The 110,792-nt window shown below is 66.4% G+C and carries 111 protein-coding genes and 1 pseudogene (1 of these 112 running past the window's edge); 44 read left to right on the top strand and 68 right to left on the bottom strand.

Annotated elements, in window-relative coordinates; all coding sequences use genetic code 11:
* Together ACNA0R_RS01075 and panB are read left to right on the top strand one after the other, a co-directional pair.
* On the top strand, positions 1–893 hold the 3' portion of the coding sequence (locus ACNA0R_RS01075) for a beta-propeller fold lactonase family protein (RefSeq protein ID WP_415824028.1). 469 nt of this gene lie to the left of the window's left edge; the window shows 893 of its 1,362 coding nt (coding positions 470–1,362); its start codon lies beyond the left edge, outside the window; its stop codon occupies positions 891–893.
* 201 nt (positions 894–1,094) lie between these two features.
* Positions 1,095–1,937 (top strand): 3-methyl-2-oxobutanoate hydroxymethyltransferase, encoded by an 843-nt coding sequence (gene panB, locus ACNA0R_RS01070; protein ID WP_415824027.1) that lies wholly within the window; start codon positions 1,095–1,097, stop codon positions 1,935–1,937.
* A 3-nt stretch (positions 1,938–1,940) separates the two neighbouring features.
* Here panB and ACNA0R_RS01065 read toward each other — a convergent pair whose 3' ends face one another.
* From ACNA0R_RS01065 to ACNA0R_RS01030, 8 genes are read right to left on the bottom strand one after another with little or no spacing between them, the layout of a single operon-like run.
* Entirely contained in the window at positions 1,941–2,765 is an 825-nt protein-coding gene (locus ACNA0R_RS01065) for an SDR family NAD(P)-dependent oxidoreductase (protein ID WP_415824026.1), read from the bottom strand.
* Entirely contained in the window at positions 2,734–3,819 is a 1,086-nt protein-coding gene (locus ACNA0R_RS01060) for an ABC transporter substrate-binding protein (RefSeq protein WP_415824025.1), read from the bottom strand. The genes ACNA0R_RS01065 and ACNA0R_RS01060 overlap by 32 nt, the downstream gene beginning before the upstream one ends.
* Positions 3,816–5,039, bottom strand: a complete 1,224-nt coding sequence (locus tag ACNA0R_RS01055; protein ID WP_415824449.1) for an NAD(P)/FAD-dependent oxidoreductase — start codon at positions 5,037–5,039, stop codon at positions 3,816–3,818. The genes ACNA0R_RS01060 and ACNA0R_RS01055 overlap by 4 nt, the downstream gene beginning before the upstream one ends.
* Positions 5,036–6,520 carry an FAD/NAD(P)-dependent oxidoreductase gene (locus ACNA0R_RS01050; RefSeq protein ID WP_415824024.1) on the bottom strand — a complete coding sequence of 495 codons (1,485 nt, stop codon included), beginning with the start codon at positions 6,518–6,520 and terminating at the stop codon, positions 5,036–5,038. The genes ACNA0R_RS01055 and ACNA0R_RS01050 overlap by 4 nt, the downstream gene beginning before the upstream one ends.
* Complete coding sequence (locus tag ACNA0R_RS01045; protein WP_415824023.1) at positions 6,517–6,828, bottom strand: (2Fe-2S)-binding protein; 312 nt, start codon at positions 6,826–6,828, stop codon at positions 6,517–6,519. The genes ACNA0R_RS01050 and ACNA0R_RS01045 overlap by 4 nt, the downstream gene beginning before the upstream one ends.
* Positions 6,825–7,619, bottom strand: coding sequence for an ABC transporter permease (locus ACNA0R_RS01040; protein WP_415824022.1), 795 nt, complete (start codon positions 7,617–7,619; stop codon positions 6,825–6,827). Before ACNA0R_RS01040 ends, ACNA0R_RS01045 begins: the two co-directional genes overlap by 4 nt.
* Before the next feature lie 4 nt (positions 7,620–7,623).
* A complete protein-coding gene (locus ACNA0R_RS01035) occupies positions 7,624–8,496 on the bottom strand; it encodes an ABC transporter permease (RefSeq protein ID WP_415824021.1) in 873 nt (290 codons plus the stop codon).
* Positions 8,493–9,575, bottom strand: coding sequence for an ABC transporter ATP-binding protein (locus ACNA0R_RS01030; RefSeq protein WP_415824020.1), 1,083 nt, complete (start codon positions 9,573–9,575; stop codon positions 8,493–8,495). Before ACNA0R_RS01030 ends, ACNA0R_RS01035 begins: the two co-directional genes overlap by 4 nt.
* Before the next feature lie 197 nt (positions 9,576–9,772).
* Between ACNA0R_RS01030 and ACNA0R_RS01025 the strand changes: the two genes are divergently transcribed.
* From ACNA0R_RS01025 to ACNA0R_RS01015, 3 genes are all read left to right on the top strand, one after another.
* Entirely contained in the window at positions 9,773–10,672 is a 900-nt protein-coding gene (locus ACNA0R_RS01025) for an IclR family transcriptional regulator (protein ID WP_415824019.1), read from the top strand.
* Positions 10,673–10,816: 144 nt separating this feature from the next.
* Positions 10,817–11,068, top strand: a complete 252-nt coding sequence (locus tag ACNA0R_RS01020) for a helix-turn-helix domain-containing protein (RefSeq protein WP_415824018.1) — start codon at positions 10,817–10,819, stop codon at positions 11,066–11,068.
* A 1-nt stretch (position 11,069) separates the two neighbouring features.
* Positions 11,070–12,410, top strand: coding sequence for a type II toxin-antitoxin system HipA family toxin (locus ACNA0R_RS01015; RefSeq protein ID WP_415824017.1), 1,341 nt, complete (start codon positions 11,070–11,072; stop codon positions 12,408–12,410).
* A gap of 80 nt (positions 12,411–12,490) precedes the next feature.
* Here ACNA0R_RS01015 and ACNA0R_RS01010 read toward each other — a convergent pair whose 3' ends face one another.
* Complete coding sequence (locus ACNA0R_RS01010; RefSeq protein WP_415824016.1) at positions 12,491–13,360, bottom strand: LysR substrate-binding domain-containing protein; 870 nt, start codon at positions 13,358–13,360, stop codon at positions 12,491–12,493.
* Between the two features lie 155 nt (positions 13,361–13,515).
* Here ACNA0R_RS01010 and ACNA0R_RS01005 point away from each other — a divergent pair, with 155 nt between their 5' ends.
* The 4 genes from ACNA0R_RS01005 (at position 13,516) to ACNA0R_RS00990 (ending at position 18,240) form a co-directional block, all read left to right on the top strand.
* Positions 13,516–14,511 (top strand): Bug family tripartite tricarboxylate transporter substrate binding protein, encoded by a 996-nt coding sequence (locus ACNA0R_RS01005; protein WP_415824015.1) that lies wholly within the window; start codon positions 13,516–13,518, stop codon positions 14,509–14,511.
* On the top strand, positions 14,508–15,905 hold the full coding sequence (locus tag ACNA0R_RS01000) for an MmgE/PrpD family protein (RefSeq protein WP_415824014.1): 1,398 nt from the start codon (positions 14,508–14,510) through the stop codon (positions 15,903–15,905). Before ACNA0R_RS01005 ends, ACNA0R_RS01000 begins: the two co-directional genes overlap by 4 nt.
* Before the next feature lie 361 nt (positions 15,906–16,266).
* Complete coding sequence (locus ACNA0R_RS00995; protein WP_415824013.1) at positions 16,267–17,241, top strand: Bug family tripartite tricarboxylate transporter substrate binding protein; 975 nt, start codon at positions 16,267–16,269, stop codon at positions 17,239–17,241.
* 87 nt (positions 17,242–17,328) lie between these two features.
* On the top strand, positions 17,329–18,240 hold the full coding sequence (locus ACNA0R_RS00990; RefSeq protein ID WP_415824012.1) for an NAD(P)-dependent oxidoreductase: 912 nt from the start codon (positions 17,329–17,331) through the stop codon (positions 18,238–18,240).
* Positions 18,241–18,253: 13 nt separating this feature from the next.
* Here ACNA0R_RS00990 and ACNA0R_RS00985 read toward each other — a convergent pair whose 3' ends face one another.
* The 3 genes from ACNA0R_RS00985 to ACNA0R_RS00975 are packed head-to-tail and all read right to left on the bottom strand — an operon-like array spanning position 18,254 to position 20,076.
* The gene (locus ACNA0R_RS00985; RefSeq protein ID WP_415824011.1) at positions 18,254–19,195 is read right to left on the bottom strand and encodes a LysR family transcriptional regulator; all 942 of its coding nucleotides are present in this window, start codon (positions 19,193–19,195) and stop codon (positions 18,254–18,256) included.
* Between the two features lie 43 nt (positions 19,196–19,238).
* On the bottom strand, positions 19,239–19,634 hold the full coding sequence (locus ACNA0R_RS00980; RefSeq protein ID WP_415824010.1) for a cupin domain-containing protein: 396 nt from the start codon (positions 19,632–19,634) through the stop codon (positions 19,239–19,241).
* Between the two features lie 46 nt (positions 19,635–19,680).
* Positions 19,681–20,076 (bottom strand): carboxymuconolactone decarboxylase family protein, encoded by a 396-nt coding sequence (locus tag ACNA0R_RS00975; protein WP_415824009.1) that lies wholly within the window; start codon positions 20,074–20,076, stop codon positions 19,681–19,683.
* A 353-nt stretch (positions 20,077–20,429) separates the two neighbouring features.
* Between ACNA0R_RS00975 and ACNA0R_RS00970 the strand changes: the two genes are divergently transcribed.
* The 4 genes from ACNA0R_RS00970 (at position 20,430) to ACNA0R_RS00955 (ending at position 25,414) form a co-directional block, all read left to right on the top strand.
* Positions 20,430–21,392, top strand: coding sequence for a Bug family tripartite tricarboxylate transporter substrate binding protein (locus ACNA0R_RS00970; RefSeq protein ID WP_415824008.1), 963 nt, complete (start codon positions 20,430–20,432; stop codon positions 21,390–21,392).
* A gap of 13 nt (positions 21,393–21,405) precedes the next feature.
* The gene (locus ACNA0R_RS00965) at positions 21,406–22,884 is read left to right on the top strand and encodes an aldehyde dehydrogenase (RefSeq protein WP_415824007.1); all 1,479 of its coding nucleotides are present in this window, start codon (positions 21,406–21,408) and stop codon (positions 22,882–22,884) included.
* 127 nt (positions 22,885–23,011) lie between these two features.
* A complete protein-coding gene (locus tag ACNA0R_RS00960; RefSeq protein WP_415824006.1) occupies positions 23,012–23,737 on the top strand; it encodes a GntR family transcriptional regulator in 726 nt (241 codons plus the stop codon).
* 342 nt (positions 23,738–24,079) lie between these two features.
* On the top strand, positions 24,080–25,414 hold the full coding sequence (locus ACNA0R_RS00955) for an MmgE/PrpD family protein (RefSeq protein WP_415824005.1): 1,335 nt from the start codon (positions 24,080–24,082) through the stop codon (positions 25,412–25,414).
* Between the two features lie 76 nt (positions 25,415–25,490).
* Here ACNA0R_RS00955 and ACNA0R_RS00950 read toward each other — a convergent pair whose 3' ends face one another.
* From ACNA0R_RS00950 to ACNA0R_RS00930, 5 genes are all read right to left on the bottom strand, one after another.
* The gene (locus tag ACNA0R_RS00950) at positions 25,491–26,723 is read right to left on the bottom strand and encodes an ABC transporter substrate-binding protein (RefSeq protein ID WP_415824004.1); all 1,233 of its coding nucleotides are present in this window, start codon (positions 26,721–26,723) and stop codon (positions 25,491–25,493) included.
* An 85-nt stretch (positions 26,724–26,808) separates the two neighbouring features.
* Positions 26,809–27,516, bottom strand: coding sequence for an ABC transporter ATP-binding protein (locus ACNA0R_RS00945; protein WP_415824003.1), 708 nt, complete (start codon positions 27,514–27,516; stop codon positions 26,809–26,811).
* Positions 27,509–29,566 carry a branched-chain amino acid ABC transporter ATP-binding protein/permease gene (locus tag ACNA0R_RS00940; protein ID WP_415824002.1) on the bottom strand — a complete coding sequence of 686 codons (2,058 nt, stop codon included), beginning with the start codon at positions 29,564–29,566 and terminating at the stop codon, positions 27,509–27,511. The genes ACNA0R_RS00945 and ACNA0R_RS00940 overlap by 8 nt, the downstream gene beginning before the upstream one ends.
* A complete protein-coding gene (locus tag ACNA0R_RS00935) occupies positions 29,563–30,525 on the bottom strand; it encodes a branched-chain amino acid ABC transporter permease (protein WP_415824001.1) in 963 nt (320 codons plus the stop codon). The genes ACNA0R_RS00940 and ACNA0R_RS00935 overlap by 4 nt, the downstream gene beginning before the upstream one ends.
* 163 nt (positions 30,526–30,688) lie before the next feature.
* Complete coding sequence (locus ACNA0R_RS00930) at positions 30,689–31,432, bottom strand: SDR family NAD(P)-dependent oxidoreductase (protein WP_415824000.1); 744 nt, start codon at positions 31,430–31,432, stop codon at positions 30,689–30,691.
* A gap of 261 nt (positions 31,433–31,693) precedes the next feature.
* Between ACNA0R_RS00930 and ACNA0R_RS00925 the strand changes: the two genes are divergently transcribed.
* The 3 genes from ACNA0R_RS00925 (at position 31,694) to ACNA0R_RS00915 (ending at position 36,146) form a co-directional block, all read left to right on the top strand.
* A complete protein-coding gene (locus ACNA0R_RS00925) occupies positions 31,694–33,187 on the top strand; it encodes a glucosyltransferase domain-containing protein (RefSeq protein ID WP_415823999.1) in 1,494 nt (497 codons plus the stop codon).
* A 218-nt stretch (positions 33,188–33,405) separates the two neighbouring features.
* Positions 33,406–34,833 carry a sensor histidine kinase gene (locus tag ACNA0R_RS00920; RefSeq protein WP_415823998.1) on the top strand — a complete coding sequence of 476 codons (1,428 nt, stop codon included), beginning with the start codon at positions 33,406–33,408 and terminating at the stop codon, positions 34,831–34,833.
* Positions 34,830–36,146: a sigma-54-dependent transcriptional regulator gene (locus ACNA0R_RS00915; RefSeq protein WP_415823997.1), complete on the top strand. Its 1,317-nt coding sequence runs from the start codon at positions 34,830–34,832 to the stop codon at positions 36,144–36,146. The genes ACNA0R_RS00920 and ACNA0R_RS00915 overlap by 4 nt, the downstream gene beginning before the upstream one ends.
* Before the next feature lie 52 nt (positions 36,147–36,198).
* Here ACNA0R_RS00915 and ACNA0R_RS00910 read toward each other — a convergent pair whose 3' ends face one another.
* Positions 36,199–36,627, bottom strand: a complete 429-nt coding sequence (locus tag ACNA0R_RS00910; RefSeq protein ID WP_415823996.1) for a hypothetical protein — start codon at positions 36,625–36,627, stop codon at positions 36,199–36,201.
* Positions 36,628–36,841: 214 nt separating this feature from the next.
* Between ACNA0R_RS00910 and gspG the strand changes: the two genes are divergently transcribed.
* Genes gspG through gspF form a run of 11 tightly spaced genes read left to right on the top strand, consistent with a single transcriptional unit; the run spans position 36,842 to position 48,011 of the window.
* Positions 36,842–37,270 carry a type II secretion system major pseudopilin GspG gene (gene gspG / locus ACNA0R_RS00905; RefSeq protein ID WP_415824448.1) on the top strand — a complete coding sequence of 143 codons (429 nt, stop codon included), beginning with the start codon at positions 36,842–36,844 and terminating at the stop codon, positions 37,268–37,270.
* Entirely contained in the window at positions 37,242–37,853 is a 612-nt protein-coding gene (locus ACNA0R_RS00900) for a prepilin-type N-terminal cleavage/methylation domain-containing protein (RefSeq protein WP_415823995.1), read from the top strand. The genes gspG and ACNA0R_RS00900 overlap by 29 nt, the downstream gene beginning before the upstream one ends.
* The gene (gene gspI, locus ACNA0R_RS00895) at positions 37,850–38,221 is read left to right on the top strand and encodes a type II secretion system minor pseudopilin GspI (RefSeq protein WP_415823994.1); all 372 of its coding nucleotides are present in this window, start codon (positions 37,850–37,852) and stop codon (positions 38,219–38,221) included. Before ACNA0R_RS00900 ends, gspI begins: the two co-directional genes overlap by 4 nt.
* Positions 38,218–38,937, top strand: a complete 720-nt coding sequence (locus ACNA0R_RS00890) for a PulJ/GspJ family protein (RefSeq protein WP_415823993.1) — start codon at positions 38,218–38,220, stop codon at positions 38,935–38,937. Before gspI ends, ACNA0R_RS00890 begins: the two co-directional genes overlap by 4 nt.
* The gene (gene gspK, locus ACNA0R_RS00885) at positions 38,934–39,929 is read left to right on the top strand and encodes a type II secretion system minor pseudopilin GspK (RefSeq protein WP_415823992.1); all 996 of its coding nucleotides are present in this window, start codon (positions 38,934–38,936) and stop codon (positions 39,927–39,929) included. Before ACNA0R_RS00890 ends, gspK begins: the two co-directional genes overlap by 4 nt.
* Positions 39,926–41,101, top strand: a complete 1,176-nt coding sequence (gene gspL / locus ACNA0R_RS00880; protein ID WP_415823991.1) for a type II secretion system protein GspL — start codon at positions 39,926–39,928, stop codon at positions 41,099–41,101. Before gspK ends, gspL begins: the two co-directional genes overlap by 4 nt.
* Positions 41,098–41,700 carry a type II secretion system protein GspM gene (gspM, locus tag ACNA0R_RS00875; protein ID WP_415823990.1) on the top strand — a complete coding sequence of 201 codons (603 nt, stop codon included), beginning with the start codon at positions 41,098–41,100 and terminating at the stop codon, positions 41,698–41,700. Before gspL ends, gspM begins: the two co-directional genes overlap by 4 nt.
* A gap of 43 nt (positions 41,701–41,743) precedes the next feature.
* Positions 41,744–42,493 (top strand): type II secretion system protein N, encoded by a 750-nt coding sequence (gene gspN / locus ACNA0R_RS00870; RefSeq protein ID WP_415823989.1) that lies wholly within the window; start codon positions 41,744–41,746, stop codon positions 42,491–42,493.
* 15 nt (positions 42,494–42,508) lie between these two features.
* Positions 42,509–45,319 (top strand): type II secretion system secretin GspD, encoded by a 2,811-nt coding sequence (gspD, locus tag ACNA0R_RS00865; protein ID WP_415823988.1) that lies wholly within the window; start codon positions 42,509–42,511, stop codon positions 45,317–45,319.
* 19 nt (positions 45,320–45,338) lie between these two features.
* The gene (gene gspE / locus ACNA0R_RS00860; protein WP_415823987.1) at positions 45,339–46,757 is read left to right on the top strand and encodes a type II secretion system ATPase GspE; all 1,419 of its coding nucleotides are present in this window, start codon (positions 45,339–45,341) and stop codon (positions 46,755–46,757) included.
* Positions 46,758–46,799: 42 nt separating this feature from the next.
* Positions 46,800–48,011 carry a type II secretion system inner membrane protein GspF gene (gene gspF, locus ACNA0R_RS00855; RefSeq protein WP_415823986.1) on the top strand — a complete coding sequence of 404 codons (1,212 nt, stop codon included), beginning with the start codon at positions 46,800–46,802 and terminating at the stop codon, positions 48,009–48,011.
* 21 nt (positions 48,012–48,032) lie between these two features.
* On the opposite strand, the gene ACNA0R_RS00850 is transcribed toward gspF, so the two are convergent.
* The 4 genes from ACNA0R_RS00850 to ACNA0R_RS00835 form a co-directional block, all read right to left on the bottom strand.
* The gene (locus ACNA0R_RS00850; protein WP_415823985.1) at positions 48,033–48,635 is read right to left on the bottom strand and encodes a hypothetical protein; all 603 of its coding nucleotides are present in this window, start codon (positions 48,633–48,635) and stop codon (positions 48,033–48,035) included.
* Positions 48,636–48,687: 52 nt separating this feature from the next.
* The gene (locus ACNA0R_RS00845) at positions 48,688–49,194 is read right to left on the bottom strand and encodes a hypothetical protein (RefSeq protein WP_415823984.1); all 507 of its coding nucleotides are present in this window, start codon (positions 49,192–49,194) and stop codon (positions 48,688–48,690) included.
* An 83-nt stretch (positions 49,195–49,277) separates the two neighbouring features.
* On the bottom strand, positions 49,278–49,706 hold the full coding sequence (locus ACNA0R_RS00840) for a hypothetical protein (protein WP_415823983.1): 429 nt from the start codon (positions 49,704–49,706) through the stop codon (positions 49,278–49,280).
* A gap of 174 nt (positions 49,707–49,880) precedes the next feature.
* Entirely contained in the window at positions 49,881–50,672 is a 792-nt protein-coding gene (locus ACNA0R_RS00835; protein WP_415823982.1) for an AraC family transcriptional regulator, read from the bottom strand.
* 99 nt (positions 50,673–50,771) lie between these two features.
* Here ACNA0R_RS00835 and ACNA0R_RS00830 point away from each other — a divergent pair, with 99 nt between their 5' ends.
* Both ACNA0R_RS00830 and ACNA0R_RS00825 read left to right on the top strand, forming a co-directional pair.
* A complete protein-coding gene (locus tag ACNA0R_RS00830; RefSeq protein ID WP_415823980.1) occupies positions 50,772–52,007 on the top strand; it encodes an MFS transporter in 1,236 nt (411 codons plus the stop codon).
* Positions 52,008–52,109: 102 nt separating this feature from the next.
* Positions 52,110–53,375, top strand: coding sequence for a hypothetical protein (locus ACNA0R_RS00825; RefSeq protein ID WP_415823979.1), 1,266 nt, complete (start codon positions 52,110–52,112; stop codon positions 53,373–53,375).
* On the opposite strand, the gene ACNA0R_RS00820 is transcribed toward ACNA0R_RS00825, so the two are convergent.
* The 3 genes from ACNA0R_RS00820 to ACNA0R_RS00810 form a co-directional block, all read right to left on the bottom strand.
* The gene (locus ACNA0R_RS00820) at positions 53,328–53,999 is read right to left on the bottom strand and encodes a YrbL family protein (protein ID WP_415823978.1); all 672 of its coding nucleotides are present in this window, start codon (positions 53,997–53,999) and stop codon (positions 53,328–53,330) included. The two genes, ACNA0R_RS00825 and ACNA0R_RS00820, sit on opposite strands and share 48 nt — an antisense overlap.
* Before the next feature lie 366 nt (positions 54,000–54,365).
* Positions 54,366–54,881: a single-stranded DNA-binding protein gene (gene ssb, locus ACNA0R_RS00815; protein ID WP_415823977.1), complete on the bottom strand. Its 516-nt coding sequence runs from the start codon at positions 54,879–54,881 to the stop codon at positions 54,366–54,368.
* A gap of 321 nt (positions 54,882–55,202) precedes the next feature.
* Positions 55,203–56,387, bottom strand: coding sequence for an MFS transporter (locus ACNA0R_RS00810; RefSeq protein WP_415823976.1), 1,185 nt, complete (start codon positions 56,385–56,387; stop codon positions 55,203–55,205).
* 167 nt (positions 56,388–56,554) lie between these two features.
* Between ACNA0R_RS00810 and uvrA the strand changes: the two genes are divergently transcribed.
* The 3 genes from uvrA to ACNA0R_RS00795 all read left to right on the top strand — a co-directional run bounded on the left by uvrA (position 56,555) and on the right by ACNA0R_RS00795 (position 61,816).
* Positions 56,555–59,467, top strand: a complete 2,913-nt coding sequence (uvrA, locus tag ACNA0R_RS00805) for an excinuclease ABC subunit UvrA (RefSeq protein ID WP_415823975.1) — start codon at positions 56,555–56,557, stop codon at positions 59,465–59,467.
* A 75-nt stretch (positions 59,468–59,542) separates the two neighbouring features.
* Complete coding sequence (locus ACNA0R_RS00800; protein ID WP_415823974.1) at positions 59,543–60,208, top strand: glutathione S-transferase family protein; 666 nt, start codon at positions 59,543–59,545, stop codon at positions 60,206–60,208.
* A 114-nt stretch (positions 60,209–60,322) separates the two neighbouring features.
* Positions 60,323–61,816, top strand: coding sequence for a DHA2 family efflux MFS transporter permease subunit (locus ACNA0R_RS00795; protein WP_415823973.1), 1,494 nt, complete (start codon positions 60,323–60,325; stop codon positions 61,814–61,816).
* A gap of 60 nt (positions 61,817–61,876) precedes the next feature.
* On the opposite strand, the gene ACNA0R_RS00790 is transcribed toward ACNA0R_RS00795, so the two are convergent.
* From ACNA0R_RS00790 to ACNA0R_RS00780, 3 genes are read right to left on the bottom strand one after another with little or no spacing between them, the layout of a single operon-like run.
* Positions 61,877–63,013, bottom strand: a complete 1,137-nt coding sequence (locus tag ACNA0R_RS00790; protein ID WP_415823972.1) for a deoxyguanosinetriphosphate triphosphohydrolase — start codon at positions 63,011–63,013, stop codon at positions 61,877–61,879.
* Between the two features lie 48 nt (positions 63,014–63,061).
* Positions 63,062–64,138, bottom strand: a complete 1,077-nt coding sequence (gene aroB / locus ACNA0R_RS00785; RefSeq protein ID WP_415823970.1) for a 3-dehydroquinate synthase — start codon at positions 64,136–64,138, stop codon at positions 63,062–63,064.
* The gene (locus ACNA0R_RS00780) at positions 64,135–64,632 is read right to left on the bottom strand and encodes a shikimate kinase (protein ID WP_415824447.1); all 498 of its coding nucleotides are present in this window, start codon (positions 64,630–64,632) and stop codon (positions 64,135–64,137) included. Before ACNA0R_RS00780 ends, aroB begins: the two co-directional genes overlap by 4 nt.
* A gap of 243 nt (positions 64,633–64,875) precedes the next feature.
* Between ACNA0R_RS00780 and ACNA0R_RS00775 the strand changes: the two genes are divergently transcribed.
* Complete coding sequence (locus ACNA0R_RS00775) at positions 64,876–67,311, top strand: penicillin-binding protein 1A (protein ID WP_415823969.1); 2,436 nt, start codon at positions 64,876–64,878, stop codon at positions 67,309–67,311.
* A 162-nt stretch (positions 67,312–67,473) separates the two neighbouring features.
* Here the strand turns inward: ACNA0R_RS00775 and cyaY are convergent, their stop codons facing one another.
* Complete coding sequence (gene cyaY, locus ACNA0R_RS00770; protein ID WP_094849570.1) at positions 67,474–67,803, bottom strand: iron donor protein CyaY; 330 nt, start codon at positions 67,801–67,803, stop codon at positions 67,474–67,476.
* 31 nt (positions 67,804–67,834) lie between these two features.
* Here cyaY and lptM point away from each other — a divergent pair, with 31 nt between their 5' ends.
* Together lptM and lysA are read left to right on the top strand one after the other, a co-directional pair.
* On the top strand, positions 67,835–68,062 hold the full coding sequence (lptM, locus tag ACNA0R_RS00765; protein WP_415823968.1) for an LPS translocon maturation chaperone LptM: 228 nt from the start codon (positions 67,835–67,837) through the stop codon (positions 68,060–68,062).
* Positions 68,059–69,351: a diaminopimelate decarboxylase gene (gene lysA / locus ACNA0R_RS00760; protein WP_415823967.1), complete on the top strand. Its 1,293-nt coding sequence runs from the start codon at positions 68,059–68,061 to the stop codon at positions 69,349–69,351. Before lptM ends, lysA begins: the two co-directional genes overlap by 4 nt.
* Positions 69,352–69,406: 55 nt before the next feature.
* On the opposite strand, the gene ccsB is transcribed toward lysA, so the two are convergent.
* The 3 genes from ccsB to ACNA0R_RS00745 all read right to left on the bottom strand — a co-directional run bounded on the left by ccsB (position 69,407) and on the right by ACNA0R_RS00745 (position 73,743).
* Positions 69,407–70,696 carry a c-type cytochrome biogenesis protein CcsB gene (gene ccsB, locus ACNA0R_RS00755; protein ID WP_415824446.1) on the bottom strand — a complete coding sequence of 430 codons (1,290 nt, stop codon included), beginning with the start codon at positions 70,694–70,696 and terminating at the stop codon, positions 69,407–69,409.
* Positions 70,697–70,757: 61 nt separating this feature from the next.
* Positions 70,758–72,761, bottom strand: coding sequence for a cytochrome c biogenesis protein ResB (locus ACNA0R_RS00750; RefSeq protein ID WP_415824445.1), 2,004 nt, complete (start codon positions 72,759–72,761; stop codon positions 70,758–70,760).
* Between the two features lie 280 nt (positions 72,762–73,041).
* Positions 73,042–73,743: a c-type cytochrome gene (locus tag ACNA0R_RS00745; protein WP_415823966.1), complete on the bottom strand. Its 702-nt coding sequence runs from the start codon at positions 73,741–73,743 to the stop codon at positions 73,042–73,044.
* Positions 73,744–73,955: 212 nt separating this feature from the next.
* On the opposite strand from ACNA0R_RS00745, the gene yihA reads away from it, so the two are divergent.
* Entirely contained in the window at positions 73,956–74,579 is a 624-nt protein-coding gene (yihA, locus tag ACNA0R_RS00740; RefSeq protein ID WP_415823965.1) for a ribosome biogenesis GTP-binding protein YihA/YsxC, read from the top strand.
* Positions 74,576–75,589: a porphobilinogen synthase gene (gene hemB / locus ACNA0R_RS00735; RefSeq protein ID WP_415823964.1), complete on the top strand. Its 1,014-nt coding sequence runs from the start codon at positions 74,576–74,578 to the stop codon at positions 75,587–75,589. Before yihA ends, hemB begins: the two co-directional genes overlap by 4 nt.
* Before the next feature lie 12 nt (positions 75,590–75,601).
* Here hemB and dsbD read toward each other — a convergent pair whose 3' ends face one another.
* The 21 genes from dsbD to ACNA0R_RS00630 form a co-directional block, all read right to left on the bottom strand.
* The gene (gene dsbD, locus ACNA0R_RS00730) at positions 75,602–77,932 is read right to left on the bottom strand and encodes a protein-disulfide reductase DsbD (protein ID WP_415823963.1); all 2,331 of its coding nucleotides are present in this window, start codon (positions 77,930–77,932) and stop codon (positions 75,602–75,604) included.
* 11 nt (positions 77,933–77,943) lie between these two features.
* Entirely contained in the window at positions 77,944–78,294 is a 351-nt protein-coding gene (gene cutA, locus ACNA0R_RS00725) for a divalent-cation tolerance protein CutA (protein WP_415823962.1), read from the bottom strand.
* 199 nt (positions 78,295–78,493) lie between these two features.
* On the bottom strand, positions 78,494–78,886 hold the full coding sequence (gene rplQ / locus ACNA0R_RS00720; protein ID WP_094844395.1) for a 50S ribosomal protein L17: 393 nt from the start codon (positions 78,884–78,886) through the stop codon (positions 78,494–78,496).
* A 311-nt stretch (positions 78,887–79,197) separates the two neighbouring features.
* Positions 79,198–80,184, bottom strand: coding sequence for a DNA-directed RNA polymerase subunit alpha (locus ACNA0R_RS00715; RefSeq protein ID WP_415823961.1), 987 nt, complete (start codon positions 80,182–80,184; stop codon positions 79,198–79,200).
* Between the two features lie 192 nt (positions 80,185–80,376).
* A complete protein-coding gene (rpsD, locus tag ACNA0R_RS00710; RefSeq protein ID WP_415823960.1) occupies positions 80,377–81,000 on the bottom strand; it encodes a 30S ribosomal protein S4 in 624 nt (207 codons plus the stop codon).
* A gap of 11 nt (positions 81,001–81,011) precedes the next feature.
* Positions 81,012–81,413, bottom strand: a complete 402-nt coding sequence (rpsK, locus tag ACNA0R_RS00705) for a 30S ribosomal protein S11 (RefSeq protein WP_006216516.1) — start codon at positions 81,411–81,413, stop codon at positions 81,012–81,014.
* Between the two features lie 15 nt (positions 81,414–81,428).
* Positions 81,429–81,794, bottom strand: a complete 366-nt coding sequence (gene rpsM / locus ACNA0R_RS00700; RefSeq protein WP_066357338.1) for a 30S ribosomal protein S13 — start codon at positions 81,792–81,794, stop codon at positions 81,429–81,431.
* A 39-nt stretch (positions 81,795–81,833) separates the two neighbouring features.
* Positions 81,834–81,947, bottom strand: coding sequence for a 50S ribosomal protein L36 (rpmJ, locus tag ACNA0R_RS00695; protein ID WP_066357345.1), 114 nt, complete (start codon positions 81,945–81,947; stop codon positions 81,834–81,836).
* Positions 81,948–81,981: 34 nt separating this feature from the next.
* Positions 81,982–82,200, bottom strand: a complete 219-nt coding sequence (infA, locus tag ACNA0R_RS00690) for a translation initiation factor IF-1 (protein ID WP_086067514.1) — start codon at positions 82,198–82,200, stop codon at positions 81,982–81,984.
* Between the two features lie 8 nt (positions 82,201–82,208).
* Positions 82,209–83,540 (bottom strand): preprotein translocase subunit SecY, encoded by a 1,332-nt coding sequence (gene secY, locus ACNA0R_RS00685; RefSeq protein ID WP_415823959.1) that lies wholly within the window; start codon positions 83,538–83,540, stop codon positions 82,209–82,211.
* A gap of 10 nt (positions 83,541–83,550) precedes the next feature.
* Positions 83,551–83,991 carry a 50S ribosomal protein L15 gene (gene rplO / locus ACNA0R_RS00680; RefSeq protein ID WP_086067516.1) on the bottom strand — a complete coding sequence of 147 codons (441 nt, stop codon included), beginning with the start codon at positions 83,989–83,991 and terminating at the stop codon, positions 83,551–83,553.
* 9 nt (positions 83,992–84,000) lie between these two features.
* Entirely contained in the window at positions 84,001–84,186 is a 186-nt protein-coding gene (rpmD, locus tag ACNA0R_RS00675; protein WP_066357352.1) for a 50S ribosomal protein L30, read from the bottom strand.
* Between the two features lie 3 nt (positions 84,187–84,189).
* Positions 84,190–84,711, bottom strand: a complete 522-nt coding sequence (rpsE, locus tag ACNA0R_RS00670) for a 30S ribosomal protein S5 (protein WP_066641764.1) — start codon at positions 84,709–84,711, stop codon at positions 84,190–84,192.
* 15 nt (positions 84,712–84,726) lie between these two features.
* The gene (gene rplR, locus ACNA0R_RS00665; protein ID WP_066641767.1) at positions 84,727–85,092 is read right to left on the bottom strand and encodes a 50S ribosomal protein L18; all 366 of its coding nucleotides are present in this window, start codon (positions 85,090–85,092) and stop codon (positions 84,727–84,729) included.
* 21 nt (positions 85,093–85,113) lie between these two features.
* Positions 85,114–85,647: a 50S ribosomal protein L6 gene (rplF, locus tag ACNA0R_RS00660; protein WP_415823958.1), complete on the bottom strand. Its 534-nt coding sequence runs from the start codon at positions 85,645–85,647 to the stop codon at positions 85,114–85,116.
* 10 nt (positions 85,648–85,657) lie between these two features.
* A complete protein-coding gene (gene rpsH, locus ACNA0R_RS00655; protein WP_094844402.1) occupies positions 85,658–86,053 on the bottom strand; it encodes a 30S ribosomal protein S8 in 396 nt (131 codons plus the stop codon).
* 10 nt (positions 86,054–86,063) lie between these two features.
* Positions 86,064–86,369: a 30S ribosomal protein S14 gene (rpsN, locus tag ACNA0R_RS00650; protein WP_094844403.1), complete on the bottom strand. Its 306-nt coding sequence runs from the start codon at positions 86,367–86,369 to the stop codon at positions 86,064–86,066.
* An 11-nt stretch (positions 86,370–86,380) separates the two neighbouring features.
* The gene (gene rplE / locus ACNA0R_RS00645; RefSeq protein ID WP_066357368.1) at positions 86,381–86,920 is read right to left on the bottom strand and encodes a 50S ribosomal protein L5; all 540 of its coding nucleotides are present in this window, start codon (positions 86,918–86,920) and stop codon (positions 86,381–86,383) included.
* A 12-nt stretch (positions 86,921–86,932) separates the two neighbouring features.
* Positions 86,933–87,253, bottom strand: a complete 321-nt coding sequence (gene rplX / locus ACNA0R_RS00640) for a 50S ribosomal protein L24 (RefSeq protein WP_066357369.1) — start codon at positions 87,251–87,253, stop codon at positions 86,933–86,935.
* 11 nt (positions 87,254–87,264) lie between these two features.
* Positions 87,265–87,642, bottom strand: coding sequence for a 50S ribosomal protein L14 (gene rplN, locus ACNA0R_RS00635; RefSeq protein ID WP_066357374.1), 378 nt, complete (start codon positions 87,640–87,642; stop codon positions 87,265–87,267).
* A 335-nt stretch (positions 87,643–87,977) separates the two neighbouring features.
* Complete coding sequence (locus ACNA0R_RS00630; protein ID WP_415823957.1) at positions 87,978–88,736, bottom strand: aspartyl/asparaginyl beta-hydroxylase domain-containing protein; 759 nt, start codon at positions 88,734–88,736, stop codon at positions 87,978–87,980.
* Positions 88,737–88,959: 223 nt separating this feature from the next.
* On the opposite strand from ACNA0R_RS00630, the gene ACNA0R_RS00625 reads away from it, so the two are divergent.
* The 4 genes from ACNA0R_RS00625 to ACNA0R_RS00610 all read left to right on the top strand — a co-directional run bounded on the left by ACNA0R_RS00625 (position 88,960) and on the right by ACNA0R_RS00610 (position 95,680).
* The gene (locus ACNA0R_RS00625) at positions 88,960–90,387 is read left to right on the top strand and encodes an NAD-dependent succinate-semialdehyde dehydrogenase (protein ID WP_415823956.1); all 1,428 of its coding nucleotides are present in this window, start codon (positions 88,960–88,962) and stop codon (positions 90,385–90,387) included.
* A 168-nt stretch (positions 90,388–90,555) separates the two neighbouring features.
* On the top strand, positions 90,556–90,858 hold the full coding sequence (locus ACNA0R_RS00620) for a hypothetical protein (RefSeq protein ID WP_415823955.1): 303 nt from the start codon (positions 90,556–90,558) through the stop codon (positions 90,856–90,858).
* A gap of 180 nt (positions 90,859–91,038) precedes the next feature.
* Complete coding sequence (locus ACNA0R_RS00615) at positions 91,039–95,190, top strand: hypothetical protein (RefSeq protein ID WP_415823954.1); 4,152 nt, start codon at positions 91,039–91,041, stop codon at positions 95,188–95,190.
* A 184-nt stretch (positions 95,191–95,374) separates the two neighbouring features.
* On the top strand, positions 95,375–95,680 hold the full coding sequence (locus ACNA0R_RS00610) for a hypothetical protein (RefSeq protein ID WP_415823953.1): 306 nt from the start codon (positions 95,375–95,377) through the stop codon (positions 95,678–95,680).
* 165 nt (positions 95,681–95,845) lie between these two features.
* Here the strand turns inward: ACNA0R_RS00610 and rpsQ are convergent, their stop codons facing one another.
* The 10 genes and pseudogenes from rpsQ to rplC form a co-directional block, all read right to left on the bottom strand.
* Positions 95,846–96,127: a 30S ribosomal protein S17 gene (rpsQ, locus tag ACNA0R_RS00605; RefSeq protein WP_066357377.1), complete on the bottom strand. Its 282-nt coding sequence runs from the start codon at positions 96,125–96,127 to the stop codon at positions 95,846–95,848.
* Between the two features lie 2 nt (positions 96,128–96,129).
* A complete protein-coding gene (gene rpmC / locus ACNA0R_RS00600; RefSeq protein WP_415823952.1) occupies positions 96,130–96,321 on the bottom strand; it encodes a 50S ribosomal protein L29 in 192 nt (63 codons plus the stop codon).
* A 10-nt stretch (positions 96,322–96,331) separates the two neighbouring features.
* Positions 96,332–96,748 (bottom strand): 50S ribosomal protein L16, encoded by a 417-nt coding sequence (rplP, locus tag ACNA0R_RS00595; RefSeq protein WP_066357379.1) that lies wholly within the window; start codon positions 96,746–96,748, stop codon positions 96,332–96,334.
* Positions 96,717–97,545: pseudogene (gene rpsC, locus ACNA0R_RS00590) on the bottom strand (30S ribosomal protein S3). The gene rplP and the pseudogene rpsC overlap by 32 nt, the downstream one beginning before the upstream one ends.
* A gap of 9 nt (positions 97,546–97,554) precedes the next feature.
* Positions 97,555–97,884, bottom strand: coding sequence for a 50S ribosomal protein L22 (rplV, locus tag ACNA0R_RS00585; protein WP_066641792.1), 330 nt, complete (start codon positions 97,882–97,884; stop codon positions 97,555–97,557).
* Between the two features lie 3 nt (positions 97,885–97,887).
* Positions 97,888–98,163 carry a 30S ribosomal protein S19 gene (rpsS, locus tag ACNA0R_RS00580; RefSeq protein ID WP_066357390.1) on the bottom strand — a complete coding sequence of 92 codons (276 nt, stop codon included), beginning with the start codon at positions 98,161–98,163 and terminating at the stop codon, positions 97,888–97,890.
* A gap of 12 nt (positions 98,164–98,175) precedes the next feature.
* Positions 98,176–99,003 (bottom strand): 50S ribosomal protein L2, encoded by an 828-nt coding sequence (gene rplB / locus ACNA0R_RS00575; RefSeq protein WP_415823951.1) that lies wholly within the window; start codon positions 99,001–99,003, stop codon positions 98,176–98,178.
* On the bottom strand, positions 99,004–99,300 hold the full coding sequence (gene rplW, locus ACNA0R_RS00570) for a 50S ribosomal protein L23 (RefSeq protein ID WP_066357397.1): 297 nt from the start codon (positions 99,298–99,300) through the stop codon (positions 99,004–99,006).
* The gene (gene rplD, locus ACNA0R_RS00565) at positions 99,297–99,914 is read right to left on the bottom strand and encodes a 50S ribosomal protein L4 (RefSeq protein ID WP_066357403.1); all 618 of its coding nucleotides are present in this window, start codon (positions 99,912–99,914) and stop codon (positions 99,297–99,299) included. The genes rplW and rplD overlap by 4 nt, the downstream gene beginning before the upstream one ends.
* A 5-nt stretch (positions 99,915–99,919) precedes the next feature.
* Positions 99,920–100,609 (bottom strand): 50S ribosomal protein L3, encoded by a 690-nt coding sequence (gene rplC, locus ACNA0R_RS00560; RefSeq protein ID WP_415823950.1) that lies wholly within the window; start codon positions 100,607–100,609, stop codon positions 99,920–99,922.
* A gap of 325 nt (positions 100,610–100,934) precedes the next feature.
* On the opposite strand from rplC, the gene ACNA0R_RS00555 reads away from it, so the two are divergent.
* The 3 genes from ACNA0R_RS00555 (at position 100,935) to ACNA0R_RS00545 (ending at position 105,649) form a co-directional block, all read left to right on the top strand.
* Positions 100,935–102,116: an efflux RND transporter periplasmic adaptor subunit gene (locus ACNA0R_RS00555; RefSeq protein ID WP_415823949.1), complete on the top strand. Its 1,182-nt coding sequence runs from the start codon at positions 100,935–100,937 to the stop codon at positions 102,114–102,116.
* Positions 102,113–104,161, top strand: a complete 2,049-nt coding sequence (locus ACNA0R_RS00550) for a MacB family efflux pump subunit (RefSeq protein ID WP_415823948.1) — start codon at positions 102,113–102,115, stop codon at positions 104,159–104,161. The genes ACNA0R_RS00555 and ACNA0R_RS00550 overlap by 4 nt, the downstream gene beginning before the upstream one ends.
* A gap of 105 nt (positions 104,162–104,266) precedes the next feature.
* Positions 104,267–105,649 (top strand): TolC family protein, encoded by a 1,383-nt coding sequence (locus tag ACNA0R_RS00545; RefSeq protein ID WP_415823947.1) that lies wholly within the window; start codon positions 104,267–104,269, stop codon positions 105,647–105,649.
* Between the two features lie 116 nt (positions 105,650–105,765).
* On the opposite strand, the gene rpsJ is transcribed toward ACNA0R_RS00545, so the two are convergent.
* The 5 genes from rpsJ to rpsL form a co-directional block, all read right to left on the bottom strand.
* Positions 105,766–106,077: a 30S ribosomal protein S10 gene (gene rpsJ / locus ACNA0R_RS00540; protein ID WP_066357409.1), complete on the bottom strand. Its 312-nt coding sequence runs from the start codon at positions 106,075–106,077 to the stop codon at positions 105,766–105,768.
* Between the two features lie 63 nt (positions 106,078–106,140).
* Positions 106,141–107,331, bottom strand: coding sequence for an elongation factor Tu (gene tuf / locus ACNA0R_RS00535; protein ID WP_066357411.1), 1,191 nt, complete (start codon positions 107,329–107,331; stop codon positions 106,141–106,143).
* A 78-nt stretch (positions 107,332–107,409) separates the two neighbouring features.
* On the bottom strand, positions 107,410–109,515 hold the full coding sequence (fusA, locus tag ACNA0R_RS00530) for an elongation factor G (protein ID WP_415823946.1): 2,106 nt from the start codon (positions 109,513–109,515) through the stop codon (positions 107,410–107,412).
* An 18-nt stretch (positions 109,516–109,533) separates the two neighbouring features.
* Positions 109,534–110,004 (bottom strand): 30S ribosomal protein S7, encoded by a 471-nt coding sequence (gene rpsG, locus ACNA0R_RS00525; protein WP_066357414.1) that lies wholly within the window; start codon positions 110,002–110,004, stop codon positions 109,534–109,536.
* A 178-nt stretch (positions 110,005–110,182) separates the two neighbouring features.
* Positions 110,183–110,560: a 30S ribosomal protein S12 gene (rpsL, locus tag ACNA0R_RS00520; protein WP_086059085.1), complete on the bottom strand. Its 378-nt coding sequence runs from the start codon at positions 110,558–110,560 to the stop codon at positions 110,183–110,185.
* Positions 110,561–110,792 lie beyond the last annotated feature (232 nt).

Here is a 110,792-nt window from a genome sequence, read left to right as displayed (position 1 = left end):
CCCGGCACCTGGCCTACGTGACCAACAATGACGCCGCCGCGTCGGTGTCCGTCATCGACACGGCGGGCGACAAACAAACCGGCACCATCGCCGGCTATCCCGCCGACCAGGGCGTGCATGGGGTGGCATTCTCACCGGACGGCACCAAGGCGTACGCGGCGACCGCGCAATCCGTCGTCGTCATCGACGTCGCCCAAGGTAAAAAAACCCAGGACGTCCAGGGCTACAGCGGGACCACGCCGCTGAATCTCGCTTTCGTGTCGAACACCAAGCTATATGTCGTCAACCAGGGATCGGGCAGCGTGTCCATCATCGATGCGGCTGGCGCGAAGCAGACGGGAACGGTCCAGTCCTTCAAGGGCGCCTATCCGGCCGTCGTCGCCACCTCGCCCGGCGGTCCCGTGGCCTACGTCACGAACTACGGCTCGAACTCGGTCGCGGTGATCGACATTGCCCACGACGTACAGTCGGGCACGGTGGACATGGGCAACTTCGGCGGGCTGCGTCCGAACGGCCTGGCCTTCCGCCCGGACACGAACCCCGAAAAAGCGGGCGACCTGGCCTATGTGGTGAACAACGGCTCGAACAGCGTCACCATCGTCCAGGTGCGCGCGGCCGCGGCCGTCATAGACAAGATCCTGCCTTCTTCGGGCGCGACCCTGGGCGGGACCAGCGTCACCATCACCGGGTCGAACCTGATCGACAGCACCGGCGTCACCTTTGGCGGCGCGCGCGGAACCAACCTGGACGTCATATCGAACGGCGAACTGACCGTGGTCACTCCGCCGGAGTCGGACGGCATGCCGGGCGCGGTCGACGTGGTCGTGCAGAACGGTGGCGGGGCCGGCACGGCGCCGGGGGGATACACCTACACCACGGTTTTTTCGCGCTAGCGGCGCCGGGGCCGGGGGGCGCGCCCATGATCGTGGCGTCGCCTTGGAGGCGGCCGTGGAACGCGGGTGAAATGCGGGCGAGCGCGTAGACGCGGCGACCACGACGCAGCATTTCGCGGCCGCAGCCGATAGAATGCGCCTTATTGGTGCATGCCGCGGGGCAATGCGCCGCCACATATCCATTCACCCTCAGGCACGCCTATGTATCCCACCGTCGCCGGCGACGCGCAAGCGCCTCGCAAACCCATCACCCTGGCCACCCTGTCGGCCATGCACCAGCGCGGCGAGAAGATCGCGATGCTGACCTGCTACGACGCCAGCTTCGCCGCACTGCTGGACCAGAGCGGCGTGGATATCCTGTTGATCGGCGATTCGCTGGGCAATGTGATGCAGGGGCAGAGTTCAACGCTGCCCGTAACGCTGGAGCACATGATCTACCACACCGAATGCGTCGTGCGCGGCAACAAGACGGCGTGGGTGTTGGCGGACATGCCCTGGGGCAGTTATCACGAATCGCCCGCGCAGGCCTATGCCAGCGCGGCGCGTTTGATGGCGGCCGGCGCGCAGATGGTGAAAGTCGAAGGCATGGACGGCCGCACGCCGTGGATGTCGGATATTGTGGCCTTCCTGACCGAACGCGGCATACCCGTTTGCGCGCATATGGGCCTGACGCCGCAGTTCGTGCACGCGCTGGGCGGCTACCGGGTGCAAGGCAAGGACGAGGCCGGCGCGGCGCACCTGAAGCAGCAGGCGCGCGTCATGCGCGATGCGGGCGCCAGCATGCTGCTGTATGAAATGGTGCCGGCCGGGCTTGCCGCCGAAATCACCGCGGATGTGAACATCCCCACCATCGGCATCGGCGCCGGGCCGGGATGCACGGGACAAGTGCTGGTGCTGCACGACATGCTGAACGTCTTTCCGGGCCGCAAGGCGCGCTTCGTGCGCAACTTCATGGCGGGCGCGGGCAGCATCCAGGAAGCCGTGCAGGCTTATGTGCGCGCCGTCAAGGACGGCAGCTTCCCGGCGCAGGAACATTCGTATTGATCATCAAACGGTGTAGTTCAGCGCCAGGCGTCCCCCGTCGATGTACAGCGTCTCACCGGTGATATAGCTGGACGCATCGCTCAGCAGATAGGCCACCGCGTCGGCGACTTCGGCCGGTTCGCCCAGGCGGCGCATCGGCGTGCGGCTCATCAGCCGCGTCCGCGTGGTTTCATCGGCCAGCACGGCCTTGCGCGCCAGTTCCGTGGCGATGGTGCCGGGGCCGACGGCGTTGACGCGTATGCCTTGATCGACCAGCGCCAGCGCCATGACGCGCGTCAGCTGCGCCAGGCCGCCCTTGCTGACGTTGTAGGAGGCGATCGTCGGAATCGCCATGACGGCGTTCACCGAGCTCATGTGCACGATGGCGCCGCCGCCCTGCTCCACCATGACCCGCGCCACGGCCTGGCCAACCAGGAAAGCGCCCTTCAGGTTCACATCGATCACGGCGTCCCACTCTTCTTCCGTGATGTCCAGGAAGTTGCACGGACGCACGATGCCGGCGTTGCTGACCAGCTGGTCGATGCGGCCGTAAGCCTGGCGCGTGGCGGCGACGGCGGCCTCGACGGAAGCCTTGCTGGCCACGTCGCAGCGGATGTAGCCGACGCGCGCGCCGTCGCGGGCCAGTGCGTCGGCCAGAGCCTGTCCGGGCTCGTCGGCGACGTCCCAGATGGCGACGGCCGCGCCGGCCCGCGCCAGGCGACGCACGCAAGCCTCGCCTATGCCCTGCGAGCCGCCGGTCACGACGGCGACCTTGCCGTGGAAATCGAATGTGGTGTCGCTCACTGCGAAAGTCTCCTCAACGCTCGACCGTGCGGTTCCAGCGCGCATTGAACGCCGCGCGCGTGGCATTGATCTTGTCCCAGTCCAGCACCTTGGCGGTTTCCATATAGGTCTGGAACTGCTTCAGCATATCCTGGTTGGCGGGGTCGGCCTGCACCTTGCGATTGGACGGAAAGTGCCCGCCGTAGCGCAGCGCATTGGCCTGGGCCTGCGGCGACAGCAGATACAGCGCCAGCTTCTGCGCCAGATCCGGTTCGCTGTTCTTGGCGATCACGCATTCGCCCACCATCAGGATGACGGAGCCTTCCTTGGGCTGGGCATACTCGACAGGGATATCGCGCTTTTTCAGGCGCGCGATCGCGGTGGGCGTGAGCGGGAAAATGGCCGCCTCATCCGACTGGATCATTTCCGCGAGCTTGGCGGAATTGGGGATGTACTCCAGCACATTGGGGCCTATCGTGCTGCCCCACTTGGCGAAGCCGGGATCGGTGCGCTGGTCGTCGCCGCCCTCGATGCGGTTGAACATCAGGAAGGCGTGCAGGCCGAAGGTGCTGTTGGATGCCGACTGGAACACCACCTTGCCCTTGTACTTGGGATCGGCCAGATCCATCCATGACGTGGGCGGGGCCCAGCCGTTTTTCTTGAACAGGCGCGTGTTGTAGCCCAGTCCCGTCATGCCCATGTCGATACCGGCCGCCATGCCGTCCTTCATGACCGCGGTGGGGTAGAGGTCCTTCAGCACGGGATCGTCGCGCAGTTTTTCGCACAGTCCCATGGACGCCGCGCGCGCCATCACGCCGTCGTCCAGAAACATGACGTGCATTTGCGGGGCATCCTTGTAGGCCTGGGCCTTGGCCAGGATCTCGGTGGAGGTGCCTGGCACCACCACGATCTTGACGTTGTTGGCTTTCTCGAAATCCGGAAAGACGTACTGGGTGAAGGCGCGTTCCATATCGCCGCCGTTCATGCCCACGTACAAGGTCTTCTGCTGCGCCCAGGCGCCCAGCGGGGCGATGGACAGCGCGGCCGCGATGGCGGCGCCGGCCAGCCGCATGGCGCGGGATTTCCGGGCTGCGCGCCCGTCTCGATTGCGGTTGCTCATGTCGACTCCAGCGGTTGCCCATGGCCTGTATGCGTACGATCCGCGGCCGCATGAGCATCGGCAGCGTAACGGTCGATGCGGAATGCATCGAGGGGAATGTCGGTGCGGCCGGTGGCGGCCAGGTCGGCCAGGACTTCGCCGGCGGCGGGGCCGACCTGGAAGCCGGCTCCGGAAAATCCAAAGGCATGGAACAGGCCCGGCGTGGTAGCGCTGGGCCCCAGCACCGGATTATGGTCCGGCATATTGCCTTCCACGCCCGACCAGAAGCGGATGATGTGGGCGCCGCGCAGGGACGGCAGCAGGTCGGCCGCCTTGGCCAGCAGCGTGCCGATCTGCGCGCGGCCCGGGCGCGCGAGATCCGGGCCGGTCGCCACGCCGCGGCCGCCGCCGATCACGCAATTGCCGCGATCGACCTGGCGCGCATAGATGCCGCCGCCCTGCACGCCCAGGCTGGCGGTCATGAAGCGCGGCAAGGGTTCGGTGACCATCATCAGCGGGTGGATGGAGGTTTCCGGCACCGGTTCGCCGAAGGCGGCGGCGAAGCGGCCGGCCCAGGCGCCGGCACAGTTCAGCAGTATGCGGGCATGGATTTCCAGCGTATGCGATCCGCCGCCCTTGGCGGCGGGCTGCGCCGCCGCGGCCGCGGCCGAGGGCATGCAGCGCAGAACGAAACAATGGCCATCATGGATAGCGCCGGCCACGCGCAGTTGTTCGCGCACGTCGGCGCCGGCGCGGCGCGCGGCCTGGGCGAAGGCCGGCGACACCAGGCGCGGATTGGCGTGGCCGTCTTCCGGGCAGAACGAGCCGCCGACCACGCTGCGGCCCAGCCAGCCGAAGTGCCGTTCCAGCGCGGCGCGGTCCAGCATCCGCAGATGCATGCCGAAACCGCGCGTAGCGGCGCGGTAGCGTTCGAGTTCGACCATGTCGGCATCGGTATAGGCCAGCTTCAGATGGCCGCAGCGCTGGTATTCGCCGTCCGTGCCGATCAGGCCGGGCAGGTCGCTCCATAGCTCGTGCGCGCGCTGTGTCAGCGGCATCTGGACCAAGGGGCGGCCCTGGCGGCGCACGCCGCCATAGTTGACGCCGCTGGCCTTGGCGCCGCAGGCGGCGGCATCCAGCAGGATCACCGGCACGCCGCGGCGGCGCAGGAACAAGGCGGCGCTGGCGCCGACAATGCCGCCGCCGATGATGGCGACTTCGGTTTCCAGGGTCTCCATCAGCGTCTCCCGCCGGCGGATAGCGGCTGCTCCAGGGAGAAGGCCGGCGCGGGGCCGGGCGGGCTCGCCGCCGCCTCCGCCTGCACGTCGATGGAAAACAACTGAACCGGGATCGGCTTGATCGGCGGCTGCGCGCGCAGCCAGCCCACCTGCGGCAGGGCCACGCCGCCGGCGCGCGCCAGCACTTCGGCCGCGGCGGCGCCGCACATGCGACCCTGACAGCGGCCCATGCCGACGCGCGTCAAGGCCTTGCCGCGATTCAGTTCGCGCGTGCCGTCGAGCTGCGCCGTGGCGCGCAGCGCGCCGACGGTGATTTCCTCGCAGCGGCACAGGACGACGTCGTCGTCCAGCGCCGCCGCCCAATCCGCCGGGAACGGGAAGGCTTTTTCCAGCGTATCGCGCACCCGCTGCTGCCGGGCCAGCTTGCGCTGCAACGACGCCGCGCGCGCCGCGTCCGGCTGCATGCCCAGGTCGGCCAGCAGCGCCAGCGCGGCCCGTTCGCCCGCCAGTTCGGCGGCATCGGCGCCGGCGATGCCCGCGCCGTCGCCAGCCAGGTACACGCCAGGGACCGAAGAGCGTCCCGCGGGATCCTTGACCGGCAACCATGCCCTATCACGTTCGTGATATTCGAAGCGGCACCCGGCGACCGCGGCCAGCTGGGTTTCCGCGCGCAGGCCCAGCCCATACGCCAGCGCATCGCAGGCTATGCGCAGCGGCTCGCCGCCATCGCCCTGGCGGCACACCAGGCCGGAAATGCGTTCGTAGCCGATGGCGTGGTCGGGGCGCACGCCGCTGTACATGGGAATGCCGCGCAGGCGCAGCCAGCCTAGGGTGTAGAGCCCCTTGGCCGCCAGGCCGGGCGCGAGCAGCATGCCGGGAATGCTGGCCAGACGGTCCGCCATGGTCGCGGTGTCGAGCACGGCGGCCACGTCGGCGCCGGCCTTGGCGTATTGATAGGCCACCAGGTACAGCAAGGGACCGGTGCCCATGAAAGCCACCCTGCGGCCCACGCCGCAGCCCTGGAATTTCAGCGCGACCTGCGCGCCGCCCAGGGTGTAGACGCCGGGCAGGGTCCATCCGGGAAAGGGCAGCACGCGATCCGTGGCGCCGGTCGCCAGGATCAAATGGCTGTAGGCGATGGTCTCGTTGCTGCCGTCGCGCAGCACGTCCAGCACGCCGTCTTCGCAATTCCATACCAGCGCGCCGGGCCGGTAGTCGATAGACGGCAGCAATGCTTGCATCGTGCCGTGCAGTCGCGCCGCCTTGCGGTGCTCGAAACCGTACAGCTCACGGCCGGACCGCTGGAAACCGGCGGGCGGCTGGCGATAGATCTGGCCGCCGGCGCGCTGCGCTTCGTCCAGCACGATGGGCCGCAGGCCCGCCCTGACGAGCGCCTGGGCGGCGCGTATGCCGGCCGGTCCGGCGCCGACGATGACGGGTTGCGCTTCCAACCGGCCGCCGCGCGGGAGATCGGCCGGTCTCATGGCTGCCCTCCCCGCGTCGTGGACAACAAGCGCATGCCCGGCGCGATGAAGGTGGTGCAGGCCCGCAGCCGCGTGCCGTCTTCCAGGCGCATCCAGCAGTCCTGGCAGGCGCCCATCATGCAGAAGCCGGCCCGCGGGGCGCCGCTGAATTCGGTTTCCCGCAGGCTGCCGGTGTGCGTCAGTACGGCGGTCAGCACGGTATCGCCGGCCAATGCCCGCAGCGGCCGGCCGTCCAGCACGAAGTCCACCGGCGGGCGGTCGCCTTCGGCCAGCCGCGTCAATAGCGATTGCGATGGCGTCGCGTTCATCGTTGCCCCACCAGGACGCGGTCCAGGCCGTAGACGCGGTCCAGCAATAGCATGGCGACGGCGGTCAGCGCGATCACGCTGGCCGACACGGCCGCCATCATGGGGTCGATCGATTCGGTGGCATACATGTACATGCGCACGGGCAGCGTGACGGTGGCCGGCGCGGTGATGAACACCGACATGGTCAACTCGTCGAAACTGTTGATGAAAGCCAGCAGCCAGCCGCCGAAGACGCCGGGCACGATCAGCGGCAGCGTGATGCGGAAGAACACCGTGGCGCGATTGGCGTTGAGCGACAGCGCGGCGTGTTCGATGGAGCGGTCGAAACTGGTCAACGATCCCACCAGCAGGCGCAATACGTATGGCGTGACGATCACGACGTGGCTGGCCACCAGCCAGGCGAAGCTGCCGGCGCTGCCGATCAGGGCGAAGAAGCGCATCAGCGCCACGCCCAGCACCAGATGCGGAATCATCAGCGGCGATAGCAGCAGACCGTTCAAGGCATCGCGTCCGGGAAAGCGGTAGCGCGTGATGGCGCTGGCGGCCGGCAGCGCCAGGCAGACCGCCAGCGTGGCGGAGAGCGTCGCCAGCAGCAGGCTGTTGCGGAATGACTGCATGAAATCGGCGTGCGCGAATAGCGCGCGGAACCAGCGCAGCGAGAACTCGTGGATGGGGATGCTCAGCGTCGACGCCGGTGTAAAAGCGACCAGGCAGACGACGACCAGCGGCGCCAGGACGAAGGCCACGACCAGGGCGTTGAAAGCGAGCGCGAAGGGACCGTTCTTCAGCATGTGCTTACCCCAGGCTGCGGCGGTAGGACCGCTCGATGACGCGGTTGTAGGCCATCATGATGATGATGTTGGCCACCAGCAGCAGGATCGCCAGCGTGGCGCCCAGCGGCCAGTTCAGCTCGGTCAGGAATTCGTCGTAGACGATGGTGGCCACCATCTTCAGGCGGCGGCCGCCCAGCAGCGCGGGAATGGCGAAGGAACTGGCGCTCAGGCCGAACACGATCAGGCTGCCGGACAGCACGCCCGGCATGCATTGCGGCAACACCACGCGCAGCATGGTCTGCAGGCGCGAGGCGTTGAGGGAATAGGCGGCGTGCTCGACCGAGGGGTCCAGCTTCTGCAGCGAGGTCCATACCGGGATGATCATGAAGGGCAGCATGATGTGCACCAGGCCGATCACGATGGCGGTGGGGGTGTACAGCAGCGGGCCGAGTCCCAGCGCGCGCGCCGCCTGGCCCAGCAGGCCGGCCGGTCCCAGCAGCATGCTCCAGCCGAAGGCGCGCACCACCAGGGATATGAGCAGGGGCGACAGCACCGCCAGCAGGAAGATCGAGCGCCATGGCGCGCGCATGCGGCTCAGGATGTAGGCTTCCGGGACGCCGATGGCGACGCAGATCACGGTCGTCAGCACCGAGATCCACAGGGTGCGCCAGAAGATGCCCAGGAAGTACGGGTCGCTGAGCACCGTGGCGTAGTGATGCAGCGTCAGGCCGGGCTGTATGCCGGTGTTGTAGTCGAAGGGGCGGAAGGTCAGGACGAAGGTCAGGCCCAGGGGCGTGAGGACCAGCGCCAGGAACACGATGCCGATCGGCAGCGAGCCCAGCATCGCCGGCAGGCCGTCCACCCTGCGGCGCGGCGCGAGCGGAACGACGGTCATTGATTGCCCTCCTGTCGCTGCGCGACCTCCGCCGCGGGCAGCACGCGGACGACGTCCGGCTGCCAGTCCACGCCGACGCGGTCGCCGTCGCCATGCGGCGCGCGGCCGTCGTTGGGCGTCAATACGGTCAGCACGCCCAGCGGCGTGTCGAGCTCGTACATCCACTGGCTGCCCAGGAAATAGCGGGTGGTGACGGTGCCGGTCAGCCGGCCCTGGCCGGCGGCCACGGGCAGCAGCTTCTCCGGCCGCAGACAGACGCGCACGGCGTCGCCCTGGCGCAGTCCCTGCCCGTCGACGTCCATGGACAGCTCGCCGCTGCGCACCTCGGCGCGCGTGCCGGCGCGGGTCACCGTGGCGGGCAGGAAATTCGTCTTGCCGACGAAGCGCGAGATGAACTCGCTGCCCGGATGCTCGTACATGCGGTACGGCGGATCGATCTGCGTGGCGCGTCCTTCCTGCATGACCACCACGCGGTCGCTGATCGACAGTGCCTCCGCCTGATCGTGCGTGACCATCAATGTGGTGGTGCCGGTCTTGCGCTGGATGGCGCGCAGCTCGAACTGCATGTCTTCGCGCAGCTTGGCGTCCAGGTTGGACAAAGGCTCGTCCAGCAGCAATACCGGCGGACGGATGACCAGTGCACGCGCCAGGGCCACCCGCTGCCGCTGCCCGCCGGACAGTTCGCGCGGATAGCGGTCGCCATGCTGGTCCAGCTTGACCAGCGCCAGCGCCTCGCGGGTGCGCTCGCGGCGCTCGGCGCGCGCCACCTTGCGCATGGCCAGGCCGAAATCCACGTTGTCCGCCACCGTCAGGTGCGGAAACAGCGCATAGGTCTGGAACACGATGCCCAGCCCGCGCGTGTTCGGCGGCGCGTGCGTGATGTCGCGGCCGTCCAGGACGACCCGGCCGCGGGTCACGTCCGCGAACCCGGCGATCATCTGCAAGGTGGTGGTCTTGCCGCAGCCCGACGGGCCCAGCAGGGACACGAACTCGCCCTGCTCCACCGCCAGGTCGAGGTCCCGTACCACGCGCAGATCGCCGTAGTCCTTGGAAAGTTTTTCCAGGCGCAGAAATGACATGCCAGGCCCCGCCTCTAGTGGTGAAAGGCAGCCCGCCCCGGGGCTGCCGCCGTCCAATGCCAGGGCAGTCTAGGTTTGGCGTGCGAGACCGGTCAATGGGGTTTTTCCGTACAGCCGATTATTTCTCTGTATTTTTCCGCTGTGCAGAATTAGTATGCTATTTCCTGTCCATATTATCCGAACAGACGGAATCGAAGATGACTTCTTCCGAACCGCTGGAAAACGAAACCCTGCCGGGCGACGAGGCCGGCGCGCAGGGTGATGCGGCACCGCAGGGCGACTCCAACGCGCAGGGCGTCCTGCAACGGGCCTTCACGGTGTTGCGCGCCCTGGCCGACGCCAAGGGCGAACCGCTGCGGCTCACCGAGATCGCCAAGCGCACTGGCCTGGCCCCCGCCACCGCGCACCGGGTGCTGCAGGCCTTGATCCAGGAAGACGCGGTGGAACAGCCCGCCGGCGGCAAGGCCTACCAGCTGAGCGTGGCGTTCTACGCCCTGGGCTCGGCGGCGGGCCGCTACCGCTCCAATCTGCGCGAGATCTATAGGCCTTCGATGCTGCGGCTGTGCGGCATGCTCAGCGACACCATCTTCATCCTGGTGCGCCAGGGGTTCGACGCCATCTGCCTGGACCGCATCGACGGCCCCTTTCCGGTGCGCTCGCATACCGGCGACATCGGCGGCCGCGTGCCGCTGGGCCTGGGCCAGGGCGCGCTGATCCTGCTGGCCAGCCTGCCGCCCGCCGAGCGCGAGGAAGTCATCCGCTTCAACATCCCGCGCCTGCATCATCTGGGCTTCATCGACGAAATCTCCATGCGCGTGCGCATCAAGCAGTGCCTGGAGTCGCGCTATGCCTACAGCGACGGCCCGGGCCTGTATCCCGGCATCGCCGGGCTGTCGGTGCCCATCGAGGACCGCAACGGCGACACCGTGGCGGCGCTGAGCGTGGCCGCGCCGCAGGAGCGACTGAGCGGCGAACGCCTGCCGCTGATCGTGGAGATGCTGCACAAGGAAGCGCGGCTGATCGGCGCGCAGATCAATCCTTTTGATCCGGCGCTGCGGCGGCCCAGCCACTTCCTGGGACGCGGCAACCGGGAATAACGCAACGGCCCCTTTCCTACAACCTTGAGGTTGTTTCTTGCCATTACAACCTCCAGGCTGTTTTCTAGGAATACGCCTTGTAGGTTGTATTTTGTAGATACAGCCGCTAGACTGTATTTTTTTCCCTCCCGTCCTGGAGACCTCGTGGACTATCCCGTGCGAACCCTGCGGCAATTGCGCCCGGTGCTGCAAGGATTCCGCAAAGCCAAAGGCCTGACCCAGGCGCAGCTCGCTACCCGGCTGGGCATCAGCCAGCAAAGCTATGCCAAGCTCGAGGCCGCCCCGGAAAAGGCCAGCTTCGAACGCCTGTTCACCATTCTGCAGATGCTGCGCGTGGAAGTCGCGCTGCGCCCGATGGACCAGGAAGCCCCAGCCGCGTCCAAGCTGGAGTGGTGACATGGCCCGCGGGCATCATCAACTGAACATCTGGATGAACGGCGCGGCGGTGGGCACATGGCTGAGCGAACCGGGGGAATCATCGCTGGCCTACGACCCGGCCTGGGTCCACGCACCCGGTGGCCGGCCGCTGTCCCTGTCGCTGCCGTTCCGCCTGGACAACGCGCCCTACAGAGGGGCGGTGGTCCATGATTTCTTCGACAACCTGCTGCCGGACAGCGACGTCATCCGGCGCCGGCTGGCGCAGCATCACCGCGCCGACAGCGCCGCCCCCTTCGACCTGCTGGCGGTGCTGGGCCGTGACTGCGTCGGCGCCATCCAGCTACTGCCGCCGGATGAAGTCCCGGCCGGCCTGGACCGTATCGATGCCGACCCGCTGACCGACGCCGATATCGCGATGATCCTGCGATCGACCGTCAGCGGCACGCCGCTGGGCCATGACGACCATACCGGCGATCTGCGGCTTTCGATTGCCGGCGCGCAGGAGAAAACGGCCCTGCTGCGCCAGCAGGGCCGCTGGTTCCGGCCGCGCGGCAGCACACCCACCACGCATATCCTGAAGCTGCCCCTGGGCCTGGTGGGCGCCATGCAGGCCGACATGCATGAGTCCGTCGAGAACGAATGGCTATGCGCGCAGTTGGCCGCCGCCTACGGCCTGCGGGTCGCTCGCTGCGAGATCGCGCGTTTCGAAGACCAGAAAGCGCTGGTCGTCGAGCGTTTCGACCGCCGCTTTACGGATGCCGGCGCCATCGTCCGCCTGCCGCAGGAAGACATGTGCCAAGCGTTGGCCGTATCGCCGCTGCGCAAATACCAGGCGGACGGCGGGCCGGGGATCACCGCCATCATCAACAACGTGCTGAGCTCCTCGCAGCGCGAACAGGACATCCGCGACTTCTACAAAGCGCAGATCTTTTTCTGGCTGCTGGCCGCCACCGACGGCCATGCCAAGAACTTCAGCATCGCCCTGCTGGCCGGCGGCAGATACCGCGCGACGCCGTTGTACGACATACTTTCGGCGCATCCCATCATCGGCACCAAACGCGCGCAGCTGGCGCCGCAGCGCGCCAAACTGGCGATGGGCGTGAAGGGGGAAAGCGGATTGCACTACCGCATCGGCGAAATCCGTCGACGCCACTGGTACACGCACGCGCGGGAAGTCGGATTGGACGCCGCCGCGGTGGACGCCGTCATCCGCGAGCTCGTCGAAGCGACCGACCCCGCCATCGAGCAGGCCGCCGCGATGCTGCCGCGGCATTTCCCAGCGCATGTCGCGGAATCGATCTTCGCCGGGTTGCGCGCGCAGCGCGATAAGCTGGTGCAACAGGAAAACGCTGCCTTCTGATCGACGAAGCCGGCGGTACTGCGCTACACGCGTTGCATATGAGCAACCTCGCAGCCACGCGCCGGGCCGCCGAACCTGCCTCACGCCACCGACCGTACCCACGCCGCGAATTCGGCGCAGGGCCGTATGTCAAGCGTGCCGGGCGCGCTGACCAGGTAATAGGATTCGCCGCTGCGCATGGCCACGTCGAGCGGCCGCGCCAGCACGCCCAGGGCCAGTTCCTCGCGCATATAGGCTTGCTGCGTGAGCGCGATACCGGCGCCCTGGGCGGCGGCCTGCAGGCAAAGCGCCGCGTTGGCCAGCGGCACCAGCCGCGCGCCCGCCGCCGGCAATCCCTGCCGCGCGAGCCAGGCGTCCCAGCTGACGGGCGCGATCATCGAATGCAATAGCTTGTGTTCCAGCACGTCGCGCGGGTGATGGATGGCGGCCGCCATCGACGGCGCGCAGGCCAATGTCAGCACGTCGTCGAACAGCGCCTCGGCGTGCGTGCCGGGCCACTGGCCATGGCCGCGGCGCACCACGAAATCCGCGTCGCCCAGGCTGACGTCGTCGGCCCGCGTGACCGTGGCGACCTCCAGGTCGATGTCGGCATGCGAGGCATAGAAACTGGCCAGGCGCGGCATCAGCCATTTGATGGCGAAGCTGGGAATGACCTTCAGGCGGACGCGTCGCGTCCTGCCCAGCGACGTGGCCTCGTGCACCGCTTCCTCGACGCGGTCGAACAGTTCGGCCACGCGCGTCGCCAGCTGCATGCCGCTGGGCGTCAGGACGGCCTCGCGGCCTTCCTTGCGGCACAGGCGCGTGTCCAGCGCCGCCTCCAGCGCGCGGATCTGGTGGCTGACCGCGCCGGGCGTGACGTGCAGGCTTTGCGCCGCGCGCGCGACGCCGCCGGTGCGATTGACCGCGTCCAGTACGCGCAGCGGTCCCAGGATATTGCGCAGCTTATGCATGATGCGTGAATGGTTCTCAACGTTCGCCAAAGAAATTCGGATGACGCGCGCCGGCCCGCCTCCTATAGTCGCGTCACAGGCCACTTGAGCCGACAACAAGAATTCTCAACATACACCGTTCATCGGCGTATCGGGAACATCCAGGAGGAGACATCATGAAAGCCATCATTCTTCGCCGCGCCGCAACAGCGATTGCCGCGGCCTCACTGCTATGCGGCGCGCCGGCGCATGCACGCGACGAATACCCCGCGCGTCCGCTGAAAATGGTCGTCCCCTTTGCGGCCGGCAGCGCGGCGGACACCTTGTCCCGCACGGTCGCCACGCAGCTGGCAACCCAGCTGGGCCAGGCCGTCGTCGTGGAGAACAAGGCGGGCGCGGGTGGCACCATAGGCACCATGGACATCGCCCGCGCCGCCCCCGACGGCTACACCATAGGGCTGGCCGCGCAAGGCACGCTGATCACCAACCAGGCGCTGTACGACAAGCCCGGCTATGACTCCCTGAAGGACTTCACCCCCATCGCGATGCTGGCGAACGTGGCCAACGTGCTGGTGGTCGCGCCCGATTCCCCCTACACGTCGGTCGCCGCGCTGGCCCAGGCCATCAAGGCGCAGCCGGCCAACAAATTCAGTTTTTCATCCAGCGGGGTCGGCACCAGCCACCACATCGCCGGCGTGGTGCTGGGCCAGTACCTGGGCAAACCGCTCATGCACGTGGCCTACACCGGCGCGCCGCAGGGCATGGTGGCGATCATGAGCAAGGAAGTCGACATGGGCCTGTACAACATACCCGCGGCGCTGGGCCTGATCCGTGGCGGCAAGCTGAAGCCGCTGGCGGTGACCAGCCTGACGCGTTCGCCGCTGCTGCCCGACGTGCCCTCGCTGAACGAGAGCGGGATGAAGGACTACGAGGTCACCCTGTGGTTCGGCATCATCGCGCCGGCCGGCGTACCGGCCGACCGCGTGGCGCGCCTGCACAAGGAATTGAACACGGTCATGAGCCAGCCGGCGCTGCGCACCAAACTGACCGAACAAGGCTATGACGTCGCCAGAACGCCGCTGGCGCCCTCGGGGGATTTCACGGCGCTGATCAAGCGCGACCTGGACAAATGGCTGCCCATCCTGAAGACGATGAAGGGAGGCGCGCAATGACGCAGCAGCGTACGACGGCTCCTGGCGTGGCAGGTCCCACGATCGCGCAGGCACTGGCCGCCTTCTCGGTGCGCACGCGGATCGCGGATATCGAGCCGCTGGCGCTGGAGCACGCCAAGATGAGCCTGGCCAGCACCATCGCCAGCGCATCCATGGGCTATCGCATTCCATCGGCGGAAATCATCCGCCGCCTGGAAGTCGAAGACGCCGGCGCGCCGCAGGCCATGCTGTGGTTCGACGGGACGCGCCTGCCCGTTGCGCGCGCGGCGCGCGTCAACGCCGTGACCAGCGACGCCGCGGCTTCCGACGACAGCGATCTGCGCAGCATCGCCCATATCGGCACCATCATCAGCACGAGCGCGCTGGCGCTGGCCGAATGGCTGGGCCGCCCCGGCCGCGAGGTACTGGCCGCCATGGTGCTGGGCTATGAAGTCGCCGGCCGCATCGACGAATCCCTGACACCGGGCCGCATGCAGCGCGGCTTCCACGGATCGGTGTCGACGGTGTTCGGCGCCGCGGTGTCCGCCGGCCGCCTGCTGGGCCTGGACGAGCCGGCGATGACGCATGCCATCGCGCTGGCCGCCACTTCGATCGGCGGCATGGCGCTGGCGGCCGATACCAGCTGTTCGCGCGAATACCATGCAGGCATGGCGGCCATGGCGGGCGTCCAGGCCGCGCTGGCGGCACGCGCCGGCTTCCAGGGCGATCCGCAAATCCTGGAAGCGCCGCGCGGCTTTCTGCAGGCCATGGGCGGACAGGCCGCCGACGACATCGTGCGGGGCCTGGGGGCATCCTGGGACATCGTGACGGACATGGCGATCAAGCTCATGCCGGGCGCCCATCCCTTCCATGCCGTCGCGGAAGCCGCCGCCACCGCGGCGCGCGAGCACGATGTCGATCCGTCGCGGATCGACAGCATCGTCGTGTCCGCGGCGGTGCAGCACACCACCTTCGGCGGCGCGGCGCACCCGCGCAACCTGGTGGAGGCCGCGCACAGCGTGGCCTATTTCGTGGCGGCGTCCGTGGTCGACCGCGGCTTCGGCTGGGACAACCTGAGTCCCGAGAAAATGCGCGATCCGCGCATCGCCGCGCTGCAGGACAAGGTGCGCTATGCCAGCGAACCGCCGCCGCTGCCGGACCGCTTTCCGCACCGCCACGGCGGCAGCGTCGCCATCCACATGGACGACGGCAGCGTCCACCAGGCCACCTGCCGCGCCGCACGCGGCGCCGGCGCCCGCGGCATCGAGTGGGCCGACGTGGAAGACAAATACCGCCAGCTGGCGCCACGCGCCGGCCTGGACGCGGGCCAGGTGGCGCATACCTGGTCGCTGATCCGCGACCTGGACCATCTGGACGATGTCGCGCTGCTGCCGCGCGGCCTCATGCTGCGATGACGTCCGAACAGACGCCGTCGCACCTCGGGGACGCCACGGATCCGATCATTAACCAAAACCATAGAACCTCCGCCGGCCCCCCGGCATCGCCCCCGCACGCGCAGCGCACAGGTGCCCCCCAATCGGGGACGCCGAGGATCCGGCTCCGCCGGTCCTCCAGCGTCGCCCCCCTGGGGGGGAAGCGCGCAGCGCTTCGGGGGGGGCCCCGTTATACCGAAAACGCGCATTCTGCTATGCCGATTACGTGGCGTGTCGCGCGGCGTCGCATGACTAGTATTGCCTGACACGCACAGGCGCCAGTACGCGGCTGTCCGTGCACAAGCGCAGGCCCCAGCCTGCCGATAACATCCAGGAGACAGACATGTTGCGATTCCTATTTGGCTGTGTCGCTGCGCTGATGCTGGCCGCCCAGGCCAACGCCGCCGACAGCTTTCCTTCCCGCCCCATCGTCATGCTGGTGGCGGTCGCGCCGGGCGGCACGCTGGACACGCTGGCGCGCCAGATCGCCAGCGGCTTGACGACCGAACTCGGCCAATCCGTGGTCGTGGAAAACACCACCGGCGCGGGCGGCCTGATCGGCTACCAGCGCCTGATGAAGTCGGAGCCGGACGGCTACACCCTGATGTTCAGCAATATGTCGCTGGCCATCATTCCGCTGCTCTATCCTTCCGCCCACGTCGACCCGGTGCGCGACCTCAGTTCCATCGGCATGGTGGGCACCGTGCCCATGGTGCTTTCGGTCAGCAACCGCAGCGGCCTGACCAGCCTGCCCGATATGCTGAAACGCATGCGGTCCGGCGGCCCCAAGCTGAACTTCGGCTCCGGCGGCCCCGGCACCACGGCGCATCTGGCCGAGGGCCTGTTCCTGCACATCTCCAAGACGCAGGGCGAGCTGATCCAGTATCGCGGCTCGGGTCCCGCCATCGCCGATCTGATGGCCGGCACCATCGACGCCGTCATCGACCAGACCGTGACCATGATGCCGCTGCATAAGGACAAGCGCATCCGTGCCATCGCCGTATCCTCGCCCCAACGCCTGCCGCAGATGCCCGACGTGCCCACCTTCGCCGAAGGCGGCCTGTCGGCCTTCGATCTGGCGATCTGGAACGGCGTGGTGGCGCCGAAGAATACGCCCAAGCCCGTGGTCGACAAGCTGGCGGCCGCATTGTCGAAAGTCATAGATAGCCCGGCGTACAAAGATCGCATCGATCAACTCGCCGCCACCATCCCGACGCAGGCCCAGCGCGGCCCGGCGCCGATGTCCGCGACCCTGGCCAAGGACGTCAAGGAAGTGGCGTCGCTGGCCAAGCAGATCGGACTGACGCCGCAACAGTGAACGCCGGCCGCGCGCGCCTAGCCGCGTGACGCGGCACCGCGTGCGGGCCGGCATACATGGCAATTCATCTTCCCTGAAGGAGCACACATGCAATCGGAGACTTACGGATTCATCGGCCTGGGCAATATGGGCGGCCCCATGGCCGGACGCCTGCTGGATGCGGGATACGGCCTGGCGGTGTACGACACCGTCGCCACGGCCGTGCAAGGCCTGGCCGCCAAGGGAGCCGCCGCCTGCGCCGGCGGCCGTGAAGTCGCCGACAAGGCCGAGACGATTTTCCTGAGCCTGCCCACGCCGGAGATCGTGCAGCGCGTCGCCACGGATCCGGACGGCCTGATCGCCGGCGGCCGCGTCAAGCGCGTGGTGGACCTGTCCACCATCGGCCCGCGCGCCGCCAGGGAGATCAGCGCCGCGCTGGCCAAGCGCAATATCCTGTACGTCGACGCGCCGGTCAGCGGCGGCGTCGGCGGCGCGCGCAACGGCACGCTGGCAGTGATGGCGGCCTGCCCGCGCGACGAGTACGACGCATTGGTGCCCGTGCTCAAGCACTTCGGCCCGGTGTTCTACCTGGGCGAGAAGGCCGGCATGGGCCAAAGCATGAAACTGGCCAACAACCTGATGTCGGCGGCGGCCGTCGCCATCACGTCGGAAGCCATGGCGATGGGCGTGAAAGCCGGCCTCGATGCCAAGACCATGCTGGACGTCATCAATGTCGGCTCGGGCCGCAATACCGCCAGCGCGGACAAGTTCCCGCGCGCCGTATTGACGGGCACCTTCGACATCGGCTTTGCCGCCAAGCTGGCCTACAAGGACGTGCGCCTGTGCGTGGATGAAGCCGAATCCATGGGCGTGCCCATGATGGTCGGATCGGCGGTGCGCGAAATGCTGGTCCTGGCGCAGGCCATGTGCGGCGAGAATGCCGACTACACGCACGTCGCCAAGGCGGTGGAGACGATAGCGGGCGTCGCCATCCGGCAGCGGGACGCGAAGTCCTCATAAACCGCACCGGCGCTCAGGAAAACACCGCGGGATCCGGCGTCCAGCTCCCGCGGGCCATCATGTCCTGGATCTGCCGCCGCAGTATCGTGCGCAGGATCCGCACCGCCTTGGTCGAGGGCCGCTGCGTGGACGCGGCGATCAGCAGGGATCGCGTGATGCCCGGCCGGGCGATGCGCCAGATGCGCATGCGGCCCTGCGCGATCTGCGGGGCCACGCAGGAATAGGACAGCACGGCATAGCCCAGGCCGCTTTCCACCAGCTGCAGCATGGCATGCATGGCGTCGACTTCCATCTCGACATTGGGTTCCAGTCCCAACGCCGCCAGCGCTTCGTCGACCAGCACCCGCACGCCGTGCGGGCGGCCGGGCAGGATCATGGGCAGGCAGCTCAAGCGTGCCGGCTGCACCGGCCCCGCGCCCACGCCGGCCGGGTCGTCGCGGGGTCCGAGCAGGAACAGTTCGTCGGTCAGCAGCGATTCCGCGCGCAGCGACGGAATATTCAGCCGCGGCGCGTCGTACAGGATGGCGATGTCGGTCAGGCCATTGCCCAGCCACTCCAGCACATGGCCGCTATAGCCTTCCATGAACTTCAGCGAGATGCCCGGCACGGCGCGGCGGAAGGCCTGGATCAAAGGCACCGACAATACGGCGGAGATCGACGCCGGCATGCCGATCACGACCGGCCCTTGCGGCGCCGCGCTGGACGCCTTGACGGCCGTGACCGCCGTGCGCGTGCTTTCGACGATGCCGCGCGCGTACTGCGCCAGCAGCACGCCGGCTTCCGTCAGCAGCACGCCGCGGCCCGTGCGATGGAACAGCGCCACGCCCAGTTCTTCTTCCAGCGCCTTGACGCGCCGGCTCAGTATGGGCTGGCTGATGGACAGGCGCATCGCCGCCCGCGAATAAGCGCCCGCGTCGGCGATGCCGATGAATGTTTCCAGCTGTCGAATTTCCATCGCGCTATCCGCCCTGATGGAAGAAACCGGCAGCCGCGCCGGATCAGGCCGCGGCGCGCTGCGTGGGATATTGCGCGTCGGTGACCGCGTCCTGCCAATCGGCCTTGCCCAGCGACGTCGCCATATGGATCATGTAGGTATCGGTGGCGGCGCCGTGCCAATGACGTTCATTGGGGCCGATCCACACCACGTCGCCCTGGCGGATCATCTGCGGTTCCTGGCCGTCCAGACAGATCCAGCCGCATCCCGCCGTTACGTGCAGCACCTGCCCGTACTCGTGCGTGTGCCAGTGGGTGCGCGCGCCCGGCGAGAAGAACACATTGTTGATGCCTACGTTGTCCATGGTCGGCATGACGGGGTCCGCCCAGACGACGCCCGTGAACGTCGGGCCGCGCTGTTCCGACGGAATGCCGTTGGCCCTGCCGTGAAATACCTTCATTGCTGTCTCCTGTGGAAAACCGTCAATGCCGAAGCGGAAGCGGCCCTCAAGCGCGCGCCGCTTCCGCTTCGTAGGCGGCGATGGCCTCGCTGGCCACGCGGAAAGCCGCCAGCGCCAGCGGCACGCCGCAATAGATGGCCGCCTGCAGCAGCACGGCGCGTATCTCTTCACGGGTGCAGCCGTTGCGCAGCGCGCCCTTCACATGCGATGCCAGCTCGTGGTGCTGGCTCATCGCGGTCAACATCGCCAGGTTGATCAGGCTGCGGGTCTTGAATGGCAGCGTGTCGTCGCCCCAGATCTCGCCCCAGCAGTACTCCGTGACCAGCCTCTGCATGGGACGGTTGAAATCGTCGGCGGCGTTCCAGGATTTCTCCACGTGGGCCGCGCCCAGCACGTCCTTGCGATTCTGGAAGCCTTTCTGGAAGAGCTCGTCGTTTGCCATCGCTGGTTCCTTTTGTCGGCGCGGCCTGCGCCCGCGGCTGCCGCATGCCGCGGCGGCATTAAGCGCCGCCCGCGGTAGTTGCGATCATACAATCCTGCAATCATATAGTAAATGCCGGCCCGGGCATGTTGCGCCTGCCGCTAGGGTTATCACTAGCCATGGGTGCAAGATGTCGATGATACAGTCATACAATCATAAGAAATTTCAAGCAGCGCGCCGGCCGGCGCCAGCAGGCTCGGCACGACGCCGCCACCATCACGCAACCCGGAGGAGGAGGAGGCCCGCAGGCCCCGCCGTCGCCCATGGCCGCAGCGCCGTGAGCGCAAGGCATGCGCCCGCCGGCCCGTGACGTCATGAAGAAAACCGCATCCATGCTTGCCGCCGCACTACTGAGCCTGCTGTCCGTCACGTCCGCCCAGGCCGACTACCCGGACCGCCCCTTGCGCATGATCGTGCCCTTCGGCGCGGGCGGCGGCGTCGACGCGCTGGCGCGGCCGCTGGCCAAGGAGCTGAGCCAGATACTGGGCCAGAGCGTCATTGTCGAAAACAAACCCAGCACCAACGGCCAGATCGGCATGGCCGAGGTCGCGCGCGCCGCGCCCGACGGCTATACGGTCGTCATGAGCTCGGCCGCCTACGCCATCACGCCCGCCTTCTACCAGGACCTGCCCTACGACATCCGCAAGGACTATGCGCCGGTGACCATACTGGCTTCCAATCCGCTGGTCCTGGTGGCGTCCACGCATTTCAAGCCATCCACCGTGCAGGAGATGATCGCGATGGCGCGCGCCAAGTCCGGTTCGGTCAACTTCGCCGCGCCGGGCAACAGCGGCATCCACTTCCTGGCCGGCGAGCTGATGGGCAGCGTGGCCGGCGTCAAATGGACCAGCGTGCCCTACAAGGGCGCGGGCCCGGCTTTTCCGGACCTGATCAGCGGACAGGTCGACGTGATGTTCGACAACCCCGCGTCCTCGCTGCCCTTCGTCCAATCCGGCCGGCTCAAACTGATCGCCACTACCGGGCAGCAACGGCTGGCGGCGGCCGGCAACGCGCCCACCGTCGCCGAAACCCTGCCCGGTTTCGATGCCGCCAACTGGTTCGTCCTGGCCGCGCCCGCGGGCACGCCGCCGGATCGCATCAAGAAGCTGTACGACGCCAGCAAGCGCGCCATGCGGCAGCCCGCGCTGATCGAGTTCATGGACCGCAACGGCATCGGCACCATCCTGAACACACCCGCCGAAGCCGCCGGCTACATCCAGGCCGAAGCCGACAAATGGGGCGGCGTCGTGCGCGACAACCGGCTCGCCGTCCAGTAACGCAGGAGTCGACATGCAGGATCTGCAAATGCTTTGCGATGGCCGCTGGGTCAATGCCCAGGACGGCCAGTGGCTGGAGACCTTCAATCCCTATACCGGCGAGGCCTGGGCGCGCGTGCCGCGCGCCGGCGTGGAAGACGTCGATCGCGCTGTACAGGCCGCGCGTCGCGCTTTCACGAATCCCGCGTGGCGCGGCCTCACGCCCACCGCGCGCGGCGCCCTGTTGCGCCGCCTGGGCGATCTGGTCGCGCGCGATGCCGATGAACTGGCCGCCATCGAAACCCGCGACAACGGCAAGCTGATCTCGGAAATGCGCGGCCAGATGCGCTACATGCCGCAGTGGTACTACTACTTCGGCGGCCTGGCCGACAAGATCGAAGGCCGCGTCATACCCATCGACAAGCCCGACTGCTTCAACTTCACCTGTGACGAACCGCTGGGCGTCGTGGCGGCGATCACGCCGTGGAACTCGCCGCTGTTGTTGGCGACCTGGAAGCTCGCGCCCGCGCTGGCCGCCGGCAACACGGTGGTGTGGAAGCCTTCCGAACACTCCACCGCATCGGCGCTGGCGTTCGGCCGCCTGTTCGAAGAAGCGGGCTTCCCGCCGGGCGTGGTCAATATCGTCAGCGGCCTGGGCAGCGACATCGGCGAGGCCCTGGTCACGCACCCGGACGTCGCCAAGGTGGCCTTCACCGGCGGCGACCAGACCGGCCAGCACGTCTATGAAATGGCCGCGCGCGGCATCAAGCCGGTCACGCTGGAGCTGGGCGGCAAGTCCGCCAACATCATCTGCGCCGACGCCGACCTGGACAATGCCGTCAAGGGCGCGGTATCCGGCATTTTCGCCGCCACGGGGCAGACCTGCATCGCCGGTTCGCGCGTGCTCGTGCATCGCGACATCCACGACGTCTTCGTCGAAAAACTGGTCGCCTTCGCCCGTACCGCGCGCATGGGCGATCCCGCGCTGCCGGACACGCAGATCGGGCCGGTCACCACGCGGATGCAGCTGAAGAAAATCCTGGACTACATCGACATCGCCCGCGCCGGCGGCGCCCGCTGCGTACTCGGCGGCACGCCGGGCACCCGCCCCGAATGCGGCCGCGGCTGGTTCGTCGAACCGACCATCTTCTGCGACGTGCGCCCCGACATGCGCATCGCGCAGGAGGAGGTCTTCGGCCCCGTGCTGTGCGTCATCCCCTTCGATACCGACGACGAAGCCGTCGACATCGCCAACGACACCCGCTACGGCCTGGCCGCGGGACTATGGACGCGCGACATGGGACGCGCCCTGAACCTCTCGCGGCGGCTGGAAGCGGGAACCGTATGGGTCAACACCTACCGCGCGACCAGCTACCTGTCGCCCTTCGGCGGCTACAAACGTTCGGGCATCGGCCGCGAAAGCGGGCTGTCGGCCATCCGCGAATACCTGCAGGAGAAAAGCATATGGATAAGCACCGGTGGCGATGTGCCGAATCCCTTCGTCATGCGTTAGGCATCCGCGCAACATGATGCGGCCGAACCGGCCTGTTCCCTACGCGGGAACGTGGGGGCAGGCCGCCGCCCCGGGTTAAAATGCCCGCCATTGCCGCCGAGCGGCCAGCCATTTGCCAAACTACCGCATGAAAGCCGCCGTTGCCGCGCCTGAGGGCGATTTCAAAGTGCCGCGCGCCGCATCCGTACTGCGGCACAGCGTGACCGAAAGCATACGCAACGCCATCCTGGTGGGGCGCTTCCGGCCGGGCGAACGGCTGCCGGAACGCGAGCTTTGCGAAATGACCGGCGTCAGCCGCACCCTGGTGCGCGAAGCGCTGCGGCAGCTGGAATCCGAAGGCTTGATCCACGTCATCCCGCATCGCGGGCCGGTGGTGGATCGCCTGTCGCCCGAACAGGCGGAAGGCATCTACCAGGTGCGCGAGGAGCTGGAAGGCCTGGCCTGCCAGTTATTCGCGGAACATGCCAACGATGCGCAACGCAAAGCGCTGCAGGACGCTTTCCAGGCCTTGAAGCGCGCCATGACGCATGGCACCGCGCTGGAAAAGCTGACCGCCAAGAATTTCTTCTACCAGCAACTGCTGGACGGCGCCGGCAACGAGGCGCTGACCACGACGCTGCGTCTGCTGAATTCCCGTGTGATGCTGCTGCGCTCGACGTCCATGCAGGCGCCCGGCCGGTCGAAGAAAAGTCTCGCCGAACTGGCGGACGTGATCGATGCCGTGGTGGCGCGGGATGGCAAGGCGGCCCGGCGGGCAGGCAGCCTGCATGTCCGCAACGCGGCCAAGGTCGCCATCGAGATCCTGCGGCAAGGCAACGAGGCGGCCGAAGAGGTATCCGCCGCCGCGACTTAGCGCCGCCCCGGCGCACATCGGGCGCGCCGCCCGCAGATGCCCGCAGGTGGCCGCGCAACCCGGCCGCTTTGTCTGCCTGGCTTTGTCCGCCTCGCTTCATCTGCCTTTCTCCGCTTAGCTTCGCTTCGCAGTCCCGCTTCATCGAGCTCACATCCCTTCCGCAAGGACCCGGGGCTGCGCCATCACGCGCGCAAATTCCGCCTCATCCAGAAAAGCCGGTAGCGCGCGGCCGGCGGCACCCCGTACAATACCTTTTAACGAAACGCCGTATCGTTAATCGGAACACTGACGATGAACCCACTCCCGGTAGCGGAAGCGCCGAACGCCGGCGCAGCGCCCCCCATGGACGCTTCCCCCAACGTCCCCATCGCTGTGCAGCTGGGGCGATTCGTCGCCGACGTCCGCGCTGACCGTCTGCCCGCCCGCGTGGTCGACCACGCCAAGAGCCGCCTGCTCGACTGCCTGGCCACGGCCATTTCGTCGCGTACGCTGCCCGTGCCGGCGGTGGCCGGCGCTTTCGTCGCGGACAGCCGGGGCGGCGCCAGCATCGTTGGACGGCGGGAGCGCGCCGCCGCGGTCGATGCCAGCTTCGTCAACGCCACCCTGGTCAACGGCAGCACGCACGACGACTTCCTGGCCAAGTCGCACGCGGGCGCCGTCGTCGTGCCCGCCGCGCTGGCCTTGGCTGAAGAACATGGCGGCAGCGGGGCCGACCTGCTGGCCGCCATCGTCGCCGGCTATGAAGTCACGGCGCGCGCCTACCTGGGCGGGCCGGGCATGCTGCCGCGCTTTCGCGCGACCGGCGTGCCGGGCGCGGTGGGGGCGGCCGCGGCCGCCGCGCGCGCCTTGCGGCTGGATGCGGCGCGCACCGCCAACGCGATAGGGCTGGGCGCCATGTTCGCCTCCGGCTTCGGCGAAGGATTTCATTCCGGCACGATGGACGTGAAGCTGAATGTGGGGTGGGCCAGCCGCAGCGGCGCTTCCGCGGCGCTGCTGGCGCGGGCCGGCGCGACGGCCTCCCCCACCGTGTTCGAGGGCACGTCCGGCTTCTTCCATGCTTTTTCCAATGGCGCCGGTAGCGCGGCGCGCACGGCGCAGGGTCTGGGAGAACATTTCCTGATCGAGGAAACGCTCTACAAAGAGCGCCCGGTTTGCATCTTCGTGCAAACGCCGGTAGAACTCGCGCACCGGCTGGCACGCGAGCATGGCTTCGATCCCGCGCGTATCGAACACGTGCGCATAACCGCGCCGATCGAGACGTACACGAACCCGGGCTACCTGAACGCCGCGCCTTTCGCGACCGCCCTGAAGGCGCGCATCAGTGCCCGTTTCACGGTGGCGGCGGCGCTGCTGGATCGGCCCATCGACACCTACGCGTATTACGACCGCACCGACGATGCCGATGTGCTGGCCCTGGCGGAGCGCATCGAGCTCGTCGAGCCGTCCTCCGAAGTCCATGACGTCCACGTAGAGGTGACGGTGGCGGGACGCTGTTTCGCGATGCGCGGCATCGAGATGGAGTATCAGCGTCCCAGCCACGACAAGGTGGTCGGGAAGTACCGCCGGCTGACCGCGGACCTGGCGCCCGCCCTTGCGGAGGACATCCTGGCCGCGGTTCTCGCGATGGACCGGGCGTCCGATGTGGTGGCACTGACCCATCTGCTGCGCCTGGTTTGATCGCATCCATGCGGCGGCACGTGCGGATCCCTGCCAGCGGTAACCCGGCAGGGGCGGCGCGCGCCGCCCCCGGGCATTACTTCTTGCCGGGCCATATGGGCGGCGCGATCGCCAGGTTCTCCGGATACACGGTCACGGGCACGCCGTTCTGCCATTGGATGATGGTCAGCGACGCCCCCACGCGGTGTCCGGCCTCGTCGAACTTCAATTCCCCGCCGGGGAAATAAGGCGTGGGCCCTTCGTTCAGGCTGCGCATCGCCTGCGCCACCGATTCGCGGTCCGCCTTGCCGGCCTTCTCCAACGCCGCCTTGATGATCCACATATCGCCATAAGTGGAGATGGCGTTCTGGGTCATCCAGGGCTCCTTGTATTCGGTCTTCATGCGCTGGATCAGCTTCTCCTGCCCCTTCGCGCCCCAGTTCGCCACCGCCGACATCACGCCATTCAGCAGTTGCGGACTGACCGTGTTGAGCACGTCGGGCTCCGCGATCGCGATGCCGAAAGAGATCACCGGGATGCGCACATTGGTTTCGTTCATCTTCTCCAGGATCAGCTTCGCGTCCGAGATCACCGTCGGCAGGAAGAACACCAGATCCGGCCGTCGCGACCGCACGCGCTGTATCAGCGATGACGCATCGGAAAGCGGCGGCGTGAAGGTCTCGTCCACCACCAGCTCAAGATTGTTTTTCTGCAGCAGGCCGTCCTTCATCGCCTTCACCGACGACAGGGAGGCGGCCGTATTGTCGGTCAGGATGGCGACGGTCTTCGGCCGCTTGCCGGAGGCCTTCTCCGCCAGTTCCAGGATGATGGGCAGCGCGATGTCCGCCTGCCGTCCCGCCGTCGCCGAGGTCTGGAAGATGTACTTGAAGCCGCGCCCCGTGATCTGGTCGGAGTACGACAAGGTCAGCATCGGCAGCTTGGCGCGCTCCGTCACTTCCGTCACCGCCAGCGTGAAGGAACTCAGGTAGGCGCCCGTGGCCGCCACCAGATCCGGATAGTCGGCCACCATCCGTTGCGCCGCGCTCTTGGACTTTTCCGTCGAATCGCCCGAGTCCACCACCACCAGTTTCAGCGGCGCGCCGCCCAGCGCTTTGATACCGCCTTGCGCGTTGATGTCGGCAACCGCCATCTCCGCGCCCATCCGCATCACCTGGCCCGGCCTGGCATACAGGCCGGACATGGGCGCGATCAGGCCCACGCTGACCGGCTTGGGATCGGCCGCGCGCGCGGGCGCCGCCATGCCTGCCGCAAACAACAGCCCGCACAGGGCCGCCGCGCCCAGCAGGCGCGGTCTCTTCGAAGTGTTCATGGTCTCCTCCTGTTAGCCCGGTCTACGGGTCTCAAGGTTCTCTGCGCATGCACACGCCCTCCCGATGCGGGAATGGCGCGTCCGTTTACATACCCAGGTATGCGCGGCGGACACGGTCGTCCGCCTGCAGGGTTTCGTGCGTGCCCGCCAGCGCCACGCGGCCGGTTTCCAGCACATAGGCGTGATCGGCGAACTGCAGCGCCTCGGCCACCCGCTGCTCCACCAGCAGTATGGTCAGGCCCGCATCGCGGCGTATATCGATCAAACGCTCGAAAATGAAGTCCGCGATCGCCGGCGACAGGCCCATCGACGGCTCGTCCAGCATCAGCAGGCGCGGCGACGAGGCCAGCCCGCGGCCGATCGCCAGCATCTGCTGCTCGCCGCCGGACAGCGTGCCCGCCAGCTGCCTGGCGCGTTGCGGCAACACCGGGAACCACTCGTAGATGCGCCGCAGATTGCGCTGCCAATCGCGCCGGCCGGCTGCCGTATAGGCGCCCATCTCCAGGTTTTCCTGCACCGTCATCGACGAAAAAACCTGGCGTCCTTCGGGCACGTGGGCAATGCCCAGATGGGGACGCCGGGCCGGCGGCACCGACAGCAGGTCCCTGCCGTCGAAACGGATCGCGCCCGACATCGCCGGCACCGTGCCGGAGATGGTCTTGAACAACGTGCTCTTGCCCGCGCCATTGGGGCCGACGATGGAGACGAACTCGCCGGCGCCGACCTGGATGGAGACATCGTGCAGCACGGGCAGCGCGGCATAGCCGGCCACGAGACTCTGGATCTCAAGCATCCTTGGCGCTCCACTTTTTACCCAGGTAGGCCTCGACCACGCGCGGGTCGCGGGTGATGGAAGCGGGATCGCCCATGACCAGCACCTCGCCATGGTCCAGGACCAGGAACTGGTCGACCAGCCGCACCATGGCCTGCATGGTGTGTTCGATGATGACGATGGTCACGCCGTCGCGCGACAGCGAGCGGATCACCGCCAGCACGTCGTCGACCTCGCCGGCGCCCAGGCCGGCCAGCGTTTCGTCCAGCAGCAGCAGATCGGGTTGCCCCGCCAGCGCGCGCGCCAGTTCCATCAGCCGCAGCTGCCGCGTGGTCAAGGTCGACGCGACCTGGTCGGCGCAGTCGGCCAGGCCGACACGCTGAACGGCCTGGCGGGCCAGCTCGCGCGCATGCGCTTCGCTGTCCGCCTTCACATAGGCACCCACCTGCACGTTCTGCAGCACCGTCAGCCGCATGAAGGGGCGCATTACCTGGAAGGTGCGACCCATGCCGGCGGCGCACAGGACGTGGGGCTTGCGGCCCGCCATGTCGACGCCATTGACCAGCACCATGCCGGTGTCCGGACGCAGGAAACCGTTCAGCAGGTTGAACAGCGTGGTCTTGCCGGCGCCGTTCGGGCCGATGATGCCCAGGATCATGCCGCGCCGCACGCTGAAGCTGACGTCGCGCACGGCTTGCAGGCCGCCGAAGCGGCGCGATACGTTGCGCACTTCCAGGATGGGAACGGCGTTGCCGCGGGGCCCGGCATCGGCGCCAGACGTGGCGGCAGCGCCGCGGGCAGGCGTGGCGCCCGTTACCACGCCCGCGGCCTCGGTCGCGGACACGGCTTCGAACGCCATCGGCACGAAGGCGGCCGCCCCGTCGGCCATGCCGCGCAAGGTGGAGGACATGGCCTGGCTGGCCATGCCGCCCGCGGCGAACTGGCCCGGATAACCGGCGCCAGGCTGCGGTTCATGCCGGGCCGCCGCGGAGGACGCGGCTTGCGGCTCGTGTGCGACCGCCGCGGAATGCGCGGCCCGCGTATGACCGGCTGCGCGGTCGTTGTCGGTACGGCCGGCATTCCCATCCGCCGGCAAGCTCGCCGGCATCGCCGGACCAGCGCCCGCGCCGCGGCGACGCAGGTAATCGCGCACCTTCCAGAACACCCCTTCAGGCGCCGCCAGGATCACCGCGATGATCGCGATGCCCAGGATCACCCCCTGTATGCCCGGATAGCGCGCGCCCAGCTCCGCATGCAGCACCTCGCCCAGCGGCACCAGGATGGCCGCGCCTATGATCGGCCCCCATACGCTGCCCACGCCGCCGAACATCGCCACCGTCAGCGCCTGCGCCGACACCAGCATGCCGAACACCGATACCGGGGTAACCACCAGCAGCACGACGGCATAGAAAGCGCCGGTGGCGCCGGCGATGGCGCCGCTCAGGGCAATGGCTTTCAGCTTCCATCGCAGCGTATCGATGCCCGCGGCCTCGGCCGCCGCCTCGTTCTGCTTGATGGCGATCAGCGCCATGCCGAAGCGCGTGCGTTCGACGTAGCGCGTCAGCGCCACGAACAGCACCAGCATGCCCATCGCCACCACGGTGTACATGCCCGGATTGGAAAACTGCATGTAGGCGGCGGCGTTCTCCCGCTTCATCGGGAAGGTCACTTCCTGGTACCCCAGCCACTCGAAGACATACAGCAGCGCCAGGGGATAGGCCAGCATGGCCAGCGCGAAGTAATGCCCGCGCAGGCGGAAGGTCGGCAAGCCGACCAGCAGGCCCGCGACCGCGCCGATGGCGGCCGACACCGGTATCATCAGCCACGGCGTCAGGTTCAGATAGATCTGCCCCAGCACCGCCGCATACGCGCCCAGGCCGAAGAATGCCGCGTGTCCGAAGGACACCAGCCCGGTATAGCCGCTGAGCATGTTCCAGGACAGGCCGAAGCAGGCCCACACCAGCACCAGCGTGAAAATCAGCTGGTGGTAGGTGTTGTCCACCCACAGCGCGATCGCCGGATACGCGACGGCCAGCGCGCACAGAAACCACAGATGGCGGCGCCCGTTCATGTCCGCTCCGCCACGCGGCCGAACAGGCCCTGCGGACGCAGGGTCACGATCAGCAGGAAGAATACGAATATCGCGGCGTTCTGCAGCTGTGTCGGCAGCACCAGCGCGGACAGCTGCTGCACCAGCCCGATCACCATGCCGCCCCAGAACGCCCCCGAAATGCTGCCCATGCCGCCCAGCACCACGCCGGCGTACATGATGATGACGAACTCCAGTCCGACGAAGGGATGAAAGGGAAAATTGGTGGCGAGCAGTCCGCCCGACAATGCGGTCACGCAGGTTCCCAGCGCGAAGGCAATGCGGTAGGCGCGATTGACGTCGATGCCCATGTAGGATGCCGCCACCGGATTGTCCGCCGCGGCGCGCAGCGACTTGCCCAGCCGCGTCCGGTTGACCAGCGCGATCAGCAGCAGGATGGTGGCCACCGAAATCAGCGCCGCGAAACCGCGGCCCTTGTTGACGAACACACTGACGAAGTCGCCCCACAGCGGGCCGATTTCCCAAGCGCTGCTGGACACCGCCGTGCGTATCGACACCAGCTGCGGTCCGAACAGCATCATGGCGCCGTTCTGCAGGATCAGCGCGATGCCCAGCGTCAGGATCAGCTGGGCATAGTGGCCTTCCCCGTCCAGCGCGGCGGTGCGCCCGCCTGTCACCCGCGAGATCAGCAGCCGATGCGCCAGGTAGCCCACCGCGAACATGACCGGAACGGTCAGCAGGATGGAGACGTAGGCCCCCAGCGGCGACCCGGCCAGCACATGGGAACCCAGTGCGATGAAAAAGAAGTAGGCCACATACATGCCCAGCATCATGAAATCGCCCTGGGCGAAATTGATGACGCGCATGATCCCGAAGATCATGGCCAGGCCTACGCACATCAAGCCGTATAGCGCGCCCACCAGCACGCCGGCCGCCAGGGCCTGGAGGAAAGCCTCCAGCTGTATCTGCAATTCCGTCATCGCGTCTCCTTGGAGCAACGCCCGGTTCGCCGGCCGGTCGTTGTGCCTCCGCGTTCTTATCGTGGCGCCGAAGTCCCGCAACCTCGTAACGCTGTACCGGTTCGGCCTGGATCGGTCCGGCCTGGATGGGTCCGGCCTGGACTGGCCCGGCCGACGGCCCCGGTCAATAGCCGCTTATCGTCAGCGCGCCATCCACCTTCAGCGTGACGCCCGCCACCGTGGCGCTTTCCTCCGACGCCAGGAATACCGCGGCGGCGGCGATTTCCGGACCGGTGGGCAGGCGCTTCAGCGGCGTCTTCTGCCGACGGGTTTCCCAGCCCTGCGCATCGATGACGGAACTGGCACCGGGCGTGACGACCGGCCCGGGGGCCAGGGCGTTGACGCGGATGCCGTAGCCGCCCAGTTCCACCGCCTGCTGGCGCGTGAGCGTGTCCAGGGCGCCCTTGATGGAGCTGTACACGGCGGCATGCTTGATGGCGATGGAGACCGCCACCGAAGACAGATTGATCACGGCGCCGCCGCCGCGGGCGATCAGATGCGGCGTCGCGGCCTGCAGGCTCCAGAAAGCCCCTTTCAGGCCTACGTCCAGCATCCTGTCGACGATGTCCTCCGGCATGTCGACCAGGGGGCCGTAATGAAAATAGGCGGCATTGTTCACCAGCACATCCAGGCCGCCCTGGCGCTGCGCGTATCCGCCGATGGCGCTTAGCACGGCGGCGCGGTCCGCCACATTGCAGACCAGCGCCTCGCCGCCCGGCGTTTCCGCCACGGCCTGTGCCAATAGTTCGGCGTTGTAGTCCAGCATGCCGACGCGGGCGCCTTCGCGCGCGTAAGCCTGCGATATCGCCCGGCCTATGCCCCCCGCCGCCCCCGTCACAACCGCAACCTTGCCCTGAAGTCTTCCCATGTCCGCTCCATTGCCTTTGGTGCTGCCGGCGTTTACTTATCGTATTAGACGATGATTGTATTATTGCATTCTCGTTTTCACAATGGGCCGCCGGCTCCGGGTCTACCCTTTGCCCGGGGACCGGACCGGCCGACGCAGCCGGCGACGCCGCCAAGAAAGCGGATCGAAAGCAAGCGTCGGATATCTCTGCCCGACCGGCGTCCGACCTGCTTTAATTGCTGCCGTTTCGCGACATGTCGCAATCCATCGTTCGCAGGCAGCATGCACCCCGACGCCACCCCTACATCCCGCCAGAAGGTCTTCATTGCGGCATTGCTGCTGTACGGCCTGGCCATCTTCTACCCCATACTGCACGCCGACCGCTTCTACATCGACGATCTGGGCCGCGCCAGGACGGGCTATCTGGGTTGGACCACGGACGGCAGGCCGCTGGCCAATGTGCTGGTCGAAACCCTGAACCTGGGCACCCCCATTTCCGACCTTACTCCGCTGCCTCAACTGCTTGCTGCCTTGCTGCTGGCCTACCTTGCGGTGACCGTCGCCAAAAGGTTCGACATACCCGGCACCTGGCGGGCGCCGCTGATCCTGGCCCCTCTCGTCGCCAACCCTTTCTTTCTGGAAAACCTGTCGTACAAGTTCGACGTGCTTCCGATGACGCTGGCGACCGCCCTGTCCTGCATGGCGGTCACCACCATACCCATGACCCGCTGGGGCCGCGTACTGGGGTCGGTGGCCTTGCTGGCCGCTCTATGCCTTTATCAGCCCACGCTCAACGTATTCCTCGTTTTCGTCTTCGCCGAATTTGCGCTTGCCCACCGCGACCTGCCGTCGCCCAGAGCATTGTTCGGGACCTTGGCCATCCGCGGCGCCCAGCTGGCGGCCGCCTTGCTGGCCTATACGATCGTGATCGCCGGCACGGTGAGGGGCCACTATGCAACCGCCCACGGCGCGATCGCGACAATGGGCGCGCTTCCCGGCACGGTGCAAAGCAACCTGGTCGCGTTCTGGCGATACGCCTTGAACCTGCTGCCGGGCCTCTGGACCAAACCGCTGTGGTGGAGCGCCGGAGCCGGCATGCTGGCCGCGATAGGCTGGAGCGTCCGCTACCTCGTAGTGGGATGGAGCCGCGCATCGATACCGGCCAGAATCGCCATGTCCGCCAGCGTGATACTGCTGCCGCTGGCATTCGTGCTCGCGCCCTGGGGACCGATGCTGGCGCTGGAAGCGCCGGTATTCGCGCCCCGCGTCGCCGTCGGACTCGGCGCATTGGGCGCCGCGGGACTGCTGCTGCTGTGGACCGTCCTGCAACGCGTCCGCCTGGCCGCCGCGTGGCAGGTCGCCGCATTGGCGGTATCCGTATACGGCTTGTTCCTGTTCTGCTTTGTGTACGGACAGTCGCTCAAGCAGCAAAAGGACTTCGAGAATCGCATCGCGGCCCAGATTTCCGACGATCTCTACCGGATCGCCGGGCAGCATGCCCTGACGGGCTATATGCTGAAGGGCAGACTGGGGCACGCTGTGCTGCTCCAGCGCACTATTGGCAAGTATCCCCTGATCGGCGCGCTGGTTCCCGTATACCTGACACAGGGCTGGGGATGGGCCGATGATGAGCTACGCAACTTCGGCGTCGAACTCAAGCATGAAATGGCCACGCCGCCGGATATCCCGCGGGACCCGCCGGTGGCCGTGTCGCGCAACTACCGTATCTACCTGGATCACGATATCGCGATCATCGCATTCACGCCGGTGCCGTGATGCAGTCCGCTCCGACCCATACCGCGCCATAACGCGGTGCGTGGCCAGGTCGTACAGATGCGCGGAGTGAACAACGCGAACGCCGCGATGTTCAACAATGTGAACTCCCGTGCCGCGCGGCGCTGATTTCTCCTGGCGGCGCATCAAGGATGGCAGGGTTGGCACGGGTTTTTCCGCGCAGGTCGGCGCTTGCCAAATGCTGCAAGGGCGTGGCCGCCATGGACGGCATAATCGCCCTTTCTCCGCCGCATCGGTTCGTCATGTTCCGCCTGTCCCTCACCGCACGGATTCCGCTTGCGGTTTCTCTGCTCCTTTTCGTCATTTCGGCCGCGCTCATTTCGCTCGCGCTGCACGGCGTGTCGCATCAGTTCGACCGGCAGATCGACAAACTGGGCCAGGTTTACCTGGACGGACTGTCCGCCGCGATCCTGCCGGCGGCGCGAGCCAACGATGGCGAACAAATGGTCGAGGTGCTGAATCGCGCGCTGGATACCCATCTGGGCGTCGTGGACAGGACGCTCGCCGTCGTGGGCGCGGACCAGCGCCTGCTCGCCCACGTCGCGCGCTATCCGGAAGTCGAGGCGGTTCCCCTGGCATCCGTGCGGAAGGAATCGGGGATGTTGGTCGATTTCCATTCCGAAGGGGTGTGGACCTGGCGCTTGCTGGATGCCGGACGACCTGAGCTCGGCACGTTGATCGCCAATCTCGATGTCAGCGACATCCTGCGTCAACGCGCCGGACTGGCTCTCGAACTGGCCTCGGTCGGCATGGCGATAAGCGTGCTTGGCGCGATCATCTGCTACGGCATGGCGAAACGGCTGCAGCAGCCGATTATTTCCCTGACGCAGGCCCTGCGCGCGGCGCGGACGGAGCGTCCGCGCGCGATGACCGCACGCACGTCGGACCCGGAACTGGCCGAATTGATCGCGGCATACAACTGGATGGCGGAGAGCGCCAGCCAGCGTGAAGCGCTGGCGGAAAGGCACGCACGCATTGAACGCGAGGCTGTCCTGGGCCGCATGTCCGCCGCGCTGGCCCACGAGGTCCGTAATCCGCTCGGCGGACTTCGCACCGCGGTACAAACGCTGCGGCAGTTCGGCGATCGTCGCGATGCGAGGGAAGAGTCGCTGGACTTCATCGAACGCGGCGTCGATACGCTGCAGGCCCTGGTGGACGCCAGCCTGCGTACCTTCCGGCCAGGCACCGCGCTGCTGCATAAGACCGACATCTCCGACATCCTCCTCATGGTAAGCGCGCAGGCCGGCAAGCGCCGTATCCACGTGGAATTGCACTGCGATGGCATGGGCTCGCAAGCGCTGCGGCTGCATGCTGCCCATGTCCGGCAGCTCCTGCTGAATCTCGTGCTGAATGCCATCGACGCATCGCCATCCGACACGCGGGTCTCGATCTTCGCCCGCGCGCGTGGCAACGCATTGATGCTGCACGTGGCGGACGCCGGAAGCGGCCTGCCGGTCGAGGCGCGCAGGGCCCTGGCGGGCGCGCGGCCGGATGGCGATGGCCTGGGACTGAGCGTCGTCGCGGACCTTATCACCACCATGAACGGCCGGTTGCGCGTGGCCCGCCACGGCCACGGCACGCGCGTCTCGATCCGCCTTCCATTTACACCGCCCGGAGACTTGTCTTGAACGACATCCAGGTGCTGATCATTGAAGACGACACGCTGCTCGGGGGCGCGCTCTTGCAACGCCTGCGGCTTGAAGGCATCTCCGCGCAATGGGTGGAGAGCTGCGCCCAGGCCGTGGAGATGTTTCGCCGGACGCGCATACGCCCCGCTTTCCTGCTTGCGGACATCCGGCTTCCGGACGGATCGGGCGAGGACTTGTACCGACGGCTTATCCCGTACCTCGCGCGCACGACGGTTGTGTTCGCGACCGCATACGGCGATATTGCCCAGGCAGTGCGCCTGGTGTCGGCCGGCGCGAACGACTATTTGACGAAGCCCTACGATACCGACGCCCTGATCGCGCGCGTGCGGGCGGTCCTGGACGCCGCGCCCGCCGCCGGCATCTTCGACATTCTGGACAATCCATTCTCCCTGGAAGAGGCTACCTACCCGCTGGCGCAAGCGTTGGAGCGGCTGGCCGCCAGCGCCCTGCCCATCCTCTTCCGGGGCGAGACCGGCACGGGCAAGGACCGCGCCGCCAGGTATAGCCATGCGCGCTCGCCGGTTTCCGCGGGTCCCTTCGTCACGGTCAACTGCGCCACGCTGGCGACGGAGCTGCTTGAAAGCCTGTTGTTCGGCCATGTCAAAGGCGCGTTCAGCGGCGCGTGCGCCGCCAGGGAAGGCCTGTTCTCGCAAGCCGCCGGCGGCACGCTTTACCTGGACGAGGTAGCGGATCTCACGCCAAAAGCGCAGGCCATGCTGCTGCGCGTACTCGAAACCGGGGAATACCGCCCTTTGGGCGATTCAGCGAACCGCCGCGCCGATTGCCGCATTCTCGCCAGCACCTGCAACGACCTGGACGCGGGACTGGCGCAGGGAAGCTTCCGCGCCGATCTGTTCTACCGGCTGGCCGTCACCACGCTCGAGCTGCCCGCGCTGAGGCAGCGGCGAGCCGCGATCCCGCTGCTGGCACGCCAGATACTGAAGGAACAGGGCGCGCCGGACTTCCAGTTCCAGCCCGACGCAATGCCGGCGCTGAGCGGATACGACTGGCCCGGCAATATCCGCGAGCTGAAAAACAGGATTGCGCGTGCGATCGTCATGGCGGAAAGCACCATGCTTTCCGCGGCCGACCTGTTCCCTGAACGGCGGCTCTCCGATACGTCGGACCTGGGGGCTGCTCGCCTCGGTGCCGAAATGCGCGCCATCCAGCATGCGTTGTCGGAATCCGGCGGCCACATGGGCCTGGCGGCGAAGCGGCTGGGCATATCCAGAACAACGCTGTGGAAGAAGCTGCGCGCCACACGCGAGGATCCCACGCCGGGCAGCGATTGAATCCGGCCGCCGCGCGGGCCAATACGCGGCCCGCTCCCACCCCGCCACGCCATCACCGAACCGGCACAAATCCCGATGTCTTCAGTTCCGGCAACGCAGCCACGCCGACCCGTATCGCCGTCCCGCTCTGATCGAGCACCACGCCCGCGGACTCGACTTTCGCCAACGTCACCCCATCGGCGATCACCTGCCCCACACGATAGGCGCGCGGCGCCGCCCCATCGATGGCCAGGATGGCGGCACCGCGATCGCCCGCCGCTATCAGGCCCAGCACCGTCACCTTCACCGGCGCCGCCGACGTCCCGAACCAGCGCGCAAGCGCCGTCGTATCCCCCGCGGCCCGCGCCTGCGGCACCAGCAGCGGCGGCAGGCTCGGCGCGCGCGGCGCCAGCAGGATCGCCCCCCAGGTGCCCACGCCCGCGGCCAGCGCCAGAATCGCGGCGCCTTGCGCCAACCGAGCGGAATCGAAGCGTTGCGGCATGGGAACGTTTACAAGGCCGACCGTCCGTCGACATATAGCTGTAACTAGGACCGTAGATTATAGGTTCCCGCATATGACAGATCACCTCAATTGTCGTGACAGCCAGACGCAAGGTAAGCAGCGTCCCGGCCAGCGCACAGCGCGTCGGCGAATGACGATGAAGCCCATGAAACCTTGCTCCCACCGCCCCCCCGCGCCACGGACCCGCCGTCCCATGCGCCGCGGCCACCCGTCCCGCCAGCACGGCTTCTCGCTCATCGAGATCATGGTCGTCGTCGTCATCATGGGGATCCTGGCCGGCCTGGTCGTCCCGAACCTGCTGCGGCGTCCCGACCAGGCGCGCGTCGTCGCCGCGCGGCAGGACATCTCCAGCCTCTATCAGGCACTCAAGCTGTATCGACTGGACAACGGCCACTACCCCAGCGCACAGCAAGGCCTGCAGGCCCTCGTCCGGCAGCCGTCCGATGAAAAGCTGTCAGGCTGGCACAGCTATCTGGACCGCTTGCCCAATGATCCCTGGGGTCATCCCTATCAGTACCTGAACCCCGGCGTCAAAGGCGAGATCGACGTGTTTTCCCTGGGTGCCGATAACAAACCCGGCGGCGAAGACAGCGATGCGGACATCGGATCCTGGAGCCTTTGACGGCTCGCCGCGCCGGCAACGTCAACGCCAGGCCGGCTTCAGCCTGATTGAAATGCTGGTGGTGGTGGCCATCATCGCCATCATGACGGCCGGCATCAGCCTGGCCATGCCGCGCCGTGGCGACCAGCCGCTGGCGCGCGACGCCCGTCGGCTGGAGTTGCTGTTCGCCCAGGCGCAGGCCGAGGCCCGCGCGGGCGGCCGCGCCATCACCTGGCGCGCCGATGAAAACGGCTACCGCTTCATGCGCGGCCCGGTGTGGCAGGTTGGCGATGCGGGCGGCGCCACGCCCGCCGTTGCACGCGCCTCCATAACCGAATCGCCGCGGCTGGATGAATTCCAGCAGGACGAATCGTTGCGCCCGCGACGATGGGAAGCCGGCCACGTACGCGTGCGGGTCTATAGCGGCGGTACATCCGCCGGGGTAGCCGCCGACGCCGAAGATCCGGCCGCGGCGGGCGATCACGCCGCCGCCGTCTTCACGCCCGAATGGATCGAGCCGCCCATGCGGGTCGAGCTCGGCGACGATTTCCGGCGCATCGACATCGTGCGCGACGCCGCCGGGCGCTATGCGACGCATCCATGAACAAACGCGGCCAACAGCAAGGGTTTTCGCTGCTGGAAGTCCTGGTGGCGCTGGTCATCATCGCCATCGCGCTGGGCGCCTGCGTACGCGCCGCGGGACAGATGGCGACGAGCCAGGCGGCGCTGCGCGAGCGCGCGCTGGCGCTGGTGTCGGCGGAAAACACGCTGGCCCAACTGCGCGCCCAGCGCCTCTATCCGCCGCTGGGCCGCAGCAGCGAGCCTTGTCCGCAAGGCCCGCTGGCGCTGACCTGCGACATCTCCATCGAGGCGACGTCCAATCGCGGCTTTCGCCAGGTCACGGTGCGCGTGATGGGCGCCGACAAAAACCTGTTGTCGGAACTACGCGGGTTGGCGGTCGCGCAGCCATGATGAAGAACATGGCGTCGAAGGCGTGGAGGACGCGCGCAATATCGCCGCGGACGCGGGGGCCTCTTGAACGACGCGCCACACGAACAGCGCGGAGCACGCGCGCAACGCGCGCGCGGCGCCAACGCGGCTTCACGCTGATCGAGGTGCTGGTGGCCGTGGCGCTGATGGCCATCGTCAGCGTGATGTCGTGGCGCGGCCTGGACAGCGTGGTCCGCGCGCGCGACCACATGCAGCGCGAATCGGACCGCGACGACGCCTTGCTGCGCGTGCTCGGCCAGCTGCAACAGGACGTGCGCATGCGCGCGCCCGACGCGGTATTGAACGGCGGCATCGCTAACGCCACCGCCAGGCAGGCACTGCCCGCCGCCATCAGCATCGACACGGCGTCCGGCGCGCAGGAGGTGGAGATCGTGCGCGGACCCGCGCCGGCCGGCCGATGGCAGCGCGTGCGCTGGTGGCGCGACGGCGACACCCTGCGGCGCGCCAGCGGCAACGGCGGCGACAGCTTCCCGCTGCCCCGTCCGGGCGCCGGCGCGGACGTACTGGACGGCGTGGTCGCCTTCGGCCTGGAAGCCTGGATCCCCGGACGTGGCTGGACCGCCTTGCCCGCCAGGCAATCGACGGCGGCGGTCACGGCACTGGCCTTCGTGCTGCGCCTGGCCGGCGCCGCGCCGGGCACGACGCAAACGTATCGCCGCGTGGTGGCCCTGCCATGAAGCGCATGCAACGCGCCAGGCAGCAAGGCATGGCCGTCATCGCGGCGCTGCTGGTGGTGGCCGCGGCCGCCGTCATCGCCACCACCATGCTGGACGGCCAGACCACCTACACGCGCATCCTGCAAAGCGAAAAAGCGCGCACGCAGGCGCACTGGCTGTTGATGGGGGGCATGGACTGGGCCCGTCTCACGCTGCACACCGACGGCAAGCGCAGTCCGACCACACGCCCGGACCAGCTGTGGGCCACTCCCATCGTCGACCTGCGGGTCAGCCAGGACGACCAGGCGGACGCCGCGTTGTTTTCCGGGCGCATCGACGACGAGCAGGGCAAGTACAACCTGTGGAACCTGGCGCGCTCGGGACGGGTCGACCCGCGCCAGGTCGCGGTGCTCGAACGACTGCTGCAGGCCCTCGACCTGCAGGCTTCCGCCGCGCCCCTGATCGCTCGCCGTATCGCGCTCAGCCAGGCCTTGCCGGGCGGCGCTGACGGAACGGACGGTCCCGACGGCGGGAACGGCACCGATGATCGAGGCGGCGCGGGCAACACGTCGGCGGCCGGCGTCGCGGGCTCCCAGCGATCGCCCGGCCTGCAATCGGTGGATGACCTGCGCGGCATCGCCAGACTGGATCAGCAGGCGGTGGATCGCCTGCGCTGCTGCGTCACCATCCTGCCCGCCCGCACCGCGGTGAACGTCAATACCGCGCCGCCGGAAGTGCTGCATGCCCTGATCGGACCGCTGTCGCTGGGCCATGCCATGGCCTTGGTGGCGGACCGCGAGCGCGGCCGCTACTTCAACGACGAAGCGGACTTCGTGAACCGGTTGGCGAACCCCGACATCAAGCTGGCCGACGATAGCGTGGAGACCGGCAGCCAATGGTTCGGTGTGACCGGCGTGGTACGCCTGGGCAGCGCCACGGTGGCGATGCGCGCGCTGCTGCGCCGCGATGAAAGCCAGGCCACCCGTGTCGTCTGGATAAGGGAAATGAATTGAAGACCGCCCTGCGCCTGGCCCTGCCGCCGCTGCGCACGCTGAACGCCGAGACGCCTGTCGCCTTCGTCCTGCTGGACCGCGATCGCCGCATCCTGCGCGAAGGCGAACTGCCCTTGCGCGAAATCGCCGTCGTTACGCCAGCCGCACGTGTCGAGGCGGTGCTTCACCCCCTCGATACGGTCGATACCTGCATCGCGCTGCCGCCGCTGCGGGGCGATCGCCTGCGGGCCGCGGCGGTCGCGCAAGTCGAACCGCTGACGCTGTCTCCGACCGATGACCTGGCGATCGCCTTCGGTCCGCGCGATAGCGCGGGCCAGGCGCCGGTGGCCTGGACGGACCGCGCGACGCTGGCGCGCGGCTGGGCCGTGCTGGCGGAAGCGGGCTTCGATGTGGCGGCGCTTTATCCCACGAACGTCGTGGCGCCCGCGGTTATGGCCGATGACGCCCCCATGCCTTCCCCGGCAGCCACCGCGCATGGCGACGTATCGCCGTCGCGTGCACGTGCGGCGCAAGGCGACCCGGCGGCCGCGAGGGAGGCGACACCGCGTGGCACGGAGCCGGTGAGCGCCGCTCCGCTGTGCCTGCCCGCCGACGCGCGCTGGCGCCAGCCGTCGCCCGCCTGGTCGCTCGCGTTGCCCGAACTGCGTCCCGCCGTGCGCGGCGGCCAGCGCTGGCGCGTGCCGTTGATGTGGACCGCCGGCGCGCTGGCCGTCTGGCTGGGCGGCCTGAACATCCATGCCGCGCAACTGGCCGGCGAAGGCGCCGCGCTGCGGCAGGCAATGAATAGCCGCGTGGCCAGCGCATTCCCGGACCTTCCCGTCATCATCGATCCGCTCAAACAGGCGCAGCAGCGGGTAGACGCCCTGCGCGCGGCGCGCGGCGCGGCCAGCGACGACGACTTCATGCCGCTGGCGCTGGCCGCGGCCACACTGCTGCCCGCCGGCACGCTGCAACTGGCCACGCTGTCGTATCAGGACGGCGTGCTCGCCATCGACGTCGACGACAACGGACGCGCGCCGCCCGCCGCCAACGGGGCGCCGCAGCGCCAGGCCACCGCGATGGGCCTGACGCTGGAAGCCACCAAGACAGGCTGGAAGCTGGCCCCCACACGCCTGACCGGCGCCGGCGCCAACGGCGACGGCATCCGCATCGCACCGGAGCGCCAGCCATGAAGGCACGCGTGCGGACCCTGCCCCGCCCGACGCTGCCGCCCGCGCTGCTGGCGCGCGGGCAGGCCGCGCGCCAGCACGCAGCGTCATACTGGACCCGACTCAGCACGCGCGAACGACGCCTGGTACGTGCCCTGGCCGGCGTCATCGTCGCCGCGCTGCTGTTCACGATCGCGTTGCGGCCGGCATTGCGCGATATCGCCCAATGGCAGGATGAGCTTCCGAGGCTGCGCACCCAGGCCGCCGCCATCGACGCGCTGGTCCAGGAAGCCCAGGCCCTGAAACGCGAGCAAGGCAAGCGCATCGCCGCGAACGATATGGAAGACGCGCTGCGCGCCAGCCTGGCGCGAGGCGGACTGGGCGGCACGCTCCAGGTCGACAGACTGGAGGACGGCAAGCGCTGGCGTATCGCCTTCGAGGGCGTGTCGGCGGCGGCGCTGTTCGACTGGCTGGCGCACGCGCCAGCGCAGCTGCATCTGCGCCTGGCGCAGGTCAAGCTGGCGCGGCCGCGCGACTCGCTCGGGCGGCCCGTGCCCGCGCACGTGTCCGGTTCATTGCAACTGCGCGACGGCGGCGCTCCCGACCATGGCGGCCGCTCATGAACAGGCCGCCCGTGCAAAGGCCGCTGATGAAAAAGGAGCGCTCATGAAGCCCCGCCGCTGGCTGCTGCCCGCCGCCGCGGTCTGCGTGGCGCTCGTCGCGGCGCTGGCCGTCCTGCCCGCGCGCTGGCTGCTGCGCGCGTTCCCCACGGATGGCCCCATCACCGTGGTCGACGCCGCGGGCAGCATCTGGAACGGCCAGGCGCAAGTCGCGATCGGCGCGCCCGGTCTGCGCCGCACGCTGCCCGAGCCCTTCAGCTGGCGCTGGCACTGGGTCTCCGGCATCGGCCCCGCCGCGCAGCTCGCCCATCCCTGGCTGGCGACACCCGTCGAAATGGCGCCCGGACCACATGGCATCCGCATGGGCCAGGGACGATTGACCCTGCCCGCCGATGCGCTGACCGCCATCGGCGCGCCGCTGAACACCCTGGAGCCCGGCGGCCAGCTTGCGCTGGCCTGGCCCGCCCTGGAACTGGGCGCCCTGCCTCCCGCCGCATCGCCACTGCAGCTGACATGGACCCAGGCGTCCTCTGCGCGGGTGCGCGTGCAACCGTTGGGCGACTACCAGGCATCGCTGTCGGCCGACGCCCAGGGCCGCCCGGACCTGCGCATCCGCACCCTGCGCGGCGCCCTGCGCCTCGATGGCCACGGCCAGGACCAGTCAGGCCGCTGGCGCTTCGTTGGCCAGGCCGGCCCCGCGCCGGACACCGATACCGCCACGCGCGATGCGCTGGAGCCGCTGTTGAGCGCGCTGGGCAGCTACCGCAATGGCGTTTCACAACTGCGATTTCCCTGATTACCGAGCCGCTCGATGAATCCCCCTCATGTATCCCGCAAGCGCCACGCCGCCACCGGCCTTGTCCGCCGCATCCGCCACGCAGCCGCCCGGCCGCCACGGCGCCTGGCGCCCGCCGCGCTCGCGACACTGCTGGCGCTGGGCGGATGTGCCGCGCCGGACAAGCAGGCGGCTCCGCCTCCGGTACCCGACAGCCCGTTGATCAGCGCCGCGGCCAGCCAACCCGACATGGGCGCCTCGCGCACGCGCCGCACCGATACGCCCACCGCACCGGCCCCGCGCGACCTGGGGCCGCTGCACGTCCGCGTCAAGGTCAACGGCAAGGAAGTCGACGGCAACGCCATCGCCGCCGACGGCGCCGGCAGCCAGAACACCGAGCCGGTGCAGCTCAATTTCGTCGATGCCGACCTGCCCAACGTCGTGCGCGCCATGGCCCGCTACACCGGCCGCAACTTCGTCGTCGATCCGCGCGTCAAGGGCCAGCTGACGCTGGTCTCCGAGCGCCCGGTGGATCCCAACACCGCCTACGACATGCTGCTGGGCGCGCTGCGCATGCAGGGCGTTGCCGTCATCGACGTCAACGGCGTCAGCCGCGTCGTGCCGGAAGCCGACGCCAAGCTGCAGGGCGTGCCCGTCGCCGAAAGCGGCCAGCCCGCGACGTCCGGCGGCCTGGTGACGCGGGTCTTCCGCCTGCAGTACGAGAACGCCACCAATCTCCTGCCCGTGCTGCGGCCGATGATCGCGCCGAACAATCCGATCAACGCCTATCCCAACAACAACACCCTGGTCGTCACGGACTACGCCGACAACATGGCGCGCATCGCCAAGGTGATCGCCGAGATCGACAATCCGGATTCGCTGTCGGCCGACGTCATCCCGGTACGCTATGGCATCGCTTCCGACATCGCGCCGGTGGTGGGCGGGATGATGGACACGCGCGGCGGCAACGATCCCAGCCAGCAAGTCACCGTGGCCGCCGATCCGCGCAGCAACAGCGTCCTGGTCCGCGCATCCAACCCGGCGCGCGCGCAACTGGCGCGTGAACTGGTCATGCGCCTGGACAATCCGCAAACCCGCGCCGGCAATCTGCACGTGGTCTACCTGCGCAACGCACAGGCGGTAAAACTGGCCGGCGTGCTGCGTGGCGCCTTGACCGGCCAGTCCGACAATCGCGGCGGCGGCGCGGCCGGCGCGTCCAACAGCGCATCGGGCAGCGATTACGGCAGCAACCCCTTCCGCGGCGGCACCTCGGTGATGAACCCGTCGCAATCGGTCCAGACGCAGAACGCGCTGGGCACCGGCGCGACCGGCGCCAATGCCTCGCAACGCTTCGGCCAGAACGGCGACAACGGCGACCGCGACGCACAGGGCAATGCGTTCTCGGTCAACGGCGCCACCATCACCGCCGATCCGACCACCAATACGCTGATCATCTCCGCGCCGGAACCGCTCTACCGCAGCCTGCGCGAAGTCATCGACGAGCTCGACCAGCGCCGCGCCCAGGTGCTGGTCGAAAGCCTCATCGTCGAGGTCTCCAGCGACGATGCCGCCCAGTTCGGCATCCAGTGGATGTTCGGCGGCAACGGCTTCAACGGCAACGGCAGCGCGGTATTCGGCGGCACCAACCTGAACGGCAGCGGCCTGAACCTGTCATCCGGCACCGCGACCACGCTGGACGCACTGGGCAGCGGCCTGAACGTCGGCCTGGTCAAGGGCACGGTGGACGCCCTCGGGCACCAGGTCATCAATCTGGGCGTGCTGGCGCGCGCCATGCAGGGCCAGCAAGGCACGAACATCCTGTCGACACCCAACCTGCTGACGCTGGACAACGAACAGGCCAGCATCATCGTCGGCCAGACCGTGCCCTTCGTGACCGGTTCGTACGTGACCAACTCCGGCGACGGCTCGGGCAATCCCTTCCAGACCATCGAACGCGAGGACGTCGGCCTGACCTTGAAGCTGCGTCCGCAGATTTCCGAAGGCGGCACCGTCAAGCTCGACCTATATCAGGAAGTCAGCAGCATCGACAACACCACCACCAGTACCGCCGGCATCATCACGCGCAAGCGCGCGCTCGATACCAGCGTGCTGGTCGATGACGGGCAGATCATCGTGCTGGGGGGTCTGCTGGAAGACTCAGGTTCCGATGGCACGCAATCGGTGCCCATACTCGGCGACCTGCCCGTCATCGGCTCGCTGTTCCGCTATACCAACCGGCATCGCACCAAGACCAACCTGATGATTTTCCTGCGTCCGCACATCGTGCGCGGCACGAATGACAGCCGCCGCCTGACGCTGGACCGCTACGACTATATGCGCCGGGTGCAGGACAACGCGCGGACGCCGCACAGCTGGCCGCTGCCGGACGTCGATTCGCCGCAGCTTCCCACGCTCGGCACGGACGGCCAGCCCCTGTCGTCGCGGCCGCTGGACCTGCGCCCCAGCAGCGCCGACCAGACCTTGCGCCAGGACCCGCCACCCACCGTCACCGATACGCGGGTCTATCCGCCGGCGCCGCGCCTGCCGGCGCCCCCGACGTCGATGGAAGGCCTGCCCGCCGTCGCCAGCCAGTTGGGCGCCGGCAAAGGCAAGGGCGATAACGGCGGCCAGGCGCTGGTACTGCAGATCGCCCGCGCCGACTCGCAAGCCCAGGCGCAGCAGATCGTGCAACGGGTATCGAGCACCGGCCTGCAGGCCTATACCCAGCTGGCGCCCGGCGGCGCGAGCGTGCTGGTGCGCACGCGCGTCGCGCGCGATCCGGCAACGGCCGGCGCGGCCGCGGAGCTGCTGACCAAGCTGGGCTATCAGCCGGAGACGGTACGGTAACGCCACTGGAAACCACGCGATGACACCCCTGCCCTATGCCTGGGCCCGCGCGCAGCGCGCCCTGCTGACGATACGCCCGGAAGGCGCGCAACTGACGTTCAGCCCGCGCACGCCGGCCTGGGCGCGCGCCGAAGCACGTCGCCACCACCCGCTGGCGCAGGTACGCGAGATCGCCGACGACGAACTGGAAACGCTGCTGGCCGCCGCCTACGCCCAGGCCGGCGATGCGGCCAGCGTGGTCGCCGCCTCGGAAAACGAGATCGACCTGGATCGCCTGATGCAGGACATCCCCGAGATCGAGGACCTGCTCGACACCCAGGACGACGCGCCCGTCATCCGCATGATCAACGCACTCTTCACCCAGGCCGCGCGCGACGGCGCCAGCGATATCCATATCGAAGCCTTCGAAACCCACTCGATGGTGCGCTACCGCGTCGACGGCACGCTGCGCGACGTCGTCAGTCCACGGCGCGCGCTGCATCATGCGCTGATCTCGCGCATCAAGATCATGGCCAATCTGGACATCGCCGAAAAACGCCTGCCCCAGGACGGCCGCATCGCCCTGCGCGTCGGCGGGCGGCCCATCGACGTGCGCGTGTCCACGCTGCCCACCGGCCATGGCGAACGGGCCGTGCTGCGCCTGCTGGACAAGGAAGCCGGCCGTCTGCGCCTGGAAAGCCTGGGCATGGCGCCCACCGTGCTGGCACGGCTGGACAGGCTGATCCACCAACCGCACGGCATCGTGCTGGTCACCGGGCCGACCGGCAGCGGCAAGACCACTACGCTGTACGCCTCCCTGGCGCGCCTGGATGCCGCCACCACCAACATCCTGACGGTCGAAGATCCCATCGAATACGACTTGCCCGGCGTCGGGCAGACGCAGGTAAACGCGCGCATAGACCTGAGCTTCGCGACCGCGCTGCGCGCCATCCTGCGCCAGGACCCGGACGTGGTCATGATCGGCGAAATCCGCGACCTGGAAACGGCGCAGATCGCCGTGCAGGCGTCGCTGACGGGCCACCTGGTGCTGGCCACGCTGCACACCAACGATTCCATATCGGCGATCACGCGCCTGACCGACATGGGCGTCGAACCTTTCCTGCTGTCCTCGTCGCTATTGGGCGTGCTGGCGCAGCGGCTGGTGCGGCGCCTTTGCCCGCACTGCAGGCAACCGGCCGCCGATGGCCGCCAGGCCTGGCGCGCCGGGGGCTGCCCCGAATGCGGACACACCGGATACAGCGGCCGCACCGGCATCCACGAGCTGTTCGTCATCGACGAAGCAATACGCCGGCTGATGCATGACGGCGCCGGCGAACCGGCCATGCGCCGCGCCGCCGAGGCCGCCGGCATGCGCACGATGCGCCAGGACGGCCAGCGCTGGGTCGATGCCGGAGAGACCTCCGCGGAAGAGATCCTGCGCGTCACGCGCGACGATTGAGGCGCGCCGCGCCTGCCCCAAATCACCTTACCGTCACGTCCCATGCCCTCCTACAACTTCGAAGCCGCCGATGCCACGGGCCGCCTGGAACGCGGCATGATAGACGCCGACTCGCCGCGCGGCGCGCGCAACGCCCTGCGCGCGCGAGGGCTGACGCCGCTGAACCTGCGCGACGCCTCCGGCCGCCATCGATCCGGATCTTCGCGCTGGCTGGGCAAGCATCTCAGCGACGTCGAACTGGCCTGGCTGACGCGCCAGATCGCCAGCCTGCTGGCCGCACGGCTGCCGCTGGACGCCGCATTGACCGCCACCCTGGAACAGGCCGAAAAGCGCCACGTCGCCCAGGCGCTGTCCGCCGTGCGCGCCGACGTGCGCGCGGGCCATCGCCTGGCCGACGCGCTGGCGTCGCGGCCGCGCGACTTCCCGGAGATCTATCGCGCGCTCGTTGCCGCCGGAGAGGAATCCGGCGACCTTTCGCTGGTCATGGAACGACTGGCCACCTACGTCGAGCAGCGCAACGCCCTGCGCGGCAAGGTGCTGACCGCCTTCATCTACCCCGCCATCGTCGCCGTCGTATCGGTCGGCATCATCTTCTTCCTGCTGGGCTTCGTGGTACCGCAGGTCATCGGCGCGTTCAACCAGACGCATCAGCAGTTGCCGCTGATCACCCGCGTCATGGTGGCGCTGAGCGACATCGTGCGCGATTGGGGCGCCATCGGCGTCACCGTGGCGATCGCCGCCTTCGCCGCATGGCGCTGGAGCCTGCGCGCCGCGCCGGCGCGCCTGCGCTGGCACGCGCGCATGCTGCGGCTGCCCATGGCCGGCCGCTTCGTGCTGGAAATGAACGCCGCGCGGTTCGCGTCGACGCTGGCCATCCTGTCCGGCAGCGGCGTTTCGCTATTGCGCGCCCTGCAAGCCGCGGCGCAAACACTGACCAATGACCGTTTGCGCGCGGCGGTGGCCGACGCCACCGATCGGGTACGGCAAGGCGCGGCCCTGGCGGCCTCGCTGCAGACGCAGAAAACTTTCCCGCCGCTGCTGGTGCACCTGATCGCCAGCGGCGAACGCACCGGCGAACTCGCGCCCATGCTGGACCGCGCCGCCGCCACCCTGTCCGCCGACCTGGAACGTCGCGCCATGGCCATGACCGCGCTGCTGGAACCGTTGATGATCCTGATCATGGGCGGCGTGGTGCTGGTGATCGTACTGGCGGTGATGATGCCCATCATCGAAATCAACCAGATGGTGCAATAGCGCCGCTGCAGCACTGCCGCGTCATTGCATACGCAGTTTCGGGCTCCTGGAATACACCACCTTGGTGATTATCGGATTCCCATTCCTTGGCTTTGTGGGGATAGGCAGCGGGACGCGCGGGCTCGCTTTCGTTTGGGATGGATCGGCCACGTACCAATAATTGGGCCCGTCGTATCCGTAGACGACAAAATAACGCGGCTGGTACATGTCGCCGGCGCGTTGCTCACCCCAACCCACCACGACCGGCGCATTCACCCGGATCTGCTGGCGTATGGTCGGCAGGCTTTGCGCGACGTTCAGGTTCCGCGTATTCAAGCTGGCGTAGACCATGGTCACTTGCATGGACAGTTCCGGGGCGCCGGACACATCGACGGTTTCGAAGCCGGGCCCTCTGGCACGGATCATTATGTCGCCCTGCGACCATGGCAGGACCTTGTTATTCTTTCCCAGCGGTCCGGTGTTGTTGTAGTTACCTATCATCGCTGCTACCGCCAGCCAGCTCCACTGGGACTTCTGCTGACGCTGGAAATACTTCGGGAATCCGGTTATGACGTAATGACCGATGCCGGCATCGGTAGCCGGGCCGCCGGCCGCCGGCTGATCTTGATTTTGGTCCGGGTCCAAGGTCCTCTCCCCATCCGAGTTTCGTGTGGTCTACATAGACGAGGATCACATCTCAATCGACGGCAATGGACGGGTCCCAGAAGAACGGCACGTTCTCCTGCGATAAGCCGTTGACCGTCAATAAGGCCTTGATCCGGTAGGTGCAGGAGCTGGCGTTCAATATCTGTCCAACGAAGAGCTGGCCAGCGGTGTCGCGCATTCTCGGCTCGCCGGCGCTGGTGAAGACATCGCTTCCGCCCAGGACCTCGAAGCCGATGATCTTGACGGTGTCCTGCGTGGTGGAATCGACCGGCCCGATGGTCCAGGCGATGAAATCCTCCAGCCGCGCCACCGTGTGCAATTCATAGCCCCCCTCGCCGCTGCTGCCGTTCGCGCCACGGTTGTCCATCATGTATACGCCGTTGGAAACCACCCCGTTCGACGCCGGCGCTACCGATGCCACATAGGCGGTATCGACGAGAATCCGGATCACGGTCTGCGGATTATCCGGACCGTAGCCTTTGCCCGTCACGGCAAGGGGATTCACTTTGGAATTCTGGCCTGTCGCTTTCGAGTCCATATTTCACTCCGATGTGATATCAGCCAAACGCTAGGCCAGGCGCCGCCCCGCACGCGGATGGCACACAACCCCGTGGCGCCGCATCACCGCACCACAATACTGGGCTTCGGGCTCAGCGTCATGACGTCGCCGTTTTCGAGCTGGGCGAAGATGTCCACGGTGTAGCCTAGGGCGCTGCACGCCTGTTCCGCGATTCCCGTAAAGACCACCGGCCCCGCGTCGGAATCCGGCGCGATCGCGGGCGTACCCGTGAAGCCCCACGCCTGGATCGAGCTGATCGACTGGATCTGGAATGTCGACTTGGAAGCCGGATTCAAAGGCTCCACCCGCCAGCAGATCTTGTCGTTGGTATCGGCCACGGTATTCAGGCTCGCGCTCCCCTGCGCGCCGCTCCCTTCGGAGACCTGGTTGTCAACGATATAGACGCCGGCTACCGAGCCGTCCTGGATCTCGTTGTCATCGATAAGGATGCGGATATGGATATCGCAGTCCGTACTGGCTGGGTTGGCCATGTTGATCTCCGTTATATGGGCCGCACTGGGGCGATGACGACGTGAGGACGACACCCGCGGCGTATCGTCACGCTAGCAAAAGCAACGCCGCACGGATCGCCTTGCCGCCATAACCTTTTGTATCGGCGTGAAATTCGACGGCCCTTCGCCCGCGGCAATCGCGGCGGCGGCCGCTTACGTCGGCCGCGACTGGGCCGCGGCGTCGCGCAGATACGCGCGCGGGGTCTGTCCCAGCATTTTTTTGAAGAAGGCGATGAACGCGCTATCGCTGGAGAACCGCAGTTCCGCCGCGACATAGGAGATGCCGTGGCCTATCGCCAGCAACTCTATCGCCCGCATCAGCCGCCACTGCTGCCGCCATTGCTGATACCCCATGCCGGTCTGCTTCTGGAAGATCCGCGTGATGGTCTTCCCGCTCGCGCCGACCCTGGCTTCCAGCACCGCGAGTTCCGGCGGCATGCGCTCGGGGTGGGCGGTCAGCCGTGACAAGCGGCGGTCGCTGGGCAGCGGCAGCAACATGGGCTCCGTACGCGCGCGTACGATCTCGTCCATGCATAGACCCAGCAGATGCACATAACGGCCTTTGGTCCATATCTGCCTGAAGCTCGCCACCGCGATGGGTTCGAGCACCGCCTGCAACAGCGGACTGACCTCGATGATGCGTATCTCGGCCGGCAACCGCGCGGCCAGGTCGGGGCGGAAATACAGCGACCGATAGTCGACCACCGTGCGCATCATCGCCCGGTGTGGCGTGCCGCCGGGTATCCATGCCGCGCGTGAAGGCGGCAACAGGCACAGCCGGTCCGCCAGCGTGATGCGTATGCAGCCCTGGCGCGCATACAGCAGCTGCCCACGTTGATGGACATGACGGCCGGAATCGTGTTCCGCCAGCGTAGCGGCGAGCCCGAGCACCTCCGCCGGATAGGCGTCGGGATCGAAAGCGTGAGTCGCGCGCAGCCATGCCATGGCACGGGATTGTCCGATTTCCGATGTTTCCTGTCCAACTGCTTGTGACCGGACACGCGCGCCATCGGGACAATGACGGTTTTCAAGGCTTTCCCCGTCATGCGGCCCACCCTCTCATCGTCACGGCATACCGCCTTTTTGCCATTGAGCATCTGCCTGCTGATGTTCCCCCAGTTCGCCCAGACGCTCTACAGCCCCGCCATCGCCGACTTCACGCGCGCTTTCTCCGTCGCGCCGGAAATCGCCTCGCAGGCCCTCACGGTGTTCTTCCTATTCTTCGCGCTCGGCGTCGCCGGCTGGGGCTGGGCCTGCGACCGCATGGGCCGACGTCCCGCGATGCTGTGCGGCCTGGCGTTATACGCGGCCGCTTGCGTCATGGCCACGCTGGTGGCCAGCTTCAGCGGCCTGCTGGTCGCGCAAGCGCTGGCTGCCTCGGGCGCGGCCGTCGGTTCGGTCGTCACCCAGACGCTATTGCGGGACCGCTACAGCGGCGCCGAACTGGCACGGATCTTCTCCACGGTCGGCATGGCGTTGGCGGTCAGTCCCGCGATCGGACTGTACGTCGGGACCTGGATCGTGCGGCAGTTCGGCTACAAGGGCACGACACTGTCCCTGCTCGCACTTTCCATGGCCCTGCTCGCCTGGACGGCGGTGTCATTGCCGGAGACCCGGTCCCGTTCCGCCTTTCCGGCGCGGTCGCGACCGGCGCGAACGTCGACCCAGGCATCCGGCTCCCGCGGGCCGCTATGCCTGGCCATGGCGCTCGACGCGGCGATCTGGCGGTCCGCCACGCTGGTCGCGGCGTTCAATGTCGCGCTGTACAGCTACTACGCGCTGGGTCCGTTCATCTTCGAACGGCAGCATATGAGCACGTCGCTTTACGGCTACAGCGGCATCGCCCTTGCCATGGGCAGTTGCATGGGCGCATGGTTGAACAAGAGACTGCTCACGATAGGCGTGCCGGGCGCCAGCCTGACCGCGCGGGCGGCCCTCCTTACCTTGGGCGCCGGGTTATCGCTCCTGTTCACGCAGGACACACCGTGGTTCCTGGCATCCATGCTGGTCGTCGTAATGGCCTTCGGCATGGCGATACCCAATGTCCTGGGACAGGCGCTGGATGCTTACCGCGGCCGGCTGGGCGCGGCGGGCGCATGGTTCGGCCTGGCGTATTACCTGATGATAGGCGCCGGCATGCTGCTGGTCGGCTGGACGCAGACGCTGGCCGGCACCGTCGTCGCCTGCGGCGCCCTGGCGACCGCCGCCTGCGTGGGCGCGCGCCGCGCCGCCAGGGGCCGCGGCATCGACGGCACGACACCGCGTGAAACCGGAATTTGATGAAAATTCGACGCGCCGGAATCGACACTAGCGCGCATAAAAACACTTCCGCGACCGACATCCACGGCGTGCAACACGACGCGGCGGGGTGGGCGCACATCCATGGATTCATCCCGCATTCCGGAGCCGTCCCAGTGCGCGCGGGCACTGCGCGCCTTCATCGAACTAGCCCGGACCGGCCGCATCCCCTGCGTCATGCTGCGGCCGCGCGACATCGACGGCGATGGAATATTCCAGGGCGACTTCGATTTCCTGATCGACGACGCGCGCTTCGACGAAATCCTCGCGGCGCTATTCCACCTGTGCCAGCAAACCGGCGTCAGCTTCATCCTGCGGCAGTCGGCGCCGTTCAAGCGACAGGCCGAGCTCCTGCACGACGATGGGCGCCGCGTCATCCTGGAATTCTGGCCCCATGCGGAATTGCGCACCCGCGGCGACGTCGGCCCATTGAGCCGCGCCGGCGTCGACTACGCCACCTACGCACGACTGGACGATAAGGATCGCGGAGCACTCCTGGCCGCCCTGTTCCTGCTGCATCTACATCACAAGCGCAAGAAGCTGGACACGCCGCTGGTACGCGACCGCCTGGCCTATTTCGCCGAGCGCACCGTGGACATCCCGGGGCTCGGCACCGCCATGCGCGGCTTGCTCGCGGGCACGTTGGAACTGGACGCGGCGCACCATACGGCAACGGCCTATCTGCTCGAACACGACATCGCCGTCATACCGCCGGCCAGGATCGCGCTCAAGCGCCTGGCCTGGCACCTGCGCCGTGCCCTGCACTGGCCTTCCTGGGGTACCACCGCCGTGGTCGGACCGGACGGCAGCGGCAAGAGCGCATTGATCGAACGCATCCAATCGGCGCCTCAAGGCGCGCGCTTCAGTTTCAAGCGCTTCAAGCGCCTGTTCCGCAAGCCGCTGTTCTACTGGGGAAGCGAGCCGCGCAACATACGCGATGAAAAGCGGCTGTGGCTGATTCTACCGGTGGCATGGGCCACGTTTTCACTGACGAGCCTGTGTACCGGATGGCGCCGCCCATTGGTCCTGGACCGCTATTTCTACGATTACTTCGTGCGTAACGTCCGCGTAGGCAGCCAGCAACCCTTCCGGCGCATCGCGGCCTACGCCTTGTGCAGCGCGCTGGCGCCTCGTCCCCAGCGGCTGGTCATCGCATCCTGCCCGCCGGAAATCATCCACCAGCGCAAACAGGAAATGTCGCGCGAGGCCATCGCGTCCATGTACGACATGTATCTGGATCAGGTCAGGCGCGGCCGGCTCGCCGCCACCCTTTTCTGCCATACCGGCGTCAGCCTGGAAGAATCAAGCCGGCATGCACTGCTTTTTCTGGGGGGCCCAGAGCCGGCTTGAACGGTCGCGCAGCATGTCCAGCGTCCTGTCCCGGAAAGTCCGGGCCTTGTGCCGCGCGGTCCAATGCTCCAGCGGCGTGAACGTACAGCGCGCCCAGTATTTGAAATCGAAGTGCCGCGTGCCCAGGCCATCGACGAACACCAGATAGGTGCGTCCCTCCGCCGATGACTCACGCACCAGGAAGTTGTCGACGCCATAGTCGGCCAGGATCACGCCATTGCGCGTCAGCCAGTCACAGGCTTCATAGACCAGGCCGACGGCTTCCATCTCGTTGATCATGCCGCTGCACAATGCCTGCGACAAGGTGGGACAGGGGGTGCCGTCCGGTCGCTGCACGAGATCCACCACCAGGCCGAGGCCGCGATTGGTCTGCACCCAGCCGTGCACGCGCGGCAGATGCGGGCCTCTCACGCCCAGCCGTTCCAGATGGGCGCTGTAGTGCAGGTCGATGTCGTTCTGTGCCCGCTCATGTTCGGGCTTCGCCACCTTGACTCCCAGCGCGCGATTCAAGGGGTGCCGCCAGACTTCACGATCATGGCCGGCGCCGACCTTCTCGGCAAGAACCAACACGACGTCCTGACCTGCGGTGGTCCTGCAGGACCACTCGGGAAGAAGTGTGCTCATGAAAAGTTTTTTGTTAAAGGCTTTTCATGATTCTGGGTGCGATTCAAAGAACATGACAACGGTATTTCAGAAGCCGTCGCGCGAGGACAACGTGGAGGTCTAAAATATCGTTATGGTTCAGTGACTTACGTCAAAATACCCCTTCCACGGGCCACTTCTTTACAAAAATTCGACGCTGATGATGCTACCGGCGTCCTGGTGACGCGGCGATTTACGGTTCAAGGTGCCCACGACGCGGGAGGCATGCATCGGCGCGGCGCCGGCCGCGCGCCGCCGTGATTGTCCCGCAGGCCGGCAACGAAAGAAAAGAAAAGCCCCCGCGGCGCCAGGCTGGCGGGGGCTTTTCCGGCAAACAGGCGACAAGGCTCAGAACGGAATATCGTCGTCCATATCCGTCAGGTTCGCCGCGCCGCCGCCACCGCCGGCGGGCTGGCCGGCGGGACGCTGCGGCGCCGGACGCTGGGCCTGCTGGCGCGGGGGACGCTGCGGGGCATCCTCGTAACCACCGCCACCGCCGCCGCCATAACCGCCGCCTTCGCCGCCTTCACGGCCGCCCAGCATTTGCATCTGGTCGGCGACGATTTCGGTGCTGTAGCGATCGGCGCCGGTGTCCTTGTCCTGCCACTTGCGCGTCTTCAGGCGCCCTTCGATATAGACCGAGCGGCCTTTCTTGAGATACTCGCCGGCGATTTCCGCCAGGCGGTTGTACATGACGACGCGGTGCCATTCGGTTTCTTCGCGCCGCTCGCCGGAGGCCTTGTCCTTCCATTGCGACGTCGTGGCGACGGACAGATTGCAGATGGCGCTGCCTTCGGGGCTGTAGCGCACTTCGGGATCGCGCCCGAGGTTGCCGACGAGGATGACTTTATTGACAGATGCCATGTGCTGATTTCCCTAGATTGCCCATCCCGGAACGGTGCATGGGCAAATAACTTCATTTGAATTTGCGTCGCGCCGGATCGGAATGACGCGGTCCCGCGCTGTGCCTGGCCGGGCGAACCGGAGCGCCGTAATGCGCCGGCCGGCCTGGGCAACGATACGGCAAGCTTACCGCACTGCGGGCCGTAGTTTAACGGCCGGCGGACAAAAGCGACTCGCCCGGCTGACCCACCCCCTCCGGCGCAAGCGGACAACCGGTACGCGCATACGGTCGCGCACCGCAGGCCACCGAGCAATGGCGGGCGGCGCCGGGTGGCGCCGGTATCAGCCCAGCGGTTTCAAGCCCCAGGTCGCCGCCAGCCAGACCGCCGACAGGCCGGCCACCGTCAGGAACACGGCGCCCGGTCCCGCATGAGCAGCCAGAATCCCTCCCAGCGCGCCGCCGCAGAACAGGCCGGCCGCCTGGGACGTGTTGTAGAAGCCCAGCGCCAACCCCTTGTACGCGGGCGGCGCCACGCGCGACACCAGCGACGGCTGCAGCGCCTCCAGCACATTGAACATCACGAAGAACAAGGTCAGCAGCACCAGCATGGCGTGGAAACTGCCCTGCCCCCAGCGCATCAGCGCCAGCACCACGATCAATCCGGCCACCGCGCCGATCAGCGCGCCGCGGTGCGCGCGATATTTCTCGGCCACGAACACCACCGGCACCATCAGCACGAAGGACGCCACGATGACCGGCAGATAGATCTCCCACAGGTCGTGCACGTCCAGCCCATCCAGCCTCGCCATCAAGGCCGGCACGACCACGAACAGCGATACCTGGATCAGGTGCAGGCAGAACACGCCGAAGTTCAGCCGCAGCAGATCGCCATGCAGCAGCACCTGGGACGGGCTGGCGCCGCGCATGGCGCGGTTCCCGCTGAGCGGCACGACCGGCACCCACCAGCGCGCCACGGCCAAGCTGAGCACGCCCAGGCAGGCGATGGTCCAGAACAGGCCCGGCAAGCCCCACCAGCCGGTCAGCAGCGGCGCCGCCACCAGCGACACGGCGAAGGACACCCCGATGGACGCGCCCACCATCGCCATGGCGCGCGTGCGCACCTCATCGCGGGTCGCATCGGCGATCCAGGCGGTAATGGCGGCGGAAATCGCGCCCGCGCCCTGCACCGCGCGGCCGATGGTGATCCAGAAGACATTGGGGGACAGGGCACAGATCACGCTGCCCGCGATGAACAGCACCAGCCCCAGCAGCACGACCGGCCGCCGGCCCCAGCGATCCGAGGCCAGCCCGAAGGGTATCTGCAGCACCGCCTGCGTCAGCCCGTAGATGCCCATCGCCAGCCCGACCTTGGCGGGATCGTTGCCGCCGGGCAGGCCGCGCGCGGCCACCGCGAACACTGGCAAAAGCAGGAACAGTCCCAACATACGACAGGCAAACAGTCCTGCCAGGGCAATGCTGGTGCGTCTTTCGATGGGGGTCAGCTGAAGGCGGGGGCGTGACGGCATGCGGGGGGCTGGGTCTGCTGGCGCGCGATCTGATTGTTGTGAAGTGGCGGGGTAGCTGCGACGCGCTTGATAAGCGGGCTGGCACAACCCGGCCTTGCACGACCCCGAACACGGATGAATTCGGCGCGCTATAGTACCAAGTTGGCCTTTGAAACTGCTTAAACCCGATGGACGCGATACGCATTCGGGGTGCTCGCACCCACAACCTGAAGAATGTCTCGCTGGATCTGCCGCGGCAGAAACTGGTGGTGATGACGGGTCTGTCCGGTTCGGGCAAGTCTTCGCTCGCGTTCGACACACTATACGCGGAAGGCCAGCGCCGATACGTTGAAAGCCTTTCGGCTTATGCACGGCAGTTTCTGCAACTGATGGACAAACCGGATGTCGATTTGATCGAGGGGCTCTCCCCCGCGATTTCGATCGAGCAGAAGGCGGCGGGACATAATCCCCGCTCCACCGTCGGCACCATCACCGAAATCCACGACTACCTGCGGCTGCTGTTCGCCCGCGTCGGCACGCCCTATTGCCCCATCCACGGGCTGCCGTTGCAGGCGCAAAGCGTCAGCCAGATGGTCGACACGGTGCTGGGCTGGCAGGCCGACACGCGCCTGGCCATCCTGGCGCCGGTGGCGCGCGCCCGCAAGGGCACGTTCGAGGACGAAATCGCCAGCCTACAGGCGCAAGGCTATGTGCGGCTGCGGGTGGATGGGCAACTGGTCGAAATCGACAGCATGCCGGCCCTGAAGAAAACCGAAAAGCACGATATCGACGTCGTGATCGACCGCCTGCGCGTGCGCGCCGAAAGCGGGCAACGCCTGGCGGAAAGCTTCGAGACCGCGCTGGCGCTGGCCGACGGCCGCGTCGTCGCGCTGGACATGGACGGCGAACACGAACACGTCTTCTCCAGCCGCTACGCCTGTCCCGTATGCAGCCACAGCCTGCCCGAACTCGAACCGCGGCTGTTCAGCTTCAACAATCCCATGGGCGCCTGCCCCAGTTGCGACGGCATCGGCCAGGTCGGCTTTTTCGACCCCAAGCGGGTGGTGGCCTTTCCGGAGCTGAGCCTGGCGGCGGGCGCCATCCGCGGCTGGGATCGCCGCAATGCCTTCACGCATTCGCTGCTGACCAGCCTGGCCGCCCACTATGAATTCGACATCGAAGCGCCCTTCGAAGCGCTGCCGGAACCGGTGCGCGAAAAGGTGCTGTACGGCTCGGGCGAGGAAGAAATCGCCTTCGTCTATCTGAACGAGAAAGGCCGCAGCACCGTCAAGCGGCATGTATTCGAAGGCGTCATCCCCAATCTGGAACGGCGCTGGAAGGAAACCGACTCGTCCACCGTGCGCGAAGAACTGGGCAAGTACCGCAATATCAAGGTATGCCCGGAATGCCACGGCTCGCGCCTGCGCGCCGAAGCGCGCCATGTGCTGATCGGCGGCGAAAAGCGCGACGACAGCGAGCGCCGCGGCCTGGCGATCTACGAAGTGGAAGGCATGCCGCTGTCCGACTGCCTGCACTGGTTCCAGGCGCTGGCGCTGACCGGCGCCAAGCAGGAGATCGCCCAGCGCATCGTGCGCGAAATCGAGGCACGCCTGAGTTTCCTGAACAACGTGGGCTTGAACTACCTGTCCCTGGACCGCAGCGCCGACACGATCTCCGGCGGCGAGGCCCAGCGCATCCGGCTGGCCAGCCAGATAGGCTCGGGCCTGACGGGCGTGATGTACGTGCTGGACGAACCGTCCATCGGCCTGCACCAGCGCGACAACGACCGCCTGATCGGAACCTTGCAGCACCTGCGCGACCTGGGCAACAGCGTCATCGTCGTCGAGCACGACGAAGACATGATCCGCTCCGCCGACTGGGTGGTGGATATGGGACCCGGCGCCGGCGAGCACGGTGGCCAGGTGGTGGCGCAGGGTACGCCGGCGCAGGTGCAGGACGATCCGCAATCGCTCACCGGCCAATACCTGAGCGGCCGCCGCGCCATCCAGGTGCCCGAGCGCCGCCCCGTCAACGACGAGCTGCCATGGCTGGTGGTGGCCGGCGCCAGCGGCAACAACCTGAAGAACGTCGATTTGCGCGTGCCGGCGGGCCGCCTGGTGTGCGTGACCGGCGTGTCCGGCTCGGGCAAGTCCACCCTGGTCAACGACACGCTGGCGTTAGCCGTGTCGCGCCAGCTGCATCACGCGCAGGCCGAACCGGCGCCTTTCGTATCGCTGGAAGGGCTAGAGCATTTCGACAAGATCATCAGCGTCGACCAAAGCCCGATCGGCCGCACGCCGCGCAGCAATCCGGCGACCTACACGGGGCTGTTCACGCCTATCCGCGAACTGTTCGCCGGCGTGCCCGAGGCGCGGGCGCGCGGCTACGATCCCGGGCGCTTCAGCTTCAACGTCAAGGGCGGCCGCTGCGAGGCCTGCCAGGGCGACGGCGTGGTCAAGGTGGAAATGCATTTCCTGCCGGACATGTACGTGCCCTGTGACGTCTGCCAGGGCAAGCGCTACAACCGCGAAACGCTGGAAATCCGCTACCGCGGCCGCAACGTCAGCGAAGTCCTGGACCTGACGGTGGAACAGGCGCTGGAGTATTTCGATTCGGTGCCGGCCATCTCGCGCAAGCTGCACACGCTGATGGACGTGGGCCTGTCCTATCTGCGCCTGGGCCAGAGCGCCACCACGCTGTCGGGCGGCGAAGCGCAGCGCGTCAAGCTCTCGCAGGAGCTGTCGCGGCGCAGTACCGGGCGTACCCTGTATATCCTGGACGAACCCACCACCGGGCTGCACTTCCGCGACATCGAATTGCTGCTGGAGGTCTTGAACCAGTTGGTCGATGCCGGCAACACGGTGCTGGTCATCGAGCACAATCTGGACGTCATCAAGACCGCCGACTGGATCATCGACATGGGGCCGGAAGGCGGCGACGGCGGCGGCCGCGTCGTGGCGCAGGGCACGCCGGAAGCCGTCGCGCAAACGGCGGACAGCCACACCGGGCACTACCTGCGGCGTGTGCTGGAGGCGCGGCCGGCGCACGAGGCCCCCGCGGGACCGCCCGCCGCGACGCCACTGCGCAGGAAAGCCAAGTAGACTTCGGCCGACATCGCCACGCGGGGCGAGGGCGGACACGCCGCTGAAAACAAGCCGGATTATCCTGGAGCGCCTATGTATACCCTTCTGATCGGCAACAAGAACTACTCGTCCTGGTCGCTGCGGCCCTGGCTGGCGCTCAGCGTGGGCGGCGTTCCTTTCAAGGAAGAAAAACTGACGCTGTTCACGCCGGAGTTCGCGGCGCGGCTGGCGCCGCTGACGCCGGCCGGCACGGTCCCGGTGCTGCTGGATGGCGATTTCGCCGTGTGGGATTCGCTGGCCATCTGCGAATACGTGGCCGAACGCCATCCGCAGGCGCGGCTATGGCCCGCCGATCCGCGGGCCCGCGCCCGCGCGCGCTCGCTGACGGCGCAGATGCATAGCGGCTTCGGCGCGCTGCGCAACGTCCTGCCGATGAACATAGAAGCGCTGCTGCCGGGCATAGACATCACGCCCGCGGCACAGCAGGACATCTCGCGCGTGCAGGCCATCTGGCAGGATACGCGGGCGGAATACGGCCAGGGCGGCCCCTTCCTGTTCGGCGCGTTTTCCATCGCCGATGCGTTCTTCGCGCCGGTGGTATCGCGCTTCATCACCTACGGCGTCACCGCCGCGGCGGGCCCGGTACGCGAATACATGGATGCGATCCTGTCGCTGCCGGCCATGCAGGCCTGGATCCGCGACGCCAAGGCGGAAGGCATATTCCTGCCGCCGGACGAGCCGTATCGCACGCAAAGATAAAGTCTCGCCGGTCGTTCGTGTCGAAAACGGGCGGGGCCGATCGTCGTGGCAGGCGTGCGGCCGACCGAGCGCCCCGCCGGGCCGGGACGCGACCCGCACCACAGGAGAAGACACATGACACACGGCATAGAAGGCCGTAAACGCTGGTACGCCCTGGCGGTGCTATGCCTGGGGGTGCTGATGATCGTGCTGGACACCACCATCGTCAATGTGGCGCTGCCATCCATCCGCGCCGACCTGGGCTTCACTGAAACGTCCCTGGTCTGGGTGGTCAACGCCTATATGCTGACCTTCGGCGGTTTCCTGCTGCTGGGCGGGCGCCTGGGCGATCTGTACGGTCACCGGCGCATGTTCCTGGCGGGCCTGGCGCTGTTCACGGTGGCCTCGCTGGCCTGCGGCCTGGCGCACACGCGCGAGTTCCTGATCGCCGCCCGCGCCGTACAGGGCCTCGGCGGCGCCGTCGTTTCGGCGGTGTCCCTGTCGCTGGTGATGAACCTGTTCACCGAAGCGGCCGAGCGCGCCAAGGCCATGGGAATCTACGGTTTCGTGTGCGCCGGCGGCGGCAGCATAGGCGTCCTGCTGGGCGGGCTGCTGACGTCCACGCTCAGCTGGCACTGGATCTTCCTGGTCAACCTGCCGATAGGCGTGGCGGTCTATGCGCTATGCCTGGCCCTGATCCCGCGCGGCCGCGGCATGGCCATGGAAGGTCCCCTCGACGTGGGCGGCGCGGTCACCATCACGGCGGCCCTGATGCTGGCCGTATACGCGGTGGTCAATGGCAACGAAGCGGGTTGGGGCTCGACCCAATCGGTCGCCATGCTGGCGGCGGCGGTCATTTTGCTGGCGCTGTTCCTGGCCATCGAAGCGCGCGTGCGAGCGCCGCTGGTGCCGCTGCGCCTGTTCCGCCTGCGCAATCTGGCCGTGTCCAACGTGGTCGGGGTTTTGTGGGCGGCGGCGATGTTTGCCTGGTTCTTCATTTCGGCGCTGTATCTGCAGCTGGTGCTGGGCTACGACGCCATGGAGATCGGTCTCGCCTTTCTGCCGGCCAATCTGATCATGGCGGCGTTCTCGCTGGGCCTGTCCGCCCGGCTGGTCATGCGCTTCGGCATCCGCCTGCCGCTGGGTGGCGGGCTGCTGATCGCCGCGATAGGCCTGGCGCTGTTCGGCTACGCGCCCGTGCACGGCAGCTTCGCGCTGCACGTGCTGCCCGGCATGCTGCTGCTGGGCCTGGGCGCCGGCATCGCCTTCAACCCCGTCCTGCTGGCGGCGATGAGCGATGTCCGGCCCGGTGAATCCGGGCTGGCGTCCGGCATCGTCAATACATCCTTCATGATGGGCGGTTCGCTAGGCCTGGCGGTGCTGGCCAGCCTGGCGGCGGCGCGCGCCCATACCGCGGCGGCCGCGGGCGCCGAGCCCGCCGTCGCGCTGAACCAGGGATATCAGCTGGCCTTTCTGTGCGGCGCTGGCTTCGCGCTCGTTGCCGCCATCCTGGGCGGAGGCTGGCTGCGCACGCGCCTGCAGTCGCAGGAGGATCCGGCGGCGTCCGCGCCAGCCAAAGCGGGCCATGGCCCGCGCTCCACCGTGGAGAATCCGGCCCCGCCCCACTGACGTCGGCGCAAGAATGCGCGGGGGCGCGCAGGCACGGGGCCGCCGGGCCCCGCCGCGACGTCAATACGACATATCGAACAAACGCTTGTGCTCACGCATGGCGTAGCGGTCGGTCATGCCGGCGATGTAATCCGAAATGGCGCGCGGCTGGGCTTCGCGCCGCTGGTAATCCGGCGGCAGCAGGCGCGGGTCCGCCAGGAAAGCGGTGAAGAGGTCGCGCACGATGCGCCGCGCCTTCGACGTCATGCGCATCACACGGAAATGCCGGTACAGGTTCTCGAACAGGAAACGCTTGAGTTCGTCGGCCTCCGCGCGTATGCCTTCCGAAAACCCCACCAGTGCCGGCGCTTCGCGCACGTCGTCCACGCTTTCGGGACGATGCCTGGCGATGCGCTCCGCCGTCGTGGTGGTCAGGTCGACGATCAGCGTATTGATCATGCGGCGTATGGTTTCCGCGATCAGCCGGCGCTGCGGCACGTCGGCAAATTGTGCCGCCACGCCATCGTAATGGCGCGCGAAGATACGCACCTGCCGCATCTGCTCGACCGTCACCAGGCCGGACCGCAGTCCGTCGTCGATATCGTGATTGTTGTAGGCGATCTCATCGGCCAGGTTCGCCAATTGCGCCTCCAGCGACGGCCGGCGCCGGCGGATAAAGCGCTCGCCCACCTTGCCCAGCTGCCGCGCGTGCGCCAGCGAACAATGCTTGAGTATGCCCTCGCGCGTCTCGAAACACAGGTTCAGGCCATTGAACGCGGCATAGCGTTCTTCCAGCTCGTCGACCACGCGCAGACTCTGCAGATTGTGCTCGAAGCCCCCGGCGCCCGGCGCCAGCTCGTGCATGCAGGCGTTCAGTTCATCCTGGCCGGCGTGGCCGAAGGGCGTATGGCCCAGGTCATGCGCCAGCGAGATGGCTTCCGTCAGCTCCTCGTTGACGCGCAGGCTGCGCGCCAGCGTGCGGGCGATCTGCGCCACTTCAAGGCTGTGCGTCAGCCGCGTGCGGAACAGATCGCCTTCATGATTGATGAAAACCTGGGTCTTGTATTCCAGCCGGCGGAAGGCCGTGCAATGGATGATGCGATCGCGATCGCGCTGGAATTCCGTGCGATTCTGCGGCGGCGGTTCGGCATGCGCGCGGCCTTGGCTGCGCAGGGGATCGGCGGCGTAGGGGGCCAGTGTGTCCGCGTATGTATCCATAGGGCAATGATCGTTGATTCCTGTCTATCGGACCATCGCCGGTACGCATCAGGCGACGGTGCGTTCCAACACCCGGAGCACGGCATCTTTTGGCGCGCCCTGGATGATGGCCTGGCCGATACGTGGCGTCAGGACGAAGCGGATCTCGCCGCCTTCCGCCTTTTTGTCCACCCGCATCAGCTCCAGCCAGCGGTCGGTACCCAGGTCCGGCGCCGTGGTCGGACAGCCGATGGCTTCCACCAGTTTCCTGACCCGCGCCACGTCCGCCCGCGGCAGGCCGGCGACCTCGGCGGACAATTCCGCGGCCTGCACCATGCCGCAGCCGACGGCCTCGCCGTGCAGCCAGGCGCCATAGCCCAGGCCGGATTCGATCGCATGGCCAAAGGTGTGGCCCAGGTTCAGAATCGCCCGCAGGCCGGATTCGCGCTCGTCCTGCCCCACCACCTTGGCCTTGAGTTCGCACGAGACCTGGATGGCATGTCCCAGGACGTCGCGGTCCAGGGCACGCAGCCGCGCGGCGTTGGCTTCGCACCAGGCCCAGAAGTCGGCGTCCAGGATCATGCCGTATTTGATGACTTCCGCCAGCCCGGCCGACACTTCGCGCGCGGGCAGCGTCGACAGCACGTCGGTGTCGATCTCGACCGCGACCGGCTGGTGGAATGCCCCCACCATATTCTTGCCCAGCGGATGGTTCACCCCGGTCTTGCCGCCCACGGACGAATCCACCTGCGCCAGCAGCGTGGTGGGCACCTGCACGAAACGGATGCCGCGCATATAGACCGCCGCCGCGAAGCCCGTCATATCGCCGATCACGCCGCCGCCCAACGCGACCAGCACGGAGCGGCGATCGAAGCCGTTGGACAGCAAGGCGTCGAAAATCTGGTTCAGCGTGCGCCAGTCCTTGTGTTCCTCGCCGTCCGGCAGCTCGATGCGCACCACTTTGCGCCCCGTCCTGGCCAGCGCGCGTTCCGCGCGTTCCGCATACAGCGCGGCCACCGTGGGATTGGTGATCAGCGCGATCGCGGTCGCGTTGCCCGGTATGGCTTCATCCAGGTGGTCGAGCCGGCCGGGCGCGATGCGTATGGGATAGCGGGCGCCGGGAACGGCAACGTCGACAACGTTCATGCTTGCTTCTCGTAGGCTTGCAGCTTGGGCACCAGCTGTTTGACCAGCGTGCTCACGGGCACGCAGCCGGTTTCGATGATCAGATGCGCGACCTCGCGGTACAGGGGCTCGCGGCGCGCCAGCAGGTCCTGCAAGGTGCCGCGCGGATCGGCGGTCGCCAGCAGCGGCCGGTTGCGGTCGCGGCAGGTGCGGCGATACAGCTCGTCCACGCTGGCGCGCAGGTAGACGACGATGCCCTGCTCGCGCAGCACGGCGCGGTTCTCCGCGGCCAGGATGGCGCCGCCGCCCGTGGCCAGCACGATGCCGCGGCGCGTGGCGCACTGCGCCAGCGCGGCGGCTTCGCGCTTGCGGAAGCCCGCTTCGCCTTCGATCTCGAATATGACGGGAACGCGCACGCCGCAGCGGGATTCCAGTTCATGGTCCAGATCGACGAAATCGCGACCCAGCACGCGCGCCAGCGAGCGGCCTATCGTGGTCTTGCCCGCGCCCATCATGCCGACCAGGAAGATCGGCGTGTCGTAAGGCAGGGTGACGCGCGGCGCCGCGCACACGGCGGCGCAAGTCTCGGATTCGGATTCGACGGCCGGCGTGGCGACCGTGCAATCGGGTTGGGACGCGTTCATGGGACGTATTATCCCATTCGGATCAGTTGCCCGCGCGCCACACTGAACCACGCTGTTACAGAAACCACACGCACGGCGGAGATGACCGGCCGGCTTCCCCGTAAAATCGCGGCGATGAGCAAGCCCCAGACTCCTTCTTCCAAGAAAGAAAAGCCCGATTCGAGCGGCTCCCCCTTTGTCCGTTTTTTCTTCAAGCTAGGCATTTTCTGCGCCGGCCTTGCCGGCTGCGGCTTGCTGCTGGGCGGCATGGCGCTGGCCCTGGCCTGGCCCAATCTGCCCGACTTGCACGCGATGACGGATTACCGTCCGCGCATCCCGCTGCGGGTGTTTACGGCCGACAAGGTGCTCATCGGTGAATTCGGCGAAGAACGGCGCAACGTATTGCGCTTCAATGAAATCCCCGACGTCATGAAGTCGGCCGTCCTGGCCGCCGAAGATGACCGCTTCTACCAGCACGGCGGCATCGACTGGACCGGCGTGGTCCGCGCGGGCCTGACCAACCTGGTCAACATGTCGAAGTCCCAGGGCGCCAGCACCATCACCATGCAGGTGGCGCGTAACTTCTACCTGTCGTCGGAAAAGACCTATACCCGCAAGTTCTACGAACTGCTGCTGACGTTCAAGATCGAGGCCAGCCTCAGCAAGGACCAGATCCTCGAGCTGTATATGAACCAGATCTATCTGGGTCATCGCGCCTACGGTTTCGCCGCCGCCTCGCGCACCTACTTCGGCAAACCGCTGTCGCAGATCACGCCGGCCGAAGCCGCGATGCTGGCCGGCATCCCCAAGGCGCCGTCGCGCTTCAACCCGATTTCCAATCTGCCGCGCGCCGAGCTGCGCCAGCATTACGTACTGGGGCGCATGCGCACGCTGGGCTACCTGACCGATCCCGAATACCAGGAAGCCATGGCCCAGCCCATCGTCATCAAGTCGGCCGAAGGCACGCCGGCGGGCGGCTATTCCATCCACGGCGAATACGTGGCCGAACTGGCGCGCCAGCTGCTGTACGGGGTGTACCAGGACAACGTGTATTCACGCGGCATCAATATCTACACCACGGTGCAGTCCAAGGACCAGGAAGCCGCCTATCGCGCGGTACGTGAGGGCGTGCTCGACTACACGCGCCGCGCGCCTTACCCGGGGCCGGAAGCGCAGCTGGATCTGCCCGCCGGCGTGGAAAAGGATCCGCAGGCCCTGGATGACGTGCTCGACGGCGTGCTGGACAAGTACTCCGACAGCGACGATCTGCTGGTCGCCCTGGTGCTGTCCGCCAGCCCCACGGAAATCAAGGTGGCGCGCAGCTCGCGCGAAATCATCACCATTACCGACAAGAAGGTGTTGGGCGTCGTCGCCCGCGCATTGAATCCCAAGGCCAAGGACGACCAGCGCCTGCGCCGCGGCTCGGTGGTCTATATCCACAAGATCGGTCCGAACGATTGGGAAGTCCTGAACATGCCGTCGGTGCAGGCCGCCTTCGTCTCGCTGTCGCCGCAGGACGGCGGCATCCGCTCCATGGTGGGCGGTTTCGACTTCTACCGCGGCAATTTCAACCGCGTGACGCAGGCGTGGCGCCAGCCGGGCTCCAACATCAAGCCCTTTATCTATTCCGCCGCCCTGGAGCGCGGCCTGACGCCGGCCACCCAGATTTCGGACCAGCCCTTCGCCATGAGCGCGGCGCAGACCGGCTCCAAGGCCTGGACGCCGAAGAACTACGGCAATGAGTACGAGCCCATGCTGACCATGCGCCAGGGCCTGTACAAATCCAAGAACATGGTTTCCATCCGGATTCTGCAGGCCATCGGCCCGCAGTACGGCCAGGATTACCTGACGCGCTTCGGCTTCGACAAGTCGCGCCAGCCGGCGGTGCTGCCCCTGGCGCTGGGCGCGGGTTCCGTCACCCCGTTGCAGCTGGCCGGCGCCTACTCGGTCTTCGCCAACGGCGGCTATCGCATCACGCCCTATCTGATCGACCGCGTTACGGACGGCAGCGGCAAGGTCATCATGCAGTCCAAGCCGCTGGTCGCCGGCGATTCGGCGGCCCGCGCCATCGACCCGCGCACGGCCTTCGTCATGGACGACATGCTGCGCGGCGTGGCCACCTATGGTACCGCGGCGCGCGCGCGGGCGGTCCTGAAACGCAACGATATCGCCGGCAAGACCGGCACGACCAACGAATCCGTGGATGCCTGGTTCTCCGGCTATACCCCCAGCCTGGAGGCCACCGCCTGGTTGGGCTACGACCAGCCCAAGTCGCTGGGTTCGCGCGAAACCGGCGGCGGCGCGGCCCTGCCGATCTGGCTGAGCTACATGCAGGAAATGCTGAAAGGCGTGCCGGAACAGAAACAGCGCCCCAGGCCGGATGGCTTGCTGGTGGAAAACGGCGAGTTCTATTTCTCCGAATTCCCGCCGGGGCAGGCCGTGGCCCGTCTGGGCCTGCCGGCGCCGGGGTCGGACAGCCTGGGCGATCTGTTGAATACGCTGCGTTCGGCCAACGCCGAAAACAGGCCCCTGGGGACCAGCTTCGGCGAGGGCTCCGTCCCGGGCCAGTAACAGGTGCCGCCGCGGCGTTCGGGCGGCCTATGCGGATACCTGGCGCGCCCCGGCTGCAGCCGGTCAGGTGCGGCCGGCGAGGTGCGGCCGGCGAGGTGCAGCCGGCCAGGCGCGGCCGGCGAGGCCGGGCACCCGCCCGCGCCGGCGCCGCCCGCCCTCAGGCTAGACCTGGACGGTGATCGGCGCCCCGGCCGCCTCGGAACAGATCTGCGACAAGGCATCGTGCAGCGGCGGACCGCCGCGCGTATCCAGCCAGTGCTGGCCGTCGTAGCGATAATGGAAACCCCCGCTACGCGCCGCCACCCACAGCTCCTGCATGGCCGCCTGGCTGTTGACGACCACATGGGTGTCGTCCTCGAACACCAGGGTGAGCACATTACCGCTGCGGTTGGCCTCCACATCGACGTCGAGCGACGCGGCCCAATCGTCGGCCTGGCTTTCGATACGGTCGAGTACCTGCTCCGCCAACGCAAGAAATTCGGTTTCGTTCATAATCCAGTCTGCAAGAATTACGGAGTTCCCAGTGTCCCACCCGGCATACCGCCGTACCGCTCTGCGCATTGTAGCTACGCTGGGCGCAGCCGCGTCGCTGACGGCCTGCGGCTACAAGGGCCCTCTCATCGCGCCTTCGCAGGCGCCCGTGCTCAAGCCGCCTCCCAGGGTCATCGCGCCCCTGGACTTCAGCGCCGCCCCCGGCGTTCGCCTGGGCACCGCGCTTCCCGATTTCCCCCCGTCCGCTACCGAACGATGAACGCTCCCATCCCCGCGCCGGCGCAGCCGGTCGGCTACCCGCATTTCCATTACCGGGACGGCGCGCTGCACGCAGAAGACGTGCCGCTGCAACTGCTGGCCGAGCGCTTGGGCACGCCGCTGTACGTCTATTCGCGCGCGGCCCTGCGGGCCGCCTGGGAATCCTACCGCGAGGCCATCGGCCAGCGCGACGTCCTTGTGTGCTACGGCATGAAGGCGAACTCCAACCTGGCCGTGCTGAAGGAATTCGCCCGTTTGGGGTCGGGCTTCGACATCGTGTCGGGTGGCGAGCTGCAACGTGTGCTGTCCGTCGGCGCCGATCCGGCCAAAATCGTGTTTTCCGGCGTCGGCAAGCAGGCCTGGGAGATGCGCAAGGCGCTTGAAGCGGACGTCAAATGCTTCAACGTGGAATCGGAAGCGGAGCTGCACCTGCTGTCGGATGTCGCGACGTCCATGGGCAAAACCGCCCGCGTCTCGCTGCGCGTGAATCCCGACGTGGATGCCGGCACGCACCCGTATATTTCGACCGGGCTGAAGGAAAACAAATTCGGCATCGCCATCGCCGATGCGCCCCGGGTCTACCGGACGGCGGCTTCCCTGCCCGGCCTGGCGGTGACGGGTGTCGATTGCCACATCGGCTCGCAGATTACCGACGTTTCGCCCTACCTGGACGCCCTGGACAAGCTGCTCGATCTGATCGACGGACTGGCCGCGGCCGGCATCCGCATCGAACACCTGGACCTGGGCGGCGGCCTGGGCATCCGCTACACGGATGAAACACCGCTGCGGCCGGCGGCCTTGCTAGGCCGCGTATACGAGCGCCTGGAGGCGCGCGGCCTGGGCCATTTGAAGCTGATCATGGAGCCGGGCCGCTCGCTGGTCGGCAATGCGGGCGTGCTGTTGACCACGGTGCAGTTCCTGAAGCACGCCGAGGCGCGCAACTTCGCCATCGTCGATGCGGCGATGAACGATCTGATCCGGCCCACGCTGTACGACGCCTGGCATGGCGTACTGCCGGTGCGGCCGCGCGCCGGCGCCGCGCAGGAATACGACGTTGTAGGGCCGGTATGCGAAAGCGGCGACTGGCTGGCCAAGCAGCGCGCGCTGGCGGTGGAACGGGGCGACGTCCTGGCCATCGAATCCACGGGCGCTTATGGCATGGTGATGGCGGGCAACTACAACACCCGTCCGCGGCCCGCCGAAGTCATGGTCGACGGCGCGCAATTCCATGTGATCCGGCAGCGCGAGACGCTGGAAGACCTGATGCGCGGGGAAAGCACGCTGCCGTGAACAAACGCGGCGTCCGGACTTGATGTCCGGCCCGCGGCTTTAGAAACCCCCCGGCCTACAGCTGCCCGTAGGAATGCAGCCCGGACAGGAACATGTTCACGCCCAGGAAGGCAAAGCCGGTAATCAGCAGTCCCACCAGCGCCCAATACGCCGCCATCGCTCCGCGCAGGCCCTTGATCAGCCGCATGTGCAGCCAGGCGGCATAGTTCAGCCAGACGATCAGCGCCCAGGTTTCCTTGGGGTCCCACTGCCAATAGGCGCCCCAGGCATCCGCCGCCCACAGCGCGCCCAATATGGTCGCCACCGTAAAAAAGGCGAAGCCCACGGTGATGGCCCGGTACATGATGTCATCCAGCACCGCCAGCGGCGGCAGGGCGGCGGCCACCCGCCGCCGGCCCAGCAGGATGGCGCCCACAATGACCGCGCCCACGCCGAAATACTCCATCCAGGCCGCCGACAGCCCCTTGGTGCGGAACACCATGGGTTCGGCGCACAGCAGCACGCCCAGCACGAACAAGGGCGCCAGCTTGCGCCACGATGTGGTATTCCCGTGCTCCTTCACCAAGTAGGCGAAGCCGACCATGGCCGACAGGGAAAAGGTGCCATAGCCGATGAAGTTCGCCGGCACGTGCAGCTTCATCCACCAGCTTTTCAAGGCCGGCACCAGCGGCTGGATCTGCGCCGCGTCGCGCGTGAACGCGTACCACAGCAGGAACATCACGGCCGACGAGATCACCAGCAGCACGAAGCCGCCCAACGCCCGCGTGGCATAGCGGCGTTCGTAGTACAGATAGAACAGCGCGGTGATCAGCGAAAACAGCACGAACACTTCGTACAGATTGCTGACCGGAATGTGCCCCAGGTCCGGCCCCATCAGGTGGCTCTCGCGCCAGCGCACCAGCATGCCGGTCACGCCGGCGAATACCGCGCCCCAGGTCAGCGCCGTGCCCAGCCAGGCCGCCGTGGGGCTGAACAGCCCCAGCCAATAACAGGCCGTCGCCAGCACGAACAAGGCCGACATCCACAGGATGGCCGACTGCGACGACAGCAGGTACTTCAGGAAGAAGACGTCTTCGGCGCGTCCCAGGTCATGTCCATACAGCATGACGGCCAGCCCGCTGGCCAGCGCCACCGCGATCATCAGCCGGCGCAGCGGACGCCATAGCCAGCCCAGCCACGTCAACACCAGCACGGCGCCGCTCAGGATGACTTTCTCGTAGTAATCCATGGACCCGGCAAAGCGCGTCAGCGCATAGCCGGCTCCGGCCGCCAGCAGCAGGAAAAATACGGCGTCGGTCCAGTCTGGACGTCCACGCCGCACGCGCGCATCGCCGCTTTCGGCCATGCCCTGCTGCCAGAGGTTGTCGTGCGAGGAAGAAATTGCGGAATCGGACATGACTAGCACCTCACTGCTTCAGGCGCAGCAGCGCCTCTTTAAGCCGCTCGAACTCGCGATGGAAGTCGAGTGTACGCCGCTGGGACGTCATGGCGGCGTGCACGGCGCTGCCGTGGCCGTCCGGGCCCGGCGCCACCCATATCCAGACGCGGCGATCGCGGATATAGAACATGCTGAAGACGCCCAGGATCAGCAACAGGCAGCCCACATAGACGGCCTGCTTGCCGGGCGTGCGGCTGACCTGGAACACGCTGGCCTGCACCTGCTTGAAATCCGCCAGCGTAAAGAACACCGGCGCCGGATACATCGCCAGGTCGGACAGCGCCGCCACGGCAACGCGCGACCAGGCCGCGGCACGCTCCCCGGCCTCGCCTTCGGTGGGCAGCGGCGCCAGGCCGGCGCGTTCGCGCTCCATGACGCGCAATTCCGCCACGCTGGCGCCGATCAGGCGCACGACAATGTCGGCGGCCCGCTCCAGCTCCGACGCCGGGGCATTGCTTTGCAGGAAATTCGCCACGGCCTGCAGGCCGCCGTCGGAAAACGTATGCAGGGCCCGTTCCGCCGCCGTCTGCAGCGGCTGGCGGTCGGCGCCCGCCGGCGCGTTTTTCTCGGCGAAGCGGCGCGCCGCTTCCAAGCGGGCCTGCGGATCGGCCAGCAGGGCGCGCAGGCGCATGAATTCGGCGACCGAGTTGTCGTCGTCGGCAGGCAGGCGCAGATAGCGGTAGTTCTCGCTGGCGTTGTTGCGCACGCCCGCCAGGAAGACCGGAAAGCCGTCCAGCTGCACCGGCAGCATGTAGTTGCGGAATTCGTGCGCCTGGCCGCTGGCGTCGATCAGGCGGTACTCGACCGCCGGCCCGACGTTGCGCAGATGTTCGTTGGCCTTGCCCGCGGCGCTGCCCGCCACCGAGGCGACGTTCTGCACGAAGTCGCGGGCCGGCTTGGGGGTGCCGCCCGACAAATCTTCGACATTGATCGGACGCAGCGCGGTAATGTCCACCTTCAGATCCCGCGCATCGGCCGGCGCATTCTTGCCGGTCTCGGTGCTCTTGCCCACCGTGCCGGAAATATCGAAGGACGCCGCGTCGCTGCCGCGCAGCGGATAGCCGTGCAGCACCACCGTGCTGCCGCCGTCATCGAAGCTGGACTGATACACCGTCACGCCCTTGAAGCGCAGCGGCTCGTTGACCTCGATGGTCTTGTCGAAGGTCTTGCCGGTATCCGGATCGCGCACTTCGACTTCGCTGGCGAAGCGGCTGGGCATGCCGGTCGAGTAGTAATCGACGATGAATTTCTTCAGCGTCAAGGTGAACGGGATGGGCTGCACCAAGGCGCCATCGCCCACCATCACCACCGCATTATTGGCGCGCCCGCCTTCCGGCACCATCATGCTGGAGCGGAAGCTGGGGTTATTGATCGACAGGCGGCCGCTGGGCGGCACGTCGCTGATCAGCATGTTCTCGACGATGGGTTTCTTGCCCCCCAGCCAGACCTGCGCGCGCACGGCGAGCTCGCTGTCCAGCAGGCCGCCCACGCAGATCACGATCAACGCCGAGTGGGCAAAGATATAGCCCAGCCGGTTGGCGCTGCCCTTCTTGCCGGCCAGCAGCACGCCGTCGCCATCCTGGCGTTCCTTGACGGCATAGCCCAGCGACTTCATCAGCTGGCGCGTGCGGCCCAGCGTATCCGCGAGGGCGGCGGCGCTGTCGAACTCGACGCGTTGCGGGAACGCGCGCAGGCTGGAAAGGCGAATGTACTCGCGGAACGACACCGCGTCGCGCAGCATCTTGGGCGCATTGCGCGTCAGGCAGATCCCGGTGGAGACCACCAGGAAGCTCATGATCAGCAGAAACCACCAACTGTTGTAGACGTGCCAGAGTGAAAACTTGTCGAACACCGCGTACCAGAAGGGCCCGAACTGGTCGATATAGCCGGACGACGCCTGGTTCTGGACCAGTACCGTCCCGACAATGCTGGCGACGCAGATGAACATCAGCAGGCTGACGGCGAAGCGCATGGAGCCCAGGAGCTCCAGCATATCGGCGGACAGGGTGCGCAGGGAGAGACGGGGGGAAGGCGGATTCTGATGCATGGGGAAAAGAGGGCCGGCGTATCGGTGCCTGAGCGGTGCCTGAGCGGTGCCTGGCGCGGTGGCTGAGGAGCCGGACACCCCCCAGGCTAGGGCCGCTCAGCCCGGCGGGGCGCCGCATGGACCGTGCCGGGCGCGCCGGCCTGACACGGATGCAGCGGTATGGACAATACAGCCCCGCGATGGTTCGCCGATGACAGCGGACGCCTCAGCGCAGGCCGGCCGCGTAGTCGGACACCGCCTTGATGTCGTCGGGCGTCATGCGGCTGGCGATTTCATGCATGGGTTCGCTGTTATTGCGGCTGCCGTCCTGAAAGAGTTTCAGCTGTGCCTCGATGTAGGAGGGAAATTGCCCCGAAAGCCGCGGATACTGCGCCGGAATGCCGGCGGCATTGGCCGAATGGCAGGACGCGCACGCCGGGACATTGCGATCGGGCAGGCCGGCGCGCCAGATGGTCTGGCCGCGCTCGATCAGGGACTTCTGTCCGGCGGTGGCCGGTTCCTTCAATTGCTGCTGCGACAGGTACAGCGCAATGTTCTGCATATCCTGCGGCGTCAGCGACTGCACGATGGCGGTCATGGGCGTGGGATTGCCGCCCGCGCCGTTGCGCACCGGCACCTTGGCGCCCTGCTTCAGCTGGAAATCGCCCAGCTGCTTGGCCAGGTACTCGTGCGATTGGGCCGCCAGATTGGGATTGGTGGGGATGGTGCTGTTGCCGGCAGCGCCATGACAGCTGGCACAGGCGATGATGCCGCGGGCCTGATCGCCGTTGGTGTAGAGCTGTTCGCCCTTGGCCGCATCCGGCTTGGCGGCCGGGGCCGAAGCGTCGGCCGCGAAAACAGGGGAAATGGCGGCCGTACCAAAAACCAATCCGCCCACAACCAACATCCGGGACAGCACACGCTTCATGAAAACCTCGACGTTCGCAGCATCGACTCACGGCGCTGATACGCGCCGCTTATGATTTGCCTATGTTTTCCATTCGCCTGCCCAGACCTGCCGGTGTACCCCGAGTTCTGTGATGCGACGCGGCGTGCGACACCGGTAGCGGACTGACGCCCACCCTTGCAAACGCCGGATTATACAATAGGGCTCGTACCCCTCTATTTGCACCCCTGCCCGTGTCCCTTCTGCATCGCGCCTCGTTTTTCATCTCGGCGGCCCGCCTGGACCAGCTGCCGGCTCCCGGCGCGCCGGAAGTCTGCTTCGTCGGCCGCTCCAACGCCGGCAAGTCCACGGCCATCAATGTGCTGACCAATCAGCGGCGCCTGGCGTTTTCCAGCAAAACCCCAGGCCGCACGCGGCTGATCAATATGTTCGGCCTGCCGGATCCCTACGATCCGGATCATCCGCTGGGCTTCCTGGTCGACCTGCCGGGCTATGGCTACGCCGCCATCAGCCAAAGCGAGCGCGATAAATGGGCGGAGCTGCTGGGCGGCTATCTGGCCACGCGATCTTCGCTGGTCGGCATCGTGCTGCTGATCGACATCCGCCGGGGCGTGACCGACCTGGACCGGCGGCTGGCCGATTTCATCGCACCCACCGGCCGTCCGGTGCTGGCCCTGCTCACCAAGGCCGATAAGCTGCCGTACGGCCAGCGCATGCGCACGGTGTTTGCCGTACGCAAGGACCTGGCGGACATCGGCGCACTGCACACCGTGCCGTTCTCCGCGCCGGACCGCATCGGCCTGGAAGAGGCGGCGGAACACATCGAAAACTGGATTTCTCCCAAGGTAGTGCCATGAACCACCACATCGTATCGGCGGGCTTTCCCGCGTCCCGACCACGCCGCCTGCGCCGCGACGATTTCACCCGCCGCCTGGTTCGCGAAAACGTCCTCACCCCCAACGACCTGATCTATCCGGTCTTCGTCGCCGACGACCAGGGCCTGCGCCAGGATGTCCCGTCCATGCCCGGCGTGGCGCGCTATTCGATCGATACCCTGCTGCCGGTGGCCGAAACCTGCATGGAACTGGGGATTCCGGTCATGGCCCTGTTCCCGGTCATCGACAGCGCGCTGAAGACGCCGGACGGCATCGAAGCGGCCAACCCGGATGGACTGGTGCCGCGCGTGGTGGCGGAGCTCAAGAAGCGCTTCCCGGAACTGGGTCTGCTGACCGACGTGGCGCTGGATCCCTACACCAGCCACGGCCAGGACGGTCTCATCGACGATTCCGGCTACGTGTTGAACGAGCCCACGGTGGAGATCCTGGTCAAGCAGGCGCTGGTGCAATCGCAGGCGGGCGTCGACATCGTCGCGCCCAGCGACATGATGGACGGCCGCATCGGCGCCATCCGCGAAGCGCTGGAAGACGCGCAGCACATCCACACCCGCATCATGGCGTATTCGGCCAAGTACGCCAGCGCCTTCTACGGCCCGTTCCGCGACGCGGTCGGCTCCGCCGCCAACCTGGGCAAGTCCAATAAGGCCGTCTACCAGATGGACCCGGGCAACCTCGACGAAGCCCTGCGCGAAGTCGCGGCCGACCTGGCCGAAGGGGCCGACATGGTGATGGTCAAGCCCGGCATGCCTTATCTGGACGTCGTCCGGCGGGTCAAGGACGCCTTCCGCGTGCCGACCTTCGCCTACCAGGTCAGCGGCGAATACGCCATGCTCAAGGCCGCCGCCGCGAATGGATGGCTGGACCATGACAAGGTGATGATGGAAGCGCTGCTGGCCTTCAAGCGCGCCGGTGCCGACGGCATCCTGACTTATTTCGCCATCGATGCCGCCCGCTTGATGAAGGCGCGCTGACCGCCCTGAACCTCAACGGGCCGCGACGCGATCCAGCGATTCGGTGAATCTGGCCGCGTCCTGGAATCCGATCACGCGGATGTCGGTCAGTTCCTGGCCGGCGGCATCGAAGAACATGATGCCCGGCGGCCCGAACAGCTTGAAGCGCTTCAGCAAGGCGCGATCGTCGGCATTGTTGGCCGTCACGTCCGCGCGCAGCAGCAGCATCCCCGCCATGCGCGTCGCCACGGCGGGATCGCTGAAGGTGAATTGCTCCATCTCGCGGCAGGACACACACCAGTCCGCATAGAAATCGAGCATCACCGGCCGTTTGGCGCCGGCAATCGCGGCGTCCAGTTCGGCCAGCGACCGGATGGGGACGAAATGCAGGCTTTCGGCGCCGGCGCGCGCGGCCCGGGCGGCACCCGGGCCCGGCATAGCGCCTTGCCCGCCTGGCCCGGAAGCGCCGGGTACATCGATGCCCGCCGCGGGCGCGCCTGGCACAGCGGCGCCCGACAGGTCCGCGGCGGCGGAAAAAGCGCCCGCGCCGGTAGCGCCGCGACCGCCACCCGCCAGCTGCGCCAGCGGGCGCAGCACATCCCGGCCGCCACTGGCGGCGCCCACCAGCATCACGACCGCCAGCAGCGCCAGCATCAGGCCAGCGCCTTTCGCGAACATGCGTCCCGCCCCGCCAGCCGGTGGCAGCGGTTCGAAAGCGCGCAGCATCACGGCGCCGATCAGGCCCAGCAGCGCCCAGCCGACCATCTGCAGCCACACCGGCAGCAGCGGGATCAGCATCCACCACGCGGTCGCCAGCAGCAGCATGCCGAAGAAACGCTTGACGCCCTCCATCCAGGCGCCCGCCCTGGGCAGCAGGCTGCCTGCCGACCCGCCGAAGATCAGCAAAGGCACGCCCATCCCCCAGGCCATGGCGAACAGCGCCGCGCCGCCCAGCGCGACATCCCCGGTCTGCGAGATATAAAGCAGTGCCCCCGCCAAAGGCGCGGCGACGCAGGGCCCGACGATCAAGGCCGACACCGCCCCCATGACGAACGCGCCCGTCCCGCGGCCGCCTGGTACGCGCGCCAATAGATTGTTCAGCCCGGTCTGCATGGCGCCGGGGACCTGCAGGGTGAATACGTCGAACATCGCCAGCGCCAGCACCGCCAGCACGGCCGCGAACAGGCTCAGTATCCAGGGCGTCTGCAGCCACGCCGCCAGCCCGATGCCGCTGAGACCCGCCCCCACACCCAGCGCCGTGTACACCAGGGACATCCCCAGCACATAGGCGGCGGCCAGGGCCAGCCCGCGCCCCCGCGTCGGTTTGTGTTCCCGGCGCGCGCCCACGACGACGGAGGACAGGATGGGAATCATGGGCAGCACGCAGGGCGTCAGGGACAGCAATACGCCCAGCAGAAAGAAAACGCCGGCCGTCTTCAACAGGCCCAGCCCGGCGATGGCGCCGGCGAGCCCGACGTCGTCGCTGCGCGCCAGCGCCGTGAAGCCGCCGCCCGCGGACGACCGCGACCCGGCAAGCGGCGATGTCGCGGCACCCGCGGCAGTACCCGGCGCGCCGGGCGCGTCGGTAGTCGCATTTCCGGCGGCCGCCACCGCGCCCTCCGGGTTCGTGGCGGCCTGCCCCGTCGGGGGCGCGCGGCCCGCCAAGGCGGCGCCGGTGGACGGCGCGGCGGAAAACACCGATGTCCCCGTAGCCAGCGCGGCCGCGGCCGCCGCGCCCGGATCCGCCGTGCCGACCGCCGTGATGCGATAGCCGCCCTGTACGGGCTGCAGCGATACCGTATGGGTCATCGGCGGATAGCACACGCCCTTGTCCGCGCAGCCCTGCCCGGTCACATTCAGGGTGAACGAGCCGCCGCCTGGGCGCAGCGGCAGGCGTATCGACAAGGGGCGGTGATAGACCTCCATATTCTTGTCGAAGGTCGGGTCGTACTTCACCTCGCCGGCGGGAAACACCGGATCGCCCAACGTCGCGGCGCCGGCGGGCGCCACGTCGAAGGCGAAGCGCTCGCGGTACATGTAGTAGCCCTTGGCCACCTTGTAGTCGATGCGTAGCGTGGCGGGGCCGTCCATGGCGGCGGCGAAGGGAAACGCCTGCTCCGGCGCCAGGAAGTCGTCCGCCGCGTGGGCGGGCGGCATGGCCAGCGCCAGCCAGGCGATCAATAGCGCCGACAAGGTGAGCAGTACCCGCAGTGCCGGTGCACGAGACGCCTGCGGCGTGCGCACCGGGAACGCTCCCGGGCGCCCCATGGCCGCGGGCCGCGCCACGAGCGGGCGCCGCATTGCGATCGGCGCCCGCGTCCCGGTCACGGGCCGTGCGGCGGAATAAACGTCGGATGTCGGCATCTCGTATCCAGTCAACCGGCCGCGCGCTCGCCGCCGCGCGGCGCGGTCTGCGCTTGCACCCATTTGCGATAAGGCTCGGCGCTGGCCGTCACCGGCACCGCGACGATCTCCGGCACTTCATACGGGTGCATGCGCGCGATGGCCTGCATCAGGGCATCCAGCCGTCCGGCCGTGGTCTTGAACGTCATGGGCACCTCCTCGGCGCCTTCCACCACGCCTTCCCATGTGTAGATGGACAGCATGGGCGCGCCCAGGTTCACGCAGGCCGCCAGGCTTTCCTCCACCACTACGTGGGCGATCCGCTTGGCCAGCAGGAGATCGGGTGCGTTGCTGATCACCAGCACCAGGTCTTCGTCATTCATCTTCGCCTCCACCATGCCCTCCAGCCTATCGATGCGTATGACGTCGATTTTAGGTGACGGCGCGGGAAGGCCACGGACCGGACGCTCTTGCCAGGCGCCCCTGGCCGGGCGCCGCTGGCCCGGCGCCGCTGGCGTGGCGCCCAAAAAACAAAAAGCGAGCCCTAAAGGCTCGCTCTCCACCGACGAAATATCGCTGATGTTACTCAGCGCTGCCTTCTTCGGTTTCCGCGACTTCCGGACGGTCGACCAGCTCCATGAAAGCCATGGGAGCATTGTCGCCCTGGCGGAAGCCCATCTTCAGCACGCGGGTGTAGCCGCCGTTGCGGGCCGCATAGCGGGGACCGATTTCGGCGAACAGCTTGACCACGGCGTCGCGATCGCGCAGACGGGCAAACGCCAGCCGCTTGTTCGCCAGCGTGGGCTCCTTGCCCAGCGTGATCAGGGGCTCGATGACGCGGCGCAGTTCTTTCGCCTTGGGCAGCGTGGTCTTGATCGCTTCGTGGGTGATCAACGAAACGGCCATGTTGCGGAACATGGCAAGACGGTGACTGCTGGTGCGGTTGAGCTTGCGCAAACCATTACCGTGACGCATGACAACTTCCTTTTGAATCTAATGACAGCCTCGCGGCCGCCGGGTTATCCGAATCTTCTATCGGCATGCAACCACGCCGCGGTCCGGTAGAGAAAAAATCAAACAAAAAACCAACTGCAAGAACCAGGTCTCACCCCACCCGGGACGCCGCGGATCCGGTTTCCCGGTCCGCCAGCGTGGCCCCCTTAAGGGAGAACGCCCAACACCTCGACAGTGCCGCACGACCGCGGACGCCGCGGATCCGGCTCCGCCGGTCCGCCAGCGTCGCCCCCTTGAGGGGGAAGCGCGCTAGCGCTTCGGGGGTGGACCTACTACGGCCGTTCGAGACCCAGGGGAGGCCAGTTTTCCAGCTTCATGCCCAGGGTCAGGCCGCGTGCGGCCAGCACTTCCTTGATTTCGTTCAGGGACTTGCGGCCCAGGTTCGGCGTCTTCAGCAGCTCGTTTTCCGTACGCTGGATCAGGTCGCCGATGTAGTAGATGTTTTCGGCCTTCAGGCAGTTCGCCGAACGCACCGTCAGCTCCAGGTCGTCCACCGGACGCAGCAGCACCGGATCGATCTGCGGCGTGCCGCGGACCGGGGCTTCATACGAGTCGCCCGCGCCTTCCAGCGCCGCGAACACCGAAATCTGGTCCATCAGGATGCGGGCCGCCTGGCGCACCGCTTCCTCGGGCGAAATCACGCCGTTGGTTTCGATGTCCAGCACCAGCTTATCCAGGTCGGTACGCTGTTCCACACGCGCGCTTTCCACGGCATAGCTGACGCGGCGCACCGGGCTGAACGAGGCGTCCAGGACAATACGGCCGATGGTGTGGGTGCGGTCTTCCGACAGCGCGCGCACATTGCCCGGCACATAGCCACGGCCCTTTTCGACCTTGACCTGCATTTCGATCTTGCCGGCTTCGGTCAAGTGGCACAGCACGTGGTTCGGATTGACGATTTCCACGTCGTGCGGCAGCTCGATATCGCTGGCCAGCACCGCGCCCTCGCCCTGCTTGCGCAGCACCAGGGTGACTTCGTCGCGATTGTGCAGCTTGAAGACGACGCCCTTCAGGTTCAGCAGGATGTCCACGACATCTTCGCGCACGCCCGCGATGGTCGAGTATTCGTGCACGACACCGGTCATCTGGACTTCCGTCGGCGCATAGCCCGTCATCGACGACAGCAGGATGCGGCGCAGGGCATTACCCAGCGTATGACCGTAACCGCGTTCGAAGGGCTCCATGACGATCTTGGCATGGTGAGTCCCAACGGGCTCGACTTCGATGGAGCGCGGTTTCAAAAAACCTTGAGTGGACATTGACTTGTTTCCTTTTCAATACCCTCGGCTCGTTACACCGATAAGGCTGATGGAAGTACAAAAACTCGCAAACCCGCAATGCCCGGAAAGGCATATGCGGGTTGGCAAGCGGGGTAAAACTCGACTGTTGCGTCGATGGCGCCATACCTCGGCGCGCCGCGTCGAAGGGCACCGCTTGCGCGGCGCGCCGGATCAACGCGAATACAGTTCGACGACCATCGATTCGTTGACGTCGCGAGCAACGTCAGCGCGGTCCGGAGCCTGCTTGAAGACACCCGACATCTTGCTGGTGTCGACTTCGACCCACTGGGGCAGGCCGATGCTGGTGGCCAGATCCAGGGATTCGCGGATACGGCCTTGCTTCTTGGCCTTTTCACGCACGGAAATCACGTCGCCGGCCTTGACCAGCATCGAGGCGATGTCGGCGGTATGGCCGTTCAGCTCGATCGCGCGGTGGCTGACCAGCTGACGCGCTTCGGCGCGCGTCGAGCCGAAGCCCATGCGGTAGACGACGTTGTCCAGGCGCGATTCCAGCAGCTGGATCAGCTTTTCGCCGGTATTGCCGCGCACGCGGTCGGCTTCCTGGAAGTACTTGCGGAACTGCTTTTCCAGCACGCCGTACATGCGCTTCAGCTTTTGCTTTTCACGCAGCTGCAGACCGTAGTCCGAAGTACGGGCACCCGAGGTGCGGCCATGCTGACCGGGCTTGGAATCCAGCTTGCACTTGGAGTCCAGCGAACGGCGGGCGCTCTTCAGGAACAGGTCGGTGCCCTCGCGCCGCGAGAGCTTGCATTTGGGTCCAATATAACGAGCCATTAGGATTCCCCTTAAATACGACGACGCTTCGGCGGACGGCAGCCGTTGTGCGGAACGGGCGTGATATCGGCGATGCTCGAGATCTTGATGCCCAGCGCGTTCAGCGCACGAACCGACGACTCACGACCGGGGCCAGGGCCCTTGATGCGGACTTCCAGCGTCTTGATGCCGTATTCCAGAGCCACGCGGCCGGCCGTTTCGGCGGCAACCTGCGCCGCGAACGGAGTCGACTTGCGCGAGCCCTTGAAGCCTGCGCCACCCGAAGTCGCCCAGGACAAGGCGTTGCCCTGGCGATCGGTGATGGTGATGATGGTGTTGTTGAAGGACGCGTGGACGTGCGCGATGCCGTCCGAAACGTTCTTCTTGACCTTTTTGCGCACGCGCGAGGCGCCGCTGGTGGAAGCTTTCGCCATAATCCTGTTCCTCGATTATTTCTTCAGGGACGCCGCGGCACGACGCGGACCCTTGCGGGTACGGGCGTTGGTGCGGGTGCGCTGGCCGCGCACGGGCAAACCGCGCTTATGACGCATGCCACGGTAGGTGCCCAGGTCGATCAAACGCTTGATCGACAGTTGCACTTCGCGGCGCAGGTCGCCTTCGACGGTAAACACACCGACGTGTTCACGGATGCGCTCCAGCTCGGCGTCGGTAAGATCCTTGACCTTCTTGGTCGTCGGCACATTAGCAGCTTCGCAAATCTTGCGGGCGCGCGTACGACCAATGCCAAAAATGGCGGTCAGGCCGATCTCGGCGTGCTGATGCGGCGGAATGTTGATGCCAGCAATACGGGCCATGACTGTTCCTTGAATATTCTATGCGTGGAGGCCGAGCGATCAGCCCTGACGCTGCTTGTGCCGCGGGTCGGTGCAGATGACGCGCACCACGCCGTGGCGTTTGATGATTTTGCAGTTGCGGCAGATCCGCTTAACCGATGCCAATACTTTCATGGGTGACTCCCTGTTATTCCGTAAACCCGTCCGCCTACTTCGCGCGGAACACGATCCTGGCCCGCGTCAGGTCATAGGGCGTGAGCTCCACTGTGACCTTGTCGCCCGGCAGGATCCGGATGTAATGCATACGCATCTTGCCGGAAATATGGCCCAGCACCACATGGCCGTTTTCAAGCTTGACGCGGAATGTCGCGTTGGGGAGGTTTTCCAGAACCTCGCCCTGCATCTGTATGACGTCGTCCTTTGCCATTCTCTTCGCTAACGCATAGGCAGGTTCGAGTTCGAGCCCTTGAAGTTGGCCTTCTTGAGCAATGAATCGTACTGGTGGGACATCATGTAGGCCTGAACCTGAGCCATGAAATCCATCGTCACCACGACAATAATCAACAGCGAGGTGCCGCCGAAGTAGAACGGCACATTCCAACGCATCACCAGAAATTCGGGGAACAGGCACACCAAGGTGATGTACAGAGCTCCCGCCAGCGTCAGGCGCATCAATATCTTGTCGATATAGCGCGCGGTCTGTTCGCCGGGACGGATGCCAGGGACGAAGGCTCCGCTTTTCTTCAGGTTGTCTGCAGTTTCGCGGCTGTTGAACACCAGGGCCGTATAGAAAAAGCAGAAGAAAATGATCGCGGCCGAATACAGCGTGATGTACAGCGGCTGACGCGGCGACAGCGCGGCGGCCAGGTCACCCAGCCAACGCATGTGCTGGCTGCTGGAGAACCAGCTGGTGATGGTCGCCGGGAACAGGATGATCGACGAAGCGAAGATCGGCGGAATCACGCCCGCCATGTTCAACTTCAGCGGCAGATGCGAGCTCTGGCCGCCGTAGATCTTGTTCCCTACCTGACGCTTGGCGTAGTTCACCGTGATCTTGCGCTGGCCACGTTCGACGAACACCACGAAAGCGGTCACCACGATCACCAGCGCCACGATGAACAGCGCCGACAGCACCGACATCGAGTTCGTCCGCACCAGGTCCAGCAAGCCGGCCAGCGCGTTCGGCAACCCCGCCACGATACCCGCGAAGATCAGGATGGAAATCCCATTGCCCAAGCCGCGTTCGGTGATCTGCTCGCCCAGCCACATGATGAACATGGTGCCGGTCAGCAGGGTGACCACCGTCGTGAAGCGGAACAGCATGCCCGGATCCGTCACCAGACCCGGCTGCGACTCCAGCGCCACCGAAATACCCACCGCCTGCACCAGCGCCAGCACGACCGTGCCGTAGCGGGTGTACTGCGTGATCTTGCGGCGACCAGCCTCGCCTTCCTTCTTCAGCGCTTCCAGCGATGGGACGACCACCGACATCAGCTGCATGATGATGGATGCCGAGATGTACGGCATGATCCCCAGCGCGAAGATGGAGAACCGCGACAGCGCCCCACCGGAGAACATGTTGAACAGGCCCAGGATCCCGCCCTGATTCTGCCGGAACAGGTCAGCCAGCGCGTCCGGGTTGATGCCCGGAACGGGAATGTGGGTGCCCAGGCGATAGACCACCAGGGCGAGCACGAGGAATACGAAACGGCGCTTCAGATCGCCGTATCGCGGTCCGGTCTTGCCCAGTGCCTGTGCGTTAGCCACTGATCACCTCTCAGGCGAGCGAGCCGCCCGCGGCTTCGATGGCGGCGCGAGCGCCGGCCGTCGCGGTAATGCCCTTGAGCACGACCTTGCGCGACAGTTCGCCAGACTTGATGACCTTGGCATAGCGGACCTGCTGGCCAACCACGCCGGCCTGCTTCAGCACCTGGACGTCGATTTCGTCGACGGGCACTTTCTGCAGGTCGGACAGGCGCACTTCGGCATACAGGTGCTGGCCCAGGGGCGTAAAGCCACGCTTGGGCAGGCGACGCTGCAGCGGCATCTGACCGCCTTCGAAGCCGACCTTGTGGAAGCCGCCCGAACGCGATTTCTGACCTTTGTGGCCACGGCCGGCGGTCTTGCCCAGGCCGGAACCGATGCCACGGCCGACACGGCGCTTGGCATGCTTGGAGCCCTCGGCGGGCTTCAGCGTGTTGAGTTGGATTTCAGACATCGCGATTCCTTAGACTTCCGTGACGGTGACCAGGTAATCCACTGTACGGATCATCCCGCGCACCTCGGGCGTATCTTGCAGGACGCGCGAGCTATTGATACGGCGCAGGCCCAGGCCGCGCACGGTGTCGCGGTGGGATTGCTTGGTACCGATAACCGAGCGCACCAGGGTGACTTTGATCTGCTTCTGAGCCATGACTTACCCCAGGATCTCTTCGACGGTCTTGCCGCGCTTGGCGGCAACTTCCGACGGCGTCATGGAAGCGCGCAGGCCGTTCAGCGTGGCGCGGACCATGTTGTAAGGATTGCTGGAACCCAGGCTCTTGGCGACGATGTTGCGCACGCCCATCACTTCGAAAATCGCGCGCATCGGGCCGCCGGCGATCACGCCGGTACCTTCGGGAGCCGGGGAAATCAGCACGGTGGAAGCGCCATGCTTGCCGACCACGGTGTGGTACAGGGTGCCGTTCTTCAGGGCGACCTTGAACAGGCCGCGACGGGCCTGTTCCATCGCCTTCTGGACGGACACCGGCACTTCACGCGCCTTGCCCTTGCCCATGCCGATGCGGCCATCGCCGTCACCGACCACGGTCAGCGCGGCGAAGCTCATCGTGCGACCGCCCTTGACCACTTTGCTGACGCGGTTCACCGCGATCATCTTTTCGCGCAGGCCGTCGTCGTTCTCTTTTTCCACGGCGCCTTTGCCTTGTGGTTTAGCCATTTGACTGATCCTCGCTTAGAACTTGAGGCCGGCTTCACGCGCGGCATCGGCCAGCGCCTTCACGCGGCCATGGTAACGGAAGCCCGAGCGATCGAAGGCGACCAGCTCGATACCGGCGGCCTTGGCCTTCTCGGCCACGCGCTTGCCCACCAGTTCGGCAGCGGCTTTGTTGCCGCCGCGGCCCGTCTGGCCGGCCAACTGGTTGCGCACTTCGGCTTCCAACGTGGAAGCGCTGACCAGCACGCGGTCGCCTTCCGGCGAAATGATGTTCGCGTAGATGTGCAGATTCGAGCGGAAGATCGACAGGCGATGAACGCGCAGTTCGGTGATCTTCCGGCGAGTCGGAACCGCACGACGCAAACGGGATACTTTCTTGTCCATGATTCGTCCTTGCGTCCGCCGTTACTTCTTCTTGGTTTCCTTGATGACGACCTTCTCGTCGGCATAACGCACGCCCTTGCCCTTGTAGGGTTCAGGTTTGCGATAGCCGCGGATCTTGGCCGCCTGCTGACCCACTTCCTGCAGATTTGCACCAGCGACGATGATTTCCGTCGGCGTGGGGCACTTCGCGGAAACACCCTTGGGCAGCTTATGCTCGATGTCGTGCGAGAAACCAAGTTGCAGCTTGACGACGTCGCCTTGCACTTGAGCGCGGTAGCCCACGCCAACCAGGGTCAGCTTGCGCTCGAAACCCTTGCTGACGCCGGTAACCATGTTGGCGACCAGGGCGCGCACCGTGCCGGACATGGCGTTGGCGTGGCGGCTGTCGTTGGCGGCGACGAAGGTCAACTTACCTTCGTCCAGCTTGACGACGACGTCGCCCGTCAGCGCTTGTTCCAGCGTGCCCAGCGGGCCCTTGACGGTGATCTGGTCTTCCTTCAACGTCACTTCGACGTTCTTCGGCACTTCGACCGGGTATTTGGCTATACGTGACATGCGAGTCTCCTTAAGCCACGTAGCACAGGACTTCGCCGCCCACGCCGTTGGCGCGAGCCTTGCGGTCGGTCATGACGCCGCGCGAGGTCGACACGATGGCAACGCCCAGGCCGTTCATGACCTCGGGGATGTTGCTGCGGCCCTTGTAGATACGCAGGCCGGGGCGCGAGACGCGTTCGATGCGCTCGATGACCGGACGGCCGGCGTAGTACTTCAGGGCGATCTCAAGCTCAGGCTTGGCCTGCGTGCCCTTGACCTCGAAGCCATCGATATAGCCCTCGTCCTTCAGCACGGCGGCGATGGCGGCCTTCAGCTTCGAGGACGGCATGGTCACCGTGACTTTGTCAACTTGCTGCGCATTGCGGATGCGGGTCAGCATATCGGCGATCGGATCGCTCATGCTCATATTCGTTCTCCTACCAGCTGGCCTTGGTGATGCCGGGGATTTCACCCTTCATCGCCATTTCGCGAAGTTTGTGGCGCGTGAGGCCGAACTTGCTGAACACGCCACGCGGACGACCCGTGACCGTGCAGCGGTTGCGCTGACGGGTGGGGTTGGCGTTGCGCGGCAGCTGTTGCAGCTTGAGCCGAGCTTGGTAACGTTCTTCGTCGGTCTTCGACTGATCGTCGATGATCGCCTTCAGTGCGGCGCGCTTGGCGGCGAATTTGTCAGCCAGCTTGGCACGCTTGATATCGCGATTGATGAGTGAGAGTTTGGCCACGTCATCGTCCCTTAATTACGAAACGGGAAGCTGAACGCCGTCAACAGCGCCTTGGCTTCTTCGTCGGTCTTGGCAGTGGTGGTGATGCTGATGTTCAGCCCACGCAGCGCGTCGATCTTGTCGTACTCGATTTCGGGGAAAATGATCTGCTCTTTCACCCCGATGTTGTAATTGCCGCGACCGTCGAAAGCACGGCCGGACACGCCACGGAAGTCACGCACGCGCGGGAAGGCCACGGTAACCAGGCGATCCAGGAAGTCGTACATCCGTTCGCCGCGCAGCGTCACCATGCAGCCGATCGGATAGTTTTCGCGGATCTTGAAACCGGCGATAGCCTTGCGGGTCTTGGTGATCACGGGCTTCTGGCCGGCGATCTTGGTCAGATCCGACACAGCGTGCTCGATCACTTTCTTGTCGGCCACGGCCTCGGACACGCCCATATTCAGCGTGATCTTGGTGATGCGCGGCACTTCCATCGAGCTCTTGTAACCGAACTTGGTCTTGAGCTCGCCGGCGATCTTGTCGCGGTACAGGTCTTGCAAACGAGTCATGTCTTACGCTCCTTACGCCTTGGCGCCGACTTCGGCACCATTGGAACGGAAGATGCGGACCCGGCGGCCGTCGACTTCCTTGACGCCCACGCGGTCGCCCTTGCCCGTAGCCGGGTTGAACAGCGCGACGTTGGAAATATGGATAGGCATCGACTTTTCGACGATGCCGCCCGGGTTGTTGGCCATGGGGTTCGGCTTGGTGTGCTTCTTGACGACGTTCACGCCTTCGACCAGCACGTAGTCGGCATTCACGACCTGCAGCACCGTGCCGCGACGCTTCCTGTCGCGGCCGGTCAGGACGATGACTTCGTCACCTTTGCGGATATTGTTCATCGCTGGGCTCCTTACAGCACTTCGGCCGCGAGCGACACGATCTTCATGAACTGCTCGGTACGCAGCTCACGGGTCACGGGTCCGAAAATGCGGGTGCCGATCGGTTCTTTCTTGGCGTTCAGCAGGACGGCGGCATTGCCGTTCACGCCGGGAAAACGGATCAGCGAACCGTCCTTGCGGCGCACGCCGCTGGCCGTACGCACCACGACGGCGTTGTAGATTTCGCCCTTCTTGACGCGGCCACGCGGGGCGGCGTCGATGACGCTGACTTTGATGATGTCGCCGATACCGGCATAACGGCGCTTGGAGCCGCCGAGCACCTTGATGCAACGCACACGGCGCGCACCAGTGTTATCGGCCACGTCCAGCGTGGTCTGCATTTGGATCATGATTTTTCCTGTTCCCAACTTAACGGAAATTGCCGTTGCCGCCCCGGTGGCGCCGGCCCGCACTTATGTACTGGCCGCCGCGATGGCGCGGGCGAAACCGCCCTTTCCGTCAGTTTTGGTCCCGTAAGGGTTTAGTCCCATAAGGGTTTGATAACCCCGGTTCGCCCGAATCGGCCTGCTGAATCGGCTGCCCGAATCTTGACTAACCAGGGTTGGTATCCTGCGGATTCCCCACCCGACTCCGCCTTACCAAAGCCAAACGGGCTCATGGCCAAACGGATTCTGCGGGAAAGCTAACAATTCTAGCCCGATAAACGTCCGGTACGCAAGCGAAATCAACTGTCCTTGCCGTAGTAGCCTTTTTCCCACACGTCGTGGTTCGCCTTGGACTGGCGGATCTCCGAGGTCATCGGCGCCGCGGCCAGGATCAGCCGGTTCAGCCAGCTGACCGGCCACCGGCAGGGCCGGTCGAAATCGATGAAGAGCACCGCTCTCAGCCCCGCGGTGTCGTTGTGGACCTGGTGGGGGTAGAGATCGTCGAAAACCACCGCGCGGCCCTCTTCCCAGACGTAGCGCTGGCCATCCACCTCGATCCAGCAGCTTTGCCGGGGCTCGGGCACGACCAGCCCCAGGTGCAAGCGCAGCACCCCGTTATAGGGGCCGCGGTGCAACGGGATGCGCTTGCCCGGCTCCAGTATGGAGAAAAACGCGGTGCGGATGCCGGGGATGTCGGCAATCGCGCGCGCGGTGGCCGGACATCGCGCCAGGTTGCGCTCGGACCGCAGTCCATAGGCCATGAAAACGAAAGTTTTCCACTGCCGGTCCGTCGTGATGGTAGCCACGTCGGGCGACAGTTCATGAAAGGCGGGCAACTTGTCCCGGTCGCGCAGGACTTCCAGGAGTTCCGCGCGGATCTCCGGCGCGCGGGCTTCCAGGCCAGCCAGCCAGGGAAACGCCGCGTTATCGAAAATCGGATGATCACCGACGATGGACGCGCGTGCGATCGCATTGTGCACGGCATCCACGACGGCGAAAAATACACGGGAATATAGGGACGGAGGTGATTTGGGCGGAGCGGTGTCTAGTGGCTGCACAGTTTCGGGCGCTATATATCGTTCGCTGATCTGATCCCCGGAGGGATAATACCGCGAGCCCACCCCCCTGCGCTTCCGGCGCGCCGCCCCGGCCGCTGCCGTTGCCGCCTGGCCAGATGGCCGGAGCTGGCGATAGGCGCCGCGAGACAAGCGCACGGTGCGGTATAGACTGACGTTCCGGCGCGGCGCCGCCGCATCCAATCTTCCAACGAGGGATAACAGCATGTACGAACAGTTGGCGTTGTATATCGATGGCGAATTCCTGTCCGGCGATGGACGCCAGAGCCAGGACGTGACCAATCCGGCCACGCTGGAGGTCCTGGGCAAGCTACCGCACGCCACCGAGGCGGACCTGGACCGCGCGCTGCAGGCGGCGCAGCGGGCCTTCGAATCCTGGCGCCGCACCTCGCCCATGGAGCGCTCGCGCATTCTGCGCAAGGTTGCCGAACTGTCGCGCGAGCGCGCCCAGGAAATCGGCCGCAACATGACGCTGGACCAGGGCAAGCCGCTGGCCGAGGCGGTCCTCGAAGTCACCAGCTGCTCGGAGCACTGCGAATGGCACGCCGAGGAATGCCGCCGCATCTATGGCCGCGTGATTCCGCCGCGCAATCCCGACGTGCGGCAGTTCGTGGTGCGCGAGCCCATCGGCGTCTGCGCCGCCTTCACGCCCTGGAACTTCCCGTACAACCAGGCCATCCGCAAGGTCGCCGCCGCGCTGGGCGCCGGCTGCACCGTCATCCTGAAAGGCCCGGAAGATTCGCCCAGCGCCGTGATGGCCATCGCCCGCATGTTCCATGACGCCGGCCTGCCGCCCGGGTGCCTGAACATCGTCTGGGGGGAACCGCCCAAGATCTCGGAGTACCTGATCCGTTCGCCCATCGTCCGCAAGATTTCGTTCACCGGGTCGGTGCCGGTCGGCAAGCATCTGGCCGCGCTGGCCGGCGCGCACATGAAGCGCAGCACCATGGAGCTGGGCGGCCATTCGCCGGTGCTGGTGTTCGACGACGCCGACGTCGACCGCGCGGCCGAAATGCTGGCGCGCTTCAAGATCCGCAACGCCGGCCAGGTCTGCGTGTCGCCCACCCGCTTCTACGTGCAGAAGGGCGCCTACGACAAATTCCTGGCGCGCTTCACCGACGTGCTGAAGAACATCAAGGTCGGCAATGGCCTGGAAGCCGGCACGGAAATGGGCCCGCTGGCGCACGAACGGCGCGTGCCCACCATGAGCCGCTTCGTCGAGGACGCCGTGGCAAAAGGCGCCAAGGTCGTGCTGGGCGGCGCGCCGATCGAGCGCGCGGGCCACTTCTTCGCGCCGACGGTCATCACCGACCTTCCCGAAGACGCCATGCTGATGACGGAAGAACCCTTCGGACCGCTGGCGCCCGTGGTGCCCTTCACCGATACGGACGAAGTCATCAAGCGCGCCAACAGCCTGCCCTTCGGCCTGTCGTCGTATGTGTTCACCAATTCGCTGAAGACCGCCACCAAGGTATCCAACGCCCTGGAAGCCGGCATGGTGAACATCAATCACTTCGGTAGCGCGCTGGCGGAAACCCCGTTCGGCGGCGTCAAGGACAGCGGCATCGGCAGCGAGGGCGGTACCGAGACCTTCGACGGCTACCTCGTGACCAAGTTCATCACGCACATCTGATCGGCGTACCGCGCCGGCCCGCCGTACGCGCTACGGCGGGCATCCATCCAAAACAGATCTGCCGATATCTACAAGTCCTCCCGGCCGCCTCGTGTTGTGATTCAGGCGCGCCCGGGCGCGGCCGTGACGCCGCCTCTATGGGTGCTGTTCCCGATACGGAGGCAAAAGATGACCGCGACTATCGATAGTCCCGCGCCGCACACGACCATCGCGCAAGGCGATTCCCTGCAGGCAAGCGGCCACGCCGACCCCGACTCCACCGTGTACTTCACGGTGACCTTTCTCAAAAACACGATCGAAACCCACAGCATAAGGGCCGACCGGAAGGGCCTCTGGGGCGTTACCACCAAAGGCTTTCAATCCGGCACTTACGTGGCGCACGCGGTCCAATTGCCACAGGGGCACGAAGGCACCCGGCCCGACGTCCTTTCGGTGGGCGCCTACGTAGAGTTTTCCGTCAAACCAGCATAAGCACCGCCAGCCTTGGCCAGGCCCGCGCGGGTCCGGTCGGACTGTGCCCAATCTGCTGGCGCGCCGGAACGACGCCCGGGCCGCGTTGACTGAGGCACCTTGAATTTGGCGCGCCAGGGGTTCGTGCGCAAGCACCATGCACCAGGCGCGCGTGCCATCCGGAGCAGTCTGATCCAGCATATGCAGATCCGCGTCAACGCCAGCGTCCCCGCCATTGAACCGCTACCGATAGAAGCACCGCTCCCCGACCATCCCGATCTGTCCGCTTCCGAGGCGACGCAATGGGCCCGCTGGCCGCCGCCAGACCTATCTCCTGGCGGCGCTAAAAGCGCGACGCCCTTCGACACGACTGCCGGCGACGCCGATCCCACGCTGGTCGGATACGGATCGCAAGTCGCACAGGACCTCGGGCTGGACGCGGCCAGCTACACGGTCGCTGAACTCGCCGAACTCGCACGGCAGCAGTTGACCGAACATCTGCTGTCCGGTCATGCGGAAGAGTTGCTGCCGCATCTCGGGCCGCCCACCCGGCAGGCGCTGGCGCGCGCGCTGCTGCTGGACATTGGCTTGGACCCGGACCGCCGCGTCGACGTCCCCATGCCTGTCGATCCGGAAAATCCGCTGGCGCCCGAATCGCAGAGCGCCCTGGATTACTACCTGCGGCGTGACGCGCTTACGCTGGAAGACATCCGGTACATGTCCGCGCGTCCGATCACGACGGACGAGGCCCGGCGGCGGCTGGGCGGTCTGCCGCCCTCGCTCGCCGCGGAATTCGACGCACGCTTCGGCGCCTATGCGGCCGCGTTGGCCGCGCAGGCTTGCACGCTGCTCGGCGCATGGATAGCGGCCGTCGCTGATCAACATGGCATCGATCTGGCCAAAACGCCCATCTCGCTGTCGCGGGTCAAACTGCGATGCCAAACCACGGAAGTCGACGTCAACAACGTCACCGCGGTCGAGTACCAGAAGACGCGCGCCGAAGTCCCGGGTGCGGGCTACTTCGTAACGCTGGGGTCGGGCAGCGCGCAACAGCGCTTCTTCCTGTCCTTGAAGACCGGCACGGCCGAGGCCCTGCCCGCCGGCGTACCGGTTTTTGCGTGGATAGCCGAGCACCGCCAAGACGTCTTCAACGCGCCGGAAGTCGACGCGGCCATGCGCCAGCATGATCGGATGTCGGCGACACCGGTCCTGGAAGGCCTGGGCGCCGGCCGCCACGGCTTCATGGATGCCTGGCTGACGCCACAATTGCGCGCCGATATCGACCGCGGGCGCGAAGCCGCGCACGGCCAGACGGATGGAGAGGCGGCGACCAGCGCATTCATCGATTGCCTCATTCCCTTCCGCGGCATGGTCACCGCTTTCCGCAAAGGCGACATGCGGGCTGCCTATCATCAATGCCTGATCAGCGTGATGGATATGCTCACGCTCGCGGCGTCCGCCGTGGCGCCGGCGGTCAAGATGCTGCCGCTCGCGCGGCTGGCGGGCGCCACCGCGCGCACCGGCGTCGCGTCGGCCGCGCATACCGCGGCGCGCATGATAGGCCTGCGCGACACGGTGCGTGCCGGTTTGAAGAACATCACGCCCACCATGCGCGGCAGCATGGCCTCCCTGCGCCCCGTGGTTTCCGAGCGCATGGTGGCGGAGTTGCAGGAGACCCATACGCGCCTGGCATCCGCGCTGGATCGCGTGCTGCGACAGGCGCAAGGACCCACGTTCCGCAGCGGCTGGTGGCGGCTGGACGGCGGGTCCGCTGGCGTGGCCGCCGACGCCATCACGCCGCTGGTTCCGGTGGCGGCACGGGGCAAGGACGGCACGCGCATGGCCGTGCTGCCCTACGGCGAAGGCGGCGGCTACACGCCCTACGACATCGCGCTGGACAAACGCGTGGGGCCGGTGATGCTGGCGGACCGCGCCGGCTGGCTTTATGAAACACTGCCGGTAGCCACCCTGGAACGCTACCGCGTCCAGTCAGGCGAGCTGCTGCATGCGCTGGGCACGCGTCGCGCCGGCGCGGATGGCACGATCATGTATCAGCAGCGGCGCTATGCGCGCATCGGCGCGGACTATCTCGAACTGGCCTGGGATCCTGCCGTATCGACGGCGGAACGCGCCGTCTGGCGCGCGGTGCCGCCCGAAGGCGTAAGGCCCGATCTGGTATTCCATCGGCTCGTCTACGACGCGGAAAAGTCCCTTTGGCGGCGCGCGCTTACCGGCGGCCTGCGCGGGGGCGTGGGCGAGGAAGGCGCATCCACCTCGCGTGCCGGCGCGCGCACGCCGACGCCCGCGGCCGGCAAGATAGATCGCGGTCTGGAAGATCGCCTGAATGCCCGCATCCCAAACGACCTGCCGTATTCGCGCGACGCCTATACCGATCATTTCGGCCAGTGGCACAGCCCCACCGGCCGGATAGCGGATTCGGAGACCGTGCGCGTGTCGCGCCAGCTGTTGGCGGAGATGACGGACACCACCACGCAGATCGGTTGGCACCAACACTTCGCGGACTACTTCGACGTCCAGCTTCCTCGCGCCACCGCCGGGTCGGCTGCGGCGGCTCCCGCCACGGCAGCCAGGCAGGAGAGCGCCGTCGCCATGCTGTCGAATCTGCTGCGCCGCCTGGAGACCACGTCGCCGACATTTCGCGGCCTGGTCAACCACGCCATCGAGCAGGGTCGGCTCGGCACGGCCGTCAATACGCGCTGGACCCTGATACTGACGGAGCCGCGCGGCACGCGCCACGGCATGGCGGTCTATGCCGAATCCTTCTCCACCGGCACGCGCACCAGCTACATACCGGATCCCGCCGCGGGCCACATGGCGGACCGCTATTACATCGGCGTCGACGGCAGGTTGCGGCCCATGTCGGCCACGCGGCAGATCCTGATCAACGTGGTCGCCATGCTGACGGGACAAAGAAGCTGGTCCACTTCCCGCCATTGGCTGCCGCAAAACGGAGTGCCCCCGCATAGCCTGCAATGGACCGGCCTGGGCGAACGAGGCGCTACCTTCTACCTGATGGACCGCATATCGCGCGAATCCCGGCTGGGTCAGTGGTCCCTGCTTAGCGACGCGCGGTTCAGCGACCAGCACGTCGCCATCGGGGCCCGCGGCACGGAAACGCTGCCGGACATCCGCTTTAACGTAGGCGCGAGCAGGCTATTGCAGCAGGCGGGCGGCGTCGATGCCATGCGCCTTTACGTGACCCTGCAGAACAATTATCTGGAAAGCCTGTTCCCCTTGAAGCTGGCACACGCGGCGCCGGCCGCGGAGACGATCACCCTGCGCGGGGTCGTGGTGCGGAACCGCATACCAGCCGGCATCCTTTCCGGACGGCGCCCATATGTTCTGGACGGCGTCAGGCACCATCCGGGCGCGGAAGTTTCAAAGACCGAAACCGTGGTGGCGGCGCGCCGGGTGCTGGAGCGCGCCACCGATCCGACGGAGCACGCCGACCTCCTGGCCGACTTCGACCGTTACTTCGATATCGGGGTGAGCGCCGGCCGGAAATCGGCTTTCATCAAGAACGACCCCGCATTGCGCCATCCCGTCGCGTGGCAGGATTTCACGGCACGCATGGCCGAACAAATACGCGACTTCATCAAGCAGCTCTATCGCGGCTCGGAAACCTTCCGGCGTATCGTGAACGGCGCCGTGCGTGCGCGACCCGTTACCGGCCCCGACAACCCGCGCTGGCGCGTGGCGATACCGCGCTGGCTGGTGGAAATCCGCCTGCCCGACCAGATCGCGATACGCAGCGGTGTCGATCATTACACCGGCGAGCTGGCGGGCAATTCGGCGGCCCGTCATGCCGCGGTGCCCTACCCCTTCGGCGGCAGGATAGGCACCGGCTCCTACTTCCTGACCGCCGATGGCACGGTGGCGACACGCGACGTGCAGCACGAGACGGTCCGCGGGCTGCTGCAGATGTTCACCGGCGCGAGCGATCCGTCCGTGCAGGCCTGGACGCGGAACGGCGTCCTGCGGCCCGAGATCCTGTTGACCCACGGTGCGGGCGAACGCGGCGGCCTGGAGCTGCTGGCGCAGCGGGTGCTGAAGGAAACGGGGCGCGATCACGCTCCCATCGTGTCCCTGCTGCCCTTCCCTCGCAAGCAGGTCAAGCTGACGCGCATGGCCCCGGATGAACCGCATCTGGACTTCACGTCGGGGACCTTGGCCTACGAACCGGCGCGCACGCTGGAGCAGGCCGGCGGTGTGGGTGGCGTGAACGAGTACGTGGCCCTGCAGGACCGCTACCTGGATGCGCTGTTCCCTACCGGCGACGCCGCGGCATGGGGAAACGGACCGGGGCTGGCACTCGGGTCCGGACCGGCGTAGTAGCAGGCTCGGCACGCGCCCATCCGGCACGGTGGGCGATCAGGCCGTTGTTGTCCGGCGGCATTTCAAAACGATTTTCGGATATTGACAAGCCGTCCCGGCGTTGCGGTGTTGTTATCCCAGGCATGTCCCTGACCTCGGATCCCATTGCACGCAGGGTTATTCAACCTATCGGAGAGCAGTCATGGCAACGACCATTCAATATCCGCCGAACCTCGCGGTTATCCCCCAAACAAATTCCAATGTGGCGGAAGGAACGGCAGCCCGCGGCTCGCCGGTATATTGCGCCGTGACGTCCCAGGACAAAACCATCGAGTCCCAGATGGCCTTGACCGACAGCTCCGGCCGGTGGAACGTGAAATTCAACAAGCTGCTGCCGGTCGGCTCCTATGCAATACATGCGACCCAGATGCCCGATCGCCAAAGCCAGACCAATCCGAACGCCGTGCCTCCGGAGATCATCAATACCTTCACGGTGGTCGGGAGCTAGCGCCTGCATCGGCTATCGCGACGCGATAGCGGTCCTCCCAGCGCGTTTCAGGGGCGAACAAAAAAGCCAAGGGAGACCCTTGGCTTTTCATGTACCGCTTGCGAGTGGCCGTGGCGCCGGCGGCGAGCATGCTCGCCGCGACGGCGCCGACGTCGGCAATCGCCCTTAAATGATGCGGGCGGCTTCGACCAGACGCACCACGCTCCAGGACTTCGAGCGGGAGATCGGGCGGCCTTCCGCGATTTCCACGGTGTCGCCTTCATTGATCTGGTTGGTTTCGTCGTGCGCCTTGTACTTATTGGAGCGCATGACGATCTTGCCGTAGATCGGGTGCTTCACGCGGCGTTCGACCAGCACGACAACGGTCTTGTCCATCTTGTTGGAGACGACCTTGCCGACCAGCGTACGCTTGCGCTTGGCTTGTTGGGTGTTTTGGGTTTCGCTCATGATCATTTCCCTGCCTTCTCGGTCAGCACGGTACGCACGCGCGCGATGTCCTTGCGCACTTTGCCCAGCTGGCTGGTGTTGGCCAGCTGCTGCGTGGCCTTCTGCATACGCAGACCGAATTGGGCTCGGAGCAGGCTTTCGAGCTCTTTCTTCAGCTCGTCGGCGTCTTTCGAGCGGAGTTCTTTGGCGTTCATTTAGGACTCCTTAAGCACCGATATGACGCGCGACGAACGTCGTCGAGATCGGCAGCTTCGCGGCGGCCAGGCGGAAAGCTTCGCGTGCGAGCTCTTCGCTGACCCCTTCCATTTCATAGAGCACCTTGCCGGGCTGGATTTCGGCGACCCAGTACTCCGGGTTGCCCTTACCGTTACCCATCCGGACTTCCGCCGGCTTCTGCGAAATCGGCTTGTCCGGGAAGATGCGGATCCAGATACGGCCGCCACGCTTGATGTGACGGTTGATGGCACGACGAGCGGCCTCGATCTGGCGAGCGGTCAGGCGGCCGCGGCCGGTGGCCTTCAGGCCGTATTCGCCGAACGACACGTTGGTGCCGCGCGTGGCCAGCCCGGTGTTACGGCCCTTCTGCTCTTTACGATACTTTCTGCGTGAGGGTTGCAGCATGGTTGTTCTCTCCTTCAGGCGCCTGGCGTGGAGTCCGCCTTGCGGGGACCACGGCCACGACCGCCAGGACGGCCGGGACGACCGCCGTCAGGACGGTCGCCGCGCGGCGCGCGACGGGGACGACGCTCTTCTTCGGTAGGCGCCGCGGTCTCGGGGGGCAGCTCGCCATTGGCCAGCATGTCGCCCTTGTAGACCCAGACCTTGATGCCGATCACGCCATAGGTCGTGTGGGCTTCCGAAGTGCCGTAGTCGATGTTCGCCTTCAGCGTGTGCAGCGGCACACGGCCTTCGCGGTACCACTCGGTGCGCGCGATTTCGATGCCGTTCAGACGGCCCGAGCTCATGATCTTGATGCCCTGGGCACCCAGACGCATGGCGTTCTGCATGGCGCGCTTCATGGCACGGCGGAACATGATCCGCTTTTCCAGCTGCTGCGAGATCGAATCGGCGATCAGCTGGGCGTCGGTTTCCGGCTTGCGGATTTCCTCGATGTTGACGTGCACGGGCACGCCCATCAGACGCTGCAGATCGGCCTTCAGGCCTTCGATGTCCTCGCCGCGCTTGCCGATGACGACACCGGGGCGAGCCGAGTACACCGTGATGCGGGCGTTCTTGGCCGGACGCTCGATGACCACGCGACCAACCGAAGCGCTCTTGAGCTTCTTCTTCAGGTACTCGCGAACGCGGATGTCTTCGGCCAGCATGCCGCCGAAAGCCTTGTCGTCGGCGTACCAACGCGAGGACCAGTTACGGGTAACCGCGAGGCGGAACCCAGTGGGGTGAATTTTCTGACCCATCGTGACTCCTTAGGCGCCGACCTTGACCGTGATGTGGCAGGTCTGCTTCTCGATACGATTGCCGCGGCCTTTGGCGCGAGCCGAGAAGCGCTTCAGCGACTGAGCCTTGTCCACATAAATCGTGGTGACTTTCAGCTCGTCGATGTCGGCACCGTCGTTGTGCTCTGCATTGGCGATGGCGGACTCGACAGCCTTCTTCAGGATGCCGGCAGCCTTCTTGGGGGAGAAGGTAAGGATGTTCAACGCTTGCGCGACCGACTTGCCACGGATCATGTCCGCGACCAGACGGGTCTTCTGCGCCGAGATGTGAACACCACGGATAATGGCAGTCGTTTCCATCGCTTACCTCTTGGCCTTCTTGTCCGCGGCGTGGCCCTTGAACGTACGGGTCAGCGCGAACTCGCCCAGTTTGTGACCGACCATGTTCTCGTTGATGTACACGGGAACGTGCTGCTTGCCGTTGTGCACAGCGATCGTCAGCCCGATGAATTCGGGCAGGATCGTGGAACGGCGCGACCAGGTCTTGATCGGCTTCTTGTCTTTGGCCGCGGTAGCCGTATCCACCTTCTTGATCAGGTGAGCATCGACAAACGGGCCTTTCTTGATCGAACGTGACATAGTGTTCGCCTCTTACTTGCGCTTGCGCCGTTGGACGATCATGTTGTTCGTCCGCTTGTTGCTACGGGTCTTGTAACCCTTAGCCGGAGTACCCCACGGGCTGACCGGTTCGCGGGCCTCGCCGGTACGGCCTTCGCCGCCACCGTGCGGGTGATCCACCGGGTTCATGGCGACGCCACGAACCGTCGGACGCACACCGCGCCAACGCATCGCACCGGCCTTGCCGATCTGGCGCAGGCTGTGTTCTTCATTACCGACTTCGCCGATGGTGGCGCGGCACTCGATGTGCACGCGGCGCACTTCGCCGGAGCGCAGGCGGACCTGGGCGTACGTGCCTTCGCGGGCCAGCAGCACGGCGGAAGCGCCGGCCGAACGGACCATCTGGGCACCCTTGCCCGGCAGCATCTCGACGCAGTGGATCGTGGTACCGACCGGGATGTTGCGGATGGGCAGCGTGTTGCCGGCACGGATCGGGGCTTCGATACCCGACACCAGCGTCGCGCCGACTTCCAGGCCACGCGGCGCGATGATGTAGCGACGCTCGCCGTCGGCATAGCACAGCAGTGCCAGGTGCGCCGTACGGTTGGGGTCGTACTCCAGGCGCTCGACCTTGGCGGGGATGCCGTCCTTGTCGCGACGGAAGTCGACGATACGGTAATGCTGCTTGTGACCGCCGCCACGATGGCGGACGGTGATGTGGCCGTTGTTGTTACGGCCCGAGCCGCGCTTCTTCTTTTCCAGCAAAGAAGCGACCGGCGCGCCCTTGTGCAGGTTCGGGCTGACGACCTTCACCATGCCGCGACGGCCGGCGGAGGTCGGTTTCATTTTCACGAGGGCCATTTACTTCACCTCCGCAAAGTCGATTTCCTGGCCTTCCTTGAGCGACACATAGGCCTTGCGCTCATTGCGGCGGCGACCCACGAATCGGCCAAAGCGCTTGACTTTGCCCTTGCGATTGAGGACCTGCACGGACTCGACCTGCACCTTGAAGAGCAGTTCGACGGCAGCCTTGATTTCCGGCTTGGTGGCGGTGTCGACCACGCGGAAAGCGACTTGCTGATTTTTCTCGGCGACGAAGGTGGCCTTTTCGGTCACGATCGGAGCCAGGAGCACCTGCATCAAGCGTTCGGTGTTCATCCCAGCATCTCCTCGAGTTGAGCGATGGCCGGCTTGGTGATCAGCACTTTCCGATAGTGGATCAGCGACAGCGGATCGGCATAACGCGGTTCAACCACGGCAACGTGCGGCAGGTTGCGGGTGGCGAGGTAAACATTTTCATCGACGCTGTCGGTGATGATCAGCACCGAATCCAGGCCCAGACCCTTCAGCTTGGCCGCGGCCTGCTTGGTCTTGGGCGTATCCAGCGTGAACGTATCGACGACGGCGATGCGGTCTTCGCGAGCCAGCTGCGACAGGATCGAGCGGATCCCGGCGCGGTACATCTTCTTGTTGACCTTCTGGCTGAAGTTCTCGTCGGGCGAGTTCGGGAAAATCCGGCCGCCCCCACGCCACAGCGGCGACGAGGTCATACCGGCGCGAGCGCGGCCGGTACCCTTCTGGCGCCAGGGCTTCTTGGTGGTGTGCTTGACTTCCGAACGGTCCTTCTGGGCACGGTTGCCGCTGCGGGCATTGGCCTGGAAAGCGACGACGATCTGGTGGATCAGCGCTTCGTTGTAGTCGCGACCGAAAACGGTGTCGGGCGCGCTGAACGTGGCGGCCTGACCTTGTTCATTCAGGAGCTTGAGTTCCATGGTGCTTACGCTCCCTTCTTGGCCGGGGCCTTGATGGCCGGACGCACGACGATGTCCGCGCCCTTGTGGCCCGGGACGGCGCCCTTGACCAGCAGCAGGCCGCGCTCGGCGTCGACGCGCACCACGTCCAGGTTCTGGACGGTACGGGTCACATCGCCCAGATGGCCGGACATGCGCTTGCCGGGGAAGATACGGCCGGGATCCTGCGCCTGGCCGATGGAGCCGGGCACGCGGTGCGAACGCGAGTTACCGTGCGACGCGCGCTGCGAACCGAAGTTGTGGCGCTTGATCGTACCGGCGAAACCCTTACCGATGGTGGTGCCCGTGACGTCGACCTGCTGGCCGGCTTCGAACACGCTTTCCACGGCGATCACTGCACCAGCCGCGAATTCGGCGGCGCGGGCGGGATCGAGGCGGAATTCCTTCAGGATGCTGCCGGCTTCAACGCCGGCCTTGGCGTAGTGGCCCGTCTGGGCCTTCGTCACGCGCGAGGAACGGCGCGTGCCGTAAGTCACCTGGACGGCGGCATAGCCGTCGGCTTCCAGAGACTTCACCTGGGTCACACGGTTGTTCGACACGTCCAGCACGGTCACCGGGATGGATTCGCCTTCCTCGGTGAAAATGCGGGTCATGCCGACCTTGCGACCCACCAGCCCGAGCCGGAACGCGGCGGGCGTGGGTGTCGAATTCGACATCGTTTTCTCCATTCCCGACTGCGATTGGTCGGGGCTAATCAGGCAAAGTAACGGTTTGCCCTACAGTTGTCGGCGCCGGCCTTTCAGAAAGCCCTTCGGGTTCCCTTTCGGGTTTCCCCTCCAGGCCACCCTTCCAGGAACCTGTCCGGACGGCGCACGCATGCATCTCTGCCAAAAATGGCAAGTTTGCGAGTTTAGCAGCTTTCCGAAGCGGTCCGCAAGTACCACCACGCGTGGACTGTATCGGAACAACAGAAGGCCATCCGCCGGAACCGCGTAGGACGCCCCGCCTACAGAAGCACGCTTCACGCAGCAGCAGGCTTCAATGACACGGCTTTTCCCCAGGCGTTTTCGCTGGCTCATACTCATCTGTATCCTTTCCCTCGCGGTCGCCGCCGGTATCTGGTACTGGCGACGGCCCGCCGGACCGGTACACATCACGGCGCCGGTCGTCATCGGCGACATCGAGAACCTGGTCCTGGCCACCGGCACAGTGGCGCCCCGCAAGCAGGTCAGCGTCGGCGCCCAGGTGTCCGGGCAACTGAAGTCCCTCAAGGTGGCGGCGGGCGACCGGGTAAGCGCCGGCCAGCTGATCGCCGAAATCGACGACATGGCCCAGCAGAACAGCTTGCGCGACGCCCAGGCGCGGCTGGACCTGCGGCAAGCGGAACGCCGCGTCGCGGCGGCGCGCCTGGAAAAGGCGGAACGCGTCTACCGGCGCGAACGCCAGATGCTGGCGCAGGCGGCGGGTTCCCGACAGGATGCGGATGCGGCGGAGGCCGAACTCAAGCAGGCCCGCGCCGCCCTTGCCGCGGCCGACGCCGAGATCGCCAGCGCCACCATCCAGGTCGACGCGGCCCGGGTCGCCCTGGGCTACACCCGCATCCATACGCCCATCGACGGGGTCGTCGCGGCCATCGTGACGCGTGAAGGCCAGACGGTGAATGCCGCCCAGACCGCGCCCATCATCGTCAAGGTCGCGCAGTTCGACATGATGACCGTCAAAACCCGTATATCGGAAGCGGATGTCGTGCGGGTGCGTCCCGGCATGCCGACGTACTTCACCGTGCTGGGCCAGCCTGATCGCCGCTACAACACGACACTGCGCGCGGTGGAGCCCGCGCCGGATTCCTTCGAGCGGGAAGACAACGGCCAGACGGCGAGCGCCCAGCCCGAGAAAGCCGCCATTTACTACAACGGCCTGCTGGACATCGAAAACCCCGACGGCACGCTGCGGATCTCCATGACCGCGCAAGTCCACATCGTGCTGTCCGAGGCCAAGGGCGTGCCGCTGATCCCCTCATCCGCGCTCGGCGCCCGCGACGAGCAGGGACGCTACGAAGTGCGCGTCATGGACGCGAAGGGCCGCGGCGATATTCGCCACGTCACCATCGGCATCAATGACAACGCGCACGCGCAGGTCATCGATGGGCTGCGCGAAGGTGAAGTCGTCATCACCGGCGGGGGTGCGGCCAGCCCCGCCGCCGGCGCGCAAGGACAGCCGTGACGCATGCGCTGATCGAACTCCGCGGCGTGGAGCGCGACTTCATCGCCGGCGACCTTGCCATTACCGTGTTGAAGCAGATCGACCTGACGATCCATCGCGGCGAGATGGTCGCCATCATGGGGACGTCGGGATCGGGCAAATCCACGCTGATGAATATCCTGGGTTGCCTGGACCGCCCGACACGCGGCACGTATCGCATGCGCGGCCGGGAAGTCCACACGCTGAGCGCCGATGAACTCGCGACGCTGCGCCGCGAGCACTTCGGTTTCGTGTTCCAGCGTTATCAGCTACTGGCCGGCCTGACTGCCTGGCAGAACGTGGAAATTCCCGCCATTTACGCCGGCATGCCGCGCGCACGACGCCGCGCACGAGCCCACCAGTTGCTGCAAAGCCTGGGGCTGCGCGACCGTGCCGACCACCGGCCCGCGCAATTGTCCGGCGGCCAGCAGCAGCGCGTCAGCATCGCCCGCGCCCTGATGAACGGCGGCAACGTGATCCTGGCGGATGAGCCGACCGGCGCGCTCGATACCCGAAGCGGCCACACCGTGCTGCGCATGCTGCGTCAGCTCAACGCCGCCGGCCATACGGTGATCATGGTGACGCACGACCCCGGCGTCGCCCGCCATGCGAACCGTATCGTCGAGATCCAGGATGGCCGTATCGTCGAGGACCGGGGCCGCGACCACGCACGCGAGCCGGTGCAGACGCCAGGCGAGGATATCGCCGCGACGCTTTCCAACGTCGCCTCATTGGAAGCCGCGTCTCCTTGCGTCGAGCGGGTGAGCGCCCCATCGTCGAACGCCGCGCCAACCCGCGCCGCGCCATCACACACTTCGGCGTCCTGGGCCGAGCCGTATCGCGCGGCCTTCGGCATGGCCTTGCTGGCGCTACGCGCCCACCGCCTGCGGGCTTTCCTGACCATGCTGGGCATCATTGTCGGTATCGCGGCGGTGGTGGCGGTGGTGGCACTGGGCGCGGGGTCACGTGAACTGATACTCCGCCAGGTCAGCTTCCTGGGCGCGAACACGCTGGAAGTGTCGCGCGGCAAGGACTTCGGCGACGAGCGCGCCGCCTCTATACGATCCTTACTGCCGCGTGATGCGGAATTGCTCGCCCGCCAGCATTTCATCGCCAACGTATCGCCGCAGGTCCGCGCCGAACTCATGGCACGGTATCGCAACAAGCAGGCGAGCGTGCAGGTGGTCGGCGTGGGCGACCAGCACCCCACGATACGCAACTTCCAGTTGGCGCAGGGACACTTCTTCGATCGTGATGCGGTAAGCCGCCTCGCGCAGGAAGCCGTCATCGACCCGAATACCAGCAAGGTATTGTTCGGCGACGACGCTTCGGCCATAGGCAAGGTCATCCTGGTCGGCGATATGCCGGTGCGTGTCATCGGCGTGCTGCAAGGGGTGCAATCCTTCCTGATGCAACCAGGCCTGCTGTACGCCTATGTGCCCTATACGACGGTCATGCATCGTCTGCTCGGGCAGTCGCACCTGGACAGCATTTCCGTCCGCGTAAGCGATGGCGTGCCCGTCCACGCCGCGGAAGCCGTAATCGAGAAGGTCATCAAACAACGCCACGGCATCAAGGACTTCTTCACCTTCAACAACGACGAAGTGCAGCGAACGCTGGACAGTATCGCCGGCACGCTGACGATGGTCATGTCGGCCATCGCCGCCATCTCGCTGGTGGTGGGCGGGGCGGGGGTCATGAACATCATGCTGGTATCGGTGCACGAAAGGACATCCGAGATCGGCGTGCGCATGGCGATCGGCGCCCGCCGTGTCGACATCATGCGGCAGTTCCTTATCGAAGCCATGGTGGTTTGCCTGGCCGGCGGCCTGCTGGGCATGGCACTCGCCCTCTGCCTGGGACCACTGGTGTCATGGGCGACCGGGGGGATATTCCGCTTGATCTACTCGCCATCATCGATGGCCATCGCATTCGCCACATCGCTGGCCGTGGGCCTCGCGGCGGGATACCTGCCCGCGCGCAAAGCAGCGCGGCTGCAGCCGGTACAGGCGCTCGCCAGGGAGTAGCTCATGTGTCTGCGAACAATCTGTCGCGTAGCCGCGATAAGCACGCCCGCTTTGCTGGCGGCCTGCGGCGGAACGCGAACGCCGTATCAGGCGCCGGCGATCGAAATGCCTGCCGCTTGGCTGCATGATGCGGATCGCCCTGCCGCGGCGAATGGCAACGCGAAAGCCGGCCGGAACACGGGTGCCTTCACCACGCAGCCGGCGGCCGCTACGGCCGCGTCCCAAGCCGTCGCCACGCCGGTGGCCCACGCCGCTCCGCACGGCGACGCCTGGTGGCAAAACTTCGGCGACGAAGCATTGGACAAATGGGTGGAGGCCGTGTTGGAAGGGAATGGCGACCTGGCACTGGCCGCGCTTCAGGCCAGGCGCGAACAATTGCAGGCCGGCGTGGCGGACGGCCAACGCCTTCCCGGCGTGGAGGCCCGTCTTGAGCGATCAATATCCGGCGGCGCCGGTCGCCGCGGTCACGAAAGAAAGTCCGCCGGCGCGCGCCTCTCCGTCAGCTATGACCTCGATCTCTGGGGCAGGCTCGAACACGACGCGGAAGCGGCGCACTGGCGCGCGCTCGCCAAGGCGGAAGACCATGCGGACGTGGCGCGATCCCAGTCATATCTGGCGGCGCGCTTGTATTGGGAGCTGGGGTATCTGAACCAGCGCATCGATCGAGAGACGGATAACGTGGCATCCGCGCGCCAGGTCCGCGACCTGGTCGCCGCGCGCCACGCAGCCGGTGCAAGCGTTTATCTGGACGTCGTGCAGTCCGAACAGACCTGGCAGCAGCAGGAAGCCGCCCTCTCGGATCTGCTGCAGCAACGCGTGGAAGCGCGTGACAGGCTGGCAGTGCTGCGTGGCGCCGCGCCCGCCTCCATTTACGACGAGCCCACGACCCTGCCCGCGGTGCCGCCGCCCGGCATTCGCGCTGGCTTGCCGGTGGAGGTGCTGGCCACACGGCCTGACGTACGGGCCCGAGAAGCACGACTGCGGGCCGCGTTGGCGGACGCCGACGCGGCCCGCGCGGCGCTGTATCCGTCCATCACGCTGACCGGCGCACTGGGCGGTGCCAGCCGCGCGCTGGCCGACGTGATCGGCAACCCGGCGAGATCCCTCGCCGCCGCAATGACGCTGCCGTTTCTGGAGTGGCGGGAGCGTCGGCTGAAAGTGGGTATCTCCGAAACCGACTACGAAGAACGCGTCGTGCAATTCCGCGACACGCTCTACAAGGCGCTCGCCGAAGTGGAAGATCTTCTCTCCGCCGAGACGCGGCTGCGCAGGAGCCACGAGGCGTTGTACCGCGCGCGCCAAGCCGCGCGGCAGGCCGCCGACCTGATGCATGTCCGCTACGAAAAGGGCGCCGCTTATCTGCAGCAGTGGCTGGACGCGCAGGAAAAGTGGCGCAACGTGTCGTCGGCGTATGACGACAACCATTTCCAGCGCTTGCTGAACCGGGCACGTCTTTACCTGGCGCTGGGCACGACAGGCTGCCACTAAGGAAACCGCTGGATAAAAAAGCAAGGCCGCCGATACTTCATCGGCGGCCTTGCTTTTTGCTACCTGCGCTTGCTACCTGCGCACCCATGGGATACGCAGGATCTCTTCAAGAAGAATTACTCCAGCGCGATTTCGACGTCCACGCCGGCAGCCAGGTCCAGGCGCATCAGCGCGTCGACGGTCTTGTCGGTGGGATCGACGATGTCCATCAGGCGCTGGTGGGTACGGATCTCGAACTGGTCGCGCGACGTCTTGTTGACGTGCGGCGAACGCAGCACGTCGTAGCGGCGGATGCGCGTGGGCAGCGGTACGGGACCGCGCACGACGGCGCCGGTGCGCTTGGCCGTGTCGACGATTTCAGCAGCCGACTGATCGATCAGCTTGTAATCGAACGCTTTCAGGCGGATGCGGATTTTCTGGTTTTTCATGGCGTTTCCTAAAGAACGAGAGGGGGCGACCCAATTCAGTGCCGCCCCTTGCGGCGTCGCGAATTACTTGATGATCTTGGCAACCACGCCGGCGCCCACGGTACGGCCGCCTTCGCGGATCGCGAAGCGCAGGCCTTCTTCCATGGCGATCGGCGCCAGCAGCGCGACCTTCATCGACACGTTGTCGCCCGGCAGGACCATTTCCTTGTCCTTGGGCAGCTCGATCGTGCCCGTCACGTCCGTCGTACGGAAGTAAAACTGCGGACGATAGCCGTTGAAGAACGGCGTGTGACGACCACCTTCTTCCTTGGACAGGATGTACACCTCGGCGTCGAAATCCGTGTGCGGCGTGATCGAACCCGGCTTGGCCAGCACCTGGCCACGCTCGACTTCCTCACGCTTGGTGCCGCGCAGCAGAATACCCACGTTGTCACCGGCCTGGCCCTGGTCCAGCAGCTTGCGGAACATTTCCACGCCCGTGCAGGTCGTCTTCAGCGTCGGCTTGATACCGACGATTTCGATTTCCTCGCCAACCTTGATCACGCCACGCTCGATACGACCGGTCACCACCGTGCCGCGACCCGAGATCGAGAACACGTCTTCCACCGGCATCAGGAACGTACCGTCGACCGCGCGCTCCGGCGTCGGGATGTACGTGTCCAGCGCTTCGGCCAGCTTCAGAATCGCCTGCTCGCCCAGCTCGCCCTTGTCGCCTTCCAGCGCCAGCTTGGCCGAACCCTTCACGATCGGCGTATCGTCGCCCGGGAAGTCGTACTTCGACAGCAGCTCCCGAACTTCCATTTCCACCAGCTCCAGCAGCTCGGCGTCATCCACCATGTCCGCCTTGTTCAGGAACACGATGATGTACGGCACGCCCACCTGGCGGCTCAGCAGAATGTGTTCGCGCGTCTGCGGCATCGGGCCGTCAGCGGCCGACACCACCAGGATCGCACCGTCCATCTGCGCCGCGCCCGTGATCATGTTCTTCACATAGTCAGCGTGGCCCGGGCAGTCAACGTGCGCGTAGTGACGCGATTCCGTCTCGTATTCCACGTGCGCCGTGTTGATCGTGATACCGCGCGCCTTCTCTTCCGGCGCCGCGTCGATCTGGTCGTACGCCTTCGCTTCGCCGCCGAACTTGTTCGACAGCACCGTCGTGATCGCCGCCGTCAACGTCGTTTTGCCGTGGTCCACGTGACCGATCGTACCCACGTTCACGTGCGGCTTGGTACGTTCAAACTTGCCTTTTGCCATGATCTCTTATCCTTTGAACTTTCAAGGAAACTCGTTAATTGCGGCGTCCCGGCGCGGCCGGGACGTATCGCGGATGATTTACTTGGTACGGGCTGCGATAACTTCGTCGGCCACGTTCTTCGGCGCTTCAGCGTACTGCTTGAATTCCATCGTGTACGTGGCGCGGCCTTGGGTCTGCGAACGCAGGCTGGTGGAGTAGCCGAACATCTCGGCCAGCGGGACCTCGGCCTTGATGATCTTGCCACCGCCGGGGATGTCGTCCATCCCTTGTACCATGCCGCGGCGGGACGACAGGTCGCCCATGACCGTGCCGGCGTAGTCTTCCGGGGTTTCGACTTCGACGTGCATCATCGGTTCCAGCAGCACCGGCGAGGCCCTGCGCATGCCTTCCTTGAAGGCCATGGACGCCGCCATGCGGAACGCGTTTTCGTTCGAGTCCACGTCGTGGTACGAACCGAAGAACAGCGTCGCCTTGACGTCCACGACGGGATAGCCCGCCAGGATGCCGGACGGCAGCGTATCGACGATACCCTTTTCGACCGCGGGGATGTATTCGCGAGGAACCACGCCGCCCTTGATGGCGTCGACGAACTCGAAGCCGGCGCCGCCCGGGGGCAGCGGTTCCAGCTTGATAACGACGTGGCCGTACTGGCCGCGACCGCCGGACTGCTTGACGAACTTGCCTTCGGCTTCGTCGCAGGTCTTGCGGATGGTTTCGCGGTACGCCACCTGCGGCTTGCCGACGTTGGCTTCCACGCCGAATTCGCGCTTCATGCGGTCGACCAGGATCTCCAGGTGCAGTTCGCCCATGCCGGAAATGATGGTCTGGCCCGATTCTTCATCGGTGCGCACGCGGAACGACGGATCTTCCTGCGCCAGGCGCGACAGGGCCAGGCCCATCTTTTCCTGGTCGCTCTTGGACTTGGGTTCCACGGCCTGCGAGATCACGGGCTCGGGGAACTCCATGCGCTCGAGCAGGATGTGCGAATCGATGTCGCACAGCGTTTCGCCGGTCGTGACGTCCTTCAGGCCCACCACGGCGGCGATGTCGCCAGCCAGAACTTCCTTGATTTCCTCGCGGTTGTTCGCGTGCATCTGCAGGATGCGGCCGATACGTTCCTTCTTGCCCTTGATGGGGTTGTAGACGGTATCGCCGGACTTCAGCACGCCGGAATACACGCGCACGAAAGTCAGCTGACCGACGAAAGGATCGCTCATCAGCTTGAACGCCAGCGCGGAGAACTTTTCGCCGTCGTCGGCCTTGCGGTTGATCGCATTGCCTTCGTCGTCCTGGCCGTCCACCGGGGGAATGTCCACGGGCGACGGCAGGTAGTCGATGACCGCGTCCAGCATGCGCTGCACGCCCTTGTTCTTGAAGGCCGTGCCGCACAGCATCGGCTGGATTTCGCCGGCGATGGTGCGCGAGCGGATGCCCTGGTTGATTTCCTCTTCCGTGAGCTCACCCGTTTCCAGGTACTTGTTCATCAGCTCTTCGGACGATTCGGCCGCGGATTCGACCAGCTTTTCGCGCCACTCATCGGCGGCGGATTGCAGCTCGGCCGGAATGTCGACGTAGTCGAACTTGGTGCCCTGGCTCGCTTCGTCCCAAATGATGGCCTTCATCTTGATCAGGTCCACCACGCCCGTGAATCCATCTTCGGCGCCGATGGGGATCACGATGGGCACGGGATTGGCGCGCAGGCGCGTCTTCAGCTGGTCATAGACCTTGAAGAAGTTGGCGCCGGTGCGGTCCATCTTGTTGACGAAGGCCAGGCGCGGCACGCCGTACTTGTTGGCCTGGCGCCACACGGTTTCGGACTGCGGCTGCACACCACCCACCGCGCAATACACCATGCAAGCGCCATCGAGCACGCGCATGGAACGTTCGACTTCAATGGTGAAGTCCACGTGTCCCGGGGTGTCGATGATGTTGATGCGGTGCTCGGGATAGTTGCCGGCCATGCCACGCCAGAAAGCGGTCGTCGCGGCCGACGTGATCGTGATGCCGCGCTCCTGCTCCTGTTCCATCCAGTCCATGGTGGCAGCGCCGTCGTGGACTTCGCCAATCTTGTGATTGACGCCGGTGTAGAACAGGATGCGTTCCGTCGTGGTGGTCTTCCCTGCATCGATGTGCGCAGAGATGCCGATGTTGCGATAGCGCTCGATGGGGGTTTTGCGAGCCATGATTGATAAATCCTTTGATTACCAGCGGAAATGGCTGAAAGCCTTGTTGGCTTCGGCCATCTTGTGCGTGTCTTCGCGCTTCTTCATCGCGGCGCCGCGACCTTCCGACGCATCGAGCAGCTCGCCAGCCAGACGCAGGTCCATCGACTTTTCGCCGCGCTTCTTGGCGGCTTCGCGGACCCAGCGCATGGCCAGGGCCAGGCGGCGCACAGGGCGCACTTCAACCGGCACCTGGTAGTTCGCGCCGCCAACACGGCGGCTCTTCACTTCGACGATGGGCTTGACGTTGTTGATGGCGGTGCTGAAGACTTCCAGCGGATCTTTGCCGCTCTTGCTTTGCACCTGCTCGAGGGCACCGTAGACGATGCGCTCGGCGACGGCCTTCTTGCCGTCCAGCATCACAACGTTCATGAACTTGGCGAGCTCGACGCTGCCGAACTTGGGATCGGGCAGGATCTCGCGCTTGGGGACTTCGCGACGACGGGGCATTTCTTGCTTCCTTGTGTCAGTTCAGTTGAACCACGGCGTTGGCCATGGCCACGGCCATCCAGGCGGGATGGCCACTTACGTGCCGCGCTATAACCGGGCGCGGCTGCACGGGGCGGGCGGCTCGGGGCCGCCCGTGAGGCGTATCGACCGTATAAACCTGAGGCCCGAAGGCCGGGTATCAGGCCTTCTTCGGACGCTTGGCGCCGTACTTCGAACGGGCCTGCTTGCGATCCTTCACGCCTTGCAGGTCCAGCGAGCCGCGCACGATGTGGTAGCGCACGCCCGGCAGATCCTTCACACGGCCGCCGCGCACCAGCACGACGGAGTGTTCCTGCAGGTTGTGGCCTTCGCCGCCAATGTACGAAATGACTTCGTAGCCATTGGTCAGGCGCACCTTGGCGACCTTACGCAGCGCGGAGTTCGGCTTCTTGGGGGTGGTGGTGTACACGCGAGTGCACACGCCGCGTCGCTGAGGGCAATTTTCGAGCGCGGGGCTCTTGCTCTTGGCGATGCTGACTTCGCGCGGCTTGCGCACGAGTTGGCTGATGGTAGGCATGACCTGGAAATTCCCTTTTACGTACCACTGGTAAGTACTTTCGTACTCGCCCCCTCCGCCCCGGCAGCCCGGCGGGCAGCGGTTCACAGGGGAGGCAGTTCGCGCAAAACCGCCTCAAACAATTACGTAAAAGAGCGGGTCTTGCAGACAAATAAAGCGCACAAAACCTGGAACAACCCCCCGTGTCTCGCCTTAGGGGTTTTCGTTTTGCCGGGTTTTTGTACGCGGATAA

The organism is Bordetella sputigena (assembly GCF_965137885.1).
GTDB classification, from domain to species: domain Bacteria; phylum Pseudomonadota; class Gammaproteobacteria; order Burkholderiales; family Burkholderiaceae_B; genus Bordetella_C; species Bordetella_C sputigena.
The sequence above is the reverse complement of the archived record's forward strand: the minus strand, read 5'-3'. Positions and strand labels throughout refer to the sequence as shown.

What these genes read in the sequence shown, in the direction of transcription:
- rplO (WP_086067516.1), bottom strand. Translation starts at nt 83,991, where the DNA reads ATGTCTGAAATCCAACTCAACACGCTGAAGCCCGCCGAGGGCTCCAAG.
- lysA (WP_415823967.1), top strand. Translation starts at nt 68,059, where the DNA reads ATGAACGCTCCCATCCCCGCGCCGGCGCAGCCGGTCGGCTACCCGCAT.
- rpsD (WP_415823960.1), bottom strand. Translation starts at nt 81,000, where the DNA reads ATGGCTCGTTATATTGGACCCAAATGCAAGCTCTCGCGGCGCGAGGGC.
- ACNA0R_RS00935 (WP_415824001.1), bottom strand. Translation starts at nt 30,525, where the DNA reads ATGACGGAATTGCAGATACAGCTGGAGGCTTTCCTCCAGGCCCTGGCG.
- rpsL (WP_086059085.1), bottom strand. Translation starts at nt 110,560, where the DNA reads ATGCCTACCATCAGCCAACTCGTGCGCAAGCCGCGCGAAGTCAGCATC.
- ACNA0R_RS01065 (WP_415824026.1), bottom strand. Translation starts at nt 2,765, where the DNA reads ATGCGCGCTGGAACCGCACGGTCGAGCGTTGAGGAGACTTTCGCAGTG.
- rplV (WP_066641792.1), bottom strand. Translation starts at nt 97,884, where the DNA reads ATGGAAACGACTGCCATTATCCGTGGTGTTCACATCTCGGCGCAGAAG.
- rplW (WP_066357397.1), bottom strand. Translation starts at nt 99,300, where the DNA reads ATGAACACCGAACGCTTGATGCAGGTGCTCCTGGCTCCGATCGTGACC.
- ACNA0R_RS00620 (WP_415823955.1), top strand. Translation starts at nt 90,556, where the DNA reads ATGACCGCGACTATCGATAGTCCCGCGCCGCACACGACCATCGCGCAA.
- ACNA0R_RS00795 (WP_415823973.1), top strand. Translation starts at nt 60,323, where the DNA reads ATGACACACGGCATAGAAGGCCGTAAACGCTGGTACGCCCTGGCGGTG.
- ACNA0R_RS00610 (WP_415823953.1), top strand. Translation starts at nt 95,375, where the DNA reads ATGGCAACGACCATTCAATATCCGCCGAACCTCGCGGTTATCCCCCAA.
- ACNA0R_RS00955 (WP_415824005.1), top strand. Translation starts at nt 24,080, where the DNA reads ATGGACGCTTCCCCCAACGTCCCCATCGCTGTGCAGCTGGGGCGATTC.
- ACNA0R_RS01005 (WP_415824015.1), top strand. Translation starts at nt 13,516, where the DNA reads ATGAAAGCCATCATTCTTCGCCGCGCCGCAACAGCGATTGCCGCGGCC.
- ACNA0R_RS00965 (WP_415824007.1), top strand. Translation starts at nt 21,406, where the DNA reads ATGCAGGATCTGCAAATGCTTTGCGATGGCCGCTGGGTCAATGCCCAG.
- ssb (WP_415823977.1), bottom strand. Translation starts at nt 54,881, where the DNA reads ATGGCATCTGTCAATAAAGTCATCCTCGTCGGCAACCTCGGGCGCGAT.
- tuf (WP_066357411.1), bottom strand. Translation starts at nt 107,331, where the DNA reads ATGGCAAAAGGCAAGTTTGAACGTACCAAGCCGCACGTGAACGTGGGT.
- ACNA0R_RS00840 (WP_415823983.1), bottom strand. Translation starts at nt 49,706, where the DNA reads ATGGCCAACCCAGCCAGTACGGACTGCGATATCCATATCCGCATCCTT.
- ACNA0R_RS00975 (WP_415824009.1), bottom strand. Translation starts at nt 20,076, where the DNA reads ATGGCAAACGACGAGCTCTTCCAGAAAGGCTTCCAGAATCGCAAGGAC.
- ACNA0R_RS00890 (WP_415823993.1), top strand. Translation starts at nt 38,218, where the DNA reads ATGATGAAGAACATGGCGTCGAAGGCGTGGAGGACGCGCGCAATATCG.
- fusA (WP_415823946.1), bottom strand. Translation starts at nt 109,515, where the DNA reads ATGGCTCGCAAAACCCCCATCGAGCGCTATCGCAACATCGGCATCTCT.
- ACNA0R_RS01015 (WP_415824017.1), top strand. Translation starts at nt 11,070, where the DNA reads ATGGCCCGCGGGCATCATCAACTGAACATCTGGATGAACGGCGCGGCG.
- ACNA0R_RS00960 (WP_415824006.1), top strand. Translation starts at nt 23,012, where the DNA reads ATGAAAGCCGCCGTTGCCGCGCCTGAGGGCGATTTCAAAGTGCCGCGC.
- rplX (WP_066357369.1), bottom strand. Translation starts at nt 87,253, where the DNA reads ATGAACAATATCCGCAAAGGTGACGAAGTCATCGTCCTGACCGGCCGC.
- ACNA0R_RS01030 (WP_415824020.1), bottom strand. Translation starts at nt 9,575, where the DNA reads ATGTCATTTCTGCGCCTGGAAAAACTTTCCAAGGACTACGGCGATCTG.
- ACNA0R_RS00820 (WP_415823978.1), bottom strand. Translation starts at nt 53,999, where the DNA reads ATGAGCACACTTCTTCCCGAGTGGTCCTGCAGGACCACCGCAGGTCAG.
- rpsJ (WP_066357409.1), bottom strand. Translation starts at nt 106,077, where the DNA reads ATGAAAAACCAGAAAATCCGCATCCGCCTGAAAGCGTTCGATTACAAG.
- ACNA0R_RS00845 (WP_415823984.1), bottom strand. Translation starts at nt 49,194, where the DNA reads ATGGACTCGAAAGCGACAGGCCAGAATTCCAAAGTGAATCCCCTTGCC.
- dsbD (WP_415823963.1), bottom strand. Translation starts at nt 77,932, where the DNA reads ATGCCGACATCCGACGTTTATTCCGCCGCACGGCCCGTGACCGGGACG.
- gspD (WP_415823988.1), top strand. Translation starts at nt 42,509, where the DNA reads ATGAATCCCCCTCATGTATCCCGCAAGCGCCACGCCGCCACCGGCCTT.
- rplN (WP_066357374.1), bottom strand. Translation starts at nt 87,642, where the DNA reads ATGATCCAAATGCAGACCACGCTGGACGTGGCCGATAACACTGGTGCG.
- ACNA0R_RS01000 (WP_415824014.1), top strand. Translation starts at nt 14,508, where the DNA reads ATGACGCAGCAGCGTACGACGGCTCCTGGCGTGGCAGGTCCCACGATC.
- ACNA0R_RS00950 (WP_415824004.1), bottom strand. Translation starts at nt 26,723, where the DNA reads ATGAACACTTCGAAGAGACCGCGCCTGCTGGGCGCGGCGGCCCTGTGC.
- cyaY (WP_094849570.1), bottom strand. Translation starts at nt 67,803, where the DNA reads ATGAACGAAACCGAATTTCTTGCGTTGGCGGAGCAGGTACTCGACCGT.
- gspI (WP_415823994.1), top strand. Translation starts at nt 37,850, where the DNA reads ATGAACAAACGCGGCCAACAGCAAGGGTTTTCGCTGCTGGAAGTCCTG.
- ACNA0R_RS00995 (WP_415824013.1), top strand. Translation starts at nt 16,267, where the DNA reads ATGTTGCGATTCCTATTTGGCTGTGTCGCTGCGCTGATGCTGGCCGCC.
- ACNA0R_RS00990 (WP_415824012.1), top strand. Translation starts at nt 17,329, where the DNA reads ATGCAATCGGAGACTTACGGATTCATCGGCCTGGGCAATATGGGCGGC.
- ACNA0R_RS01010 (WP_415824016.1), bottom strand. Translation starts at nt 13,360, where the DNA reads ATGCATAAGCTGCGCAATATCCTGGGACCGCTGCGCGTACTGGACGCG.
- rplC (WP_415823950.1), bottom strand. Translation starts at nt 100,609, where the DNA reads ATGTCGAATTCGACACCCACGCCCGCCGCGTTCCGGCTCGGGCTGGTG.
- gspG (WP_415824448.1), top strand. Translation starts at nt 36,842, where the DNA reads ATGCGCCGCGGCCACCCGTCCCGCCAGCACGGCTTCTCGCTCATCGAG.
- rpmC (WP_415823952.1), bottom strand. Translation starts at nt 96,321, where the DNA reads ATGAACGCCAAAGAACTCCGCTCGAAAGACGCCGACGAGCTGAAGAAA.
- ACNA0R_RS00910 (WP_415823996.1), bottom strand. Translation starts at nt 36,627, where the DNA reads ATGCCGCAACGCTTCGATTCCGCTCGGTTGGCGCAAGGCGCCGCGATT.
- rplR (WP_066641767.1), bottom strand. Translation starts at nt 85,092, where the DNA reads ATGGACAAGAAAGTATCCCGTTTGCGTCGTGCGGTTCCGACTCGCCGG.
- rplQ (WP_094844395.1), bottom strand. Translation starts at nt 78,886, where the DNA reads ATGCGTCACGGTAATGGTTTGCGCAAGCTCAACCGCACCAGCAGTCAC.
- rpsH (WP_094844402.1), bottom strand. Translation starts at nt 86,053, where the DNA reads ATGAGCATGAGCGATCCGATCGCCGATATGCTGACCCGCATCCGCAAT.
- rplP (WP_066357379.1), bottom strand. Translation starts at nt 96,748, where the DNA reads ATGCTGCAACCCTCACGCAGAAAGTATCGTAAAGAGCAGAAGGGCCGT.
- ACNA0R_RS00940 (WP_415824002.1), bottom strand. Translation starts at nt 29,566, where the DNA reads ATGAACGGGCGCCGCCATCTGTGGTTTCTGTGCGCGCTGGCCGTCGCG.
- ACNA0R_RS00945 (WP_415824003.1), bottom strand. Translation starts at nt 27,516, where the DNA reads ATGCTTGAGATCCAGAGTCTCGTGGCCGGCTATGCCGCGCTGCCCGTG.
- hemB (WP_415823964.1), top strand. Translation starts at nt 74,576, where the DNA reads ATGAACCACCACATCGTATCGGCGGGCTTTCCCGCGTCCCGACCACGC.
- ACNA0R_RS01025 (WP_415824019.1), top strand. Translation starts at nt 9,773, where the DNA reads ATGACTTCTTCCGAACCGCTGGAAAACGAAACCCTGCCGGGCGACGAG.
- rpmJ (WP_066357345.1), bottom strand. Translation starts at nt 81,947, where the DNA reads ATGAAAGTATTGGCATCGGTTAAGCGGATCTGCCGCAACTGCAAAATC.
- infA (WP_086067514.1), bottom strand. Translation starts at nt 82,200, where the DNA reads ATGGCAAAGGACGACGTCATACAGATGCAGGGCGAGGTTCTGGAAAAC.
- ACNA0R_RS00555 (WP_415823949.1), top strand. Translation starts at nt 100,935, where the DNA reads ATGACACGGCTTTTCCCCAGGCGTTTTCGCTGGCTCATACTCATCTGT.
- ACNA0R_RS00775 (WP_415823969.1), top strand. Translation starts at nt 64,876, where the DNA reads ATGAGCAAGCCCCAGACTCCTTCTTCCAAGAAAGAAAAGCCCGATTCG.
- ACNA0R_RS00830 (WP_415823980.1), top strand. Translation starts at nt 50,772, where the DNA reads ATGCGGCCCACCCTCTCATCGTCACGGCATACCGCCTTTTTGCCATTG.
- ACNA0R_RS00930 (WP_415824000.1), bottom strand. Translation starts at nt 31,432, where the DNA reads ATGGGAAGACTTCAGGGCAAGGTTGCGGTTGTGACGGGGGCGGCGGGG.
- rplB (WP_415823951.1), bottom strand. Translation starts at nt 99,003, where the DNA reads ATGGCCCTCGTGAAAATGAAACCGACCTCCGCCGGCCGTCGCGGCATG.
- rpsQ (WP_066357377.1), bottom strand. Translation starts at nt 96,127, where the DNA reads ATGAGCGAAACCCAAAACACCCAACAAGCCAAGCGCAAGCGTACGCTG.
- gspE (WP_415823987.1), top strand. Translation starts at nt 45,339, where the DNA reads ATGACACCCCTGCCCTATGCCTGGGCCCGCGCGCAGCGCGCCCTGCTG.
- ccsB (WP_415824446.1), bottom strand. Translation starts at nt 70,696, where the DNA reads ATGGCCGAAAGCGGCGATGCGCGCGTGCGGCGTGGACGTCCAGACTGG.
- rpsG (WP_066357414.1), bottom strand. Translation starts at nt 110,004, where the DNA reads ATGCCCCGTCGTCGCGAAGTCCCCAAGCGCGAGATCCTGCCCGATCCC.
- rplD (WP_066357403.1), bottom strand. Translation starts at nt 99,914, where the DNA reads ATGGAACTCAAGCTCCTGAATGAACAAGGTCAGGCCGCCACGTTCAGC.
- rpmD (WP_066357352.1), bottom strand. Translation starts at nt 84,186, where the DNA reads ATGGCTCAGAAGCAGATCAAAGTCACCCTGGTGCGCTCGGTTATCGGT.
- ACNA0R_RS00615 (WP_415823954.1), top strand. Translation starts at nt 91,039, where the DNA reads ATGCAGATCCGCGTCAACGCCAGCGTCCCCGCCATTGAACCGCTACCG.
- ACNA0R_RS01040 (WP_415824022.1), bottom strand. Translation starts at nt 7,619, where the DNA reads ATGCTGAAGAACGGTCCCTTCGCGCTCGCTTTCAACGCCCTGGTCGTG.
- gspN (WP_415823989.1), top strand. Translation starts at nt 41,744, where the DNA reads ATGAAGCCCCGCCGCTGGCTGCTGCCCGCCGCCGCGGTCTGCGTGGCG.
- ACNA0R_RS00745 (WP_415823966.1), bottom strand. Translation starts at nt 73,743, where the DNA reads ATGAAGCGTGTGCTGTCCCGGATGTTGGTTGTGGGCGGATTGGTTTTT.
- ACNA0R_RS00925 (WP_415823999.1), top strand. Translation starts at nt 31,694, where the DNA reads ATGCACCCCGACGCCACCCCTACATCCCGCCAGAAGGTCTTCATTGCG.
- rplE (WP_066357368.1), bottom strand. Translation starts at nt 86,920, where the DNA reads ATGACTCGTTTGCAAGACCTGTACCGCGACAAGATCGCCGGCGAGCTC.
- rpsM (WP_066357338.1), bottom strand. Translation starts at nt 81,794, where the DNA reads ATGGCCCGTATTGCTGGCATCAACATTCCGCCGCATCAGCACGCCGAG.
- rplF (WP_415823958.1), bottom strand. Translation starts at nt 85,647, where the DNA reads ATGTCACGTATAGCCAAATACCCGGTCGAAGTGCCGAAGAACGTCGAA.
- ACNA0R_RS00810 (WP_415823976.1), bottom strand. Translation starts at nt 56,387, where the DNA reads ATGCCGTCACGCCCCCGCCTTCAGCTGACCCCCATCGAAAGACGCACC.
- ACNA0R_RS00625 (WP_415823956.1), top strand. Translation starts at nt 88,960, where the DNA reads ATGTACGAACAGTTGGCGTTGTATATCGATGGCGAATTCCTGTCCGGC.
- ACNA0R_RS00980 (WP_415824010.1), bottom strand. Translation starts at nt 19,634, where the DNA reads ATGAAGGTATTTCACGGCAGGGCCAACGGCATTCCGTCGGAACAGCGC.
- rpsK (WP_006216516.1), bottom strand. Translation starts at nt 81,413, where the DNA reads ATGGCGAAAGCTTCCACCAGCGGCGCCTCGCGCGTGCGCAAAAAGGTC.
- ACNA0R_RS00780 (WP_415824447.1), bottom strand. Translation starts at nt 64,632, where the DNA reads ATGATGGGCGCGGGCAAGACCACGATAGGCCGCTCGCTGGCGCGCGTG.
- ACNA0R_RS00825 (WP_415823979.1), top strand. Translation starts at nt 52,110, where the DNA reads ATGGATTCATCCCGCATTCCGGAGCCGTCCCAGTGCGCGCGGGCACTG.
- ACNA0R_RS00715 (WP_415823961.1), bottom strand. Translation starts at nt 80,184, where the DNA reads ATGTCCACTCAAGGTTTTTTGAAACCGCGCTCCATCGAAGTCGAGCCC.
- panB (WP_415824027.1), top strand. Translation starts at nt 1,095, where the DNA reads ATGTATCCCACCGTCGCCGGCGACGCGCAAGCGCCTCGCAAACCCATC.
- gspF (WP_415823986.1), top strand. Translation starts at nt 46,800, where the DNA reads ATGCCCTCCTACAACTTCGAAGCCGCCGATGCCACGGGCCGCCTGGAA.
- aroB (WP_415823970.1), bottom strand. Translation starts at nt 64,138, where the DNA reads ATGAACGTTGTCGACGTTGCCGTTCCCGGCGCCCGCTATCCCATACGC.
- ACNA0R_RS00545 (WP_415823947.1), top strand. Translation starts at nt 104,267, where the DNA reads ATGCCTGCCGCTTGGCTGCATGATGCGGATCGCCCTGCCGCGGCGAAT.
- ACNA0R_RS00790 (WP_415823972.1), bottom strand. Translation starts at nt 63,013, where the DNA reads ATGGATACATACGCGGACACACTGGCCCCCTACGCCGCCGATCCCCTG.
- ACNA0R_RS00750 (WP_415824445.1), bottom strand. Translation starts at nt 72,761, where the DNA reads ATGCGCTTCGCCGTCAGCCTGCTGATGTTCATCTGCGTCGCCAGCATT.
- ACNA0R_RS00835 (WP_415823982.1), bottom strand. Translation starts at nt 50,672, where the DNA reads ATGGCATGGCTGCGCGCGACTCACGCTTTCGATCCCGACGCCTATCCG.
- ACNA0R_RS01045 (WP_415824023.1), bottom strand. Translation starts at nt 6,828, where the DNA reads ATGAACGCGACGCCATCGCAATCGCTATTGACGCGGCTGGCCGAAGGC.
- uvrA (WP_415823975.1), top strand. Translation starts at nt 56,555, where the DNA reads ATGGACGCGATACGCATTCGGGGTGCTCGCACCCACAACCTGAAGAAT.
- ACNA0R_RS00970 (WP_415824008.1), top strand. Translation starts at nt 20,430, where the DNA reads ATGAAGAAAACCGCATCCATGCTTGCCGCCGCACTACTGAGCCTGCTG.
- ACNA0R_RS01050 (WP_415824024.1), bottom strand. Translation starts at nt 6,520, where the DNA reads ATGAGACCGGCCGATCTCCCGCGCGGCGGCCGGTTGGAAGCGCAACCC.
- cutA (WP_415823962.1), bottom strand. Translation starts at nt 78,294, where the DNA reads ATGAATGACGAAGACCTGGTGCTGGTGATCAGCAACGCACCCGATCTC.
- ACNA0R_RS00920 (WP_415823998.1), top strand. Translation starts at nt 33,406, where the DNA reads ATGGACGGCATAATCGCCCTTTCTCCGCCGCATCGGTTCGTCATGTTC.
- rpsS (WP_066357390.1), bottom strand. Translation starts at nt 98,163, where the DNA reads ATGTCACGTTCGATCAAGAAAGGCCCGTTTGTCGATGCTCACCTGATC.
- ACNA0R_RS01035 (WP_415824021.1), bottom strand. Translation starts at nt 8,496, where the DNA reads ATGACCGTCGTTCCGCTCGCGCCGCGCCGCAGGGTGGACGGCCTGCCG.
- ACNA0R_RS01060 (WP_415824025.1), bottom strand. Translation starts at nt 3,819, where the DNA reads ATGAGCAACCGCAATCGAGACGGGCGCGCAGCCCGGAAATCCCGCGCC.
- ACNA0R_RS00900 (WP_415823995.1), top strand. Translation starts at nt 37,242, where the DNA reads ATGCGGACATCGGATCCTGGAGCCTTTGACGGCTCGCCGCGCCGGCAA.
- ACNA0R_RS00800 (WP_415823974.1), top strand. Translation starts at nt 59,543, where the DNA reads ATGTATACCCTTCTGATCGGCAACAAGAACTACTCGTCCTGGTCGCTG.
- gspM (WP_415823990.1), top strand. Translation starts at nt 41,098, where the DNA reads ATGAAGGCACGCGTGCGGACCCTGCCCCGCCCGACGCTGCCGCCCGCG.
- rpsE (WP_066641764.1), bottom strand. Translation starts at nt 84,711, where the DNA reads ATGGCTAAACCACAAGGCAAAGGCGCCGTGGAAAAAGAGAACGACGAC.
- ACNA0R_RS00985 (WP_415824011.1), bottom strand. Translation starts at nt 19,195, where the DNA reads ATGGAAATTCGACAGCTGGAAACATTCATCGGCATCGCCGACGCGGGC.
- gspK (WP_415823992.1), top strand. Translation starts at nt 38,934, where the DNA reads ATGAAGCGCATGCAACGCGCCAGGCAGCAAGGCATGGCCGTCATCGCG.